The following is a 112533-nucleotide window of genomic DNA, read 5'->3' as shown; positions in this document are numbered from 1 at the left end:
TGGTCATTCCCGGTTTCGTCGCCACCGACCGCACCACCATGGAGCTTCGCCGCGCCTTCGCCGCCGCGGGCTGGCGCACGCATCCGTGGTCGCTCGGCCTCAATCGCGGGGCGCGGGCGGACACGCTCGACCGGCTCGAACGGCGGCTGCGCGAGATCGGTGACGGCGAGCCGGTGCTGGTGATCGGCTGGAGCCTCGGCGGCCTGTTCGCGCGCGAGCTTGCCCGCCACCGCCCCGACCTCGTCTCCGCTGTGGTCACCCTCGGCTCGCCCTTTTCTGGCGACGTGCGCGGCAACAATGTCTGGCGCTTCTACGAGATGGTCGCGGGCCACCCCGTCGACAATCCGCCGATCCCGCGCATTTGCGACAAGCCGCCGGTGCCGACCCTCGCCTTCTGGTCGCGCCGCGACGGCATCGTCGCCCCCGCCTGCGCCCGCGGCGAACCGCACGAAAGCGACGAGCGCGTCGAACTGATCTGCAATCACATGGCTTTCGGCGTCTCCCGCCCGGTCACGCGCGACGTGACCCGGCGAACACTCGGCTTCCTCGAAACGCGCGGGCTGCCGACGCCCTAGGCCTGCTGCACCGCGATCACCGCCAGCGTGATCCGCGACAGGCAGACCAGTTTGCCGCCTTCTTCCTCGACCCGGATCGTCCACACCTGCGTCGTCCGCCCAAGCGCCTCGGCCTTGGCGGTGGCGACCACCCAGCCCTCGCGCGCGGCGCGAATGTGATTGGCGTTGATCTCCAGCCCGACCACGCCCTTCTGCGTGGGATCGACGGTCATCATGCCCGCATAGGAGGCGACCGTCTCGGCCAGCGCGACCGACGCACCGCCGTGCAGCCGTCCGTACGGCTGGGTCGTGCGGCGATCGACCGGCATTCGCGCCTTCAGCCAACCCTCCCCGCGCTCGAGAAATTCGATCCCGAGATGGCCGATCATGCAGGCGTCGCCGATATCGGTCGCGGCTTGCGGGTCGAAGGTCGGGACATGCCAGATGCTCATGGGAGCGACGATAAGCAGAACCGCCGCCCCCGCGCCAGCCTCACGGCAGCGGCCCGGCCAGCGCCGCCACCACCGCGTCCATCCCGTCGGCGACGAGATACAGCGGCTGCATCGCATCGTGGCGATACGGCGTCGCCACCGCCCCTTCCGGGGTGAACCGCCGCCGCTCGATCGCCGGGTCGTCGAGACTTTTCAGCGCTTCGCCAAAGCTCGACGCCAGCCCTGCGCCGAGGATGCAGACTTCGCCCTCCTCGCGCACCAGTCCGAATTCGATCGTGTGCCAGTAAAGCCGTGCCACCTTGTCGCCATGGCCCGCCGCGATCGCTTCGACACCCGTCTCGCCGAACCGCTGCATCGCGTCGGCCACCGCGCGGTCGGCCAGCATCGGCACATGCCCGAACAGATCGTGAAAACAGTCCGGCTCCTCCAGATAATCGAGCTCGGCGCGCGTGCGGATGAAATTGCCGATCGGAAACACCCGCGCCGCCAGCATCGCGAAGAACGCCTCGTCGGGGACCAGTCCCGCCACCGCGACGCAGCGCCAGCCGGTCAGGGGCGCTAGCCGCGCGTTCAGCCGCCCGAGCTCCGGGATACCGCCGACATCCAGCCCGACCTTGCCCAGCCCGTCCATGAACCGGCGCACGATCCGCCCCTTCAACAACGCCGCCTGCCGGGCGTAAAGAATATCCCACGTCTCGTGCTCCTCGGCGCTGAAACGGTCCCAGCCCTGGTCCACCACATAGGCCTGCCAGCCCGGCAGCTGCGGGTCGGCTTCGGCACGGTGAAGAGTCTTCAGCATCGGTACGGTCCCTTGAAAAACGGAGGCGTGAAACGAACACAAAAAAACCCGCCGGGCGGTGGCCTGGCGGGGTGGCGGAAACTTGGGTCTTCAATAGACGCGCGTTAGCCGATCCCCACCTCGTGGCGATAATAGTAGCTGGCGATAGCGACGTGCGCGGTCATGAAGCCTGCCTATCCGCAATCCCACCTGAATGAAAGCTGGCTCTTCCGCTCGGGCACCAGCCTACCCATCTTCGCCCCATGAGCGGGCCGAGCGACTTTCACGTGCATCTTTATTTCGACGCTGCGGAGATCGACCTCGCCCGCACCGTGGCGGCCGAAGTGGCCGAGCGATTCGGCGCGGCGGTGGGCCATTTCCACACCCGCCCGGTCGGCCCGCATCCGCGCGGCTCGGTCCAGCTGACGGTTGCCCCCGACCGCTTCGGCGAAGTCGCCTGCTGGCTTCCGCTGCATCGCCGGGGGCTCACCGTCTTCGCGCATCCATCGACTGGGGACGATCGTTCGGACCATACCGATCATGTGATCTGGTTCGGGGCCAGCGAGCCGCTCGCCACCGCCATGTTCGACTAAAGGAGAAACGAATGACCGACGAAGGCAAGCGCATGGCCAAATATGCCGCGGTAGGCGCAGTGGTCGGAATTCCCGCGCCGATCATCGGCCCGATCATCGGCGGCGCGATCGGCGCCTTTCTCGCGCATCGCAAGAACCAGCGGCTGACCGGCCGCAGCTACTGACCGGCTAGGCGATCGATCACGTCCGCCAGCGCGCGGTCGCGATCGGTCACCCCGCCCGCGTCATGGCTGGTCAGGCGAAAATCGACCCGGTTCCAGACGCTGGTGAATTCGGGATGGTGATCCACCGTCTCGGCGTGCAGCGCCACGCGCGTCAGGAAGCCCCACGCTTCGCTGAAATCCTTGAAGACGAAGCTTCGCCACAGCGCACCATCCCGTTCTTCCCACGCCATGCCCGGCCTCCTGCTTGAAAAGCGACCATGCCCGGCGCAAGGGACCGCTGACAAGGAGACTTTCCCATGGCCACCGCCACGCTCGAGAAAGGCCCGCTCGGCCTTGAGAACCCGATGGGTACCGACGGCTTCGAGTTCGTCGAATATGCCGCCCCCGAACCCCAGCTTCTGCGCGACCTGTTCGCGAAGCTCGGTTTTCCGGCAGTGGCGAAGCATCGCACCCAGGATATCACCCTCCACCGCCAGGGCGACATCAACTTCCTGATCAACGCCCATGACGAAAGTCATGCGGCCGACTTCTCCAAGGAACATGGGCCGAGCGCGGTCGCCATGGCCTTCCGGGTCAAGGACGCCGCCGCCGCCCACGCCCGCGCGCTCGACCTCGGCGCCACCGACGTCACCGCCAAAGGCCTCGGCTGGCCCGCCATCGAAGGCATCGGCGGCTCGTTGCTGTATCTCGTCGACCAATATGGCGATCACGGCGACGCCTATGCCGACAGCTTCGACTATCTGCCGGGCTACGAAGAAGCGATGCAGGCCTCGGCCAGCTGCCTCACCTATCTCGACCACCTCACCCACAACGTCCGGCGCGGGCGGATGGTGGTGTGGGCCGACTTCTACGAGAAGCTCTTCAACTTCCGCGAAATCCGTTACTTCGACATCGAGGGCAAGGTCACCGGCCTGTTCTCCAAGGCGATGACCAGCCCCTGCGGCAAGATCCGCATTCCGCTCAACGAAAGCCAGGACGACAAGAGTCAGATCGAGGAATTCCTCCGCGAATACAAAGGCGAAGGCATCCAGCACATCGCGCTCGGCACCACCGACATCTACAAGAGCGTCGATATCCTGTCGGCGCGCGGCATCCCCTTCCAGGACACCATCGACACCTATTACGACCTGCTCGACGAGCGGGTGAAGGGTCACGGCGAGCCGCTGGACGAGTTGAAGAAGCGCAAGATTCTGGTCGACGGCGCCCCGACCGAAGGTCAGGGCCTGCTGCTTCAGATCTTCACCCAGAACGTGATCGGCCCGATCTTCTACGAGCTCATCCAGCGTAAGGGGAATGAGGGCTTCGGCGAAGGCAATTTCAAGGCGCTGTTCGAGAGCATCGAGCTCGACCAGATCCGCCGCGGGGTGATCTCGGCCGACTAAAAACCCATCGTTAGTCCTGAGCGAAGTCGAAGGACGGATGCGAAGCGTGCTTCGACTTCGCTCAGCACGAACGAGAATTTGAGAATATGACCGACGCGTTCATCTGCGATTACGTCCGCACCCCGATCGGCCGCTACGGCGGTGCGCTGTCCTCGGTCCGCGCCGACGATCTAGCCGCCATCCCTGTCCGCGCGCTCAAGGATCGCAACCCGGACGTCGACTGGACCGCGCTCGACGACATCATTCTCGGCTGCGCCAACCAGGCGGGCGAGGACAATCGCAACCTCGCGCGGATGGCGGGTTTGCTCGCCGGCCTGCCTCAGGACAGCGGCGGGGTGACCCTCAACCGCCTGTGCGGCTCGGGCCTCGACGCGGTGGCCATGGCCGCCCGCACCATTCGCTCGGGCGAAGGCGATCTGCTCATCGCGGGTGGCAGCGAAAGCATGAGCCGCGCGCCCTTCGTCATGGCCAAGGCGACCAGCGCGTTCGATCGCAACGCCGAAATCTACGACACCACCATCGGCTGGCGCTTCGTCAATCCCAAGCTGCGTGACGCCTATGGCGACGACACCATGCCCTCGACCGCCGAAAACGTCGCGGACGAGTTCAACGTCGCCAGAGAAGACCAGGACCTGTTCGCGCTGCGCAGCCAGGAAAAGGCCGCCGCCGCGCAGGCCAATGGCCGCCTCGCCGCCGAGATCGTCGGCGTCGACATCCCCGGCCGCAAGGGCGAAGTGACCACCGTCGACAGGGACGAGCACCCCCGCCTCAGCCCGCTCGACAAGCTTGCTGCGCTGAAGCCCATCGTCCGCCGAGACGGCACCGTGACGGCGGGCAATGCCTCGGGCGTCAACGACGGTGCCGCTGCGCTGCTGATCGCGTCCGGAGATACCGCCAAGCGCTTCGGCCTGACCCCCAAGGCCCGCATCCTCGGCTGCGCGGTGGCTGGCGTGCCGCCCCGCATCATGGGCATCGGCCCCGCCCCGGCGACGACCAAGCTGCTCAAGCGCCTCGGCCTCACCCTCGACCAGATCGACGTCATCGAACTCAACGAAGCTTTTGCCGCGCAAGGCCTCGCCGTTCTCCGCCAGCTCGGCCTTCCCGACGACGACCCCCGCGTTAATCCCAACGGCGGCGCGATCGCGCTCGGCCACCCGCTGGGCATGAGCGGCGCCCGCCTCGCCGGCACCGCCGCCGTGCAGCTCGCCCAGACCGGCGGCCGCTACGCCCTCGCCACCATGTGCATCGGCGTCGGCCAAGGCATCGCCATGGTGATTGAGCGGGTCTGATGCCCCCGCGTCATTGCGAGCGGGGCGAAGCAATCCATATCGGATCGCAATGACCGAAACGCAGGCCCTCTGGGACGTCCTTGCGGAAGTCCCCGATCCCGAAATTCCGGCCGTCTCGGTGGTCGAGCTCGGCATCGTCCGCGACGTCTCGGTCGAGCGCGTCGTGATCACCCCGACCTACTCCGGCTGCCCCGCGACCCTTTTCATCGAACAATCGATCCGCGCCGCCCTCGACGCCGCCGGCTATCGCGGCACCGCTATCGAGACCGTCATCAGCCCGCCCTGGACCACCGACTGGATCACCCCTGAAGGCGGTGAAAAGCTCCGCCGCTACGGCATTGCCCCGCCCTTGCCCTCAGGCGAAGTCCATTGCCCGCAATGCGGCTCGTCAGAGGTCGAAGAAGTCAGCCGCTTCGGCTCGACCCCGTGCAAAAGCCAGTGGCGCTGCCGAGACTGCCTGGAGCCGTTCGACCGCTTCAAATGTCATTGAGCGGCGGCGCAGAGCTTGCCGCTTTCCTTGCAATAGGCCGCAGCCACGTCCTTCTTGAAATCCATCCCCTGCATGACGCCCATCGACGCGCCGATCACCGCGCGCAGCGCGGCCTGCACCCGCTTGGCCGCCGGTGAGCGCGCATAGGCCGCCGCGGCCTTGAGGTCGTCGAGACTGAGCTTCTCGGCATAAGCCCGCGCGGTCGCCGCAAACAATTTGTCGGCACCCGCCGCGAAAACCCGGTCGGCCGTCCGGCGCAAGGCGGCCTGCTCGGAGGCGCGAAGGCTCGGATTGTCCTTCACCATCTTGCCGATCTCATCGTCGCGCATCATCGGCAGCAAGGTCGCCAGCGTTCCGCTTTCCGCAATCTCGCGCCCGAGCTTCAGTGCCTCCGCGCTCGGCTCCGCCGCCATCATCGTCAGTGCCAGCAGGATCATCGCGACTCGCCTCCAGTTTGCCCCCGGTGCAGCAGCTTATGGTCGGCCAGCACCAGTGCCACCATGGCTTCCACCACCGGCGCGCCGCGGATGCCGACGCAGGGATCGTGCCGCCCGCCGATGCCGATGCTGCTGGTCGGCTTGAAGGCGGCGCGCAAGCGGATCGGATGGCCGGTCGCGATGCCCCCGTCGATGCCGCTCGCCTGCATCAGCGGCAGGCTCGCCCGCCCGCTCGCCCGGCCCGCCGCAAAGCCTTCGCCGATCTCGACGCCCTTGACCGCATTGATGCCCATCACCGCCGCGGCGAGATCGGCGTCGAGCTTGGCATAGACCGGCGCGCCCCACCCCGCCGCCGCGCCCTCGGCGACGCATTCGATGATCGCGCCCAGGCTGTCCTGATGGCCTCGCGCTTCGTCGAGTAAGCTCTCCCACCGCTCCGGATCCGCCTCGCCGCCGATCTCGGCCACGCGGGCGGTCACCGTCACCTCGGGGATCACCAGTCGCGCCACCGCGCCCGCCGCGACCCGCATCGCGGTCTCCCGCGCGCTCGCCCGGCCGCCGCCGCGCGGATCGCGGAAGCCGTATTTGGCATCATAGGCCGCGTCGGCGTGACCGGGACGCGGCGGCAGGCCGGCATAATCCTTGGATCGCTGATCGACATTCTCGATCATCATCGCGATCGGCGTGCCCGTCGTCCGCCCCTCGTACAGCCCCGACAGGATCCGCACCCGGTCCGGCTCCTGCCGCGGCGAGACGTTCTTGCCCGTCCCCGGCCGCCGCTGGTCGAGAAAGCGCTGGACATGCGCCTCGTCGAGCGCGAGGCCCGGCGGGCAGCCGTCCACGACCACCCCGATCGCCGGCCCGTGACTCTCGCCCCAGGTGGTGAAGCGGAACAGGCGCCCGAAGCTGTTCCAGCTCATGCCACTTCCTCGATTTTCGCGCCGATCCCCCGCATCGCCTCGCGGAAGGTGGGAAAGCTGGTGGCGATCATCTCTGCCTCGTCGATTACCACCGGCTGCTCGGCGGCAAGGCCCAGCACCAGATGGCTCATCGCGATCCGGTGATCGCCCTCGGTCCGCACCTGACCGCCGCCGCGGATCGGCCCGCCCCGCACCACCAGCGCATCGCCGTCCGCCCGCGCCTCGATCCCGCAAGCGGTCAGTCCCTCGGCCATCAGCGCCAGCCGGTCGCTCTCCTTGTGGCGAAGCTCGTCCAGCCCCTCTATCCGGGTTTCCCCCCGCGCGCCGGCGGCGACCACGGCGAGAATGGGAATCTCGTCCACCATCGAAGGAATTTCCTCGGCCGTGAACTCGGCCCCGAACAGCGGCCCGAATCGCACCCGCACGTCGCCGATCGTCTCCCCGCCGCGCCCGCGGATATTGTCCATCGCCAAATCCGCGCCCATCCGCTGCAGCGCCATGACGAAGCCCGAACGATGCGGATTGAGCAGCACGTTCTTCACCGTCACCTCCGACCCCGGCACGATCGCCGCCGCGCCGAGCGCAAAGGCTGCCGACGAAGGATCGCCGCTGACCTCGACCAGCCGCGCGTCGAGCGTCCGCTTCGCGCCCAGCCGGCAGATATGCCCCTCGCGCTCCACGTCGACCCCGAATTCGGCCAGCATGGTCTCTGTATGATCGCGGCTCGGCACCGGTTCGGCGACCTCGACGGCCAGGTGGGTGCCCAGCCCCGCCAGCAGCACCGCCGATTTGACCTGCGCGCTGGCCGGCACATTCAGATGCGCAATGCCCCGCGTCACCGGTCCCTCGACCGTCAGTGGCAATCGCTCTCCGCCTTCGACCCGCACACCCATGGCCTCCAATGGCCCGGTCACCCGCCGCATCGGCCGCTTCGACAGGCTCGCATCGCCGGTGAAGGTCGCGCGCACGCCCTGCCCCGCCGCCGCGCCCATCAGCAGCCGCACCGCCGTGCCGCTGTTGCCGCAATCGATCGGGGCATCGGGCGAGCGCCACGCGCCCCCGATCACCCGCCAGCGCCCCGGTCCGAACTGCTCGACCCGCACCCCGAACGCCCGAAGCGCCGTGGCCGTCGCCAGCACATCCTCGCTCTCCAGCAGCCCGGCGATCACCGTCTCGCCCGCCGCCAGCGCGCCGAAGATCAGCGCCCGGTGCGACAGCGACTTGTCGCCCGGTACCCCGAAGGTCCCGATAAGCGGCCCGGTCGCGGTGGCGCGCAGCTTCATGCCGCGTGGCGCCGGCCGAGCGCGGCGACAAAGGCGGCCACCACCGCCTGCGCCTGGCGCGGATTGAGCCGGGGATCGCAGGCGCTGGTCCAGCCTTCGCCTTCCAGGCCGCCGGTCACTTCGGCCACGTCTTCGGGGGTCATTTCGAGGTGAAGCCCACCGGGATGCACGCCTTCGCTCCGCGCGATCGGGGTGAACGCCTCGACCTCACGCACGGCCTCGCCCAGCAAGCGCACCTTGTGCGGCCCGCCCCGGCCAGTGTTGCCGTGCAGCGGATCGCTGACCCACAGGGGCTGGCGCCCCTCCTGCCGAAGCGCCCGCATCAGCGACGGAAGCGCGGCGTCGATGGCGGCACCCATGCGGACGATCAACGTCAGCCGCCCGGGCTCTCGCGCCGGGTCGAGGCGATCGACCAGCCGCCGCAACTCGTCGGCATTGATCTCGCCCAGTTTCACGCCCAGCGGATTGACGATGCCAGCGGCGAACGCGACATGCGCTCCGTCCAGTTGCCGCGTCCGTTCACCGAGCCACAGCATATGCCCCGACCCGCTCCACCAGCGGCTATCGTCGGCGCGGCGGACCAGCGCCTGCTCGTACGGGAGAAGCAGCGCTTCGTGGCTGGCGAAGAGCCCGGCCGGCAACCGCCGCGCCGTCGCTGCCGCATGATCGAACGCCCGCCCCATCCGCGCCGGATCGGGCTCCAACGCGTCGCGGCCGTTGACGCTCTCGCCGCGCCAGACCCGGCCCTCGACCGTTCGCGGCTTGGCATATTGGCCGGCGATCCGGGCGACCTGCACCGCCGGCAACGGAAGCGTGGCGGCCAGACCGTCGAACAAGGCCACCAGCCCCGCCACATCGGCGTCGGCAAAGGTCTCCGCGCAATCGCCGCCCTGCAGCAGCAAAGCGCGTCCCGCCGCCGCCTCGGCCAATCGCGCACGCAGGGCGTCTACCGCTTCGAGCGTCACCAGCGGCGGCGAAACCGCCAGGTTCTGCTCGACCGCGGCCAGCGCCTTGACATCGGCATAGACCGGCTGCTGCGCCGCAGGCCGCTCACGCCAGAGCGCCGGATGCCAGCCGCCGCCGCTCATCTCAGCCGCCGAGCGCCTTGCCGAGTTCGACCTGTCCCTGCTCCAGTCCGCTTGCCGGAACTGTCGCGGTCTTGAGATCGCCGATCTCGCCCAGTTTCTCGAGGATCACCGATCCGGCCTCGAGATCGTCGAGGCCCTTGATCGAAATGCCGCGGGTCAGCGTGACCTGCGCCGCCTCGACCCCCTGCGCGCCGGCGGCGAGGATGGTGCGGTTCGGCGCATCTTCGGCGACCAACGCGAGCAGCGCCGGGCTGACATATTCGGGGCCGAGCAGTTCGAGCGCCTGAGGCGGAAGCAAATTCTCGGTCATCGCCGTGCGCGCAGTCGGGGCGAGGCAATTCACCCGGATATTGTTCTTCGCGCCCTCGATGCTGAGCGTCTGCATGAAACCAACCAGCGCCATCTTCGCCGCGCCATAGTTCGACTGCCCGAAATTCCCGTACAGGCCCGAGCTCGACGTGGTCATGACGATCCGCCCGTAATTGCGCTCGCGCATCCCGTCCCACACCGCCTTGGTGCAGATGACGCTGCCCATCAGATGGACGTCCATCACCAGCCGGAACTCATCCAGGCTCATCTTGGCGAAGCTCTTGTCACGCAGGATGCCGGCGTTGTTGACGAGGATGTCGACCGCGCCCGCCTCCGCGACCATGTCGGCGACGGCTTCCTCGTCGGTCACGCTGGCGCCGAACGCCGTGGCCTGCCCGCCGGCGGCCTTGATCTCCTCCATCACGCTTTGCGCATTGGCGATATTCTGCGGAATGTCGTTGACCACGACCGTCGCCCCGGCCCGCGCCAGCAGCAGGGCGTGGGTCCGGCCGAGCCCTCCCCCGGCCCCGGTGACGATGGCGGTGCGACCTGCAAGCGAAATGGCCATGAGCGATCCCTCTTAAATGTTGGGGAGGGCAGTAGCGCGCTTAAGGGCGCTGACAAGTTCGCCGAGCGCCGCCACATCCGCACCGCATTTCACCAGCGCCGACCCGGCGATCACCCCGGCCGCCCCGCTCGCCAGCGCATCGCGGACCTGATCGGGGGTGGAGATGCCGAAGCCGAGCACCGGCGGCGGTGCGCCAGCGTCGGCAAGACCCACGAACAGCGCGTCGTGATCGAGCGCAAGGGTGGTACTGGTCCCGGTCACCCCGGCCCGCGCCACGCAATAGGTGTAGCCGCCCGACAGCGCGGCGATCCGCTCCAGCACGGGTGGCGGCGTATTGGGCGCGGCGATCATCACCAGTTCGAGCCCCGCCGCCTTGGCGGCTTCGCTGTACGGCACGGCTTCGAGGCTCGGCACATCGGCGACCAACACCGAATCCGCGCCGGCCGCCGCCGCGTCGGCCATGAATTGCTCCCGGCCTCGAGCGTGGAGAATGTTGGCGTAAGTGAGGATACCGATCGGCACCGCGGGATGCTTGTCGCGAAGGCCGCGGATCAGGTCGAAGCTGTCGTCGACCCGGGCTCCCGACGCCAGCGCCCGCTCGGCGGCGGCCTGGATCACCGGACCGTCGGCAACCGGATCGCTGAACGGAATCCCGACCTCGACCATGTCGGCGCCCGCCTCGACCACCGCGTCGAGCAGCGCGGCGCTGGTCGCCTTGTCGGGATCGCCGAGCATCAGGAAGGCGCCGAACGCGCCCTCGTTCCGCTGCTTCAGCCGCTCGAACATCTGGGCGTAGCGGCTCACAGCATCGCCTCCGGCTTCAGCAGCTTGACCGCGCTCGCCATATCCTTGTCCCCGCGCCCCGACAGATTGACCACGATAACCGTGTCCTTCGTCGCCCGCTCGGCCTCCGCCATCGCGAAAGCGATCGCATGGGCGCTTTCGAACGCGGGGATGATCCCCTCCGACTTGGCCAGCGCCTGGAACGCGGCCAGCGCTTCGGCGTCGGTCACGCCGACATATTCGGCCCGTTCGCTTTCCTTGAGAAACGCATGTTCCGGCCCGACGCCGGGATAGTCGAGCCCCGCCGACACCGACCAGGTATCCGCCACCTGCCCGTCGCGATCCTGCAGCAGCAGAGTCTCGGTCCCGTGAAGGATGCCCGGCGTGCCCTTGAGGATGGTCGCGCCATGCTCGTGGCCCGACAGGCCTTTACCCGCCGCCTCGCAACCGACCAGCCGCACGTCCTCATCGCCGACGAAGTCCGCGAACATGCCGATGGCGTTGGACCCGCCACCGACACAGGCGGTAACGATGTCGGGCAGGCGGCCTTCGATCTCCAGCACCTGAGCGCGGGCCTCCTTGCCGATCACCCGCTGGAACTGGCGCACCATGGTTGGGAATGGGTGCGGCCCGGCGGCGGTACCGAGGAGGTAATGGGTGTTGGCAAAGCTCGCGGTCCAGTCGCGCAGCGCTTCGTTGACCGCATCCTTGAGCGTCCTGCCCCCGCCGGTGACCGGCACCACCTTGGCCCCCATCAGCTCCATCCGGAACACGTTCAATTGCTGCCGGGCGACATCGTCGGCGCCCATGTAGATTTCGGTTTCGAGCCCGAAGAGGGCACCGGCGAGTGCGGTCGCGACGCCATGCTGGCCGGCGCCCGTTTCGGCGATCAAACGGGTCTTGCCCATGCGCTTGGCGAGGAGCGCCTGACCCAGCACCTGATTGGTCTTGTGCGCCCCGCCGTGCAGCAGATCCTCGCGCTTCAGATAGATGCGCGCGCTGGTTCCCGCGCCAAGGTTACGGCAGCGGGTCAGCGGGGTTGGCCGCCCGGCGTAAGTGGTCAGCAGTTCCTCGAGCTCGGCCTTGAAGCCTGCATCTTCTTCCGCTTCGAGAAACGCCGCTTCCAGCTGCTCCAGCGCAGGGACCAGGATTTCGGGCACGAAGCAGCCCCCGAACCGGCCGAAACGTCCGTCATGCTTCATCAGAAATTCTCCGGTCGGGAAGTCGCAGCGCGTCGAACAGCGCCTGAAGTGTTGCGTGATCCTTGATGCCCGGGGCGCTCTCCAGCCGCGAGCTGGCATCGAGCCCGTACACCCCGGTCGCCTGCGCGGCGCGGGCATTGTCGGGACCGATCCCTCCGGCAAGGAAAGCGCTGGCCTTGGCCGGATGCGCTGCGACCGCGACCCAGTCGCAGGTCGTGCCCGTCCCGCCGCCCGGCGAATCGAAGATTAGCCGGTCGCCTCCCCGCTCCTCGAAGCCCGCAGTCCAGATCTCACCGCCGAAACCTGCGCGGATCGCGTCAATGACCACGCGGCTTTCTTTGCCATGCAATTGTACCGCATCGAGGCTCGCGGCGTCGGCGACGCGAATCACCTCGTCAGTCTCTTGGTCACGAAACACGCCGACCGGTTTGAGGCCCGCGTCACGCGTTGCCTCGGCCAGCACCCGTGCCTGTTCGGCAGAGACCGCGCGGGGGGTGCCCGGCACCAGAATGATCCCGGCATGGGTCGCGCCCGCGGCAGCCACCGCCCCCACATCCTCCTCGCGCGTCAGGCCGCACACCTTGACCCGCCCGAACACCAGCGCCCGCGCTGCCTCGCCGACATCGTCCGCCGCCATCAATGATGAGCCGACTAGGAACGCATCGGCATGCCGCCCCAGCCGCTCGACATCGGCCCGCGTCGCCAACCCCGATTCGCTGACCAATGTCACATGATCGGGCACCCGGGCAGCCAGCCGCTCGGTCACCGCCAGATCGGTCGTCAGCGTCTTCAGATCGCGATTATTGATGCCGACCAGCGTCGCGCCCAGCGCCAGTGCGCGGACCAGTTCTGCCTCGTCATGCACTTCGACCAGCACGTCCATGCCGAGCCGCTCGGCCTCGGCCATCACGCCGCGCGCCTCGTCGTCGCCCAGCACCGACAGCATGCACAGCACCGCGTCCGCCCCATGCCGCCGCGCTTCGGCGACTTGGCGCGGATCGACCACGAAATCCTTGGCCAGCACCGGCCCGTCGAACCGAGCGCGCACCGTCTCCAGCGCGGCGAACGAACCGCCGAAAAAGCGCTCGTCGGTGAGGCAGCTGACCCCGTCCGCGACCCCGGCATAAGCGCCGATCGCGGTCTCGACCGAATGCGGCGAGCGGTGGCCCGACGGCGACGCGCGCTTGACCTCCATCAGGAACCGCGCCCCCGGCCGGCTCAGCGCCGCACGCAAGCTGCGCGTCGTCGGCGCGATCCCACTGGCGTCGAATCCGCGCAATCGCTCGGCCACTTCCTGCCGCTTGTGCGCGACGATCTCGCCCAGCACATCAGTCATTGGTCGCCTCCACGAACGCATCGAGCGTCCGCCCCGCCGCGCCCGAGCGCAGCAGATCCATCGCCTGGCCCACGCCCTCGGCAAAGCCTGGCGCCAGTCCCGCAGTCCACAGCAGTGCGCCCGCGTTCAGCGCGACAGCCTGATTCTCCGCCTGCGCGCCGCGCCCATCCAGCAGCGCCCGCAGCCGCTCGGCATTGTCGCCGGGATCGCCGCCCTCCAGCGCGTTGAGCGGCATCCGCTCGAAACCCGCCTCCTCCGGGGTCAGCACGATTTCGTCGAGCTCGCCCCCGGCCAGCCGGATCGCCCGCGTCTCCGCGTGCAAGGCGACTTCGTCCAGCCCCGCGCCATGCACTACCAAAGCTTTCTCTACGCCCAGCGCCTGCAACACCTGCGCGATCCGGCGCAGCATCTTCGCATCCGCCACGCCCAACAGCTGCACCGGCGGCCGCGCCGGGTTCACGCAGGGGCCGAGCAGGTTCATCACCGTGCGTACGCTCAGTTGCCGGCGGACCACCGCGGCATGCTTCATTCCCGAATGGTAAGCGGGAGCGAACAGAAAGGTGAAGCCGGTCTCGTCCAGTACTTGCCGCGCCCGTGCCGGGTCGAGTTCGATCCTGGCACCCAGCGCTTCCAGCACATCGGCCGACCCGCATTTGCTCGATACCGAGCGGTTACCGTGCTTGGCGACCTTGAGTCCCGCGGCCGCCGCGACGAAGCCGGCGGCGGTCGAGACGTTGATCGTCCCGGCCCCGTCGCCCCCCGTCCCGCAGCAATCGGCGAACAACCCGTCCGGCCGCTCGAACGGCGTTGCGGCTGCCAGCAGGGCCTGCGCCGCGCCGATCATCTCTTCGGGCGTTTCGCCCTTCATCCGCAGCGCGATCAGCATGCCGCCGATTTCGCCCGGCTCGAGCCTCCCCAGCACCAGCCGCTCGAACAGATGCTGGCTGTCGTCGGCGCTCAGATCCTCGCCCGCCAGCAGGCGCGGCAGCGGATTGGGCACCGGACCCGCATCGACCGGCGGGGTCGAGGGGATGACGGCGGTGTAATGGGCGGTAGCAGTCATGAAAGCGGCCTCATCGGAACAACAAAAAACCCGCCGGTAAAGGCGGGTCGCATCTGGTTGGGTTTATGCTGGTGGAAGGTGCAGGGGACCTACCGCCAGCGCCATCGCGCCGCCGTCTCAATGTTCCGCCAGTGATGCCAGTTCCGGATCATGCGGCCGTCTTTCCGGCCAAGCGCCCGCCTTGTCAACCGCCCGGACCTGGCGCACCACAAAGGACGTGAGCGGCAGGATCGTCATTGCGGGCGCGGGAAGCATCGGCTGCTTCGTCGGGGGGCTGCTCGCGCTCGGCGGGGAAGAGGTGGTGCTGCTCGCCCGACCCCGGATGGCCGGGGAAATCGCGGCGCACGGCCTCACCCTCACCAGCTTCGAAGGGTGGAGCGAAACGCTCGGGGCCAGCCGGCTGCACGTCGAGACCGACCCAGCCGCCGCGCTTGCCCATGCCGCCCTCGTCCTCGTCACGGTGAAAAGCGGCGCGACGGAGGAGATGGCGGCCCTGATCGCCGCGCATGCCCCCGCGGGCGCGGCGGTGATCAGCCTCCAGAACGGCCTCAACAATGCCGCCCTTCTCCGCACCGCCCTGCCCGGCCGCCCGGTGTTCGCCGGCATGGTCAGCTTCAACGTGCTGCATGAGGGCCAGGGCCGCTTTCACCGCGGCACCTCGGGACCCTTGGTGATCGAAGCCGGCGCCCCGCCGCTGGTCGCCCCGCACCTCGACATCCTCGCCCATCCCGACATGGCGGCGGTGCTGGCGGGCAAGCTCGTCTATAATCTCAACAACGGCCTGAACGCTTTGTCCGGCCTGACCCTGCGCCAGCAGCTTGCCGACCGCCGCTGGCGCCTGCTCCTCGCCGCCGCGCAGGACGAAGCGCTGGCGGTGCTGCGCGCCGAAGGCATCCAGCCGTGGAGCCTCGGCAAGGTGCCCGTCACCCGCTTCCCACGAATCCTTCGCCTGCCAAATTTCCTGTTCCGGCTCCTCAGCCGCCGCGGGGTGCGAATCGATGCCTCGGCGCGTTCGTCGATGTGGGAAGACCTCGAACGCCGCCGCCCGACCGAGATCGATGAGCTGCAGGGCGCGGTGATCGCCAGGGCCGCCGCGCTCGGCCTGCCGGCCCCCGTAAACCGCCGGATTGCCGACGCCATCCGCGCCGCCGAAGCCGCCGCCGCCGGCAGCCCGCGGCTCGATCCCGACGCGCTTCGACGCCCGCGTTCTTAACTCCGTCTCAACCCAGTCGCTCTACCTCCGGTTTGTTCAGGAGTGTGATTGAGCGATGTACGAAGCCCCAGACCGCTACAAGCGCATGATTGCTGCGCGGCTGCCCGACGGTGAGTCAGCCGGAATTTCGCGTGACAGCGGTTCCGCCGCTTCGCCGCTCAAGGATGTCCAATTGATCGCCCGCGGCGAGCTGGCACCCTTTTTCGCGCTGACCAACATCGCCGCCGCCGTGCTGTTCACCGCCGCCCTGTGGGGATCGGTCGGGGCCAGCCTGCTGCTCGGCTGGACGGGAATCGTCGGCCTGGTGAACTTCTTCGCCATGCGCTGGAGCCAGAGCCAGGCGGTGACCTGCGTCGGTCGCGCCGGTCAGTCGGTACCCTTGTGGATGATGATCGGCGACGTCGTCGCCCGCGCGCTCATCTGGCTCAGCCTGCCGATCTATCTGTTCCCGACCCTGTCGACTGCCGGCCAGGTGATCGCCGGCACCCTGATCGCCGGCGTCGGCATCGCCGGCCTCGGCCTCGTCGTGGTGTTCGCCTGCGCGGTCGCCTGGATGAGCGCCTTCACCCTCGGCATGGGCGTGCCGCTGCTCTTCATGAAATCCACCGTCGGGTTCCAGCAGCTGCTCGCCATGCTGTTCGTGATGGGGGTGTCGATCACCGGCATCCTAATCGTCGCGCGCTGGGCCGCGGGCCAGCTCAAGACCAATGCCGACATGGGCTCGCAATCCGAAAGCGCTTCGCTGCTGCTTCAGGAATATGAACAGCGCGGCGTGGGCTGGCTGTGGCAGGTCGATTCGGAAAACCGCGTCGGCTACATCTCCAGCCGTATGGGCGCCCTCATCGGCAAGCCCTCGACACAGATCCTCGGCCATTCGCTGCCCAGCCTGCTCGGCGCCCACACCGATCTTGGCCGCGTGCTGCTCGACAAACAGCCCTTCACCAACCTCGAAATGGAACTGCGCACCGCGCGCGGCAATCGCTGGATCTCGCTGTCGGGCGATCCGATCATCGATACCGCCGGCCGATTCGAAGGGTTTCGCGGCGTCGGCCTCGACATCACCGACGTCCGCCACACGCAGGAGCGGCTGACCCACCTCGCCAACGTCGACGTGCTGTCGGGTCTGCCCAATCGCGGCCGGGTCCGTCAGCTCTTGGGCGAAGCCCTGCGCGGCGCGACCGCCGGCAATGTCCCCTGCGCGATCATGTTTCTCGATCTCGACGGGTTCAAGCCGGTCAACGACACCTTCGGCCACCCCAAGGGCGACGCCGTCCTCCAGGCGGTCGCCAAGCGTCTGTGCGACGAAGTCTCCAGCGACGGCCATGTCGGGCGCCTCGGCGGCGATGAATTCGCCATCGTCGTCCCCGACGCGCAAAGCCGCCGCAAGGTCGAGCAACTCGCCGACCGGATCATCATGGCGATCGCCGAGCCTTATTCGATCGACGGCACCGAAATCCGCATCGGCGTCTCGGTCGGCTGCGCCTTCGGCCCGATCGACGGCGCCACGGTGGACGACCTCATCCTCAAGGCCGACCTCGCGCTCTACCAAGCCAAGGACGCCGGCCGCGGGGTGGTGCGCTATTTCAGCTCCGAACTGCAAAGCGAGCAGGAAGACCGCGTCCGCCTCGAAGCCGACATGCGCGCGGCGCTCGAAAGCCGCCAATTCTACTTGAACTTCCAGCCCCTGGTCAGCGCCAAGAACCAGAAGCTGGTCGGGTTCGAGGCCCTGGTCCGCTGGAACCACCCGCGCCGCGGCTTCGTGCCCCCCAACGTCTTCATCCCGGTGGCCGAGGAATGCGGCCTGATGGGCCCCTTGGGCGAACTGATCATCGAGGAAGCCTGCCGCGCCGCCGCCAGCTGGCCAGAGCCGATCACCGTCGCCTTGAACGTCAGCCCCAAGCAGATCATCCTGCCCAACCTGCCCAACGTCGTCAGCCAGGCGCTCGCTCGCCACAAGTTGCCGGGCAACCGGATCGAGCTCGAAGTCACCGAAGGCGTGTTCCTCGACAGCTCGAGCCGCAGCCTCGACATCCTCGGCCGCCTGCGTTCGCTCGGCGTAGGCATCGCGCTCGACGACTTCGGCACCGGCTATTCGTCGATTGGCTATCTGAACAAAGCCGTTTTCCACAAGCTCAAGATCGACGGCAGCTTCGTGCGCGATGCCGGCACCCGCCCGGGCAACGTCGCGATCATCAAGTCGATCGTCCAGCTCGCCAAGGATTTCCGTATGTCTGTCACCGCCGAAGGCGTCGAAACCGCCGAAGATTTCGAACGGATGCGCCAGCTCGGCTGCGATACCATCCAGGGTTATCTATTCGGCAAGCCCTTGTCCTACGAACGCGCCAACCAGCTCGTCCTCGGCCTCGACGCCCGCAAGCTCGCGAGCTGACGGCCAGAGTCACACACCCGTCACGGCTCCGACACCGAACCGTTCACGAGCCGAAATCATCCTGTCTCCCTTGACCCCTAGGGCCCCGCTCAGAGCCGGCGCGGCCCGCCGGGGGAACAGGGATAACCATGACCAACACGCATTCGACCGGCCTTCGGGCCGCTGCCTTTCTGCTCATGACCGGCGCGTCGCTGCCGGCGCTCGCCCAGGCCGGCCCGGCTCAGCCGCCGCAGGAAGCCACCACCGCCGGCACCCCCGCTGCTGACGAGGAAATCGCCAGCGACCAGGCGCCGCGCACCAATGCCGACGGCCTCGAGGAAATCGTCGTCACCGCGACCAAGCAGGTCACCAACCTTCAGCGCACGCCGATCGCCATTTCGGTCGCCAGCGCGCAGGCGCTGGAAGATCGCTCGGTCCAGAGCCTGCTCGACCTCGGCGACGGCTCGATCCCCGGCCTCCGGGTCGCGACCTTCGAAGCGCGGCAGTCGGCGGTCACCATCGGCATTCGCGGCATCGTGCCGCTCGACGCCAACCAGCCCGCGCGCGAACAGGGCGTCGGCGTCTATCTCGACGGCGTCTACCTCGGCCGTCAGCAGGGCCTCGGCGCCGCTTTGCTCGATATCGAGCGGATCGAAGTGCTGAAGGGTCCGCAGGGCACGCTGTTCGGCCGCAACACCTCGGGCGGCGCGGTCAGCATGATCACCAAGGCCCCGACCGGCCGCTTCGGCCTGCGCGCCAGCATCGGCGCCGGCAACTACAGCGCGGTCAATGGCAACATCCACCTCGACCTGCCGGCGATCGGCCCCTTCTCGTTCAAGCTCGACGCCGCCGCCGACTATCGCGATGGCATCACCGAAAACCCGCTGCCGGGTCAGAAGGACTTCGGCTATTACGATCGCAAGGGCTTCCAAGCGAAGATGCGCTTCAAGCCGAGCGCGGACTTCGTCGCCGACTTCGCCTTCGATGCGGGCAAGGACAAGAACACGCCCTTCTACAGCCAGCTGATCAACTTCAATCCGAACGGCTATCCGGTCGGCACCCTAACTGGCTCGCTCCCGTCGAGCCAGGTCCGCCCGCTTCCCCCGCTGGTCCAGATCGTCCCCGACCGCGTGCAAAAGGTCGCCGACATCGGCGTTCCGCAGCGCCCGTCGGTCGACAAGACCCGCGGCGTGTCGGCCAACCTGCGCTGGAACGTCGCCGACTGGCTCGAACTGCGCTCGATCTCGGCCTATCGCGACGTCAGCGTCGATCAGTGGGACAATGTCGGCGGTGCCCACCGCCCGCCGGTTTTCTCGCCCAATGGCCTGTTCTCGCGCTACTCGCTCTCCTACCTCGAACAGAATCAGTACAGCCAGGAATTCCAGGCCGTCGGCCGCCTCGCCGATCAGCTCGACTATGTGTTCGGCGTCTACTGGTTCCGTGAAAAGGCGTTCGAAGAAGCCGCGACTCCCAGCTCGCTGCGCTGGAACGCCGATGGCACCGCCTATACCGTGGTCGACCCCTGCACCGGCTCGGGCGGCTTCGGCTCGCTTCCGGGCTGCCGCTCGATCGATCGCGGCAGCCGCGTGACCTCCAGCAGCCGGGCCGTTTTCGGCCAGGCGACCTGGACCCCGCCGGGAATGGAGAAACTCCATCTCACCGTCGGCGGCCGCTACACCAACGACAAGAAGGACGGCGTCCTTTACCTCTTCAACAACCAGCCTTCGCGCTGCCCGCCGACCCTGACCACGGCGCCGCTTTGCACGCTCGACCTCGACACCAACCGGTTCAATCCACTGGTGACGGTGGCCTATGAGCCGACCCGCTCGATCAACCTTTATGCCAAATATGCGACCGGCTATCGCTCGGGCGGCGCGTCGTCGCGCTCGGTGACATATCGCGAATTCGGCCCCGAAGACGTCAAGAGCTACGAGATCGGCGCCAAGACCGAGTGGTTCGACCGTCGCCTGCGCGTCAACGCCGCCGCCTACATCATGGATCGCACCGGCAGCCAGGTCGACTTCTCCACCGTGGTCTCGACCGGCGGCACCTCGACCCGCAACACGCTGGACACGATCAATGCCCCCGGCACGACCAAGATCCGTGGGCTGGAAGTCGACTTCATCGCCCGCGTGACCGACAACCTCCAGCTGTCGGGCGCTTACGCCTACACCTACACCAAGGTTCCCGACACCGCCGACCCACAGCGTCCGGGCAGCCCGCTGGTCCCGGTGTTCATCGTCTTCACCCCGCGCAACGTCGCCAACGGCGCGATCGACTATGAACTGCCGCTCGCCTGGAACAACGCCAAGCTGCGCTTCCACATGGACGGCAATTACAACCAGGGCACGCAAAGCTTCGCCGAATATGCGACCAAGAACGACAGCAGCTTCGTCGTCAACGCGCGGCTGGCGCTGGCCGACATCGCGTTCGGCAACAACCTGTTCACGCTGGCGGCCTGGTCGCGCAACCTCTTCAACGAACAATATATCTACCGCCGCGATCCGTCGACCAGCCTGCCCAACCCGACCACCGGCGCGGTCAACGGCGTGACCGGGGAATATGCCAATTTCGGCACCCCGCGGACCTACGGCCTCGAACTGAGCGTGAAGCTGTAAGGACGGAAAAGAGCGGGGCTCAGGCCCCGCTCAACACCTTGCGGACGGCGGCGGCGAGGGCTTCGGAGCGGAACGGCTTCGACAACAGCGCCGCCCCCGGCGCCGCGGCGCGGATCGCATCGGTCTCGCTGTAACCCGACACGAACAGAATCGGCTGCTCGGGCCGGAGGCCACGCATCTCGCGCGCAACCTGTGCGCCCGACATGCCGGGCATCAGATAATCGAGCACCACCAGATCGGGCGTCTGCCGCCGGAACTCGGCCAGCGCCGCTTCGCCATCGGCGGCTTCGGCGACCTGATAGCCATGCTCTTCGAGGCTGGAGACGACAAAGCCCCGGACATCGGGATCGTCATCGACGACCAGCACCGTCGCGGCCTGTCCGACCGAAACGCTGCTCTCGTCCGCCGCGTCGCTTTCCGCGTTCTCCGGCCCGACGGCGGCCTGCGCCCGCGGAAAATACAAGCGAACGGTCGTGCCCTCACCGGGGCGGCTTTCGATCCGCGCCGTGCCGCCCGACTGGCGCGCCACGCCATAAACCATCGACAGGCCGAGCCCCGTGCCCTTGCCCACCTCCTTGGTCGTGAAAAACGGATCGAACGCTCGCGCGACCACCTCCGCCGGCATCCCGGTCCCGGTGTCGCCGATACTGAGCTCGAGATAATCGCCCGGGTCGAGTTCGGCGTCGTTGCCGACGCTGACCGGGCGGGTGGTGATCGACAGCAGTCCGCCGCCCGGCATGGCATCGCGCGCGTTGATGGCGAGGTTGAGCACCGCCAGCTCCAGCTGGGTCGGGTCCGCCAGCACCGGAATCGCGGTCTCGTCGAGCTCGATTCGTTTTTCGATCCCCGGTCCCAGCACGTTGCGAAGCAGGGGCCGCATGTTCGCAATCAGCGGCTCCACCAGCGTCGGGCGCACTTCGAGCCGCTGGACCCGGCTGAATGCAAGCAGTTGCGCGGTCAGCCGCGCACCCCGCTCCGCCGCTTCCAGCGCGTTGCGGGCATAGCGCCCCAGCTTCGGATCCTCGGCCCGGCGGACGATCAGGTCGAGGCCGCCGACCACCACTGTCAGCAGGTTATTGAAATCGTGCGCGATGCCGCCGGTCAGCTGGCCGAGCGCTTCCATCTTCTGGCTCTGGCGAAGCTGCTCCTGCGCGGCCTTGAGCTCGGTGACGTCGCGCGCTTCGAACAGGATATACTTGACCGACCCGTCACGGCCGGCGACCGGGCCGAAGGAGACGTCGAGGTAAGCCGTCTGCGCGCCTGCCTTTTCGAGAATGATTTCGCGGGTGACGGGCACACCGGTCGCCGCGACCTCGACAGCGCCGCGCACCGATTCGGTATGTTCGGGATAGGCCGCGAGCGTGGGTGCCTCCCACAGCTTCTTGCCGATCGCATCGTCCGCCCGCTTGTGCCGCCAGCTCGCCTGCGTTCGGTTGAGCTGCAACACGGTGCCGTCGGTGTCGAGCAGCACGACCACTTCGCGCACGCTGTCGAAAATGGCCCGCAGCCGCGCCTCGCTGTCGCGGACCTCGGCGGTGCGCTCATCCACCTGCCGCCGCAGTTCCAGCTCGGCTTCCTTGGCGAGCGTGATGTCGAACGCCGCCCCGATGAAGCCGATCAGTTCGCCGTCCGGACCGAACCGCGGGCTCGAGACCGAACGCAGCCAGCGATAGATCCCGTCCGCCCTCTTGTAGCGCGCTTCGAGAGTGAACGGCCGGCGCGAAGCTTCGCCCGCCATGCTGTCCACCACCACCTGTTCGAAATCGTCGGGATGGATGAAATCGCGCCATTCGTGCGCATTGACCTGATCGCGAGCCACGCCGGTGAAGCTCAGATACTCGTCATTGACGAACTCGCGGTGCCGGTCGAGCCGGGTCACCCACATGATCACCGGCGCATTGTTGGCGATCCGCCGGAAGCGCGCTTCCGATTCGCGGATCGCGCGCTCCGCCACTCGCTGTTCGGTGACGTCGGTAACGAGGATCACAATCCCCGAAATGGTCCCGTCCGGGTCGACCTGCGGCAGATACTGGGTCTGGATCGCCACCGTGCCGCGGCTCGGATGCGCATATTCGGCGGCGAACCATTGCCGCTCGCCGGCCAGCGCAGCGGCGATCAGCGGCTTGCGGATCTCATATGCGACCTTGCCGATCACCTCGCCGATCGGCTGACCAAGGATTGCGCTGCGTGGCCGTTCGAGGAATTCGGCCAGCGCCTGGTTACAGAACTGGTAGCGCTCGTCGCGGCCGATCAGCGCAAGCGGCATCGGCAGCGCGTCGGCGATGCCGAGGATGCGCTTGAAATCGAACCCGGAGAGTGCGTCCGCGCCCCTGCCCGTCATCGGCTCAGTCTAGCGCACAGGGGGGCGGCGGCAACGCCCCTCGTGTCGCCTTAATGAACGAAACGGGCAACCACGTCGCGATAGCTCCGGCTGACCTTCACCTGCGCACCCGAATTGAGCACTAGGAAGCATTCGCCGTTGGTGTGCGGCTTCACCTGCCGGACGAGGTCGAGATTGACGATCGTCGAGCGGTGCACCCGCTGGAAGCGCCGCGGATCGAGGCGCTTCTCGAGGTCCTTCATGGTTTCGCGCAGGATCAGCGTGTTGTCGCCGGTCTGAATGCACATGTAGTCGCCCGCCGCATCGATCCGCTCGATGGTGTCGACGTCGACCCGGAAGATTTGCCCCTGATCCTTGATGTTGATCATCTTCTCGAACCGTCCGGATTCGGGCGCCGCGGCAGGAGCGCTCTCGCCAATCTCCTCGGCGGCTTCCGGTGCATGCTCGGCAAGCGCTTCGGCCAACCGCTCGGCATGCTGCTGCGCGCCCTTTTCGGCAAGGCGCTGGCGGACCCGCTCCATGGTCGTCGCCAACCGGTCCTCAAGCACCGGCTTTTCGAGATAATCCACTGCCTGCACCTCGAACGCGCGCAGCGCATGCTCGGAATAAGCCGTGACGAACACGAACAAGGGCGGATCGACGTCCATCAGCCCTTGGATCACCGAAAAGCCGTCGAACCCCGGCATCTGGATGTCGAGGAAAACGAGGTCGGGCTTGTGGGTCTTGATCGCCCGGATCGCTTCGCGGCCGTTGCTGGCGGTGGCGATCACCTCGACATCGTCATGCGCCTGGAGCCGGAGCATCAGCCCCTGGGTGGCCAGCGGCTCGTCGTCGACGAGGATGGTGCGAATGGTCATGGAGGTCCTTCTTGGTTCTGATCCGTGTCTTCGCGTCAGCCAAGCGGCCGCGCGTCGAGCGGAATTTCTACGATAACGCTAAAGCCCCCTTGTTCGTTCTTGCGTGTCGCGAAACGATGCCGCTCGCCATAGGCTTGCGCCAGACGGTCGCGGGTATTCGCCAGACCGACGCCGGTCGACTGCGTGGCGACCAATGCATCCTGCCCGCCCGCCCCGTTGTCGGCGACCTCGATCCGCACGTTATCGCCTTCGGGAATGGCGGTGACCCAAATGTCGGCCCCCGTTTCGCTCGGCGTCACCGCATATTTGATCGCATTCTCGACCAAGGGCTGAAGCAGGAGGCTGGGAAGCCGCACCCCGATGGTCTGCGCCTCGATCCGGAAGTGCGGCCGAAGCCGGTCCTCGAAGCGCATTTTCTCGATCTCGAGGTACAGCTTCAGCGTTTCCACTTCCTGCGCCAGCGTGACCTGCGCGGTGGGCTCGTTGGCCAGCGTGTAGCGGAGGAAACTCGACAATCGCGCCAGCATCGCATTGGCCCGCTCGGTCTGTTTCAGCAGCACCAGCGTCGAGATCGAGTTCAGCGTATTGAACAGGAAATGCGGGTTGAGCTGATAGCGCAGCATCGCCAGCTGCGCGCTCGACGCCTGGCTTTCCAGCCGGGTGCGCTGGTCGATCTCCTCTTCCAGCAGCAGATAGTAGTTGATCCCGTAGTAAAGCGCCGACCACGCCGCGAGCAGGGCGAAGTTAAGCAGGATCGCGCCGAACAGCTGCACCCCGACCGGATTGGCCCCCGGCCGCACGAAGGTCGCGTGGCTCCAGGTCTCGATGATCGAAAAGGCGCCCGAGGCAAGGCCAACGGCGGCGAGGCTCAGGATCACCGTATAGATCGCGCGCATGGTGATCAGGCGGCGATAAAGGCTGGCGAGCAGCAGGGTCAGCGAATAGCCGGTCGCGGTCAGCAGCAGCGTGTGCACCACGAACATCGCCGGCACTTCGTTGGCGATGCCGCCCAGCGTGCGCAGCATGAAATAGCCGATCCAGCCGGCCGATTGCAGCACCCAGAAAGCGCGATTCTTGTCGGCGAAGAAGGGTGCGTCGAGCCCGACGGTGCGCGCGATCGGCCCCTTGCGCGGCGCCAGCGCCCGCGCGCGCCGGCGGGCCGGCGGCTGGTCGGACAGAAGGGCGCTGTCGGTGGCCATCTGCCCGCATATAGCGGGCCGCCCCGTTTATTGCGAGCGGGGCACGGCGGGGAGGGCGCTCATCGCCCCGCTCCCCGCCGTGCTTAGGGTCAGAACTGGATACCCGCGCCGCCGCTGGCGCCGACCCGGCTGCTGCTGTCGTAGGTGACCCCGATCCGGAACACGGCCCTGCCGTCTTCGGTGCGGTGCGATCCACCGATGGCAATCGCAGTCCGCCCGCCATAAGTGCCGACCCCGGCCGCAATCATGTTGGCGCCGGCGTCCATCGCCTGGGGCATGCCCGCCGCGGCCAGCGCCGCCGCCGACCCCGCCCGGGCTTCCTTGCGCGCTTCGCCGAGATTGAAGTTCAAGGCGGACAGGCGCTGGTCGGTATAGGCATTGGCCGACCGCAGCGCATTGTCGGCAAGGTCGCGGACCTGATTGAGATTGACCGCGTCGGTACCGAGTGTTCCCGCGGCGACATTGCGCAGCTGCACCGCCTGCGCGGCTCCGGTCCCGCCCAGCGTCACGCTGGTCCGCGCCGTGCTGTCGTAAGCGACCGCATTCTGGCCCAGCGCCAGCGCCTGGTTGGCGGTCACCTGCACCGTCGCCACCGTGGCGTTGGTCGCCGCCAGCTGGCCGCCGTTCACCGCGTCGGTCGAGCCTGCCGCGACCACGCCGGCCGCGACATTATGGACTCGCACCGCCCCGGCGCTCGCCCCGACCAGGGTCACGTCATTCGTCGCCGTGCCGCCATTCTCGACCGTCGGGGTCGCCGCATTGCTGTAGCGAACGGGTCCCGCATTGCCGATGGTGAGGTTGGTGACCGTCTGCGACAAGGCATCGAGATCGGGGCGGATATCCACGACGTCGGTCTGGAGCTGGGTGATGCTGGTCACATTGCCCGCCACCCCGGCCGACAAATTGGCAATCGCCGTCGTGTTGTTCGCCACATCGGTCTGCAACTGCGTCACATCGCCCTGAAGCGTGGTGATAGTGCTGGTGTTGGCGGCGACCTGCTGATTGGTGGCGAACAATTGCGAGCCGTTCACCGCCTCGCTCGACGAGGCCGACAGGGCGCCGGCCGCGACATTGCTGACCACGGTCCCGCCCGCCCCCGCAAGCACGACACTGGTGCTGCTGCTGTTGCTGTACTGGACCGAATTGCTGGTCAGCTGGGTGGCGACCGACTGAAGCTGGCCGACCGTTGCGGCATCGCTGACGGCGGTGCCGTCGGCGACATTGGTAATCTGGCGAAGCGCCCCCGGAGCACCGACCGACACTTCGCCGACCGACCCAGGCTGGGGCCCACGCGAAGCAACCGATCCGGCGCCCAGCGCGACGCTGTTCGCCACGGTGACGTTGCTGCCCTCGCCAAGCGCGACGGAACCGGTTCCGCCCGCGCCGATGGTAGCATCGGTGCCGATCGCGATCGATCCCAGCGCCAGCGGATCGGTCTGGGCGCGATTGCCGATGGCGATCGAGTTGATCTCGCCGGCCACCGCTTCCTGCCCCGATGCGCCAAGGCCGGTGATGGCGTTGCCGCCGATCGACACACCCTTGGGGTTCGACAGGATGAAACTGTCCGCCTGCGCATTGCAGGGGTCCCCCGGCCCGACCAGGGTGCCGTCATTCGCGATGACTTCCAGCGTGATGTTCGATCCACTCGCGGCCGAGGTCAGCAGGCCATTCACATTGACGCTGAGCGAATATCTGAATTTTTGATTGCAGGGAGCGCTTGCCGGCACGGCAAAAGCGTTGCGCGGCGCCTTGTCCTGAAAACTTGCCTTGAAAGACTGGCTAAGCCAACGCGCAGGCGACAGATTTACTCATAGGTCGGCCGCGTCGACGGCGTGCGCGGTTCGTCAAATTTGGCATTTCAAGCGTTCGGCTCCCGGAAGGAAAACATGACCCGCCTCGCTCTCCTGCTCGCTTCCGCCCTTGCTCTTTCGGCCTGTCAGACGATGGTCCCCGGCACCGCCTCCACGCCTTCGATCGCGCCGGTGCTCGCCACCGCCGATGCGGCCGACCCCCACAGCTATGCGCGGCCGCTCGAAGCGCGGGTCACCCATGTCGACCTCGATCTGCGCTTCGACTTCGCCGCCAGGGCGGTTAGCGGCACCGCGACGTTGGACATCGATCGCCAGCCGACTGCACGCGCCATCGTGCTCGACAGCGACGGCTATCAGGTGAGCGCGGTGATCGACGCCGCGACCGGTGCGCCGCTAGCGTTCGCTTATGGCGCGAAGGACGCCGCGCTTGGCCGCCCGCTGACCGTCCAGCTCGGCAACGCGACGCGCAAGATCCGCGTCGCCTATACCGCCCGCGACGCGGCGGCGCTGCAATGGCTCACCCCCGAGCAGACCGCCGGCAAGCGCCAGCCCTTCCTGTTCAGCCAAGGCCAGGCCATCCTCAATCGGACCTGGATCCCGACCCAGGACAGCCCCGGCATCCGCCAGACCTGGGCGGCGCGGATCACGGTCCCGATGGGCCTCACCGCGGTGATGAGCGGGCTGAAATCGGACGAGATCATCGCCAGCACCGGCGGCACACAGACTTTCCGCTTCCACATGGACAAACCGGTCGCGCCCTATCTCATCGCCATCGCGATCGGTGACCTCAAGTTCCAGCCGCTCGGTGCCCGCACCGGCGTCTGGGCCGAGCCCGCGACCCTGCCCGCCGCCACGCGCGAACTCGAAGACACCGAAAAGATGGTCGAAGCCGCGGAGCGCCTGTTCGGCCCCTATCGCTGGGGCCGCTACGACATGATCGTGCTGCCGCCCTCCTTCCCCTTCGGCGGGATGGAGAACCCGACGCTCACCTTCCTTACCCCGACCTTCATCGCCGGGGACAAGAGCCTGGTCAGCCTGATCGCCCACGAACTGGCGCACAGCTGGTCGGGCAACCTTGCCACCAACGCGACCTGGGCCGACTTCTGGCTCAACGAAGGCACCACCACCTACGCCACCAGCCGCATCGTCGAAGCGATCTACGGCAAGCGCGTCGCCGACCAGCAAATCGCGCTCGGCATCGACAGCCTTAACGGCGAGCTCAAGAATTTGCCGAGCGGCGATACGCGCCTCGCGATCGACCTGCGGGGCCGCAGTCCCGACGACGGCATGACCGACATCGCTTATGAGAAAGGCGCCGCTTTCCTGCGCATGATCGAAAGCAACGTCGGCCGCGCGCGCTTCGACCCGTTCCTGCGCAAATGGTTCGACGAACACGCTTTCCAGCCGGTCACCAGCGCGCAATTCCTGGCGGCCGTCCGCGGCGACCTGGTGCGCGGCGATGCGGCGCTGGAGCAACGAATGAAGCTTGACCGCTGGGTGTATGAGCCGGGCCTGCCGAGCAACGCCGTGCCCGCCGACCGCCAGGCCTTTGCCGAGGTCGATGCGGCGGTTGCCGCCCACGCCGCCGGCACCCTGCCCACCGCCGCCTGGGCGCGCTGGACCACAGACGAGCGCCTCCGCTTCCTCAATCGCCTGCCGCGCCAGCAGAGCCGCGCCAGCCTCGACGCGCTGGAGCGCGCGTTCGGCCTCAACGCCATCGGCAACAACGAGCTGAAATTCGCCTGGGCGAGCCTCGCGGTCGCCAACCGCCACGATCCCGCCGTCCCGGCAATCGAGGCGTTCCTGCAGGCCAATGGCCGCCGCAAGTTCGTGCGCCCGCTGTTCCTTGCTCTGGACAAGGACCAGAGCTGGGGCCGGCCGATCGCGCGGCGGGTCTATCCGCTGGCCCGCCCGATCTACCATCCGCTGGTGACGGGCGATCTAGACAAGGTCTTTGCGCGCTAGAAGGTCCCCTTCACGCTGAGCGAGAAGATCGGGCCGATCAGGCGATCGCGCTTTTCGACGAAATCGATCGGGGCGCTGTTGCGGCGGCCGGCGTAGACCGTTCGGTCCCACCGGCTGCGGGCATTGAGGAGATTACCGGCCGACGCCCGGACGGTCAGTCCGAACACGTCCTTGTTCTCGACGAACGCGCCGAGCCACACCGGGCCCTCCCACTGCCGCCCGACCTCGTTCAGGCGGAAGGCGCGGGTGACATGGCTGTAATTGCCGTTCACGCCATAGGCCCAGTCGCTGCCCGGAATGTCGTGGCGGAAATCGGCCTCGATCAGCCGGTCGGTAAAGCTCGACAGCGGGCGTTTGTCGCCGGTCAGCGGATCGCGGATGCTGCTGAACTGCGCCAGCGCGCGAAGGTTGATCCGCGCGCCCTTCACCCCCAGCGGATCGAGCTGGAAGGTGCTGTTCCAGTCGATCGCATAGGCCCGCGCCTTGTCGATGTTGCCCGGCGATTCCCCAGTCAGGCCGATCGGGATAATGTCGACGAAATCCTCGAACAGCGCGGCGACGAGGTTGACCCGGGTCTTGCCGTAGCGGCCGAGATCCTTCGCCAGTTCAAGCTCGTAGCGCCACTGCTGGGTCGGAACGAGGTCGGGATTGCCCGCATTCTGGTTGTCGTTGTCGAGGAACACGCGGGCAAGGAACTGGCCGAAGTCGAGCTGCCCGACCCGGCGGATGATCTTGAAATTGGCGTTGAAGGTCGGCGTCACCTGCGCCGCGAAATTGAGCGAACCCTTGGGCCGGAAGAAGCTACGCTCCTTGCCGCCCGGGCCTTCCTGCACGATGGTCGACCATTCGCCGCCTGCTACCAGCTGCACCGACAACTTGCTCGACAGCGGCCGGCCCATCGTCGCCAGCGCTTCGTAGCGATCCTCGCTGACCTTGCCGGTGCCCGACGGGAAGAATTCCTCGGCATAGCTGCCGTCGGCCTTCAGCGAGTAAAGGCGCGAGACGAGGTCGAGGCTGTTGAACGCCGCCTCGCCCGACAGCTGGACGTCGGTCTTGCCCCATTTCCAGCGAAATTCGCTGCGGCCGATCAGCTCTTTCGACTTGCCGTCCTGGACGTAGCGGCTGCCGATCTGCGGGCTGGCGTCGTTGAACGTCAGCAGCGCGGACTGGAAGAACGGCTCGTCGGACGAACGGGTCAGGCCGATGAATTTCAGCCGTCCGCCGCCAAGCGCGAATTCGTAATCCGCGCCGGCTTCGTAATTATAGCCCTTCTCGCGCTGGCTCAGTTCGCGCTCGAGGTCGGGCCCGCTGGCCCGGTCGCGGCGGCTGATCTCGTCGAAGCGATAGTTGAAGCGGCGGGCGAGGAGATTGAGGTTGCCGAGCGACGAGCCGGGGCCGTCGAGCTTGAACTGGCCGCTGATCTGCGGCTGGTCGAAATTGCCGGTCCACCTGTCGTCGCGGGTCTCGAACAGGCTGCCGTCGCCGCGCGTGATGACCGTCGGCCCGCCCGCCGAACTGCGGCTGGCGTCGTTCTTGAGGCTGACGGTATATTCTACCGGTCCGGTCGTACCGCTGACCGACACGTCGCCGCGGGTGTAGAGCGGGTCGGCATAATGGGCGCGGAACTCGGGCCGGTAGGTGAACTGCCCGCTGATCTTTTTCTTGGCTTCGTAGACGACGTTGGCGACCTGCCCGGTCAGGCCCGGCACGTCGACCTCGGCGGCATCGACGATCTCGATGCGGGTGACGTTGCCTGCAGGAATCGCTTGCAGCGCCGTTACCGGATCGGTCGACTTGCCGCTGACACGCTTGCCGTTCAGCAGCACGTTGCCCGACGCCTGGCCGAGCCCGCGCGAACTGGTGTCCTCGCCGCGGATGGAAAAGCCCGGGACCTGGTTCAGCATGTCGAGCGCGGTGCGCGGGGCGAAGCGGGTGAAGTCGGCCGGCGTGAACACCCGCTTGGTCCCGGCCGGTGCCGATACCGGCGGCGGCGCGTCCCCGGTGGCGGGCGCGGCGTCCTGGGCCAGGGCCGGAGCGCTCAGCGCCACCATCGACGCGAACCCTAGCAACCTTGTCCGACTGGTTCGGCTACGCATTATCATTCCCCTGTTTGATCTAAGTTGGCCGCAGTCCGGCCTCCGCCAAAAGGCGGTTGTCATCAGCGACACTGCTGTTTCGATGGGTGGACGAGCGGCGGTCCGCTCAGGGCAGAAGCGCGCTCATGATCGCCGGCGCGCCTTCGCTGGTCATCGCGACCGGTCGGCGCGATCCGCTGCGTCCGATCTCCTCGGGCAGGATGCCAAGCGCCTTCAGCTGCACCAGCCGCGACACCGACAGGTTGCGATAGCCCCGGCGCTGGTAGCTGGCGATGAACTCGGCGGTGACGCCCAGCGCCTTCAGCTGAATCAGTTCCTCGACCGGCACCCGGTCGTAGCCCACGCGCTTCAGCGAGGCGATATAGGCGGGCGAGACGTCGAGCGCCTTCAGCGTGATGAAGTCTTCAGTCCGGCGCGGGCGATAGCCCGAGGCGGCCATGGTGCGGATGTAGTCGGGCGTGACATTGAGCGCGGTCAGGCCGGCCAGTCCGCGTGGGGACGGCATGGCGTAGCGGCCTTGACGCAGCGCTTCGACCAGCGAACGCTTGGCGCCGACCATGGTCAGGTCGATCCACTCGCCCTCGGTCGGGCGGCGCATGCCTGCGGCGACCAGGAAGGAGGCAAAGGCCGGATCGCCGGTGAAGCGGCAATTGCCCCGCGCCCGGCGGCCTTCACTGCGGCCCGAGCAATCGAGCCGGCCGGGCTCGCGGACCAGGGCGAAGCGGACCGGAACGCCGTCCCTCGTCAGCGCGGCGCGGTCGAAACCGGCCAGTCCGCGGACCTCGAAGGTGGATCCCGACGTGCGCCCCGGCGCCTGGTTACGGCGCAGCGCGAGCTGGAGACGGTCCTTGCCCGAGTTGGACACCTCGAAGCGAAGGATGTCGGCATCGGCGGCAAGGCCGGTGGTGGCGATGCTCACGGTGGCGAGGATCAGCGCGAAGAAGAAGGCGAGCGAGCGGTGCATGAGGATGCTCCTTTCAGCGTCAAGTCTGGTGGCAAGCCGGTCCCGTTCGCCCCGGGCGGGGCGCTTGTTCGGTCTCGGCAATCGGTCGGATCAGGTGAGGGCGTTATTCGCCGTCGTCGGGCTCGGGCGGCTCGGGTGTCTGCGGCGGCTCGGGCGAGGCGGCGCTTCGGTTCCGTCGCGGCAAGTTGGGCGGCCAGTTGTGCGGCGGCAGGCTGGCACCGGTCGCGAACTCCTTGATACGCACGGCGCGAAGCTCGATGATCCGGCTCGGCGTCAGGCCGGTATAGCCCGCCTCGCGCAGCTTCCGGATCGACTGGCCGGTGATACCGAGCGCGCGCACCGCGGTCAGGTCACTGAGCGAGATGTTGCGCAGGCCCGCCCCTTGCAGCTCGGCGACATAGGACGGGCTGACGCCGACGGCGCGGGCGCCGGTGAGATCGCCGATGTCGCCCGTGCGATAGCCGGCCTCGGCCATCGCCCGCACCCAGTCGGGGGTCGCCCCGACCGCGCGAAGCCCCATGAGGTCGCCCTCGTCGAGCTGCATGCCGCGCAGCGCCGAGCGGATCGAGGCCGCCCATTCAGGCGTGATGCCAAGCGCCTTGGTCGCGATTGCGCGGTCGATCTGCTCGTCAACGTTGCGGACACGCGCCGGCGGAACGGGCGCGGCAGGCGGAAGCGGTGCGGGATGCGGATGGACCATTGCCAGGCGAGTCGCTTCGCGCGCTTCGGCGGCAGCGGCCTGCGCCTCGGCACGGGCGGCGTCGGCGTCGCGGGCGGCGGCCGCGCTGGCGACCTGCTTGCCCGAGACGGCAATGCTGACCGCCTCGGTGGTCACGGCCGTCGCTTCGGCCATCGACTGCGCAACCAGCGAGGGCAGCGAGTCGGCGGGGCTGGCAGCGGCTACCGACAGGCCCGACGCGGCAGAATCGTCGGCGGCACGCGGGCTGAAGCTGATCGCGGCAAGCGGCGTCGCGGCTCCGACCACGCCCAGGAACAGCCCGGCGGCAAAGCCCTTGCCCATCGGAGTGCGCGGCAGCGTGTTGTCGAGCACGCGCTGGACGCGGCGGGTCAGGCTGCCCTTGCCCGGCGCAACGCCGTGGCTGGCGAGCAGCAGGCCCTTGCAGTCGTGGCGGGCGACCCCGACCAATAGCTGGGCATAATCGACACCTTCGACATTGGCGGCGAGCACCGCATCGTCGGCCGTCTCTTCGCGCAGCTGGTGCGCTTCGCGGGTCAGGATCCAGACCAAAGGATTGAACCAGAACAATGCGGTCGCGATCCGGCCGAGCAGCAGCTTGGCCCAGTCGAGCCCGCGGACATGGGCCAGTTCATGGGCGATGATCGCCTCGGCCTCGGCGCGAGCTTCAAGCGCTTCCTCGTTGAGGAGGATGACCGGACGGAACAGACCCCAGCTGATCGGCGACTTGAGCTCGCTGCTGGTAAGCAGTGCAGTGCCGTTCTTGAAGTCCATCCGCCGCTGGGCATGGGCCAGCGCGGAAAGCCACGACGGCTCGACCAACACCGACGCCTTGGCCCGCAGCGTGACCAGCCGCAGCACCGCCAGCAGGGTCACCGCCAACAGCAGCGCCACCGGAATGCCGTACAGCAGCGGCCACCATGGGTCGGGCGTTGCCGCGACCTGGAATGCCTCGGCGGACGGAAGCGGCGGCGTGTCGGTGATCGGCCCGCCGGCGATCTGCGCCGGCTGGGTCGGGATCGGCTCGAGGATCGGCGCGGTCACCACCAGCTGGGGCAGGAACATCGATCCCAGCGGGAACAGGACCAGCGCCAGCAGGCCGAGGTGCGCGACCATGCCGCGCTCGGCGGCCGACCGGCCGCGCAGCATCCGCAGCAGGAGAAGAGTGACGCCGGCGATCAGCACCGACTTGCACGCAAAGGTGATCAACAGTTCCATCGTCTCAGCTCCCCTTGGCCTTGCGCGCCTCGGCGATCATCTTCTCCAGCGCGTCGAGTTCGCTGGTCTCGATCTTGTCCGACATGCCGAGCAGCGCACTGGCGGCGCTGGTGGCGGAGCCGTTGAAGAAGACCCGGACCACGTCGGACAGCGCCGACTTTCGCGCGGTCTGGTCCGACACTGCCGGACTGTAGAGATAACCGCGCTCATGATCCTCGCGGCGGACGAACCCCTTGTCCTCCAGCCGCTTCAGCATCGTCCGCACCGCCGAGCCGCTCGGGCTTCCGGGCAGGCGGTCGGTCACTTCCGACGCGGTCAGTGCGCCCTGCTGATAGAGCAGGTCGACGATCTGGCGTTCCTTGGGTGGCAGGCGATTGAGCACAGCGAGACTCCGAAGCTACATTTGTAGCATGTGCTACATTTGTAGCGACGGTGCAAGGCCGTGATCCGCCGTTCGTCGAAAGGTGGCCGTCGACGAATGGCTGGCGGGGGCGAGGGAAAGATTAGTTGCTGATTTGCTGAGGTGGCGGAGCGGGAGGGATTCGAACCCTCGATACGGTTTTGCCGTATACTCACTTTCCAGGCGAGCGCCTTCGACCACTCGGCCACCGCTCCGCACTTCATGTTGTGCCTGGACTGCGCGGGCTCTTAGGGGTTTGGAGCCGCAGGAACAACCCGCTTGGCAGCCGAGCCCCACGCGCTACACCGCTTGCATCATGCGCGCCTTCGGTCCCCCGCCCAGCCTTGCCGAGATCGAAGCCCTCGCTCGCGCGGCGCTCGATCGTCTGCCCGAGCCCTTCGCCGCCACCGCGCATGACGTCGTGCTGCAGGTCGAAGAATTCGCCGGGGACGACGTGCTCGCCGACATGGGCATCGAAGACCCCTACGAACTGACCGGCCTCTACGTCGGCCGCCCGCTGACCGAGCGCAGCGTCGACGAAAGCGGTCGCTTCCCCGATCAGGTGTTCCTCTACCGCGCGCCAATCCTGCTCGAATGGAGCGAGAGCGAGGAAACGCTCGAGCATCTCGTCGCGCACGTCCTGATCCACGAAATCGGCCACCATTTCGGCCTCAGCGACGACGACATGCACGCGCTCGAGGACGCCGCGGGTTGAGCCTGCTCGCGCTGCGCGACGTGGCCTGCTGGCGCGGCGGGCGGCTGTTGTTCGAAAGTCTCAATCTCACGCTCGCCGCCGGGGAAGCGATGCTGGTCACCGGCCCCAACGGCACCGGCAAGTCGAGCCTGCTGCGGGTTGCGGCGGGGCTGCTCCGCCCGCTCGCCGGAACGGTCGAAGCGGCGCCCTGCGCGCTCGCCGACGAACGCCCGGCGCTGGACCCCGAGCTTGGCCTCGCCAAGGCGCTCGCCTTCTGGGCACCGCGCAGTGGGGACGTGCCGGCGGCGCTGGAAGCCACCGGCCTCGCCGCCCTCGCCGACGTCCCGGTCCGCCTGTTCTCAACCGGCCAGCTGCGCCGCGCCAGCCTCGCCCGCGTGGCGCTCAGCGGGGCTCCCCTATGGCTGCTCGACGAGCCGGCCAACGGCCTCGACACCGGCTCGCTCGACCTTCTCGCAGAACTGATCGTCCGCCACCTCGACAACGGCGGCGCGCTGCTGGCCGCCTCGCACCAGCCGCTGAGCGGCGCCGCGTGGCGCACGCTGGAGCTGGCGCAATGATCGGCCGCCTCCTCCGCCGCGACCTCCGCCGCACCTTTTCCGGCAATGCGCTGCTGCCGGTGATCTTTTTCCTGCTGGTCGCAGCGCTGATGCCCTTCGCGGTCGGGCCGGACGGCAAGCTCCTCGCCCGGGTCGGTCCCGGCCTCTTGTGGGTCGCGGCGCTCACTGCCGCCCTCCTCCCGATCGAGCGGCTGATCGAGCCCGATCGCGCCTCGGGTTACCTCGACCAACTCGCGCTGTCGGGACTTCGGATGGAGGAAGTCGCCGCCGTACGCACGCTGGCCCACTGGCTCGGCTTCGGCCCGCCGCTGATGATCGCCGCGGTCCCCGCCTCGGCGCTTCTCGGCATGTCAGGCGAAGCGTTGGCCCGCACGCTTCTGACGCTGGCGATCGGCACTCCCGGCCTCTCCGCGCTGGCCGTTGCCACCGCCAGCCTCACCGCCGGCCTCCGCCAGGCCTCGGCGCTCGGCGCCCTCCTGCTGCTACCGCTCGCGATTCCCCTGCTGATCTTCGCCGCCTCGGCCGCGGGCGATCCGCGCGCGGGTGCGCTTCAGCTCGAAGCGGCGGTGAGCCTGTTCCTGGTCGCCGGCGCGCCGTTCGTTGCCGGCGCTGCCTTGCGCGCCGCGCGGACCTAGTCGCGCACCCAGCGCGCGAACAAGGCCGTCGGCAGCAGCAGCCCGCGCGCTTCCTCGCGCACCGCCATTTCGCCGATCTCGACCCGCCCACCGAGATGCTCTAGCTTCTGGCGAAGCAGCACGCCCAGACTGATCGCGCTCATCCGCACCGCATAGACCGTCAGGACCAGGAACCGGCTGTTTGCATCGAGCAGCCGTCCGCAATCCTCGATCAGTCCGGGCAGATGCTCCTCCAGCCGCCACACTTCGCCCGTCGGCCCGCGCCCGAACTTGGGCGGATCGAGCAGGATCCCGTCATAGCGCCGCCCCCGCCGCACCTCGCGCGCGGTGAACTTGGCGGCGTCGTCGATCATCCAGCGGATCGGCCGCTCCTCCAGCTCGGACAGATGCGCATTGTTCTTGCCCTGCTCGACGCTCTTCTTGGACGCGTCGACGTGGGTCAGCCGCGCGCCCGCTTCGCTCAGCAGCAACGTGCCGACCCCGGTATAGCCGAAGAGGTTCATCACCTCGGCGCCGTCGGCCCGCCCGCGCATCCAATCCCATTGCGGGGCCATGTCGGGGAAGAAGGCGAGATGGCGGAAGGGGGTCAGCGCCGCTTCGAACCGCACCCCGTCGCGGCGGAGCGGCCAGCTGCGCGGCACGGGGCGGTGCTGGACCCAGCGCCCGCCGCCCTCCTCGTCGCTGCCGGGCATGAACGTCGCGTCCGGATCCCAGTCGTCGCTGACCGGCGCCCACATCGCCTGCGGCTCGGGCCGCACCACCGTGATATGGCCGTAGCGCTCATATTTGAGGCCGCTGCCGCTGTCGATCAGGCCCCAATCGGCCCACGGCTCGGCGACGATGGTCTGAAGCTTGCTCATGCCGCCACTCCGAACGTCGCCCGCGCCGGCGCGCCGCTGAGCATCCGCGCACCCGCCGCGCGCACGTCGTCGACGGTGAGCGCGGCAAGCTTGGCGGCAAGCTCTTCGCGCCCGATCAGCCGGTCGTGCACCAGCCATTGCCGCGCCGCTTGCGCGGCCTGCCCCCACGGCGTTTCCAGCGCCATCGCCTGCCCCGCCCGGATCTGGATCCGCGCCCGGTCGAGCTCGCGTTGCTCCAGACCCGCAGCGGTATCGTGCAGCACCTCGTCGATCAGCGCCTGCGCCGCCTTGCCTTCCTTGCGGGCGGTAGCGGCGTGAACGTGTAGCAGCCCCAGTTCGTCATGCCCATGCAGTCCGGCGCTCACCGTATAGGCCAGCCCGCGCTCCTCGCGCACCGCCTGGAACAAGCGCGACGATGCCCCGCCCCCCGCAATATCGGCGAACAATCGCGCCGCGAGATAATCGTCGGCTTTCTGTCCCGGCGCCGCATGCGCCAACGTAATCTGCGCTTGATCGGCCTTAGCCCGCTCGTGCCGCGCCTCCGCCGTGAAATGCGCCGATGCGGCTTCGGGTGCTTTGCCGCCGCCAAGCGCACCCAAATGCCGCTCGGCCAGCGCTACCACCGCGTCATGCTCCACCGCGCCCGCCGCGCTCAGCACCATCGAACCGCCGCGATAATGGCGATTGCGCCAGGCGAAGAGATCGTCCTGGCCGATCCCCCGCACGCTTTCCTCGCTGCCCAGGATCGAGCGGCCGAGTGCCTGCCCCGCGAAGGCCTGACTCCACAGATGATCGAAGATGATGTCCGACGGCGTATCCTCCGCCTCGGCCAGCTCTTGCAGCACCACCTCGGCCTCACGCTCCAGCTCGGCCGGATCGAAGGCGGGCCGCGCAATGAGATCGCCGAGCAGCTCCACCGCCAGATCGACATGATCGTTCAACACCGCCGCGGTGAAGCTGGTCTGGTCGCGTTCGGTGCAGGCGTTGAGTTCGCCGCCGACATCCTCGATCGCTTCGCTGATCTGACGCGCTGACCGCCCGGCCGCGCCCTTGAACACCATATGCTCGAACAGGTGGGCAAGACCGTTGACCCGTTCCTCTTCATGCCGCGAGCCGACATCGGCGAACAGCGCGATGCTGGCGGTCTCCAACCCCGGCATCGGCCGGGTGATGACCGTCAGGCCATTGGCAAGCGTGCTGATGCTCGTCACGGCCGCGCCTTGCCCCGGCCCTTCAGCGCCAGCGCGTAGATCACCAGCGCCGACAGCGCGAAGGCGAACCATTGGAAGGCATAGCTGCGGTGATTGTTGGGAATGTCGGCGACATTGGGCGGCGCGCTCGGCTCGAGCCCGGACAGGCCCTCGGCCGAAATCAGCCGCATGCCCCGCTCGGTATCGGGCGCGATAACCCCGCGCACCGTGCCGCCGCGCCAGTCGATCTGCTGCGGCCGGTCGGACCAGCCGATATCGATCCGGAGCCCCGGCCCCTCGGCGCCGGTGGTCCGGCAATCGACCCAATGCACGTAGCCCGAGCGGCCCTCGCGGTTGCGGCCCGCCACCGTTTTCACGTCGACCGGCTCGAGGCAGGTCGCCCGGCTCTGCCGGAACAGCGGCATGTTGTCCCGGGCCATGGCCCGCACGGGAAAGTCGATCGCCGGTAGTCCGGTTGCCGCCTGATAGCGGGCGAGCAGCACTTCCTTCTCGCGCGCGCGGCCAATCTGCCAGATGCCGAGGCCGACCATCGTCGCCACCGCCGCCAGCACTACGATCGTCGCGATGATCGGCACCCGCTTCACTTGACCAGCCGCCCTTCGTGCGCGGCGTTGCGATATTCGGCGCCGAGCAGCCACGCCTTGGCCAGCCTGAGGCCGCCCAGCGTCAGCGCCGCCCCGATCGGCAGCCAGACGAGATGCACCCACCACGCCGGCTCATAGGCCGCGTCCACCACCAGCGCGCCGATCACCAGGATCGCGCCGACAATCAGGATCAGAAACGCCGCCGGCCCGTCGCCGACATTGAACTGCTGGAAATCGAGCCCGCATTCTTCGCAACGGTCGCGCAAACGAACAGGGCCGGCAAACAGCCGGCCCTTCTCGCATCTTGGGCAGAGGCCGGCGAGCCACTGGCCCGCCGGTCCGCTTGGGCTCATCAGCCGTGCCACTCGGCGCCCCAGCCGCCCCACAGATAGATGGACACGAACAGGAACAGCCACACCACGTCGACGAAGTGCCAGTACCAGGCCGCCGCTTCGAACCCGAAATGCTTCTGCGGTGTGAAGTCGCCCTTCACCGCGCGGAAATAGCAGACGATCAGGAAGATGGTCCCGATCAGCACGTGCGCGCCGTGGAAACCGGTCGCCATCATGAAGGTCGAGCCATAGACGTTGCCGCCGCTGGCGCTGACGAAGCCGAACGGCGCGTGGGCATACTCATACGCCTGGATGGCGCTGAAGATCACGCCGAGCGCGATGGTCGCCAGCAGGCCGGTCTTCAGCCCCTCGCGGTCGCCGTTGATCAGGCTGTGGTGCGCCCAGGTCACCGTGGTGCCCGAGCAGAGCAGGATCAGGGTGTTGAGAAGCGGGAAGCCGAGCGGGTTGATGACCGGCATGTCCTTGGGCGGCCACACACCACCGACGCTTTCCACCGCGCTCGGGAACAGCGCATTGTCGAAGAACGCCCAGAACCAGGCGAGGAAGAACATCACTTCCGACGCGATGAACAGAATCATCCCGTAGCGCAGGTGAAGCTGCACGATCGGCGTGTGATCGCCGGCGCGGCTTTCATGCACCACGTCGCGCCACCAGCTGAACATCGTCAGCAGCACGCCCATCAGGCCCGCCAGAAGGACGAACTTGCCGTACGGATTGTCGTGCATCCACAGCACGCCGCCGGCGGTCAGCGCGAGGCCGGAAAAGCTTCCGATCAACGGCCACAGGCTCGGCGGAAGGATGTGATACGGATGGTTGCGAGTGGCGGCCATGGGTCCTCGAAAGCTCAAGCTAAACTGATGCTGAACCGCGCTCTAGCGAGCCTCGGCGCTCTTTTCCACTGGGTAAAAGGTGTAGGAGAGCGTGATCTCCTCGATGTGGCTCGTCGCGGGATCGGTGCGGATCTTGGGATCGACGAAAAACACCACCGGCATCTCGACCTTCTGGCCGGGGGTCAGAGTCTGCTCGGTGAAGCAGAAGCATTCGAGCTTGCTGAAATATTGCCCGGCAATGGCGGGCGTGACGTTGAAGCTGGCGGTGCCGGTGGTCGATCGCGCGGTCAGGTTCTTGGCGGTGAAATAGGTCACGATCCGCTCGCCCGGTGCGACCCGCGTCTTGTTGGTCTCGGGTTTGAATTCCCACGGCAAAGCGGCGTTCACATTGGCATCGAAGCGCACGCCCACCGGGGCCAGCGCGGCCTGCGCGCCGGGCGCCGCATCGGCGCGCATCGGGGTCCCGCCAAAGCCCGTCACCTGGCAGAAGATGCGGTAAAGCGGCACCGAGGCGTAAGCGAGGCCGATCATGAACAGCACGAACAGCACCGCCCGGCCCGCGACCTTGCGGTTCCTGGCGGCAAGCTCGGTGTGGTCGATCGACGTCGCGGTCACCGGTTCACCGTCAGCTTGGCGATGGTCACCGCAAAGGTCAGCGCGATAAACGCGAACAGCAGCATGGCCGTCACTCGCGCCGCCTTGCGCTGCCGCGCGCGCACCACTTCTTCCTCGGGCAGGCTCATGCGAATCGATCCACGACCAAGGCTCCGAACAGGGCGAACAGATATAGGATGGAGAATTTGAACAGCGCCTTTTCCGGCCCCATCGCCGCCGGATCAGTCGCCTTGTTCGCCAGCACCCGAAGGCTCAGCGCCATGAAAACCGCGCTCAGCACGCTTGCCACCACGCCGTAGATGGCACCGGTCAGCCCGAGCGGCCACGGCGCCACCGCCACCGCCACCATCGGCACGGTGTAAAGCGCAATCTGTCGCCGGGTGTTCACCACCCCGTGCGTCACCGGCAGCATCGGCACCCCGGCATTGGCATAGTCGCTCTTCACGAACAGGCTGAGCGCCCAGAAATGCGGCGGGGTCCACAGAAAGATCAGGCTGAACAGCAGCACCGGCAACAGTTCGATCCGGCCCGTCACCGCGACCCAGCCGATCAGCGGCGGAAACGCGCCCGCAGCACCGCCGATGACGATGTTTTGCGGGGTCCGCCGCTTCAGCCACGCGGTATAGATCACCACGTAGAAGAAGATGCTGAAGGCGAGGATCGCGGCCGCCAGGTGATTGGTCGCCAGGTCCATCAGCACCACGCTGCCAAGGCACAGGCCAACCGCGAACTGGAACGCCGTCTCGGGCTTCAGCCGTCCGCCCGGAAGCGGCCGTTTGGCGGTGCGCTTCATCTTGGCGTCGAGATCGGCCTCGTACCACATGTTGAGCGCGCCGGCCCCGCCCGCGCCCACCGCGATGCACAGCACGGCGGTGAAGGCCAGCACCGGGTGCATGGTCCCGGGCGCTGCAAGCAGGCCGCACAAGCCGGTGAACACCACCAAGGTCATGACACGCGGCTTGGTGAGCGCGAACAGGTCGCGCCAGTCGGCCGGCAGGTCATGGGTGTGGACAACGGTGCTCATGATCAAGCCGGCCCTATAGGCGCGATTGGGCGGGACAGGAAGCCGGACCGCAGTCCCGTACGGCAAGCCACTGGACCCACGCGATGCCGCGCTTACATTCACGCCATGCAGAACCGAATCGCCCTTGCTTTCAGCGCCTTGGCCCTGGTCGCCCTGCCCCTCCCGGCACTCGCCGCACAGCCCGTCGCGGCGGCCCCGACGGCGCCCGCCGCGGCCGACCTCGTCCAGGTCCGGCTTGAGACCGAAAAGGGGCCGATCGTCCTCGAACTCGATCGCGGCCGCGCGCCGGTGACGGTGGCCAACTTCCTTCGCTACGTCGCGGCCAAGCGGTACGACGGCGTCGGCTTCTACCGCGCCATGCCCTACGGCGAGGGCAATGGCCTCATCCAGGCCGGCATCACCAAGGACGCCCGGCTGCTCTACCCGCCGATTGCGCATGAACCGGCAAGCAAGACGGGTATCAAGCACGAAGCCGGCACCATCCTTCTCGCCAACAACGGTCCCGGCACCGGGCGCAGCGACTTCTTCATCACGCTGGGCCCGATCCCCTTCGGCGACGATTTCGCGCCGTTCGGGCGGGTGGTCGAGGGGATGGATGTTGTGAAAGCGATCTTCGCCTCTCCGGTCGATCCCGACAAAGGCGCCGGGCCGATGAAGGGGCAGATGCTCTCGCCCACGATTCTGATCCGCACCGCGCGTGAGGTATCGCCCTAACGCGCTTCGCCCGCAGGCACTGCATCGTCATCGTCCGCCGCATAATCGAGCAGGTCCCCCGGCCGGCAACCGAGCGCATGGCACATGGCGGCGAGGGTCGAGAAGCGCACACCCTTCACTTTCCCCGAACGGAACAGCGATAGCTGGGTTTCGCTGATCCCGATGCGCTCCGCCAGCTCCTTACCCGTGAGACCGGTGCCGGTGAGTTGACGGTCGAGAGTGATCACCACCGGCATCAGACGAATTGGCCCAGCTCGTCCTGCGCAGTGGAAGCCTTGCCAAGCAATTGGCCGACCACCAGCAACAGCGCGCCGACGATCCCCAAGGTGACGGCCGACGGCTCAAAGGGCCGGATATAAGGGGCTCCTGACACGATCCACGTCAGCAAGGGCACGCCGAATTCCTTGAACAAGGACCCGAACAACAGCGCACCTCCGGCGCGAGAGAATAGCGACGGCAGGACGGCTGCGAACAGGTCGCCCGACGCAATTCGGGCCAGGGCGGAGCGGACCATCAGAATGGCGGCGATATAAAAGGCCATGGGCGTGTAATAGATCAGCATGAAGGGGACCCAATGGCCGCCGCCCTGCTTGACGACATTGCCTGCCAATACGATCGTAAGCAGCAGCAGAAGGCACAGTGGTACGGTTACCAGCCACATCAGGATGCGGGCATTCCGACGAATTTCCTGTTCAGTCACGTCACTTCCCCCTCACGAATCGGTTTAAGTCTAACTTAAATTACCTTGGTGGGGAAGGAGGTTTCGGATGATCAGTTGGCGGCTTCTGGGGGTGCGCTGGAAACCGTCACAACCGGCGGTGCGACCGGCTGGACAGGCGGGATCGCCGAGGTCGCGGCGAAGATGACGAAGGTGACGATCAGCGCCAGAAGCAGGATGCTCGCGCGGATCTTGTGCGGCGGGGGCTCGACCTCGATGACCGTGGCGGTGGGCCGCGGCGGTTGCCACCCGGGTCCGCGCGGCGGCGACCATTGCCCGGCGGTGAAATTGGGCTTGGCCCGCGTGCGCGGCGCTTCGCGCTGCCGGTCATAAGCCGCGCGCTCCTCGGGATCTTTCAGGCAGGCATAAGCCTCGTTGATCGACTGCGCCTGCTCGGCCGCTTCGGCGGCGCGGTTCACGTCCGGATGATAAACCCGCATCAGCTTGCGATAGGCAAGCCGGATCGCGGCGTCGTCGGCGCTGCTGTCGACCCCCAGGATCGCATAATAATCGGCACAACTTGCCATTGTTTGAAACAGATAGCGCCAGCGGTGACGCCCTCCAATACCCTTTGGGAGCGGGGGTCAGAGCCTGATCGTGGGACCGATCGCCCCGGTAACCGTTGAGCCTTGCAAACTCTATCAGGAGACGGTTTGTGCTATCATCCATTCTCATCGGCGCCCTTTCGGGGCAGCGAGCCCTCAGCCCCATCGCGGCCGTAGCGATCACCGCCGCCCAAGATCGCCTGCCCGAAGGCAGTGAACCGGTGCCGCTGCTGGACAACAAATTGGTCGCGGGCGGCCTGCTTGCTGTGGCGGTGGCGGAGATGGTCGGCGACAAATGGCCCAAGGCGCCCAACCGCACCGTCCTGTCAGGCAGCACCGCGCGCTTCCTCACGGCGGCGGCGGCGGGTGCTTCGCTCGCCCCGCGCGAGCACCGGGTGGCGGGCGGCCTCCTCGCGGCGCTGACCGCCGTCACCACCGCCCACCTCGGCCTCGCGGCGCGGCTGAAGGCGATGAAACGCTGGGGCCAGGCCCGCACCGGCTTTGTCGAAGACGCGCTGCTGCTCGTCGGAACCGCGCTCGTCCTCCACAGCGTCGCCAAGCCCGCCCGCACCTAACCCTCAACGCGAAAAGGCCCGCCCTGCCGAAGCAGGACGGGCCTTTTCTCGCGACCTGTCGCCGAGGATCAGTCGATCTTCGGCAGCACGTCGAACTGGTGATACGGCGGCGGGCTGGACAGCGTCCATTCCAGCGTCGTCGCGCCTTCGCCCCACGGATTGTCGCCTGCGGCCTTGCCGGCCATCAGCGACCAGACGGTGTTGAGCAGCCAGACGCCGATCGACACCACCGTGATCATGTAACCAACGGTCGAGACGTAGTTCCAGTAGGCAAACGCGTCCGGATAATCCGGGTAGCGCCGCGGCATGCCGTCGAGACCGAGGAAGTGCTGCGGGAAGAAGATCAGGTTCACGCCGACGAACATGATGAAGAAGTGCAGCTTGCCGAGAAGCTCGTTGTACATCTTCCCGCTCATCTTCGGGAACCAGTAGTAGAAGCCCGCGAACAGGCCGAACACGGCGCCCAGCGACAGCACGTAGTGGAAGTGCGCCACCACGTAATAGGTGTCGTGCATGTAGGTGTCGACGCCGCCATTGGCGAGCACGACGCCGGTCACGCCGCCGACGGTGAATAGGAAGATGAACCCGATCGCGAACAGCATCGGGGTCGGGAAGGTGATCGACCCGCCCCACATGGTCGCGATCCAGCTGAAGATCTTCACCCCGGTCGGGACCGCGATGATCATGGTCGCGGCGGTGAAGTACATCTTCACATTCACGTCGAGACCGACGGTGAACATGTGGTGCGCCCACACGACGAACCCGACCACGCCGATCGCGACCATGGCGTAGGCCATGCCGAGATAACCGAACACCGGCTTGCGGCTGAAGGTGGCGATGATCTGGCTGACGATGCCGAACGCCGGCAGGATCATGATGTAGACTTCGGGGTGACCGAAGAACCAGAACAGATGCTGGTACAGCAGCGGATCGCCGCCGCCCGACGCGTCGAAGAAGGCCGTGCCGAAGTTACGGTCGGTCAGCAGCATGGTGATCGCCCCCGCCAGCACCGGCAGTGCCAGCAGCAGCAGGAAAGCGGTGACCAGGATCGACCACACGAACAGCGGCATCTTGTGCAGGGTCATGCCCGGCGCACGCATGTTGAAGATGGTCGTGATGAAGTTGATCGCGCCGAGGATCGAGCCCGCACCCGCAAGGTGAAGCGCGAAAATGGCGAAATCGACCGCCGGGCCGGCCGACCCGCTGGTCGACAGTGGCGCATAGACGGTCCAGCCGGTACCCGCACCGATGCCGGTGCCGCCGCTGGTGAAGGTCGACAGCAGCAGCGAACAGAAGCCCGCAACGGTCAGCCAGAAGCTGATGTTGTTCATCCGCGGGAAGGCCATGTCCGGCGCCCCGATCATGATCGGCACGAACCAGTTGGCGAAACCGCCGATCAGCGCGGGCATGACCATGAAGAAGACCATGATCAGGCCGTGGCTGGTGATCAGCACGTTCCAGTGGTGATAGGCTTCGTCGATATTGGCGCTGCCCGACCCGATCGGCCAGGCGCCGGTCAGATACTGGATGCCCGGCTCCATCAGCTCGGCCCGCATGATGCCCGAGATGCCGCCACCGATGATTCCCGCCATGATCGCGAAGATCAGGTACAGGGTGCCGATGTCCTTGTGATTGGTCGACATGAACCAGCGGGCGAAAAAGCCCGGCTTGTGATCATGATCGTCATGCGCGTGATCGTGGCCGCCGGCGTGGGCGGGCTCGAACTTCAGCGTGTCTGCAGTGGTGGCCATGAATCGGTCCGTTCAGAACTTAGAGCTTGGTGGGGCTGTCGGGCGCGCGGTTGGCGACCCCGGGAGTGGTGTTGCCGGGCGCAGCCGGCGTGGCAGCGGTCGGCGGCGCAACCGGAGCGGCGCCAGCAGCCGGAGCCGGGGCGCTGACCGCAGCCGGGCTAACCTGCGTCGCCGCGGTGCTGTCGGCCGGAGCGACCGCCGGGGTAGCGCCCGGCATCGTACCGCCCTTGGTTGCGACCCATTGCGCGAACCGCTCGGGCGTCACCACCTCGATCGCGATCGGCATGAAGGCGTGGCGCGCGCCGCACAGTTCGGAGCACTGACCGAAATAAACGCCCGGCTTGTCGACCTTGACCCAGGTCTCATTCAAGATGCCCGGGTTGGCGTCGGTCTTGGTCCAGAAGGCCGGCATGGCGAAGCTGTGGATCACGTCGTTCGAAGTGACGATAAACTTCACCACCGCGCCCGCCGGGATCACCAGCCGCTCGTCCACCGCCAGCAGGCGCGGACCATCGGCATCGGTGCGGAACCGGGTTCCCGCCGCGGCGTCGGCCTTTTCCTTGAGCATGTTCGAGACGATCTCGAACCCGCCGTTATCCGGATACTGATAGCTCCAGTACCATTGGTTGCCGATCACCTTGACCGTCAGGTCGGCGGGCGGCGGGCTGTACTGATGGCGGATCAGGCGGATCGACGGCACCGCGATGGCGACCAGCACCAGCACCGGAACCAGCGTCCAGATCACTTCCACCACCGTGTTGTGGCTGGTCCGCGACGGCGTCGGATGCGCGCTGCGGCGATACTTGATCATGGTCCACAGCAGCAGCGCCAGCACCAGCAGGCTCATCGCCGCGCACAGTGCCAGCAGCCAGTTGTTGTGGAAGGCCGAGGCTTCGCGGCCGACCGGAGTGAACTGTTCCTGCAGGCCCATGCGGCCATCGGGCATGCCGATGCCGGGGGTCGGCGCGGCGTGATCGAACGCCGGGGCGGCCGGCGCAGCGCCCGGAGCAACCGCGCTGACGCCCGTCGCATCGGTGCCCGCAGCCGGAGTCGCGCTGGGATTGGCGGCAGCGGCATTGGGACCGGCCGGCGCAGCCGTGGTCGCGGCAGGTGCCGCGGCCTGTTCCTGCGGAGCCGGATTCGCCGGGGTTTGTCCTTGCGCCGCCAAGGGGGTCATCCCCACGGCAGCCAGCGCGATCAGCCCAAATTTCAACGTCATCATGACCCCGGTCACAGGTTTTCAAGCCACAGGAACGCCCGGCCGGGCCGCCTGAAAGTGGCGGCCTTATAGGCAGGGGTTCCCACCTTCTCAAGCGCTTGTCTCTGCCGTTCTTAGCGGCCAAGAAAAAGCCCGTCCAAAGACGGTGCAGGAAAGGGGCCAGGATCATGACCGAACAGGAGATACTGGCCGAATTTCGCGCCGCCGAAGCCTTGCTCGAAGGCCATTTCATCCTCTCCTCGGGCCTGCGCAGCCCGCGCTACCTCCAATGCGCCCGCGTGCTGATGGACCCGGCCCGCGCCGAACGCCTCGCCCGCGCGCTGGCCGAGCGGATCGACCCGGCGCTACGCTCGCAGTTGCAGGCCGTGGTCTCACCGGCGATGGGCGGGGTCATCATCGGCCACGAAATGGGCCGCGCACTCGGCCTTCCCGCGATGTTCGTCGAGCGCCCCACCGGCATCTTCGAGCTTCGCCGCGGTTTTCGCCTCGATCCCGGCACCCGCGTGCTGATGGTCGAGGACGTGGTCACCACCGGCCTTTCCAGCCGCGAAGCGATCCGCGCCATCGCCGAGGCCGGGGGCGAAGTCATCGCTGCCGCCGCGCTGATCGACCGCTCGAACGGCACCGCCGATCTCGGCGTCCCCTTCACCCCGCTGATCCGCCTCGACGTCCCGACCTACGAAGCCGACGCGCTTCCGCCCGAACTCGCCGCCATTCCCGCGATCAAGCCGGGCAGCCGCGCGGCATGATCGTCACCGCCCTTTCGCTTCTCGCCGCTGCGCCTTTGTCGCAGGCGGACACAAGCGCTTCAACGATTCCATCGCCGCGGTGGGGCAGCGTTATGGCCTGCATGGCGAGATCGCGGTCTCCCGCGGAAACGACACGTGGGTCATCGATACGATCCCACGGTCCGACAATCGCGAGGACCTCGCGCGCGGCGGCCTGACCGGTCCAGCCGGCGACCGCGTCTGGCGCTGGGCGTCGGTAACCAAGCAGGTCGTGGCGACCATGGTGATGCAGGAAGCGGCGGCAGGCCGCATCGACCTCGATCGGCCCGTGTCGCGCTACTTGCCGGGCTTCAAGAGTCCGAACGCCCCACTCATCAGCGTTCGCCAATTGCTTCGGCACCAGTCTGGTCTGCCGAACCCCGACGATACTCCGAAAGATGCTGCGGGCATCCCCGGCTATTACACGAAGCAATTCTCGGGCAGCCGCGATCCCCTCACCGGCTATTGTGCTGGCGCTGTCAACGGTGCGCCCGGCGGCCGCTGGAGCTACAATAATTGCGACTATATCGTAGCCGGCGCGCTGCTCGAGCGGGTTACCGGCAAGCCGTGGACGACCCTGGTTCGGGAACGCATCGCCGCACCGCTCAAGCTAGCCTCGCTTGGCGCGTTCCCGACCACTCGGCCAACCGTCTCCGGCACGGTCGGCAACAAACCCGAACCCGCCATCGATCTGACCGTCTACCGGGCGTCGGCCGGGCTCTTCGGGACGGCGGCGGATCTTCTCGTTTTCGACCGGGCGCTGATGACCGGCAAGCTGCTACCTGCCAAGCAGCTGGCGGAGATGTGGGACGGGCAGCCGCAACTGGGATCGATCGCCCTCGGGCAATGGTCCTTCAAGGCGCCGCTGAAGGGCTGCGCCGCGCCGGTCAGGATCATCGAGCGGCGCGGTGAGATCGGCGGCGTGCAGGTTCGCAACTTCATTCTCCCCGAGCAGGACACCGCTGTCGCCGTCTTCACCGATCGCGGCAGCGACGATTTCGATTTCGGCGAGGTGTGGCAGGGCAAGGGTCTCTCTCACGATCTCCTCGCCGCCGCCGCCTGCCCGGCCGCCTGATCGGAAAAAACCGCCTGATTGAACTATAGGATTGGCGCTGCCATCTCTCGGCGATGACGCCGCGCCTTCCCCTCGCCCCGCCGCCTGGCTGTAGGTCACACCGTGTGACCTTCGGAAACGCGCCGCTACGGAGGGAAAAGTCACGCCGCGCCGATGAGGCCGCACCGGTGACCTTGGTGACCCTTACGGCATGAGCATTCCGCTGCGCCTCGGCGTCAACATCGATCACGTCGCGACTATCCGCAACGCGCGCGGTGGCGACTTTCCCGATCCCGTCCGCGCCGCGCACATGGCCGAAGCGGCCGGCGCGCAAGGCATCACCGCGCACCTGCGCGAAGATCGCCGCCACATCCGCGACGACGACCTCGTCCGGTTGAAGAACGAAATCGCGCTTCCGCTCAATCTCGAAATGGCCGCGACCGAAGAGATGCTGCGCATCGCGCTCGCCACCCGCCCCCATGCCGCCTGCATCGTCCCCGAGAAGCGCGAGGAGCGCACCACCGAAGGCGGGCTCGACGCCGCCGGCCAGTTCGAGCATCTCCGCCGCTTCGCCGACGAGCTCGGCGCCGCCGGCATCCGCGTGTCGCTGTTCATCGAGCCCGACGCCGCCCAGATCGACGCCGCCCTGCGCTTGGCCGCCCCGGTGGTCGAGCTTCACACCGGCCGCTACGCCCACCTGCCCGAAGACGGCCGCGAAGCCGAGCTGAAACGCCTTGCCGACGCCGCCGCGCTCGCCGCCAAGAACGGGATCGAGCCCCACGCCGGCCACGGCCTCACCTTCGCCAACGTCGTGCCGATCGCCGCCGTGCCGCAATTCGCCGAACTCAACATCGGCCATTTCCTCGTCGGCGAAGCGATCTTCGTCGGCCTCGACGCCAGCATCCGCCGGATGCGCGACCTGATGGATAGTGCCCGATGACGCCTCCCTCCCGCTCCCGGGAGGGAGAGAGAACGTGATCGTCGGCCTCGGCTCCGACCTCTGCAACATCGAGCGGATCCAGAATTCGCTCGACCGCTTCGGCGACCGCTTCCTCCACCGCGTCTTTACCGAGCGGGAGCGCGCCAAGGCCGCCCGCCGCCCGTTCACTGCCGCCGGCACATTGGCCAAGCGCTTCGCCGCCAAGGAAGCCTTCTCCAAAGCCGTAGGGACCGGCTTCAAGCGCGGCGTGTTCATGAAGGACATCGGCGTCGTCAATCTGCCAAGCGGCGCACCCACTCTGCAACTGACGGGCGGCGCGGCGGAGCGGCTTGACGCGCTCACCCCTGCGGGCCACGCCATGCGGGTACATCTGACGATGACCGACGACCATCCGTGGGCGCAGGCATTCGTCATTCTGGAAGCCGTGCCGAATGCGGAGAATTAAGTGAGCCAAACCGTCCTCAATCAGGCCGAGGGTCCCAATGCGCCCGCCGTGCCGCCTGCCGAGGGCAAGAAGGACAACGCCCTGTGGCGTGAGATCAAGGGCATCTTCTGGGTGCTGGTCGCGGTGCTGCTATTCCACAGTTTCGTCGCCAAGCCCTTCTACATCCCGTCGGAATCAATGATGCCCGCGCTCTTGAAGGGCGACCGGCTGGTAGTCAGCAAATATGCCTATGGCTATTCCTGGGTCTCGCCCAGCTTTCATGTCTGGCCCGAGCAAAAAGGCCGCTTGTTCGGCAAGCTGCCCAAGGCCGGCGATGTCGTCATCGTCACTCCGCCGGGCCTTCGCGAGGACTATATCAAGCGCGTCATCGGCCTCCCCGGCGACACGGTCGAGGTCCGTGGCGGCCGCCTGATCCTGAACGGCATTCCGGTCCGCCAGCAGAAAATGCCTGATCGCCTGATCCCGACCGATGCCAACGCGCCCTGCGGGGTCGAGCAGTTCGCCGGCCGCCTGGTCCAGACCCCGAATGGCGGTTTCGCTTGTTCGCTGCCGATCGTCCGCGAAACCCTGCCCAACGGCGCGACTTACGACACGGTCGACCTGGGGCCGAGTGTCGGCGACGATTACGGCCCGGTGCAGGTGCCGGCAGAGCATGTTTTCGTGATGGGCGACAACCGCGACCGCAGCGCCGACAGCCGCTTTGCGCTGGGACCGGTCGAGAACGGTCTCGGCGGCCCGGTGCCCTGGGAGAATATCGGCGGCCGCGCCGAGTTCATCACCTTCAGCCTGGACGGCAACGCCACCTGGTGGAACCCGATCAGCTGGCTGACCTCCCTCCGCGGTGGCCGCGCCGGCACGAGCCTCAGGACCGGGGTCTAGGATCATGGCGGGGCGCAGCGGCAGCGAGACCCACGTCGAGCAGCCCGGCCCCGCCGAAATCCACGATCCCCTGATCCGCCGCGAATTCCAGCGCGCGTGGGTGTGGATCGGCTCGGCCCTCCTCGTCGCGGCGGTGATCCTGCTTTCGCAGCCGCTGCTGCTGATCGTCGGCGGGCTGGTCTTCGCGGTCCTGCTCGACGGCGGCACCCGCCTGCTCGGCCGCTTTCTGCCCCTGCCCCGCGGGGTCCGGCTGGCCATCGTCGCCTTGCTCGGTTTCGGGTTCCTCGGCTGGGTGCTCTACTACGCCGGCACCACTTTCGCCGCCCAGTTCGAAGCGCTGCGCCTGACAGTCGAAGCGCAGGTCATGCGCCTCTACGCCTGGGCCGCCGACCACGGCCTCGTCGCCGACGGCAGCCCGGACACGGTCGTGCAGCAGGTGATCGGCTCTTTGGGCCGGGTCACCAGCGTGGTCGGTTCGGCCATCGGCGCCTTTACCAGCGCCTTTCTGATCCTGATCATCGGCATCTTCTTTGCCAGCGAACCCAAGGTCTACGACCGGGGCGTTGCCTGGATGCTGCCGATGCGACACCGCGGCGATTATTACGCCATTCTCTCCGCGGTCGGCTTCACGCTGCGCCGGCTCCTGTTCGGGCGGATCGTCGGGATGGTGGTCGAAGGGACCTTCACCTTCGTCATGCTGTGGGCGGGCGGGGTGCCGATGGCGGCGCTGCTCGGCCTGCTGACCGGGGTGCTTGCCTTTATCCCCAACATCGGCGCCATCGTCTCCGGCATCCTGATGGTCGCGGTGGGCTTTTCGGCCGGGACCGATCAGGGCCTGTGGGCGATCTTCACCTATTTCGCGGTGCAGAACATCGATGGCTACCTGATCCTGCCCTACATCGCGCGCAAGACGGTGGATCTCGCGCCCGCCGTGGTGCTGGCGGCGCAGCTCGTCTTCGGCGCGTTGTTCGGCTTTCTCGGCCTGCTGCTCGCCGACACCATCATGGCGGCGCTGAAGGTGACGCTCGAACAGCTTGCCGAGCGTCGCTCTTCAGGCGGTCTTACTGACCCCGCTCGGGCGACGGACCCGGCGGCGGCGGAGCGGGCACTTCGGCCCCCGGCGGAAGCTGGCCCGCGCCCTGCGCCTGCAACTGCGCCGCCGCATTCTGGACCACCCGCTTCACGGTGATCTCGAAATCGAGCGGGCTGTTGGGCGGAATCGGCGAGCCCGGCGGCGGGGTCGCGCCATAAGCGAGCTCACCCGGGATGCGGACCTTGTAACGGCCGTTCGGCTGCATATTCTGAAGCGCTTCGGCAAAGCCCGGCACGACCTGTTGCACCAGCAGCGGCGCATCCTGCGCTTCGTCGAACTTGGTCCCGTCGGGCAGCGTGCCCACGTAATCGATGATCACCCCGTCCTGCGGCCCGATGATCGCGCCTTCCCCGGCCTTGATCGTGCGGATCTCGACCCCGGTCGGGGTGACCTTCGGACCCATCTGACCGGCACCGGCAAATGCCAGGGCGGCGCCGGCGATCACCAGCAGGATGAGTCCTAGGGCAAGCCGCAGCCGGGTGGCGCTGGAAACGGGGCGAATTGGAACCTGGGTGGCGCTCATCGGTGGATCATCCTGCTGCGTGCGGCACAAAAGCAAAGGCCGCCCGGTAAGGGGCGGCCTCCTTGATGGTCAAGTGAAAGCGTCGAAAACGCCTTACCGGGCCCCTTCACGCTCGACGCGCTTGCGCTCGAGCTTGCGGGCGCGACGGATGGCGGCGGCGCGCTCACGCGCACGCTTTTCCGACGGCTTCTCGTAGTGACGGCGAAGCTTCATCTCGCGATAAACGCCCTCACGCTGCAGCTTCTTCTTGAGCGCGCGCAGCGCCTGGTCGACGTTATTGTCGCGAACGATGATTTGCATAAAAGTCCGTCACTCCATGATCTCAAAGGTTGCGCCCACGCCGCCGTTACCGGGCGGCTAGGCATCGCACTGCGTCATCCGAGGATGCTTCAAAGCAGGCGACCAAAGCGGCTGTCCGGGCGGCCAAGGGTCGTCCGGCGAGGAGCGGCCTCTACCAGCGGTTCCCCGATTCCACAACCCGCAGATGCCTGCTGCGGTGGAACGAGGGTATGGCAAGATCGGATTGGAACTTGGTTATCGCTCGTTAACCTATTGTCGTGTATAGACATTTCTTGTTCCCAACCACGACAGGAGGGATGTGGGTGACCTTGAATCGCCGCGATATGCTTCGCCATGTAGGATTAGGTGGTGGCGCCGCCCTGCTCTCCGGAGCCGCGCTGGCAGCCGATCTGCCGGGCCTGCTTGGCGGTTCAAAGCCGTTCACGAGTGAGCCGTTGGTCCGCGTGGCCCCCGCCCCCATCGCGCCGGCGACCCCGGTCGCGACACCGCTCGCTCCCATTGGCGTCGACCCGCAGCTGTTCGCGCGGGCCAAGGCGGCGCTTGAGCGGCACCGGCCGTCGCTGCGCCATACCGATCGCATCGGGATTGCCGATTTCTCGGCCGCGAGCCGCGATCCGCGCTTTCATGTGGTCGATGTCGCGACCGGCCAGGTGACCAGCCACCGCGTTGCGCACGGCCGTGGTTCGGACCGCGGGCACACCGGCTTCCTCGAAAGCTTCTCCAACGACTTCGGCAGCAACGCGACATCGAGCGGGGCTTATTCGACCGCCGATTTCTATCACGGCAAATATGGCCTCTCGATGCGCCTCAATGGCCTCGACTGGACCAACAACAATGCGCTGGGCCGCGCGATCGTCGCGCACCAGGCGTGGTATGCCGAGCCCGAGATGATCGGCATCCATGGCAAGCTCGGCCGCTCCGAAGGCTGCTTCGCCTTCGGCCGCGACAGCCATTTCGAAGTGATGCGGATGCTTGGCGAAGGCCGGATGATCTACGCCGACAAGCTCGCCTGAACGGCTATCACCGACAGTAGAAAGGAGCCCGGGCCGACCAGTCCGGGCTCCTTTTTTTAGCGAGCCGCCGACCGGACGGCCGGCTTGGCCCCGCCGTCGCGATCGTTCAGCGCGGTCAACACCGGCGCATCGCGCTTGTAGAGATCGGTATATTTGACGATCGACCCGTCGGTCAGCGCCGCCGCCGAGAAATAGACGATGTAGACCGGCAGCGGCTTCACGAAGGTGGCCGAAGTAGTCTTCTTCGATTCGAGCACCGCGTCGATCTTCTCCTTCGACCAGTCGCCGCCATCGTCGCTCAACAGCTCGGCGGCGAGATCGAGGATATGCTCGGTGCGAATGCAGCCGTGGCTGAGGAAGCGCGAGCGCGCATCGAACAGGCCGCGATTGTTGGTGTCGTGCAGATAGATGTTCTGCGGATTGTACATCACGAACTTGATCTTGCCGAGCGCGTTGGACGGCCCCGGCGGCTGGCGCCAGCGCTGGACCTTTCCGTCCTTGCCCTTGACCGCGACATAGCCCGGCTTGCGCGACACTTCGGCCGACAGGCTCGGCGGGACTTCCCACCACGGGTTGAGGATCACCCCGGTCGCCTGCACCGCAAGCTGCGGAGTCGGCGTCTTGGTCGCGCCGGCGATGGCACGGCGCTTCCAGCGGGTGACGCTGTTCTCGACCAGGGTCGCATGTTCGCCCGGCACGTTGACGATGATGTAGCGATTGCCAAGATCGCGCGGCAGCCACCGCCAGCGATCCATGTTGAGCCGGATGGTGCCGGTCGCCGCGGCATCCTTGGCGAGGCTCAGCGCATTCTTGAGCGACCCATATTGCGGGTGGGTCGGAAGCAGGTTGTCGAGCGTCGAGGCAACGCCCTGCCCCGCCAGCGCCGCGTCGAGCAATTCGCGCGTGCGGCCTTCGGGCAGGTCGGGATCCTTGACGAACCACTGCACCCGCGCAGCGCCGCGGACGTGGCCGAGCGCGAGATCGCGGACGATCAACGGCCAGACGGTATTCGCGGCGGCCGAAACCGAGGCGGGATCGCCCGACTTCAGCGCATTTTCCAGCAGCGCCGGATTATAGTCGCGCGGATCGAGACCCTCCTTGGCGACCGCCTTGACGTAGCTGAGCAGCTCGGTCGCCGCGGCGACCGGCCAGACGGCCGGCGGCGCTTCGACGACCGGTGCGGGCGCCAGCGACTCGGTGGTCGCGGGCGGGGTCGCCGTGGCCTGGGCCGGCGCCGGGGCGGTGGTGGTCGCGGCGCGGGGCGCCAGCGGATCGAGCGCGGCGGGCTGGCCCGACGTCGAGGACGTCACCGGGCGGACGGCCGGGGCCGTTGCCGGGCGGGTCTGCGCCCAGGCCGTACCGGCACTCACCATCAGCATCACCGAAATCGCCGCTCGCCCGCGCATCGCAACCCACCCTTGTTCTTGAACTCTGAGGCGCCTTCTGCCTCGCTTCCTTGTTACCGAAGATGAACGCATTTCTCCAGTGTCTGTCGGGCAACATTTCGCGCCATCGCGAAGCGCTTTGTCCAATAACGCCCACGGCTTAGCCCGGTCTGGCGTTTCCCTTCCGGATGCGCCATAGCCCCCTGCCGTTCGGTTTGCGGAAGGCCGCCGCCCGGCCCTCAGGAGTATGACAACTTGCCCATCGATGCCCGCATCGCAAAGGACCCGGCCGGCAGCGAACGCCGCGGCCAGCCGCGCGCTGCGGTGGAGATCGAGGCGCATGTGCGCGAAATGGGAATGACCGGCACCGAAGCGCGCGTGCTCAACATCTCCAACGACGGCTTCATGGCCGAAACCAGCACCGAGCATGAGGTCGGCGCGCGGGTCTGGCTGATCCTTCCCGGTCGCGAACGGGCCAGCGCGATCGTGCGCTGGACGGCAGCGGGCAAGCTTGGCGCGCAGTTCGCCGAGCCGCTCAGCGACGAGGCGTTGGCGCAGATCGGCGGCTGACGCGGGCTTTAGGGCTTGGCCTTGGCCAGCGCCCGCTGCACTGTCGGCAGGATACCCGTCACCATCCGTTTGATGCCTTCGAAATTGGGATGCACCCCGTCGCCCAGCAGCAGGGTGCGATTGCCGACCACGCCCTGCAGAAAGAAAGGGTAGAGGTCGGCGTCATATTTGCGGGCCAGCGTCGGAAAGATCGCTTCGTAGCGGCGACGGTAATCGGGTCCCAGGTTCGGCGCCGCCAGCATGCCCGCGACCAATACCGGAATGCCCTGCTTGTTCAGCTCCGCCAGGATCGCGTCGAGATTGGCTTCGGTGACCTTGGGATCGACCCCGCGCAGCATGTCGTTCGCACCAAGCTCGACGATCGCGAGGTCGGGCTTTCCGCCCATCCGCTGCAAGGTCCAGCTCAGCCGCGCGCGGCCACCGGCCGTGGTATCGCCCGATACACCGGCATCGTGCACCCGCGCCTTGATTCCGTTGCGGCGCAGCGCATCCTGCAACTGCGGCGCGAAGCCGAGGCCCCGGCCAAGACCGTAGCCCGCGGTCAGGCTGTCCCCGAAGGCGAGGATCAGCGGGCCGTCTTTATTCGACGAAGCAACCTGTGCGCTCGCCGGAACGGCCGCAAACAGGGCGGGGAAGAGAAGCCAGCGGATCATCCTGACCATCTAGGCCATTGTCGCCCCCCTGCAAGCTTCCTAGCTGCATGGATCACATGACCCAGCCCCTGATCCAGCTCGACGACGTCCGCCTCACCCTTGGCCAGGGCGCTGCCCGCACCGAAATCCTGCGAGGCATCAGCCTTCGCATCGAGGAAGGCGAAACGGTGGCGGTGCTCGGCGCGTCGGGTTCGGGCAAGAGTTCGCTGATGAGCGTGATCGCGGGCCTCGAGCGAGCGACGTCGGGAACGGCGCGGGTGCTCGGCGAAGACATGGGGGCGCTGGGCGAAGATCAGCTGGCGCGGCTTCGCGGTCGCTCGATCGGCGTGGTGCTCCAGGCCTTTCACCTGCTGCCGACCATGACCGCGCTCCAGAACGTGATGGTGCCGATGGAGCTGTCCGGCGCCCCCGACCCGCGCGAGCGGGCCAGCGCCGAACTCGCCGCGGTTGGCCTTGCCGCGCGCGAGAACCATTATCCGACGCAGCTTTCGGGCGGCGAGCAGCAGCGTGTGGCCATCGCTCGCGCCACCGCGCCTGCGCCCGAGCTCTTGCTGGCCGACGAGCCGACCGGCAATCTCGACGCCGCGACGGGTGCGAAGATCATCGACCTGTTGTTCGACCGCGTCGCGGCGGCAGGCGCGGGCCTCCTCGTCATCACCCACGATCCCGCCGTCGCCGAGCGCGCCGGGCGCGTGCTGCGGATCGCCGACGGGCTGCTCGCCCGATGAGCGGAGGCGTGAGCGCGGGACTGAAGCTCGGGCGGCGCGATCTGGCGCAAGGGATCGGCGGCCTCTGGCTGCTGCTCGCCTGCCTCACCATCGCGGTCGCCGGCCTCGCCGCGGTCACCAGCCTGTCGAGCGCGATTTCCTCCACTATCGAAAGCCAGGCCCGCGAACTGCTCGGCGGCGACCTCTCGCTCAGCGTCGCCCAGCGCAGCGCGACGGCGGAAGAACGCGCCGCCATCGCCCGTCTCGGCACCGTGCGCGAAAGCGTGACCTTGCGCAGCACCGCGCAGATCGGCGGCCAGACCGCACTGGTCGATCTGTCGGGCGTGGACGAACGTTGGCCCGCCGCTGGCCGGGTCACCCTGACCACCGGCCGCATGCCGGCAACCGCCGGCGAAGCCGCGATCGGGCGCGAATTGGCCGAGCGCTATTCGCTGCGTGTCGGCAGTTCGCTTCGCCTCGGCTTTGCCGATTTCCGGGTAACTGGGATCATCGACACGCTTCCCGCCCCGTCGGGGTTCGCGCTCGCCCCGCCTGTACTGGTCAGCCGCCCCGGGCTCGACGCCACGCGGCTGGTCCAGCCGGGCAGCCTCTACACCAGCGCGTATCGCATCGCGCTTCCGCCCGGCGCCGCGTTCGAAGGGCTCGGCGAAGCCTTCCAGAAGCGTTTTCCCGAAGGCGGCTGGCGGGTCACCGACAAGAGCGAAGCTGCCGGCGGCACCCGCCGCTTCACCGAGCGGACCGGGCAGATGCTGCTACTGATCGCGCTGGGCGCGCTTGGCATCGGCAGCATCGGAATCGCGTCCGCCGCCAGCGCCTTTGCCGCCTCGCGGCGCTCGACCATCGCGATCCTTAAGGTCCACGGCGCCCGCACCCGCGATCTCGCCGTCATGCTGGGCACCAGCGTGGCCCTGCTGGCGCTCGCCGCGATCGTGCTTGGTCTGGCGGTGGGTGCCACGGTTCCGGCCATCGTCGGCCGCGCCGCCGCCGACCTCCTTCCCGTGGCGCCCGATCCGAGCCCGCAATGGGGCGCGCTCCTTCAGTCGGCAATCTTCGGGTTGTTGGTCACCCTGGCCGCGGCCTGGGTGCCGCTTGCCCGCGCCGCCCGCGCCCGCCCCGCCGCCGTCCTGCGGGGCGACGTGGACGAAGGCGGCAGCGACCGCCGCGACCTCCTCGTGCCGTTGCTGGCCGGCGCAGGCGTGGCGGCGCTCGCCATCCTGACGTCGGGCAACGCGCTGGTCACCGCCACGACCCTGGCCGGCGGCCTCGCGCTGGCGTTCGTCTTTGCCGGCGCGGGCAAGCTGCTCGCCCTTGCCGCCCGCCGCTTCGGGGCGCGGGGCGGCCCGATCACCCGCCTCGGTCTTGCCGCGCTCCACCGCCCGGGAGCCGCCACCGTCCGCCTCAGCGTCGCGCTCGGCCTCGGCCTTGCTCTTCTGGTCGCGCTGGCCGGCATCGGCGGGAGCGTTCGAGCGGAACTCGGCGGCTCGATCCCCGCCAAGGCGCCGGCCCTGTTCATGCTCGACATTCCGGCAGCCGACGAGACGCTCTTCCGGGCCCTCGCCGCGCGCGATCTGCCCGGCGCCGATCTCCGCCTCGTTCCCTCGCTGCGTGGCCCGGTGACCGCGTTGAACGGCAAGTCCGTGTCCGAGCTCGAATCGATTCCCGAAGGCGCCTGGATCCTCCGCGGCGACCGCGGCCTGACTTTCGCGCGCGACCTTCCCGAAGGCAACGAGGTCGTCGCGGGGCAATGGTGGCCCGCCGATTACGCCGGCCCGCCTCTGGTCAGCCTCGATATCGAAGCGGCGCGCGCCCTCAATCTCAAGATCGGCGACACCATCACCATCGCGGTGCTCGGCTCACCGATCGAAGCGCGGATCGCGAGCTTCCGCACCATCGACTGGCGCAGCCTCGGCTTCAACTTCGCCATCATCTTCGCCCCCGGCACGCTCGAACAGGCGCCCTACACGCTGATGGCGACCGCCTCGCCCGATCGCGGCGCGTCGACCCTGGCCTTCGAGCGCGCGCTCGCCGCCGACCTGCCGATGGTCAGCACTATTCGGGTCAGCGACGTGGTGGCGCAGGTCACTACGATCCTCGAAGGCCTCGACAATGCGATCCGCCTGGCGACTCTGGTGGCCATCCTGATCGGGGTAACCGTCCTTGCGGGCGCGGTGGCCGCGACGCGGCGGACCCGGATGCGCGAAAGCGTGCTGCTTAAGCTGGTTGGCGCCACTCGCGGACAGGTGCTGGCAGCGCAAGCGATCGAATTCGCGGCCATGGCCGGGGGCATCGTCACGCTTGCGTTCGTGACCGGGACGGCCGCCGCTTACGGCGTCGTCACCTGGCTGTTCGAACTACCCTTCAAGCCCGATTGGCCCTCTTTGCTGGCGCTTCCGCTGGCTGGGATGCTGGTCGCCATTTTCACTGCAATGGCAGCAGCTTGGCCCGCCTTGGCGGCCCGTCCCGCAACGGCACTGAGGAGCGCCTGACCAACCTATGTGAGCATGGTTGTAACGGAACCGCACTCTTCCTTCCCCGTTATATCGGGCTGAAAGGATTGCCCGATCATGACCAATTTCCCGACGCTGGGCGAGCTGGGCCTGAAGCACGATCCGAAAGGGCGTGGCTATCACGCCGTGTACCGCGAACATGAAGTCAATCACTGCCCCGGCTGCGGCCGGACCCACTGGCTGATCGGCCGGATGAGCGCGGAATGTGCGTTCTGCGCCACTGCGCTGCCGCTCGCCGAAGCCAGCACCCGGCATCACCACGGGCCCGCGGTCATTCAGCACCGAAATCGCAATCAAGGAAACGCCTGGGCGGCGTAACGAGACGTCCCCTCGGCGTCACGAAGGGCAGCGGTAGTAATCGCTCGCCTGTCGAAAGGGGACGACTAACGCGAGGAAGAGGGCGCCGGTGTCCGTCTGACGGGCACCGGCGCATTGCAGAGATCGACCCCGCCCGAAGGGATGTTGAAGAAAGCGTCCTTGCGATTGGCCCGCGCCCGGACGTAGCTCGAAAAGGTCGCGCTAGCGGTATTCATCGCCTGGAAGCGCGGCCGCTCCGCCTCCGGCATCGCTGAAGCCAGCCGCACCGCCGCGATCATCCGCGCCACCGTTCCCGCTTTGTAGATTCCCAGCGCTTCGGTCCCGCGCGGTAGCGCCGACATGTTCTCGATGCCTTCCACTAGGCGGCCGACCAGCGCGATGTTGCGGTCGAGGTGCCGCGGCGCATGACCGATCACGGCATAGAGTTCGCCGCCCATGCCCGTATCGGGCGCCATGTCGCGGCCGACGCCGACCATGCCGTAGCAATGCGTAAGATTGGCGCGCCCCGTTGCCGGGTTCCACGCCACCGGCCAGCCGAGCGCGTGGCCGACCCGCGGGGCATAGGCGTCCGAATAGCCGAGCGGACGGGGGGTGAGGCCCCGCAGCGGCCGGTCATATTCGGCGGGCGGCTTCTTCACCACGCTCGCCGGCACCGCAGGGCCACCTTCATTGACGCCCCACTGCGTCACGTAATTGTCCTGCACCCGGTAGATGCTCGCCCCGTTCCAATATCCCGCACCGGCCAGCGCGCGGATGTTGGCGACGTGCACGGGCGCGAACGCGGGCGCGAGCTCGATGATCGTCCGCCCGCCGCCCTGATAATCGATCACCATCAGATCCTCGGGCCGAATCTCGCGCCACGCCGTGGCGGGCGACTGGGCGACGATTTCCGAGGGGGTCAGCGGTTTGGGCGCGGCGGGGGCGGCCTGGGCGGCGGCGAGGGCGAGGAGGAGCGTCATGACCGCAGCCTATCGCGGTCCGCGCGCTTGCGGTAGGCGTTTGTCCCATGTTCCTTGCCAAGCTCATGCTGCTGGGGTCGGGCGAACTCGGCCGCGAAGTGGCGATCGCCGCCAAGCGCCTCGGCTGCGACGTCGTCGCCTGCGACCGCTACCCCAATGCTCCCGCGATGCAGGTCGCCGACACGGCCGAAGTCTTCTCCATGCTGGACGGCGCCGCCCTGCGCGCGGCGGTCGAGAAGCACCGGCCGGACTTTATCGTCCCCGAAATCGAGGCGATCGATACCGCGACACTGGCCGCGCTCGAAAGCGGAGGCTGGCACGTCGTGCCGACCGCCCGCGCCGCCCAGCTCACCATGAACCGCGACGGCATCCGCCGCTTCGCCGCCGAAGAGCTCGGCCTCACCACCAGCCGCTACCGCTTCGCCGAAACCGAAGACGAAGCGCTCGCCGCCGCCGCCCATGTCGGCCTCCCCTGCGTGATCAAGCCGGTGATGTCCTCGTCAGGCAAGGGCCAGAGCACAGCCACCACCCCGAACGAGGTCCGCACCGCCTTCGCCTACGCCATCGAAAAGATGCGCGGCGACCGGCCGATGGCGATCGTTGAGGAGTTCATTGGCTTCGACAGCGAGATCACCCTGCTGACCGTGGCGGCGGCGGACGGCATCCTTTTCTGCGCACCCATCGGGCACCGCCAGGAAGGAGGCGATTATCGTGAAAGCTGGCAGCCGGCGGCGCTCGCCCCGCAAGTGCTGGAAGACGCGCAGGAGCAGGCCGCGACCATCGTCCGCGCGCTGGGCGGACGCGGGCTGTTCGGCGTCGAATTCTTCATCGCCGGTGGCCGCGCGATCTTTTCGGAGCTCAGCCCGCGTCCGCACGATACCGGCATGGTCACCCTGATCGGTCAGGAGCCCAACGAATTCGAGCTGCACCTGCGCGCAATCCTCGGCCTCCCGCTCGGACCCATCGTCCAGCGCGGCCCGAGCGCATCGGCGGTGATCCTCGCCGACCGCGCCTCCGGCAATTTTCGCTTCGAAGGGGTCGGCGACGCGCTGGCCCAAGGCACAGTGGAAACCCCGATCGACCTTCGACTGTTCGGCAAACCGGAGACCCTGGTCGGTCGGCGCATGGGCGTCGCGCTGGCCCGGGCGACGAGCATCGATGCGGCGGTGGACGCAGCCAAGGCTGCCGCCGCCGCGGTGAGGATCGTCACGGTGGAGGAGAAATGAGAATGCGTGTTGCGCTTGTGTCCCTGTCGGCGCTCGGTCTTGCGGCCTGCGGAAGCGGCGACAATCAACCGGCGGCCAAGCAGGCGGAAATCACCGTCCGCAGCGAAGAACAGAATGCGCTTCACCAGCTTGACGACATGAACCGCGACATCGCCTTGAAACGCGCGATCCTCGCCAGCGGCCTGCGCTGCAAACGGGTGGTCCGCTCGGGCTACGTCACCGAATATAACAAGCTGTCGATGTGGCAGGCGGACTGCGACGACAAGCGCAGCTGGGGCATCTTCGTCGGGCCCGACGGCAGCGCGCAGGTCCGGCCGTGCACCGACAATGCGCGGTTCAAGCTGCCGGAATGCAAGATAGCGGCCGACCCCAGCGGGCGGACCGAGCGCGGGATCGCCAAGGCCAGCTGATCACCGGCCCCGGTCCGATCAATCGCAGCGGCGGCTTTCCTTGAATTCGCCCGTCGCGGTCTTTTCGCGAACGACGATGCAATTGCCCTGCTTCGATTCCTCGCGCCAGCCGCCATTGGACGTCGCGACGCGGTTGCCGGGCTTGGGCACCCGCTGGCCGTTGCAGATCTGATAATTCATGCCCGGCGGCGACACGCAGCCCTGGCCGGCCGACTGCGCCGAGGCCGAAGCAGGCAGCGCAGCAAAACCGAGCCCGGCCGCAACAAGCGCGGTGGCAAAGGTGGTGCGGGCGAACATACTCATCGAATCGGCTTCCTCTTAGTGGAAGCAGATATAGGTGGCGACATATGAACCGCCACTGACGACGGACCGCATTTTTTCAGGGATGAAGCGAGCCGGCCTGTTTCAGACCGGTTCAGCTTAGCCCTGACGCGCCTTGAAGCGGCGGTTCGTCTTGTTGATGACGTAGGTCCGGCCACGGCGACGGATCACGCGGTTGTCCCGGTGGCGATCCTTGAGGCTCTTGAGCGAATTGCGAATCTTCATGGCGGGTGGACCCGTCTCTCTAATATCTGGTTGTCAGCTGACGCCCGTCGGGCTTCGGCCAGCGCCCCTATGGGAGGGGCGGCTCTGAGTCAAGTTTGCTCCGCCGCTTCACCGGCTTGAATCCGAGCGCGGAGGCTATGCGGATTCCAAGCGACGACCCGCACAGCGCCGCGATCAACGTCGCGATATCCGCCCGCCGGCCGCGCTCGTGGAGCCAATCGAGCGACCATCGCCGCGCCGCCCATTCGAGCGCCAGCCAGAAGATCGAGAACAGGATGAAGCACAAGAGGACGATGAGCAGCAAGTCCTTCCAGTCGATGACGGTCGGCTTCTGCTCCATCGCCGCCCTCAGCGCGCCAGCTTGGGCTGCCCGGCGCCGAAGGCCCGGCCGAAATAGCTGTCGGCATACCAGCGCGGGCGTTCGGGGGCGTCGGCGAGCTGCCGCGCGATGCGATAATTGAGTTCCCCGAACCGCGCCGCCGCGTCCCAGTCGATCCCCTGCCCGACTTCGTCGCACGGGCTGTGGTAGCAACCGCTGAGGAATTTCTTCCACTGCGCTTCGCCGCCATTGGCATAGCCGGTCATCAGAAACACGCTCGGCACCCCGCGGGTCACGAAGCGATAATGGTCCGAGCGGGTGAACAGCCCTTGCTCGGGCATGGGATCGGGCGTGGCGGTGACCTGCATCGCCGCGCCGGCCGCGTCGACCGCCTTGACGATATTGCTATGCTCGGCCCCGAACGCGATCACGTCGCGGAACGGATACAGCAGCAACGGCATGTCGAGGTTCACCAGCGCGGCGACCTCGTTCAGGCGCACGGTCGGGTTGGTCGCGAAATAATCGGCGCCGGTCAGCCCCAGCTCCTCGCCGGTGACCGCCAGGAACAGCAGGCTGCGCTTCGGCGCCTGGCCCGACGCCACGAACGCGCGCGCAGTCTCGAGCATGGTCGACACGCCGCTCGCGTTGTCGAGCGCGCCATTGTTGATCGCATCCTCGCCCGGCTTGGCATTCCGGCGCACGCCGATGTGGTCGAGGTGGCCCATCAGGGCGACATATTCCTGCCGAAGCTTGGGATCGCTGCCGGGCAGCACCGCGACGACGTTCGGACTGGTGAAGTCCTCCCACTTGCTGGTGGCTTCGACGCGCAACGTGCCGGTCAGCGGAAAGCCCTTGGGTTGGCGGCCGGCGGCGGCCTCGGCCTGCACCGCCGCAAGGGTTTGGCGGGCACCGGCGAACAGGCGCTCGGCGGTCGCCTTGCTAAAGCTGATCCGCAGCAGCGGCGCGGCGCGGCCCTGGCCCGACCCACCCTTGCCGTCGGCCCAGTTGGTCACCGGGCGCGTGCCGGCCATCGCCAGCGAACCCCAATTGCCGGCCGGATTGGCGGTGATCTCGACATAGCCGACCGCGCCGCGCGCCGCCGCATTCTGCGCCTTCACCTGATTGAGGTGCGCGGCGATGTCGCTGGGCACGCCCTTGGGGGTGCCGCTGAAGGCGACCACGATCTTGCCGCGGGCATCGACGCCCCGATAATGGTCGATGCCGAGCACCGGGTCAGCTATGCCGTAGCCGACGAACACCAGCCCGGCGTTCACCTTCATGTCCTTGGTAACGAGGTTCGGGCGGACCGACAGGTCGGTGCCCTGGACCAACGGGGTGGCGGCACCGCGCGTCGTCAGGCTGGCGGTCGGCGTGCCGTCCAGCGTCGCACGGCGATAGGGCACTTGCTGATACCAGTTACCTTTGTCGCCGCCCGGCTTCAGCCCCAGCGCCTGCAACTGGCTGACGACATAGCCCGCGGCGATCTCATGCCCGCGGCTGCCCGTGTCGCGGCCTTCGAGAAGGTCGCTGGAAAGAAAGGTCATGTGCGCCTTGACCCGCTCGGCGGCGCTGGTCTGCGGCAGCGTGGTGGCGGCGGGCTGGGCTGCGCCGATCAGCGCAAAGGCAAGCGGCAGGGCGGCAAGGGTGATGAAACGCAACGACGAAATCCTCAGCTGGGAAGGCGGCGCTCCCATTCGAGCGCGCTCCGGATGATCGTCGCGGTATCGGCGTATCGCGGCGTCCAGCCGAGGCGTTCGACCAACCGGCGGTTGGAAGCGACCAGTTGCGGCGGGTCGCCGGCGCGGCGTTCGCCCATCACCCGCTTGATCGGGGTGCCGTTCACCTCGTCCAGCACATCGAGCATTTCCAGCACCGACGTGCCGCGCCCGTAGCCGATGTTGAGGGTGAAGCTTTCGGCCGGGTCGGCCATCAACGCTTCCAGCGCCAGGACGTGGGCGCTCGCAAGGTCGGAGACGTGGATATAGTCGCGGACGCAGGTGCCGTCGGGCGTCGGGTAATCGGTCCCGAACACATCGACATGGGTGCGCTTGCCGACCGCGGTTTCGCAGGCGACCTTGAGCAGGTGGGTCGCGCCCTTGCTGGCTTGGCCCGAGCGGCCCTGGGGGTCGGCGCCGGCGACGTTGAAATAGCGCAGCGCCCCATAGTTGAAGGCGCCGGTGGCGGCGATGTCGCGCAGCATCTGCTCGCTCATCAGCTTGGACCAGCCATAGGGATTGATCGGTCGGGTCGGGGTGTCCTCGTCCACCGGCGAGGTGTCGGGCGCGCCATAGGTGGCGGCGGTCGAGGAGAAGAGGATGTGCTTGATCCCCGCCTTCATCGCCGAACCGATCAGGCTGTGCGTCGCGACGGTGTTGTTGCCGTAGTAATAATGCGGGTCGCTGACGCTGTCGGGAACCACGATCGACCCGGCGAAATGCATGATCGCGGTGATCGGATGCGCTGCGAACAGATCCGCCATTGCGGCCGAATCGCCGACATTCACCTCGACCAGTGGCACGCCCTCGGGGATCGCCTCGCGGCGGCCGTTGGAGAGGTTGTCGGCGACCACCACCGGCCAGCCGGCGTCGTGAAGGGCGAGAACGGCGTGGCTGCCGATATAACCGGCGCCGCCGGTGACGAGGATGGTGGGCTTGGTCATGGCCGCAGCGCTAGCGGCGCGTCACGCCCGTGAAAAGCCTAGCTCAGCTGACGCGGGTCCAGATCTGGGTCTTGCAGACAACGCCCATGAAGCAGCCCGACACCTTCATCTGGGTGCGCGAGGTCATGGTCACGGTGCTGCCGACCTTGCGGCCGAGCTTGGGCACGAACACCTGCCCCTTCCAGCGGTTGGCGCCGGCGGGACGCAGGCTGCTCAACATCTGCTCGCCCTCGAGTTCGTCGACACCGTAGCGGGCCGCCTTGGCTTCCTCGCGGGCGGTGGCGCTGACCACCTTGCCGCACCACGCATTGCCGCATGGCGCGACGCGCACCACCACCGACCTTTTGGGATTGGTCCACAGGCCTTCGAGTGGGCTCGCCGAAGCGGCGGCCGGAAGAGCCAGCATCAGGCTTGCGAAAAGCGAGAGAATCAGTGCGCGCATAAGCACTTACTTACCCCATCATGCCTTGCCACAAGCTTGCTCAACAGTGGCATCATTATGGCATGAAATGAGGCCGGGGTGCCTTGCCATGTAGGAATTACTCGAGCATGATGAACCTATATGGTTCTATATTGCTACCTGTTTTTGATGCTGTCGGAGTATTGGCAGCGGTGCTCTGGCCCTTTGGAATGACTGTGACCTTGTTCAGCTTCTTTGCCGGCGATGACCCCCGTCACCGGTGACCTTTGTGACCTTGTTCAGCTTTCTCAATAGGTGGGGCAGTTGATGACCCGCGCCTTAGGAATGACTTCGGCATTGCGCGGGTGGCGGGCCATGGGCGGGCGGCTTGGCCCTGCGCCGTCGCCGCGGCCGACCCGGGGATCGAGCGCTTCGCCGTCGTTCAGGTCGCGCAGGCGCAGGCTGTCGTCCTCCAGCCGGCTGGCGATCAGGTGGCACACCGCCTCGTCATGCTGGACGAGGCCATGGACGACCATCAGCCGCGCCCCCATCACGATCCGGCGCTGGGCGGCAAAGGCATCGGGCCAGACCACGAGGTTGGCGGTCCCGGTTTCGTCCTCCAGCGTGATGAAGCACACCCCTTTGGCGCTGCCCGGCCGCTGGCGGATCAGCACCAGGCCCGCGAGGCTGACCCGCTTGCCATAGCGTTGCTCGCGCAGGTCGCAGGCGCGGACGAAGCCGCGCTGCGCATAATGATCGCGCAAGAATTGCATCGGATGCGCCTTCAGGCTGAGACGGGTGGTCTGGTAGTCGCTGACCACATGCTCGGCGAGCGGCATGGCGGGGAGTGTCGCCTGCTCACGCTCGTCACCTTCCTCGCGGGTGCGGGCGGCGGCGAACAGGGGTAGCTCGGGCACGGCCCGAAGCGCGCGGGCGTCCCACAGCGCCTGCCGGCGGTCGAGGCCCATCGAGCGGAAGCAGTCGGCCTCGGCGAGCTTGACGATGGCATGGGGCGGGACCCCGCCGCGGCGGTGCAGCTCCTCGACGGTCTTGTAGGGCGCGCCCGCGACCACGCGGGCGGCGTCCATCGCGCGCAGGCCCTCGACCTGGCGCAGCCCGAGGCGGAGCGCGGTGTCTCCTCCCCGCCCCCGCGCGCCCGGCGGCGCTTCCAGCGAGCAGTCCCACCCGCTGTCGTTGACGTCGATCGCCAGCACCGGAACGCCGTGCGCCTGTGCGTCCTTCACGATCTGCGCCGGGGCGTAGAAGCCCATCGGCTGGCTGTTGAGCAAGGCGCAGGCGAAGGCGGCGGGGTAGCGCCAGCGCAGCCAGCTCGACACATAGACGAGGTGGGCGAAGCTCGCCGCGTGGCTTTCGGGAAAGCCATATTCGCCAAAGCCGCGGATCTGGTGGAAGCAGCGTTCGGCGAATTCGCGCTCATAGCCGCGGCCGACCATCCGCTCGACCATCTTGTCCTGCAGGAGGTCGATGGTGCCGCGGCTGCGGAAGGTCGCCATCGCCTTCCTGAGCTGATTGGCTTCAGCCGGGGTGAACTTCGCCGCGTCGAGCGCGATCTTCATCGCCTGTTCCTGGAACACCGGCACGCCGAGCGTGCGCTTCAGGATGCGTTCGAGCTCGTCCGGGTCGCCATGTTCGGGCGAGGGGCGCGGATAGTCGACAGGCTCCTTGCCTTGCCGGCGCTTGAGGAAGGGGTGGACCATATCGCCCTGGATCGGCCCGGGGCGAACGATCGCGACTTCGATCACCAGATCGTAGAAGCAGCGGGGCTTGAGGCGCGGGAGCATGTTCATCTGCGCCCGGCTTTCGATCTGGAACACGCCGAGCGAATCGCCGGTGCACAGCATGTCGTAAACCCGTGGCTCCTCGCGCGGGACGGTGGCGAGGTCGAGGGGCCGCCCATGCACCGTATCGATCAGGCCGAAGCATTTGCGGATGCAGGTCAGCATGCCGAGCGCGAGCACGTCGATCTTGAGGATGCCGAGTTCCTCGATGTCGTCCTTGTCCCATTCGATAAAGGTGCGGTCGGGCATGGCGCCGTTGCCGACCGGCACGGTCTCGATCAGCGGCCGCTCGGTCAGGATGAAGCCGCCGACATGCTGCGACAGGTGGCGGGGCATGCCGATCAGTTGCTCGGCCAAGCGGATGGTGCGGGCGAGGTGCGGGTCGGAAAGGTCGAGCCCCGCTTCCTTGACGTGCGTTTCGGTGACGTCCTCGCCCCAGCCCCAGATGGTCCCGGCGATGGAGGCGCAAATATCCTCGCTGAGGCCCATCACCTTGCCCACCTCGCGGATCGCGGAGCGGGGGCGATAGTGGATCACGGTGGCGCACAGCCCGGCGCGGTCGCGGCCGTATTTTTCGTAGATGTGCTGGATCACCTCTTCGCGCCGCTCATGCTCGAAATCGACGTCGATGTCGGGCGGCTCCTTGCGCTCTTCGGAGATGAAACGTTCGAACAGGAGGTCGGTGTCGGCGGGATCGACCGCGGTGATCTGCAGGCAATAGCAGACCGCGCTGTTGGCGGCCGAGCCGCGGCCCTGGCACAGGATCGGCGGCTCGCACGACCGGGCGAACGCGACGATCGAATGGACCGTCAGGAAATAGCGGGCGAAGTTGAGCTTCTCGATGAGCTGGAGTTCGTGGCGGAGCTGGGCCGCGACCTTGTCGGGAACGCCGTGGGGATAGCGTTCGTCAGCGCCGTTCCAGGTCAGCACTTCAAGGTGGGCCTGGGGGCTCAAATTATCGGGGACGCTTTCGCGCGGATATTCGTATTTGAGCTCGTCGAGGCTGAAATGGAGCGCGTCGGCGAAGTCGCGGGTGGCGCGGAGCGCGTGGGGCCAGCGTTCGAACAGGCGGGCCATTTCCTCCGGGCCCTTGAGGTGGCGTTCGGCATTGGCGTGGAGGCGGAAGCCGGCTTCCTTGAGCGTGGTCTTTTCGCGGATGCAGGTCAGCACGTCCTGCAGCGGGCGCTTGGCCGGCGTGTGATAGTGGACGTCGTTGGACGCGAGGATGGTGCCGCCGACGCTCTTGGCGAGGCGGTCGAGCCGCTCGATCCGGGCGAGGTCGTCGCCGCGGTAGAGGTGGGTGGTGGCGATGTGGCGAAGCGCTGGGACAGCGGCGCGGACAAGCGGCAGCTGCGCCTCAAAGCGGTCGAGATCCTCGCCGGGCCAGGCGATGAAGGCGATCCCCTCGGCATGGGCGGCGACGTCGGCGAGGGTGAGGTCGCATTCGCCCTTGATCGCGCGGCCCTGCCCGAGGCTGAGCAGGCGCGAGAGACGGGCATAGCCTTCGCGGTCGATGGGGTAGGCGAGGAGTTCGATCTCGGCCGAGGGCGGGGCGTCGGCCGGCGTTTCGGCGCGGAGCGGAACCACGGTTGCGGTTGCGGCAAGCGGCGCGGCGACCACCAGCCGGCAGCCGATCAGCGGTGTCAGGCCCGCGGTCTTGGCATTGCTGTGGATCCGCACCACGCCCGCCAGCGTGTTGCGGTCGGCGACCCCGATCGCGTCCATGCCGAGGTTCATCGCCTGCGGGATCAGCTCCAGCGCGTCGGACGCACCGCGCAGGAACGAGAAGGGCGTGGTGACGCCGAGCTCGACGAACACGGCCTTCGGGATCGGCGGGAGCGGGCCTTCGCGCCATTCGAGACGGCGGCGGGCATAGCCTTCCTGTTCAGGCATGGCGGCGGCTCCGCATCATGCGAACAGGCCGTGGACGAACCAGGCGGGCGCGCCGCCGCGGCCGTCGCCGACCACCCCTTCGCGGAAGATCCAGAAGCGCTGTCCGCCCACGTCCTCGACCTTGTAATAATCGCGTAGCCGCGCGGTGGAGCGTTCGCGCCACCATTCGGGCGAGACGCGGCGCGGGCCAGCAGCGCGGGCGATGTCGTGGACCTTGCGGCGCCACATGAAGCGGCGCGGGAGGCCTTCGGGGGTCGCGTAGACGACGGTGATCAGCTCGGGCGTGTCGAGCAGGCGGGTGGGGTCGTCGGCCTGCGTGGCGGCGGGGTCGGCGGGCGCGGGCGCCGCGGCGATCCCTTCGGCCCAGCCGGCGGCGCGCTCGGGGAGATGGCTCTCGCACGGAGCCGGGCGGCGGACCTTGGCGGGGCCGAGGCGGACGCTCAGCCGGTCGATCAGCGCCGCGACCGCCAGTTCGCCCGACGCGTCGCCGAGCAGCGCATCCTGCGCGGAGTGGAGCCGCTCCCACCAGCGCACTTCGAGCGCAAAGGCGTCGATCCCGAAGCCGGGGTCGATCCCCTGCCGTTCGAGGATGCCCGACAGCAGGCGGTGGAGGTGGGCGGGCTCGCGGGAGGGAATCGAGGTCGCGACCTCGACCTCGCCCACGCTGCCGTCGACCCGAAAGGCGGTGAGCGCGAGGTGGCGGGCGCCGAGCTGGCGATGCTCGAGCTCGGCGGCGAGGCGGGGGACGAGCTCGGCCAGCGCTTCGGCGGAGGCTTGTTCGTGGACCACCGGTTCTTTCAGCGGGAGCAGGGCGCGTGGGGGCGGGTCGTCGGGCAGCGGCGTCAGCGGCTCAGGCTTGCGGCCGAGCGCGCGGTCTAGGGCGTCCAGCGGATGCTCGTCCTTGGGAAAACGGCGGGCAAGCGCTTTGCGCGGCACGCCGGCAAGATCGCCGATTTGCTTGAGGCCCAGACGCACCAGCATGTGGGTGGCTTGCGGCGACAGGCGCAGCGCCGCGACCGGCAGGGGCGCGAGGATGCGGGGCAGCACGTCGGGCTCGGTGAGACGAGCGGCGCGGCCGTAGCGGGCGAGCGCCCAAGCGGCCCCGGCGGTGGGGGCGATGGCGGTCGCCGCGCTCACCCCCATGGCGGCGAAGCGCGCGGCCATGTCGGCGCGCAAGGCTTCCTCGCCGCCGAACAGGTGGGCGACGCCGGTGACGTCGAGGCGCAGGGCGTCGGGGCCGTCGACCTCGACCAGCGGCGACCAGCGGCTGGCCCAGCGGGCGGCGGCGCGGAGCCAGGCGGCTTCGCCGGCAAGGTCGGCGGGTTCGGCTTCCAGCGCGGGGTCGAGCGCGCGGGCGTCGGCGAGGCGGGCGCCGGGCCACGCCCCGCGTTCGGCGGCGGCGGGGGTGACGGCGTGGATCAGTTGGCCGTGGCGGCCCTCGACGGTGAGGACGAGGGGGCGAGCGAGTTCGGCCTCAGGCGCGGCGCTGCCAGCCGCCCAGCGCTCGATCGGAAGGTTCGGCAGCCACAGGGAGCAGATCCGCCGGCTCATCGCCGACTACCCAGCTGGCGGGCGCGCGATGGCGCGAGCGGAACAGTTCGGCGGTCCAGCGCGGGCTGCCCGGCGCCTTGTGGTCGAAGGGATGGGCGGCGCTCGGGCCGCTCGCCAGCCGCCAGCGTTCGCGCGCACCCGACAGGTTGGCCGCGCCCTGTAGCCGGACCAGCCAGCAGGCGACCCCGAAGCGCTCCGCCGCGACTGCCAGCCGCCGCGTCGCGGTGAAGTCGAGCGCCTGCGGGTCGCCCCACAATTCCCCGATCACCCCGCCTAGCCCAGCGCATCGCAGCCCCTCCTCCATCGCCCACAAGGCGGTCTTGGCGTCGCGCGCCTCGACATGGATGAGGTTGGACCCGAGGCCCCCGAGCCCTGCGGCATGGACTCGCCCGCCTTCGAGGATCGCCATCCGTTCCTGCACCCACAGCACGGGCTTTGGCGCGGCGAGGTGGCGGAGGACAAAGCCGGTCCAGCCGGCATCGCGGGGCGAGGCGGGAAACAGTTCGGACAGGATCGCGCCCGCCGGCTGCAGCATGGCCACGGCCGGAAGGCGCGCTTCCGCACGCCCTTCGCTAGCCGCGCGGGAACCCCCGCCGGCGACGAGATGAAGACCTCGTTCCACACGACTCGCAACGCTCATGTTCTACTTTTGTTCTTATTCGCGCGAGTCCGCGAATAGAGTCAATCGGGCGACTCGACGAGCCGTCCTGAGCGTTGCGAGCGGGAAGGCCTAGCGCCCGATCATCGCTTCCGGCTGGACCACGCGGTCGAAGGTCTCGGCGTCGACCAGGCCGAGTTCGAGACCGGCTTCCTTCAGCGTCTGGCGGTTCTTGTGGGCGTGCTTGGCAATGGTCGCGGCATTGTCGTAGCCGATCTCGGGCGCCAGCGCGGTGACCAGCATCAGGCTGCGGCCAACCAGCTCGGCGATATGGTCCTCGTTCGCGGTCATGCCCTCGACGCAGCGTTCGGCGAAGCTGACCATTGCGATCGACAGCAGTTCGACCGAGCGCAGCACGTTGGAGCCGATCAGCGGCATGAACACGTTCAGCTCGAAATGCCCCTGCATGCCGCCGACGGTCACTGCCTGGCCGTTGCCGATCACCTGCGCGCAGACCATCGTCAGGCTTTCGACCTGCGTCGGATTGACCTTGCCCGGCATGATTGAGCTGCCCGGCTCGTTCTCGGGAAGGCTGAGTTCGCCAAGGCCCGAGCGCGGGCCGGAGCCGAGGAAGCGGATGTCGTTGCCGATCTTGGTCAGCGCCACCGCCAGCGTGGCGAGCGCGCCGTGGAAGAAGACCAGCCCGTCGCGGGCGGCCATTTCGGCGAACTTGTTGGGGGCAGGCTCGAACCGGCTGCCGGCGATGTCGGAGATGGCGGCGCACATGTCGTCGGACCAACCGGCGGGCGCATTGAGTCCGGTGCCGACCGCGGTGCCGCCGATGGCGAGCTTGCGAAGGTTGCCTTCGAGCGCGCCTTCGATCCGGGCGCGGCAGCTCTTGAGCTGCGCGGCGTACCCTGAAAATTCCTGGCCCAGCGTCAGCGGGGTCGCATCCTGCGTATGGGTGCGGCCGATCTTGACGATGCGGTCCCACTCCGTCGCCTTGGCGTCGAGCGCCGCGGTGAGGCGCTCGAGCGCGGGATAGAGCTGCTGTTCGGCGCTGAGCACCACCGCGACGTGCAGCGCGGTCGGGAAGCTGTCGTTGCTGCTCTGCGATTTGTTGACGTGATCGTTGGGGTGCACCGGGCTCTTGCCGCCCTTGCCGGACCCGAGCGCCTCGTTGGCAATGCCCGCGATCACCTCGTTGACGTTCATGTTGGTCTGGGTGCCGCTGCCGGTCTGCCAGATGGTCAGCGGGAACTGGTCGTCGTGGCTGCCCGCGATGATTGCCGAGGCCGCGCTTTCCATCGCGTCGGCGAGCTTGCCGTCGAGGCCGTGCTTGCGGTTCACCCGCGCCGCCGCCTGCTTGACGATCGCCTGGGCATGGACCAGCCGGATCGGCATCTGCTCGCGCTCGCCGAACGGGAAATTGCCGAGGCTGCGCTGCGTCTGCGCGCCCCAATAGCAATCGGCGGGAACCTCGATCGGGCCGAAGCTGTCGGTTTCGGTGCGGGTGTTGGTCATGGGTTTCCTCGTCTTGAGCTGCCTCGTCCTTGCGAGGAGCGGAGCGACGAAGCAATCCACTCGGGCGACCGCGAAGCTGGATTGCTTCGCTGCGCTCGCAATGACGACGGCTGGGTTATTTCTTGCGGGTGAAGTCGACCGAGACGACGTTCGAGCCGTCTTCCACCGGAACGGCGGTGGGCGCGTCGTTCTCGGGTTCGTCATGCTCTTCGTGGCCGTCGTTCTCGGCGCCATTGGCCTGAAACTTGAGGCTGAAGTCGACCGCCGGATCGACGAAATCGGTCACCGCCGCGAACGGCACGCGGAGCATCGCCGGAACGCCGCCGAAGCTCAGCCCGACGGTGAAGAAGTCGGGCGCGACATGAAGATCCCAGTAGCGATGCTGGATGACAATGGTCATCTCGTCCGGGAAACGCTGGGCGAGATGCTTGGGAATCTCGACCCCCGGCATGCGCGTGCGGAAGGTGATGTAGAAATGGTGGCCGCCGGGCAGCGAGCCGCCCTTTTCGACCGAGGACAGCACTCTCCCGACCACATCGCGCAGCGCTTCCTGCACGATCTCGTCATAGGGAATCAGGCTTTCTGGACTCTCGTCGGCCATGGCCCGAACTGGTAGCGAGGTGCCCATCAGGGTCAACCGGGAAACGCGTTCATGCCAATTGATCACAAGCAGCCGTACGACGAGAGCAACATCTTTGCCCGCATCCTGCGCGGCGAATTGCCGGCCAAGACGGTGTTCGAATCCGAGCATGCGCTGGCGTTTCACGACATCAGCCCGGCCGCCGCGGTGCACGTGCTGGTGATCCCCAAGGGCGCTTATGTCAGCTGGGACGATTTTTCGGCCAATGCCTCGGACGCCGAGATCGCCGGCTTCGTCCGGGCGGTGGGCGAAACGGCGCGGATCGTCGGGGCGGAGCCGGGGGGTTATCGGCTGCTCGCCAACACCGGAAAGCGGGCGGGGCAGGAAGTGCCGCACCTCCATGTCCACCTGTTCGGCGGCCAGCCGCTGGGGCCGATGCTGGCGCGCTGAATCGCCCCCCTGTGGCGGGCATGTGACAGAGGGATTGCACGGGCGGAACTTGCCGCTAGGCTCCGCGCCGATTTCCATTTTCAGTTCTCGGGGGAGCCTTGATGGCTAGTGCCGCGCCAAACAAGACAGTGATCGGGCGAATGTTCGCCCGCAAATCGATTGCTCAAGTCCAGCAGGAGTCCGCGTCGAGCGAGCTCAAGCGGACGCTGGGCAAGTGGAACCTGCTGCTGCTGGGCGTGGGCTGCATCATCGGCGCGGGCATCTTCGTCCGCACCGGCAGCGCCGCCGCGCTGCACGCCGGTCCGGCGGTGCTGCTGAGCTTCGTGGTCGCGGGCATCGTCTGCGCCTTTGCGGGCCTGTGCTACGCCGAACTTTCCTCGACCCTGCCGGTGTCGGGCTCCGCCTACACTTATGGCTACACCACGCTGGGCGAATTTGTCGCCTGGATCATGGGCGCGCTGCTGCTGCTCGAATACGGGCTTGCGGCATCGGTCGTGGCGGTCGGCTGGGGCGGCTACGTCGTCAGCCTGCTGGCCGACTTCGGGCTTGTCATTCCGCCGCAATTCACCGGGCCTGCCGGCTACACGCTGATGCGTGACGGCGCGCCGGTGCTGATCAACGGCGCGGAAGTCGTCACCCTGTTCAACCTTCCCGCCTTCCTGATCTGCCTTGCGCTGTCGATCCTGCTGGTGGTCGGCGTGTCGGAATCGGCCAAGGTCAACAACGCCATCGTCGCCATTAAGGTCAGCGTTCTGGTCGCCTTTATCGTGGTCGGCGGCCTGATCGTGCTGTCCAACCTCGGTGAATTGGTGACCCGCAACTGGACCCCGTTCATTCCCGAAAACACCGGGCCGGGCGAATTCGGCGTCGACGGCATCATGCGTGCCGCTTCCATCGTGTTCTTCGCCTATATCGGGTTCGAAGCCGTCTCGACCGCGGGCCAGGAAGCCAAGGATCCCAAGCGCGATATGCCGTTCGGGATCATCGGCAGCCTCATCGTCTGCACCGTCATCTACATGCTGGTGGCGGCGATCATGACCCTCTTGGTGCCCTACAACACGCTGAACGTGCCCGATCCGGTCGCGGTTGTCGTCGATGCCTTCGGTCCGCAGTGGAGCTGGCTGGCCAAGATCATCAAGATCGGCGCAATCATCGGCCTGACCTCGGTGGTGCTGGTGCTGATGTATGCGCAGACCCGCATCTTCTACACCATGGCCCGGGACGGCCTGTTGCCCAAGGTGTTCGCGCGGGTGCATCCCCGCTTCCAGACGCCGCACATCAACACCATCCTGGTCGGCATCATCACCGCCATCGCGGCCGGCTTCTTCGACATCAACGTGCTGGGCGACGCGACGTCGGTCGGCACGCTGGCGGCCTTCGCGATCGTCTGCCTGTCGGTGATCTACCTCCGCCGTTCGGCGCCCGATCTGCCGCGCGGGTTCACGGTGCCGTTCTACCCGGTGCTGCCGATCCTTGGCATTCTGTCGTGCATCTACCTGATCACCACCGTGCCGCCGCACATCCTGATGTATTTCGGGATCTACATGGGGATCATGACCCTGCTCTATTTCGCCTATGGCATGCGTCATTCGGAGCTGGGCAAGGGTCACACGGTCACCGCCGATGGCGAGATGCCGTACTTCCCGGAGGATAACCCCGACGGCGGTACGGTCACCCCCGACTGATCCTCGCGAGGCTGACGCTAAAACAAAAGGGGCCGGTGCAGCGATGCACCGGCCCTTTTTCGTTTGCGGCTTTAGCGGCGGCTCAGAGGATGTCGCCCGCCAGCGCCTTCAGGTCGGCTTCGGGCCTCGCCCCGTAATGCTGGATCACTTCGGCCGCGGCGATGGCGCCGAGGCGGAGCGAGGCTTCGAGGCCGAGGCCGAGGGCCTGACCGGCGAGGAAGCCGGCGGCGAAGAGGTCGCCGGCGCCGGTGGTATCGACCAGCTTTTCGATCGGCTCGGCCGGGACCGAGGCGCGTTCCGAACCGGCGACCGCGACCGCGCCCTGTTCGCTGCGAGTGACGGCGAGGACCGGCACCTTCTTCGACAGCGCGGCGAGGGCCGCTTCGAAGTCGCTCTCACCGGTCATCGCCAGCAATTCGGCCTCGTTGGCAAACAGGATGTCGACCTTCTTCTCGTCAAGCAGGCGGTGGAAGCCGTCGCGGTGGCGCTCCACGCAGAAGGTGTCGCTCAGCGTGAAGGCGACCTTGCGGCCCGCTTCGCGCGCGGCGGCGATCGCGGCTTCCATCGCGGCGCGCGGTACCTCGGGATCCCACAAATAGCCTTCGAGATAAAGGATGCCCGCGTCGCGCACGGCATCCAAGTCGATGGCGTCGGGCGAGAGCTGCTGCGCCGCGCCAAGGAAGGTGTTCATGGTCCGTTGCGCGTCGGCGGTGACGAGGATCAGGCAACGGGCGGTAGCACCGACGTCACCGCGCGCGGGCGTGTCGAAGGTGACGCCAAGGCTGCGGATGTCGTGGGCGAAGATCCCGCCCAGCTGGTCTTCAGCGACCTGGCCGATGAAGGCGGTCTTGATGCCGAGCGCAGCAAGGCCCGCGGCGGTGTTGCCCGCCGACCCGCCGCTCGCTTCGCGGCCCGGGCCCATCAGATTATAGAGGCGCTCTGCTTCCGCCTCGTCGATCAGCCGCATCGAGGCCTTGTCGAGGCCTTGGGCGGCGAGAAAGGCGTCGTCGGCATCGGCGATCACGTCGACGATGGCATTGCCGATCGCGAGCACGTCATAGCGGGGAGCGGTCATGGGGTGTCCTGGATTGCGGGAAAGTGGCGCGCGCCCTACCCGCATCCGGCCGTTCAGGAAAGGTCAGGGCGACCGCGCCCACGGTTGCCACCCCTGCCCGAGGATGACATTGCCTTGCCCATGCGCCGCCTGTTTCCGCTTGCCGCCCTGTTCGTGGCCGCCTGTTCGACCGCTCCCAAGCCCACCCCCGGTCCGACGCCCGGCGTCCCGGCGCCGTCGGTGACCCGGACCAATCTCAGCGGGCTGAGCGAGGCGGAGCTGCTGGCCCGCTTCGGCCCGGCGCCGTTCCGGGTGCGCGAGGGGAGCGGGCTGAAGCTGCAATGGCAGAATGCGACCTGCGTACTCGACACCTATCTTTATCCGCCGGTGAACGGCTCGGGCGCGGCGACCGTGCTGCACGCCGATGCGCGGCGGCCGGGCACGGGGGAAACGGTGGCGGTCGAAGGCTGCCTCGCGAGCCTTACACGGCGCTGAGCCGCGCCGCCGCCCACTCCGCCGCTTCCGCTACCACCGGATCCTCGTCGCCGCGCAACGCCTCGACCCGGCCGCGCAGCGCCGGATCGCCGCTGTTGCCCGCAGCGATCAGGCAGTTTCTGAGAAAACGCTTCACCCCGATCCGCTTGATCGGACTTCCCGAAAACATCTCGCGAAAGCTCGGGTCGTCGAGCGTCAGCAGGTCGGCCAGCGCGGGCGCGGCGAGTTCGGCGCGCGGCAAAAAGGCACGATTGGCCTGCGCTTGCGCGGCGAAGCGGTTCCACGGGCAGGCGGCGAGGCAATCGTCGCAGCCATAGATGCGGTTGCCCATGCCCTCGCGAAATTCGAGCGGGATCGGGCCCGAATGCTCAATGGTCAGATAGGAAATGCACCGCCGCGCATCCAATCGCCGCGGCGCGTCGATCGCCCCGGTCGGGCACGCGACCATGCAGGTGCTGCAACTGCCGCAATGATCGCGGCCCGGCGGATCGGGCTCGAGCTCGAGCTCGGTGAAGATGACGCCGAGAAACAGCCAATTGCCGTGGGTGCGCGACAGGAGGTTGGTGTGCTTGCCCTGCCAGCCGATCCCGGCCGCCGCCGACAGCGGCTTTTCCATCACCGGGGCGGTGTCGACGAACACCTTGAGCTCGCTCGGCGCCGCGTCGACGATGAAGCGGGCGAGCGCCTTCAGCGCCTTTTTCACTGTCTTGTGATAGTCCGCGCCCTGCGCATAAACGCTGATCCGGCCGCGATCGGGCGCGCCTTCCAGCGCCCGGGGGTCGCTCCCCGGGGCATAACTCATCGCCAGCGCGATCACGCTTTTGGCTTCGGGCCACAGGCCCTGCGGATGCGCGCGTTGGCCGGCGCGTTCTTCCATCCAGCCCATCGCCCCGTGCCGCCCCTCGGCCAGCCACTCGCGCAGGCGCTCGCCGGCTTCCGGCGCCGCGTCGGCGCGCGCGAAGCCGCAGGCGACGAAGCCCAGCCGCTCCGCCTCGGCTCGTATCTGTTCCTTAAGGCTTGCCGCGCCAAGCACTTGGACCCACTACAGGCGCCAAGCCGCGGAGACCAGACGAGTGCTGCAAGAGAAGATCGGCGGCGAGGCAGCGGTGGACGCGCGCGCGCTGGTGAAGACGTTCGGGGACAAGCGCGCGGTCGACGGGGTCAGCCTAACCGTGCCGGCGGGCAGCATCTTCGGCCTGCTCGGCCCCAACGGCGCGGGCAAGACCACGACCTTGCGCATGCTGCTCGGGATCATCGACCCTGATAGCGGCACGCGCTCTCTGCTCGGTCACACGCAGCCGCTCGATGCGTCGAGCGAAGTCGGCTATCTGCCCGAGGAACGCGGGCTGTATCCCGCGATGAACCCGCGCGAAGCGATCGCTTTCATGGGCGCGCTGCGCGGCTTGCCGCTGGCCGAAGGGCGTCGCCGCGCGTCGGTGCTGCTGGCCGAGCGCGGGCTGGCGGACTGGGAAAAGAAGCCGATCCGCTCGCTCTCCAAGGGCATGGCGCAGACGGTGCAATTGCTCGGCACGCTGGTTCACAAGCCGCGTCTGATCGTGCTCGACGAGCCTTTTTCCGGGCTGGACGCGATCAACCAGGAGAAATTGGAAGCCTTGATCCGGGCCGAGGCAGCGGACGGGGCCACGGTGATCTTCTCGACCCATGTCATCGCCCATGCCGAGCGGCTGTGCGAGCGGATCGCGATCATCGCCGGCGGGAAGGTCGCTTTTGCCGGCGCGGTGGATGACGCGCGCGACCGGCTGCGCCCAGTAGTGCGGCTGCAGACCCGGGCCGAGGACGGCGCGTGGCGCGCGGCCCTGCCGCCGGGGGCCAGGCAGGTCGGGCGCGAATGGCGTTTCGAGCTTCCCGAGGGCGGCCCCGAGCCGTTGCTGCGCGCGCTGATCGACGGCGGCGCGGGGATCGACACGCTGTCGATCGAGCGCCCCGGCCTTCACGATGCGTTCGTGGCCATCGCCGGCGCCTCGGCCGCCGCCGCCATGGGAGAGGGAGCGCCGGAATGAACCGCCGTCTCAACAAGCTGCAGTCCGCCTTCGTGATCGCTAGGCGCGATTACACCGCGACCGTGCTCAGTCGCTCTTTCCTATTCTTCCTGCTTGGACCGCTTTTCCCGATCCTCTTGGGTGCGCTGTTCGGCGGGATCGGCGCCAAGGTGGCGAGCGATGCCGAACGAACGCAAGTCGCGGTAATTGCCGCGCCAGCGGAGGTCGCGCGCCTCCAGCGGGCACGGACAGAACTCGCGGCCGTCCCCGGCACCGGCCAACTCCCCCTGCTCAAGGCGGCGCCGCTTGGCACCGACTACAGGACATTGCTCAACAAGGCCGACGGGTCGGTGATCGCGGTGCTCGAATATCCATTCAATGCGCCGTCGCTGATCGGCAAGGTCGGCGGCAGCGATCCCCTGGTCGGCCAGGTCCGCCTGATCCTCGACCGCGCCGCTAACGGACCGACCCCGATCCCCGAAATCGGGGTGATCCCCCTGCGGCAGACCGCCGGAGCGACGCGCAACGCCCGCGAAGTCACCGCACGCGCGGGACAGGCGCTGCTGTTCCTGCTCACCCTGCTGCTTTCCGGCATGCTGCTGAGCCAGCTGATCGAGGAAAAGTCGAACAAGGTGATCGAAGTGCTGGCGGCCGCCGTGCCGGTGGAATCGATTTTCATCGGCAAATTGTTCGCCATGCTGGCGATGAGCCTGACCGGGATCGCGGTGTGGATGAGCGTCGCGATCAGCTTTCTGCTGCTGTTCGCGCCGGGCATCTTTGCGGTGTTGCCGCCCCCGGCGGTCGGCTGGCCCGTGTTCCTCGCTCTTGGCGCGCTTTATTACGCGATGAGCTACCTGCTGATCGGCGCCGCCTTTCTCGGCATCGGTGCGCAGGCCAGCACCGCACGCGAGGTGCAGATCCTGTCCATGCCGATCACCATGGGGCAGGTCGGGCTGCTGTTCCTCGCCAACTTCGCGATCAGCGCGCCGCATGGTTCGCTGGGCATCCTGGCGGCGGCCTTTCCGCTGTCCTCGCCCTTTGCGATGATCTCCCGCGCCGCGCTGGACGAAGCGGTGCTGCCGCATCTCGCGGCGCTGGCCTGGCAAGGGCTGTGGGTAGCGCTGATTCTGAAGCTGGCGGCGGCGTGGTTCCGCCGCTCGGTGCTCAACAGCGGCGGTCCCAAGGGCCGCTGGTGGAAGCGGAAGGCGGCGGCGGCCTAAGCGGCGGCCTTTTGCTCGTACATTGCGCGGTCGGCACGGGCGAGCACGGCCTCGGGCGTGTCGCCGACCCGGATCTCGGCAATGCCGATCGCCGCCGACAAGGGGATGGCGAGCCCGTCGTGTGTGAAACTGGTGCCCGCGATCCGGTCGGTCAGCCGCGCCGCCGTTTCGTTCGCCTGCTCGAAGTCGACTCGCTCCAGCAACACCGCGAATTCGTCGCCGCCGAAGCGCGCCACCGTGTCGCTTTGCCGGACTCCGCCGATCAGCAATTCGGCGACATGGATCAGCACCGCGTCGCCCGCGTCGTGGCCGAAGCTGTCGTTGACCATCTTCAGCCCGTCGACGTCGATAAACAGCAAAGCGCTCGAATCGCCATAGCGTTCGAGCCGGTCGATCAGTCCGGCGAGCTGTTTCTCGAATCCGCGCCGGTTGGGCAGCGGCACGAGCGCATCGTGGTGAGCAAGCCGGTCGAGTTCTCCGACCTGCCGTTCAAGCCGTGCGACCGTGGCGCGCAGACGCGCGATTTCGGCCCACAGCGCGGTGGGATCCTGCTTCAGGATTTCGTCGTCGTCAGTCATGCGAAAACACCATCCCGCCGGTGGCGAAGCAAATCATAACGCAGATCAAGCCTTTTGGGGAGCGGGTGACACAAGGGGCGACGGCTTCTAGATACGAGCCTCGTCGCGGTTTGGATGAGGGGCAGATGGACGTCGGGATCATCATGGGCAGCCAGTCCGATTGGGAAACGATGCAGCACGCATCGTCCATCCTCGAGGAACTTGGGGTTGCTCATGAGGCAAAAGTCGTCTCGGCGCATCGCACTCCCCAGCGACTGTACGATTATGCAACAAGCGCGAAAGCGCGGGGGCTGAAGCTGATTATCGCCGGGGCGGGCGGCGCGGCGCACCTGCCGGGCATGGCCGCGTCGATGACCCCGCTTCCGGTGCTGGGCGTGCCGGTCGAGAGCAAGGCATTGTCGGGGCTCGATAGCCTGCTGTCGATCGCGCAGATGCCGGGCGGGGTGCCGGTGGGAACCCTGGCGATCGGCAAGGCCGGGGCAATCAATGCCGGGCTGCTGGCGGCCTCGATCCTTGCCCTCTCGGACGAGGCGCTGGCCGGGCGGCTTGATGCGTGGCGGGCCGCGCAAACCGAATCGGTCGCCGAGACGCCTCGGTGATCGCGCCCGGCGGCACGATCGGGATCATCGGCGGCGGTCAGCTCGGCCGGATGCTGGCGCTGGCGGCGGCGCCGCTCGGTTATAGAGTGCATGTGTTCGATCCCCACGAACGGCCGTGCGCGGCGGATGTGGCGGCGGATTTCACAAGCGCCGCGTTCGACGACGTGGCGGCGCTGGAGCGATTTGCGGCGTCCTGCGATGTCGTCACGTATGAGTTCGAGAATCTGCCGGTCGGCCCGCTGGCGACCATCGCCGACAAGCTGCGACCCGGTACCGCCAGCCTCGCCATCGCGCAGGACCGATGCGCCGAAAAAGCGTTCGTCGAGGAAGCCGGCGGCCGTCCGGCCAAGTGGCGTGCGATCGACGGGCCGGAGGATATCGCCGCGGCGGTCGAGGCGCTCGGCCTGCCGCTGGTGCTTAAGACCCGGCGCGACGGTTATGACGGCAAGGGCCAGGCTTGGCTGCGCACCGAGGCCGACATCGCGGGCGCGTGGGACACGCTCGGGCAACGGCCGCTGGTGGCTGAGCAGGCGATCCGCTTCGACGCCGAATTTTCGGTAGTGGTCGCCCGCGGCGCCGACGGAGCGCTCGCCTTTTTCGATTCGACCCGCAACGTCCACGTGGACGGCATCCTCCACCGCTGCGAGCTTCCGGCCGGCGACCTGATCGAGAAGCAGGTCGGCGAAGCGCGGCGGCAGGCCGGCGCGATCGCCGAGCGGCTCGGCCATGTCGGGGTGCTGACGGTGGAGTTCTTCGCCTGCGCTGATGGCCCGCTGGTCAACGAGATCGCGCCGCGGGTCCATAACAGCGGCCACTGGACCATCGAAGGCGCCGCCACCTCGCAATTCGCGCAGCATATCCGCGCCATCACGGGCCTGCCGCTCGGCAGCACGGCGCTGCGCAGCCAAGAAGTCACGATGGACAATCTGATCGGCGACGAGATCCACCGCTGGCCCGAGCTCGCCGCCGACCGACAAGCCGCGCTGCATCTTTACGGCAAGGGCGCCGCGCGGCGCGGGCGCAAGATGGGTCACGTCACCCGCCTTGGCTGAGGCCCCAACGAAAAGGCCCGGAGCATCGCTGCCCCGGGCCTTCCCGCGTATCGAGGTAAGGCGAACTTACTTCGCTTCGATTACCTGCACCGGGTAGCCGAGCTTGTCGAGCTGCGGCTTGACCTTTGCGGCATCGCCGACGACCAGCCAGGTGAAGCCCTTGGGATCGATCGCCCCGCGCAGCGCGGTGTCGATCCCGCCCTGGTTGAGCGCGCGATACCGGGCCGCGAGCTGCTCCTGATAAGTGTCCGGACGGCCAAGCAGACTGTTCGACATCATCGCCGCGAGCACCGCCTGCGAAGTTTCGAACCGGCCCGGCAGCGTGTTGACGTTGTTGCTGACGAGACGGCCGAGTTCGTCGGTGGTGACGCCCTTGCCGCCGAGGAGGTCAGTGACCTGGCTGTTCAGCGCGGCAATCGATTCGCCGGTGCGGTCGGCCTGGACCGGGGCGGTGATCGCGTAGCTGACGCCGCCCGGGGCGACGTCGAAGCTGCTGCGAACGCCATAGCTCCAACCCTTGGTTTCGCGCAGGTCCATGTTGATTCGCGACAGGAAGTTGCCGCCCAGCACTTCGTTGCCGGCCTGCGTGGCGATGATGTCGCCGCGCGGATCGACGGCCGTGCTCTGCGCAGCGACGATCACCGACTGCGGTGCGCTCGGTACGTTGACAAGATACACGGTCGGGCTGGTCGGACGCGCCGGGGCAGCGGTGAACTGCTTGGTGCCCTTGGCGACGCCGGCCGGCGCGGCCCAGGTGCCGAAACGGCGCTCGAGCTGCGGGGTCAGCTGCGACAGCGGCAGGTTGGAGACCACGAAGATCTCTGCATTGTCGGGGCGCAGCCACTTCTGCTGGAAGCCGACCACGTCGTTGCGAGTGAACGCCTTCACCGCCTCGGGCGATCCGTTGCCGAGGACGGCATACGGGTGGTTGGCGCCCCAGACGAGGCCGGGGACCAGGCGGCCGGCGATGCCGTTCGGGTCACGCTGCTGCGCGGCGATGCTGGTCAGCACCTGGGTCCGCACCCGCTCCAGCTCCGCCGGGGCAAAGGTCGGCTGCTCGACAACCGTTTCGAGAAGGTCGAGGCTGGGGGCGAGGTTGGCCGACAGCGCCGACAGGGTCACGGTGCTGCGGTCGAGCGACGCATTGGTGCTGATGCTGGCGCCCAGTTCTTCCTGACGCTCGGCGATCTGCTGGCCGGTGAGGTTGCCCGCGCCTTCGTCCATCAGCCCGATGGTCAGGCCCTGAAGGCCACGCCCATTGGGTGCGTCGGCGGCGAGGCCGGCGTCGAAGGTCATCGCCATGGTGGTCACCGGCACCGCGGTGCGCTGCGCATAGGTGACCTTCATGCCGTTCGACAGCGTCGCGCGCTGGACCGTCGGGAAATCGAGCTCGGCGAAGGTGCCGACCGGCGGCACGTCGCGCTTGGTCGGCGGCGGCGGGGTGCCAACGCCCTTCTGCGCGGTCGGACCCTTGGGCTCGACGGGCGCCGGGCGCTCGCCCGGCTCGAGCCGGATGGTGAGCGGCGGACGGGTCAGATACTGGCGGAACGCGGCCTGCACCTGCGCCGGGGTGACGCGGGCATATTCGTCGAGCTGCTTGCGGAACCAGTTGGGGTCGTTCGCATAGAGCTGACCCTGCGCCAGCGCGACGGCCTTGCCGCCGAACCCGCCGACCTGTTCCAGGCCCTTGATGGTGCCGGCGACTTCGCTGGTCGCGGCGCGGCTCAGTTCCTCGCGGGTCGGACCCTTGGCGATGAAGTCGGCCATGATCTCGTCGAGGCGCTTCTCGACCTGCGCCGGATCGACACCCGGGCGAACGGTCGCCTGGACCTGGAACAGGCCGACGCGATGCTGCGGATTGGCGCCGGCCGAAACCGACACCGCCAGCTTCTCGTTGCGGACCAGGGCGTTGTCGAGGCGCGAACTGGCGAGGCCGCCGAGCACCGAGCCACCGAGTTCGAGCGCCGCGGTCTGCTTGTCGAGCATGCCTGGGATCGCCCATGAACGGCTGATGGTCGTGGCGGGGACGCGATCCTTCATGACGATCGTCTTGCCCACGGCATTAGGCACCGAAGCCATCGCCGGTACGTTCACGGGGCCGCGCTTGATCGCACCGAAATACTTCTGAACCAGCGGACGGGCTTCGGCGGCGTTGATGTCGCCTGCCAGCACCAGCACCGCATTGTTCGGGCCGTAATTGTCGATGAACCACTTCTGGACGTCGGCAAGGCTGGCCGCGTCGAGATCGGCCATCGAGCCGATCGGGGTGTGGTGATACGGGTGGCCGGCCGGGAACAGGTTGCCGAACAGCTCATACTGGACGAGGCCGCCCGGACGATTGTCGCCCTGGCGCTTTTCGTTCTGGACGACGCCGCGCTGGTTATCCAGCTTCTCCTGCGTCACCGCACCGAGCAGATAGCCCATGCGGTCCGATTCCATGAACAGCGCCTTTTCGAGCGCAGCCTTGGGCACGGTCTGGAAATAGTTGGTGCGATCGAAGTTGGTGGTTCCGTTCAGGTCGGTCGCGCCGATCTGCGTGGTGTAGGTGAAATAGTCGTCCGGAAGATTTTCGGACCCGTTGAACATCAGATGCTCGAACAGGTGGGCGAAACCGGTCTTGCCCTGCGGTTCGTCCTTAGAGCCGACATTGTACCACACGCTGACCGCGACGACCGGCGCCTTGCGGTCTTCGTGGACAACGACGGTGAGGCCGTTCTGGAGCTTGAACACCTGATTGGGGATCTTCACGTCCTTGACCAGCGCGGGCAGCGGGGCCGCGCCTTGCGCCGACGCCAGCGCCGGAACGGCCAGCGTTCCGAGCGAGGCCCCGGCAAGCAACAACGAAAGTCGAACGGAATGACACATGAGTTTGAAGCTCCAAGAGAATCTTGAACCGGCACGGTGGGGAAGTTTGCAGCGTCTGAACGCCCGTTCATCGACGAACGGCGGGTAAGTTTCGATATACGGCGTGCGCGTCGCCGGAACCTGAAGCTCGGCAAGCGATGCCGCTGGTCAGATGACAGGAGCTCCCGCCCCTGCTAGCGGCTCCGCCGACATGACAGACCGTAGCCTGATCCGCAATTTCAGCATCATTGCCCACATCGACCATGGCAAGTCGACCCTCGCAGACCGGCTGATCCTCCGTACCGGGGGACTGACCGAGCGGGAGATGACCCATGGCCAAGTCCTTGATAACATGGAGATCGAGCAAGAGCGCGGGATCACCATCAAGGCCCAGACCGTGCGCCTCACCTACCCGGCCAAGGACGGCAAGACCTACACCCTCAACCTGATGGACACGCCGGGCCACGTCGATTTCGCCTACGAAGTCAGCCGCAGCCTCGCCGCCTGCGAAGGCGCCCTCCTCGTCGTCGACGCGGCGCAAGGCGTCGAAGCGCAGACGCTGGCCAACGTCTATCAGTCGATCGAACACGACCACGAAATCGTGCCCGTCATCAACAAGATCGACCTCCCCGCCGCCGAGCCCGACAAGGTCAAGGCTGAGATCGAGGAGGTGATCGGCCTCGATGCCAGCGACGCCGTCCTGACCAGCGCCAAAAGCGGGATCGGGATCGAGGAAGTGCTGGAAGCGATCGTCGCCCGCATCCCGCCGCCGGGAGGCGATCCCGACGCGCCCCTGAAAGCGATGCTGGTCGACAGCTGGTACGACCCCTATCTCGGCGTCGTCATCCTGATCCGCGTGATCGACGGCTTCATCCGCAAGGGCCAGGAAATCGTCTTCATGGCGGCCGGCACCAAGCATCTGGTCGACCGGGTCGGCGCGATGAACCCCAAGCTGCAGATGCTGCCCGAACTCGGCCCCGGCGAAATCGGAATCATCACCGCGCAGATCAAGGAAGTCGCGCAGACCCGCGTCGGCGACACCATCACCGACGCCAAGAAGCGCACCGCCGAGCCGCTGCCGGGCTTCAAGGAAGTCCAGCCGGTGGTGTTCTGCGGCCTGTTCCCGGTCGACGCCGCCGACTTCGAGAAACTGCGCGAAAGCATCAGCAAGCTGCGCCTCAACGACGCCAGCTTCTCCTTCGAGACCGAAAGCAGCGCGGCGCTGGGCTTCGGCTTCCGCTGCGGCTTCCTCGGCCTCCTCCACCTCGAGATCATCCAGGAGCGGTTGACCCGCGAATATGACCTCGACCTCATCACCACCGCGCCGAGCGTCGTCTACACGCTGCACCTGTCGAAATCGAAGACCGAGGACGCGCAGACGATCGAGCTGCACAATCCGGCCGACATGCCCGACATCAACCGGATCGCGAGCATCGAGGAGCCGTGGATCGAAGCGACCATCTATGTCCCCGACGAATATCTCGGGCCCATCCTCAAGCTCTGCCAGGACCGCCGCGGCATCCAGAAGAACCTGACCTACGTCGGCGGCCGCGCGCAGCTGACCTACGAATTGCCGCTGAACGAAGTGGTGTTCGATTTCTACGACCGGTTGAAGAGCATGTCGAAAGGCTATGCGAGCTTCGACTATCACCAGATCGGGACGCGCGAGGGCGACCTCGTCAAGATGAACATCCTGGTCAACGAGGAGCCGGTCGACGCGCTGAGCATGATCGTTCACCGCGGCACCGCCGAACAGCGCGGCCGCGGGATGGTCGAGCGGCTGAAGGAACTGATCCCGCGCCACATGTTCAAGATTCCGATCCAGGCCGCGATCGGCGGCAAGGTCATCGCCCGCGAGACCATCGGCGCGCTGCGCAAGGACGTGACCGCCAAATGCTACGGCGGCGACGCGACGCGCAAGCGCAAGCTCCTAGAGAAGCAGAAAAAGGGCAAGGCGCGGATGCGGGAGTATGGCAACGTGAGCATCCCGCAAGAAGCGTTTATCGCGGCGCTCCGGATGGGGGATGAGGGCTAGGCACCGAGCGCAAGGGAGCGGTTGCGCCAGCAACCGGGAGCTTGCGCGTAGAGATGCCGTGCCCCGGCCCGGCGTGCGGGCAAGCCGCCTAAGCGGCGCTGCCCGACACGACCGACGTCACGGATTTACTCCGTGACGGCCTTTGCCTTCTTGCCCTTCGGCGCCTTGGCTTCTTCTGCCGCCCGCTCCTGATTGAGGCGGAACAGCCGGGCGAGGATTTCATCCTCGGTGAGGAGCCCGGCTCGCCAGTCGTCGCCCCAGCCGTAAGCGTCGGCCACGGCTTCATCGAGCGCGGCTTGGGCGTTGGCAAGCCATTGCGGGCGCGCGTTGTAGAGGTTGGTGAGGGTGCGCTTCTTCAGTTCCTTCGCCGCTTCCTCGCTGACCGGTAGGATTCGGTCGGGATAGCCGGGAACGACTTCGGGCTCGCGTCGGACGAGATTGGCGGGGTTGAGCCAGTTCTCGCGAAGCTCGTTGAGACGGGCGGCGGCGGCGGCGATGGACTGCGCGCGAGGGTCGGCGGCGTAGTCGGCGGCGGGAATGTCGGGGGTTAGGCCTTCGGGGAAGGGGAAGGTCTCGAAGGTGGTAGAGGGTGTGTAGCGGGGGCGGTCCTCCAGCGAGGTGCCCATGCGCAGCGACCAGAGTTCGTGAAAGCGCGAATGGAGGATGCCGAAGGTTGTGTCGTCGTCGCGGGCGATAGCATCGAGCAAATTGGATGGACGCGTCGAGACAGGCAGCCAAACAAAGATGCGGTGCTTCGCAACTATCGGCGTGGCAATGAAGCGATTGATCGATTCTAGCCGTTCACGCAGTTCTGGTCGCGATCGCTCGTAAATCCACCAATGCAGACGCGTTCGCTCATTACGATCTTGCGCACGGGCGAGCTTAACCGTTTTCTGAGCATGTGCGAACGGTGCTTCGTAGAACGCGGCACTTGAATCGCTCATTGACGCAAAATCGATGGCCCAGCGGTCTAGTGGACGGCGCACAACATCAAGCGCCACGATCCAAGGATAGATTACATCGGAGTTTGGGCGGCCATTCGCATTCAATGGTGCTCGGAGCCATTTACGCGCTTGCTGGCTCTCGACCTCAAAGGGACCATACTTTTTCATGCCTTCGAAGCATGTTCGAAGGTTTTCATTGAGTCGGACCGCTTTCGTCAGGTCTGTTCCTAATCCGCCTCCGGTCAGGTCGGCATGGATGCAGTCGACTACCCGCCCATTGAGCCTTGGGGTTCGTGCACATGCAGCCTCGAAGCATATCATCGAAACCCGAACCGCAGCGCCCTCAACGGTCCACTCTTCATCGCTCCAAGCGTTGAAGATGCGGCCGTGCTTTACGATCGGCTTCAGCACCGCCCGATTGGCTCCCCCTCGAACGCTATTTGTGGCAACCAGCCCTGCCCGCTCCAGCTTGCCAGTGACCATCATCGCCCATGCGTTGGCAAACCAGTAACAGACCAGATCGACGCCGCCGGGCACCTCCTTCCACGCCTTACGGAGGACGCGGGTGTAGTTCTCGCCGAGCTCTCCAATCATCTTCGTGTTGCCAAGGAACGGCGGGTTGCCGATCGCGACGTTAGCTTTCGGCCATTCTGCCTTTGTACCGTCCTCGCCTAACACCCCATCCCGGCATTCTATCGTTTCCAGCGGCCGCAAGATCGGGTTTCGAGCCGCATCGAAGCCATTCCGCCGCATCCACTGGATCTCACCGATCCACACCGACACCCGCGCCAGTTCGGCGGCATAGGGATTAAGCTCGATCCCGAGCATGTTCTCCGGCCCGGTGCGGGGAAAGCCGCGGGGGAGGCCGAGGGCTTCGGCGTCGAGATTGGCGCGGTGTTCGATGTCCTTCAACGCGCGCAGGGCGACGTAGAGGAAATTGCCCGACCCGCAGGCGGGGTCGAGCACACGGAAGTTGGCGAGCCGTTCGATAAAGGCGGAATGGATGGCCGAGGCTTCCGCCTGCAGCGTCTCCGCCTTGCGCTTTTCCGCCGGGGTGAGGAGGCGCTCTGCGGTGCGCTTTGGGGCGCTTTCGACCAGCGCCGTCATCTGCGCCAGCGCCTCGGCCCATTCCGCTTCCAGCGGATCGATGATGACCGGCTGGACGATCATCATGATCTTGGCACGGTCGGTGTAGTGGGCGCCAAGCTGGCTGCGCTTGGCCGGATCGAGGCCGCGTTCGAACAGGGTGCCGAGGATCGAGGGGTCGATCTGCGACCAGTCACGACGGGCGGCGGCGAGCAGGTCGTCGATATCCTGCGCCGCCAGAGGAAGCGCGTAATCGTCGCTGAACAGGCCGCCGTTGAACCAGTCGATCTTCTTGAAGTCGAGCTTGCCGCCGGTCGCCATCGCCCCGAACAGGCGGCTGGCGTTGTCGGCGAATTCGGCCGGCGTGTCGCGGCTCGCTTCGAGCATCTGGGTGAACAGGTTGTCGCGCAGCAGGCCGACATCTTCGGCGAACATGCAGAAGACGAGCTGGTTGACGAAGTGAGCGACCCGATGCGGTTCGTGGCCGCGGTCGCGCAGCCGTTGGGCGATGGCGGCGAACTCCCGCGCGGTTTCCTCGGTCAGCGCCTGGCGGGTCTTGACGGGTTTGAAGGCGTCGGGATCGGTAAAGGCTTGCCGGAGGCGGTCGCGCTTTGCTCCGTCGAGCAGGTCGTCGAGGGTCAGCTCGTGCACCTCTTGGACCGTGTTGGTCCAGTTGGTGTGGATGCGGATGCGGTCCATGTCGGACACGATCAGAAGCGGGGGGTTTTCCAGCGCAACACTGTATTGGAGGAGCTGCGAAAAGGCTTTGTCGAGGTCCTTGCGCGGACCTTTATATTCCCACGCGAAGCAGCCGCGTTTCCACACGTCAGCCCAGCCTTCGCCGCCACTGGTCTTGGTCGCCCCCTTTTCGAATGCGTAGGTTTCGCCGGTGCGGTCGGCGGTGATTGGGTCCAGGACGCCGAGTAGCGCGCAAAGGTCGTTGAAGTGGCTTTGGGAAGCAGAGCGTTCCTTGAGTTCTACGCCGCGCCATTTGAAAACGAAATCGTGAGGGTTCATGCCTGCGGTTGTAGGGTGCGGGGTAAGGTCGGCAATCCCCCGTGCAGGTTGATCGCCTCAAGGAAGAAGAAGCGGGACCCCGGATCAAGTCCGGGGTGACGAAGGGGTCAGATTCTCCGGCGGGGCCGGCGGGGCTCGCCATGCCCCGAGACTGAACCATTCACTCCCTCCACCCCCGGCGGCATTCGCGCCACGCGGCCGTTGAGGCACTCCGGCCGCGCCACTCTCGGCAGCATGCTTTCTTCCTGCTCCTCCCGCGTCAGCCAGTGGGCGTAGTCGCTGTTGAGGGTGAAGGTGCGCAAGGTCGGGGCGGTTTGCTGGAAGTCCTTGGGTTCGCGCATGGCTAGCGGGCCTTTCGTTGGCGGGTGGGGTTGCGGGGCTTGGGTTTCGGCTCCTCACCGGGGCCGTCATGGGAATGAATCCCATGACGTCGAAGCTGTCGGCTGGCGCCGCAGCCCGGCCGGCCTTCCGCAACTCTCGGCCTAGCCGAAGCGTCGGCTTCGCCTCCGTTCGACTTGCCCTCGGTGCTCTGGCGCATGGCGGCGATGACCGCGTCGACCTCGGCCTGGTGGGCGAGGCCTGCCTCGTCGAGGTTGCGCCAGTCGATCTCGGTCTCGCCGCCGCGGTGGTAGGTGCCGGTTGGGTCTTCCGCGCCGCCGAGTTCGAGCGCGTGGTGGACTTGGCCCTCCGGCACATAGGGAATGGCGGGGTCGAATTCGGGGTGCTGATCGAGCGCGCGGCGGGTGGCGGCGGCGTCGCTGAGGAGCTGTTGCAGGGCTTCGATCTGCTCGAGGCTGAGGTGGACGGGGTCGAACTGGCGGATCAGCGCGGCCTGGTCGTCGGACGTTTGGGTGGCTTGTCCATCCAAACCAACCGGGACAAGCTCGGCTTCGGTCGGGGCGAGGGGCTCGGAGACTTGCGGGAGCGCTTGCGGCGCGGTGCCGGTGAGGCGCGGGGCGGCGGGGTCGAAATAGGTTTGGGCATAGCGGCGGCCGTCGGGGGCCTTGGCGTTCATGCGTAGGCAGAACATCAGCAGGCGGTCGTTGGTCTTGCGTCTGTAGCCGACGAGCTTGCCGAAGCTCATGACCGGAACGAGCTCGCCTTCGATCGCGCGTTCGAAGGCGAGGTCTTTCAGGCGCTGGACGCCGAAGTCGAGCGCAGCTTCCCAGGCCCGGCGGAAGCTTTCGGCGCCGGCCTGGCGGCGGAGGTAATAAGCGCCTTCGGGGCTCATGTTGACCATTGCCGCGGCGCGGGAGACGCTTCCGGTGTCGGCGAGCGCGGCGATGAAGGCGCGCTGGCGCTCCGGGGTCCAGCCGTCGTGGCGATATTGGCGGGCGACCGGCTGGAAGTCGGGGAGCGGCTCGGTGCGGGCGGCTGGCGTGCGGTTTTGCATGGCCGGATTGAACCATATCGGTTTGTTGTAGGACAGCCTGAAAATAGGGTGGCTTTGCATCCGCGATTTGCCGTGGCAGACCTGTGCCCGTGAGCCCCGGACCCCAACCGCAGCCCCGTGTCGTCCATGCCGACTTGATCGCCGCGCTCGGCGAGGTCGGCGGGGGCAGCCGTGCGGCGCTGAATCTGCTGTATGAGCGCACCTCGGCGAAGCTGATGGGCATCTGCCTTCGTATCTTGCACGACAGGCACGAGGCGGAAGAAGTGTTGCAGGAAGTTTTCATCAGCATCTGGAACCGGGCGGGGACCTTCGATCCCGGTCGGTCGAGCCCGCTGACCTGGCTGTCGACCATCGCCCGCAACAAGGCGATCGACCGGCTGCGCTCGCGCCGCGCGCATGGGGCCGACGCGCCTTATGGCGAGGCGCTCGAGATTGCCGACGACGCCCCCGACGCGTTCGCCGCCGCGTCCGACCGGGAAGATGGCGAACGCATCCTGTTTTGCCTGTCGACGCTGGAGCGCCGGACGCAGGACATGATCCGTTCGGCCTTCTTCGACGGGCTGACCTATTCGGAACTGGCGGCCCGCGCCGCGGTCCCGCTGGGTACGCTGAAAAGCTGGATCCGCCGGGGTCTCCAGCGTCTCAAAGTGTGTCTTGAAGGATGAGCGAGGAGATCCCCCTCGCCGCCGAATATGTGCTTCGCCTGCTGGAAGGCGAGGAGCTGATGGACGCGCGCCGCCGCGCCGCCGAGGATCCCGCTTTTGCGTCCGAGGTGGCCTGGTGGGAGGAGCGGCTGGCGCCCTTGTTCGAGGAATTTGCCGAGGAAGCGCCGTCGCCCGACTTGTGGCCGCGCATTCTTCGCCGGCTAGACGAGCCCGGTGCTGCGGTCGTGGTCCTGAAGAAGCAGATCGCCCGCTGGCGGGCCGCGACGGCCGTCGCGGCGGTGGCTGCCGCCGTGCTGCTCGGCCTGCAACTTCGTCCCGACGCGCCCGTGCCCGCGCCGCTGCCGCAGGCCACCAGCCCTGCGCCGCTGCTGGTCGCTTCGCTGGTCGGCGAGGACGCGCCCGAAGCCTTGACCGTCGCGTTCCGCGCCGAGGGACGCGAGCTCGTGATCACCCCTGCCCGGGTCGAGGCACCCTCCGGCCGTGCCCGGCAATTGTGGCTGATCCCCGAGGGCGGCCAGCCCATCTCGCTCGGTCTCGTGGCCAGCGAAGGCGTCCAGCGCCGGGTTCTTCCCGCCGCGGTCGCCAGCCGCTTCGCGAACGGCGGCGTCGTTGCCGTGTCCGACGAGCCGACCGGCGGATCGCCGACCGGTCAGCCGACCGGGGCGGTGCTTGCAGCGGGTGGCCTCAACACCGTTTGAGGCGGTGCTTTCGCTTTGAGTCACGTTCCCGGGACCGGTCCGTAGTGGACCGATCACCTCGCCTCAGCGCTCGCTGAGGTAATAGCGGTCCTGCCGCTGGAGCTGGTCGTCCAGTTCGTAGACGATCGGCTGGCCGGTCGGGATCTCGAGCCCGGTGATGTCCGCGTCCGAGATGCCCGACAGATGCTTTTCCAGCGCGCGCAGGCTGTTGCCGTGCGCCGCGATCAGCACCCGCTCGCCGCGCTTCAGGCAGGGCGCGATCTCGGCTTCCCAATAAGGCAGCACGCGGGCGATGGTGTCCTTGAGGCTTTCGGTCGCCGGCACGTCGATCCCGGCATAGCGGCGATCCTGCTGAAGCGACGCGTACGGGCTGTCGGCCTCCAGCGGCGGCGGCGGGACGTCGAAGCTGCGGCGCCAGATCTTGACCTGCTCCTCGCCGACCTTGGCGATCGTCTCGGCCTTGTTGAGGCCGGTCAGCCCGCCATAATGCCGCTCGTTCAGCCGCCAGTCCTTGGTCATCGGCAGCCAGATGCGGTCCATCGCGTCGAGCGCCAGATTGGCGGTGCGGATGGCGCGCTTCTGGACGCTGGTGAACACCCGGTCGAGATCGACGCTCTTGTCGCGCATCAGCGCGCCCGCGGCGCGGGCTTCGGCCTCGCCCTGCTCGGTCACGTCGACGTCCCACCAGCCGGTGAAACGGTTTTCGAGGTTCCACTGGCTCTGGCCATGGCGAAGAAGGACGAGGGTCGGCATGGCTTACTTCGTCTCCAGCTCGGGCAGGATCTGGTGCAGCGCGTCGAGGCAGCTATGCGCCAGCTTCTTGGACCGCTCGGGGCTCCAGCCGTGCAGCGGATCGGCCAGCGGCTCGTGATCCTTGAACGGCATTTCGAGCGTCATCGACACGCAGCCATAGCGTTCGGCAAGCTGGGTGGTGCTCATCGACAGATTGGCCTCGCCCGGCCGCGACAGCTCATAGCCCTGCTGGGTCTGGAAGTCGGGGCAGATTCGCTCCAGCGTGTTGGCGAACAGATTGTAGAGTTCGCTCTGCCGCTCGGTCAGGCTGGGAATGCCCTCGAAGCCCGCGAGGAAGTTGGCGGCGATCGCTTCGTCGCCGTGAATGTCCATCGCGAACACCGGCTTGTCCTGGTCCATCGCGTTGCGGACGCAGAGGACTTCGGGGCTGCGCTCGGCCGACGGGGCGTGCCATTCGCGGTTGAGGTTCACGCCCGCCGCATTGGTGCGCAGGTGGCCGCGCGCCGATCCGTCGGGGTTCATGTTGGGGACGCAGTGGAAGGTGCAGCGCTTCAATAGAGCGCGGCCGACCGGATCGTCATAATCGACCAGCTTTTCGAGCGCGCCTTCCATCCACCATTCGGCCATGCTCTCGCCCGGATGCTGGCGGGCGTAGAGCCAGACGGTGAGCGGCCCTTCGCCGATGGTCAGGCAGTCGATCGGCTGCCCGTCGAGGCTGACACCCAGGGTGCGGTGCTTGACCCCGTCGAGTTCGGCGATGGCGGCGACGAGATCGTGGTGCCGCTCCATCGAATAAGGCGCGAAATAAGCGACCCACAGAATGTCGCTGTCGACCTCGACATCGACCGTCAGCACGCCATCGGCATAGCTGGTTTCGGCCTGCACCCAGGTTTCGCGATCGGTCGACACGCGCGCCTGGTAACCGGGCCAGCCCATCGGATAGGCCGAGCTGCCGCAATTGGTGATCCGCAGGCTCAGCGCCTGGTCGCGCACGCCCGACAGGCGGAAGTGAAACCACTGGTAGAAATCGGAATGGGCGTCCTGCTTGATCTCGAGATCGAGGACGTTTCCTTCTGCCTTGACCAGGCTGATGTTGCCGCTGTCGAAGGCGCTGCTGACGGTGATGGACATAGGCGCGGGCCTTAGTGGCTCATTGGCCAAGAAGAAAGCCGCCGCTCATCTCGCCCGCCAGCACCGCCGCCTGCAGCGCCGCCATTTCGTCCGCCCAATAACGGTCGGCCTCCAGCCGCGGGCTGATCGCGCGGACCTTGCCGTGAAGATCGCCGAGCGCGGCCGAGGTGGCGAGCGGGGCGTGATAGTCGACGCCCTGGCTCGCGGTGATCAATTCCACCGCGATCACCCCTGCGGCATTGCGCGCCACTGTCGTGGCCTTGCGCCCGGCGATCGGGGCCATCGAGACATGATCCTCCTGCCCGGCCGAGGTCGGGATGGAATCGACCGAGGCGGGGAAAGCGAGGCTGCGGTTCTCGGCGACCAACGCGGCGGCAGTGACCTGCGGGATCATCAGTCCGCTGTTGACCCCGCCGTCGTCGGTCAGGAACGCCGGCAGCCCGCTCATCTTTGGATCGACCAGCACCGAGATACGGCGTTCCGACAGGCTGGCGACCTCGCACAGCGCCATAGTGATGATGTCGGCGGCGAAGGCCACCGGCTGAGCATGGAAATTGCCGCCCGAGATGGCTTCGTCGCCCTCGTCTCCAGCAAACAGGATCGGATTGTCGGTGACCGCCGCGGCCTCGATGACGAGCGTCCGCGCGGCATTTTCGAGGAGGTCCAGCGCGGCGCCCATCACCTGCGGTTGGCAGCGGAAGCTGTAGGGGTCCTGCACCCGGCCGCAGCGATGGTGCGAGGAGACGATCGCCGACCCGTCGAGCAGGCGGCTGAGCTCGCCCGCCACTCGGATCTGCCCCGGCTGTCCGCGCATCGCCGAGATGCGCGGGTCGAACGGCTTGACGCTACCCTTCAGCGCATCGACCGCCAGCGCGCCGGCGTGGAGGGCAGCGCCGAATACCCGCTCGGCCGCGAACAGGGCATCGAGCGCCACCGCGGTGCTGAACTGCGTCCCATTGATCAGCGCGAGGCCTTCCTTGGGGCCAAGCTCCAGCGGCGCGCGCCCCATCCGCTCCAGCGCTTCGGACGCCGGCAGTCGCTCACCGGCCAGGTCGATCCACCCCTGCCCCATCAGCGCCGCCGTCATGTGCGCCAGCGGAGCGAGATCGCCCGATGCGCCGACGCTGCCTTGCGAGGGGATGACCGGCATCGCGTCGGCGTCGAGCAGCGCCTGCAGCGCCTCGACCACCACCCGCCGCACTCCCGAATGCCCACGCCCGAGGCCGAGCAGCTTCAAGACAATCATCAGCCGCGTGACGTGCCGCGGGGTTGCCTCGCCTAGCCCGCAGCTATGCGAGAGAATGAGGTTGCGCTGCAGCTCGGCTAGCCGCTCCTGCGGAATCCGCTCCTGCGCGAGCAGGCCGAAGCCGGTATTGATGCCGTAGACGGTTTCGCCCCCCGCCACGATCCGCGCCACGGCAGCAGCGGAGGCGTCGATGGCGGCAAGGGCATCGTCCGACAGATGCGCCGGCGCCCCGCGCCAGAGTGTGCGGAGGGTCGAACAATCGATGGCGATGGGATCGAGCGTGAGCATGACGGGCGCTTAGAACGGATGCACGGCGAACGGGAGAGGCGATGTCGAACAGGTGCGATTGATCGCGCAACGATAACCTTGCACTTAGGCTGATCGAGTAGCGCTTCGTAGGTCGTCGGGCCGCCAAAGGCGTGCTGCTTTGCAAGTTGAGTGAGCGATGATCAGAACGGACTTCAAAAAAGATGCGAAAATGCGGGCGGCGACGCTGGCTCTTATCGCGATCGTATCAGTCCTACTCTGGCAGACCAGGATCGGATCTTTCCTACTCTACCCCTTCACGATCCTAGCCACCTGGTTCCATGAGTTTGGGCACGGCGTAGCGGCGCTGCTCACGGGCAACTCGTTCAACAAACTGCTCATCTTTCCTGACGGTTCGGGACTGGCCTACACATCTCGGTCTGCGGACGCTTTCAGGCTGACGGATGCGTTCGTTCCTGCGGGCGGGCTATTCGGTCCTCCCGTCGCCGGGGCTCTTCTCATCATTTGCTCGAAAAGCCGTGAAGCAACGCAGGGCGCGCTCAGCTTGCTGGGCATCCTGCTTTTGGCATCGACCGCAATCTGGGTGCGCACCTTGGTCGGCTGGCTCGTCCTGCCGGCAATCGGGTTGCTTATCCTCTGGATTGCCTACCGAGGCTCGCCTCCGCTGCAGCGCTTCGTCATCCAGCTTCTTGGCGTGCAGGCGATCATCAGCACTTGGCAGCAGCTCGATTATCTCTTCACGTCCCAAGCGGATGTGGGGGGAGAAAGCGGTCTGTCGGACACCGGAGCGATCGAAGCGGCCCTGTTCGCCCCATACTGGTTCTGGGGCGCCCTCATCAGCGTGATGAGCGCGGTCCTGTTGCTCTGGAGCCTGAAAGTCGCCTTTCGACGCTGACCGGTCACGCCAGCGTCACGGCGGTACTGAGCCAGCCCGGCACCGCCGACGTCCACAGCAATCCCATCAGCAGATCGAGGCGGGGCGGCTCGACGCGTTCGAGGCCGCTGCCCGGATAGAAAGTCAGTTCGCCGAAGCGGGGGCGGCCGCCTACCTCATAGAAGTCCGCGCGCACGAAGCAAAAGCCTGCCGCCAGCGCCTCGGCCGCGCGCAGCATCTCCGTCAGCGACCCCGGCCGCTCGGGGTCGGCATCGTCGGTCGCTGGCGAGACGCGCCGCCAGTCGCGGTCGAAGACGATCCAGCGATGTTGCTCTCCCCGCCCCAGATGCACCTGGATGAAGCGTGCCTCGCCGCCGAATACGAACAGCTTGTAATCGATCGGCAGGGTCTCGCCATCGCCGACGAAGGGCTCGACCAGCAGCCCGCGTTCGATCTGGCCGTAGAGCCATTCGTCGAGCCACGCGCCATAGCTTTGCCGCATCCATTGCCGCGACTGGCGGATCGCCTCGTCATGGTCCTCGGCCGAGCGAACGATGCAGACGTGCCCGCAGCCGTGGCGCGATTTCACGACGTACGGGAAGGGCCAGGCGGGCGCCGCCGGCAGTTCGCGGCCGCTCCACAGGGTCGGGGTGACCCACTCCTCGCCGAGCCGTTCGGTAACGAAGTCCTTGGCTCGCACCTTGTCAGCCAGCAGCGGCAGTCGCGGATCGCGGTCGTGGAGCTTGCGGTGCTGCACCCATTCGGTGAACAGCATGGGTTGTCGCAATTGCGCCAGGCGGCGGTGGCGCCACCAGTAGGTGAGTTGCACCCGAAGGCTGCTGCTTCCCACGGCGGTTGGAGGATTGGGAAACGCAAACATCGCCGGATAAGCGAGAGGGTGCGGCATTCGTTCCGAAGCCGTGATGACGATCGTCGCGGCGGTCGCTCAGCCGAGGCTCGGCAGGTCGAGCCCCTGTTCGCGCGCGCAAGCGACCGCTTCCTGATAGCCCGCGTCGGCGTGGCGCATGACGCCGGTGGCGGGGTCGTTCCACAACACGCGCTCGAGCCGTCGGGCGGCTTCGTCGGTGCCGTCGGCGACGATCACCATGCCGGCATGCTGGCTGTAGCCCATGCCGACCCCGCCGCCGTGGTGCAGCGAGACCCAGGTCGCGCCGCTGGCGGTGTTGAGGAGGGCGTTAAGCAAGGGCCAGTCGCTGACCGCGTCCGAGCCGTCCTTCATTACTTCTGTTTCTCGGTTGGGGCTGGCGACCGAGCCGCTGTCGAGATGGTCGCGGCCGATGACGATCGGGGCTTTCAGTTCGCCGCTGCGCACCATTTCGTTGAATGCCAGGCCGAGGCGGTGGCGCTGGCCGAGGCCGACCCAGCAGATGCGTGCGGGCAGCCCCTGAAAGGCGATCCTCTCTCGCGCCATGTCGAGCCAGCGGTGGAGGTGCGGATCGTCGAGGATCATCTCCTTCACCTTGGCGTCGGTCTTGTAGATATCCTCGGGATCGCCGCTCAGCGCGACCCAGCGGAACGGCCCTATCCCGCGGCAGAACAGCGGGCGGATGTAGGCGGGGACGAAGCCGGGGAAGTCGAACGCATGCTCGACCCCGGTGTCGAGCGCTTCCTGGCGGATGTTGTTGCCATAGTCGAAGACCGGGATGCCCTCGGCCTTGAAGCTGAGCAGCGCTTCGACGTGGCGGGCCATCGAGATGCGCGCGGCGGCGGCAGTGCCTTCGGGGTCACGCTCGCGGCGCTCGATCCACTCGGCGACGGTCCAGCCCATCGGCAGGTAGCCGTTGACCGGATCGTGCGCGCTGGTCTGGTCGGTGATGGCGTCGGGGCGGATGCCGCGGGCGAGCATTTCGGGAACGATCTCGGCCGCATTGCCGAGCAGGCCGACGCTGGTCGGCTCGGTCGCCTTAGCGATGATCTCCAGCGCCTCGTCGATGGTCGCGGCGCGGCGGTCGAGGTAGCGAGTTTCGAGGCGTTTCTCGATCCGGCTTTCCTGGCATTCGATCGCGATGCAATGCGCGCCGGCCATCACCGCCGCCAGCGGCTGTGCCCCGCCCATGCCGCCGAGGCCAGCGGTGAGGATCCACTTGCCTGAGAGATCGCCGCCGAAATGCTGGCGGCCCATTTCGGCAAAGGTCTCGTAGGTGCCCTGAACGATGCCCTGCGTGCCGATGTAGATCCAGCTGCCGGCGGTCATCTGGCCGTACATCATGAGGCCGGCGCGATCGAGCTTGTGAAAATGCTCCCAGGTCGCCCATTTGGGCACGAGGTTGCTGTTCGCCAGCAGCACGCGCGGGGCGTCGGCGTGGGTGCGGAAGACGCCGACCGGCTTGCCCGACTGGACCAGCAGGGTCTCGTCGCCTTCGAGCCTTTCCAGCGTCTCGACGATGCGGTCGAAACTCGACCAGTCGCGCGCGGCGCGGCCGATCCCGCCGTAGACGACCAGGCTCTGCGGGTCCTCGGCAACCTCGGCGTCGAGATTGTTCTGCAGCATGCGCACCGCCGCTTCGGTCTGCCAGCTTTTGGCGATCAGCTCGGGGCCGCGGCGGGCCCGGATGATGCGCTGATTGTCGCGGCGGTCATTCACTGGTCCTGTCCCTTGTAGATGCGTCGTTCCGGCATGAGGCCGAGCCAATAGCCAAGCTCGGCCGGGTCGGCGATCCGCCACACGGCAAGGTCGGCCGCCTTGCCCGGTTCGAGTGAGCCGATCTCTCCCTGGAGCCCCAGCGCGCGGGCGGCGTGAATGGTCATGCCGGCGATGGCTTCTTCCGGGGTCAGGCCGAACAGGTTGCAGGCCATGTTCATGGCGAGCTGCGGCACCAGGTTGGGCGAGGTACCGGGATTGCAGTCGGACGCGACGGCCATTGCCACCCCGTGCTTGCGCAAAAGGTCGATCGGCGGCTTTTCCGTTTCGCGCAGCGTGTAGAAGGCACCGGGTAGCAGCACCGCAACCGTCCCGGCCGCCGCCATCGCCGCCGCGCCCGTTTCGTCGAGATGCTCGAGATGATCGGCCGACAGCGCATGATAGCGGGCGGCCAGCGCGGCGCCGTTCTGATTGGACAATTGCTCGGCATGAAGCCGGACCGGAAGACCGTGGGCCGCGGCGGCTTCGAACAGGCGCTCGGTCTCTTGCGACGTGAAGGCGATGCCTTCGCAGAACGCATCGACCGATGTCGCCAGCCCGAGCCGTGCGACGGTCGGGACCAGCTCGGTGATCATCCGCTCGACGAAAAGCTCACGGTCGGCGCCCGCCGGCAAGGCGTGAAGCGCGAGCAGGGTCGGGACGATCCGCACCGCTTCCGAGCGGCCAAGCGTGCGAATGACGTTGAGCAGCCGCAGTTCGGACGCGGGGTCGAGCCCGTAGCCCGATTTGATCTCCACCGTGGTCACCCCGCCGCGCATCAGCGCGTGCAGGCGCGTACGGCTCTGGTCGAGCAGTTCGGTGACGCTGGCGGCGGCGGTGGCGCGGACGGTTGAAGCGATCCCGCCCCCGGCCCGCGCAATCTCTTCATAGCTGGCCCCGGCGCGGCGCTGCGCATGTTCGGCCGCGCGGGTGCCGCCGAACACCAGATGCGTGTGGCAGTCGACCAGCCCCGGCGTGACGAACGCTCCGCCCAAGGGCACCACTTCGGCTGCGCGGGTCCCGGCCAGCTCGGTGCGGCGGCCGACGCGCACGATCCGGCCGCCGTGAAGGCCGATCGCCGCATTGGTGATGAGGCCGAGCGGATTGCCCGGCGCGGGGACCATCGTCAGGACATGGCAGTCGGTCAGCAGGCGGTCCCACATGGGACAAGGCCTTAGGCTGCTGCTAGAGCACAAGGCAATGACCAGCGCCTGGCCCAACCTCGCCGATCTCCTTCGCCCCGCCGAGGCCGACGCGCCGGTCGGACTGGTCGGCGCGCCGCTCGGCACGGGATCGGTGACGCCCGGCCGCTGCGATCTCGCGCCGGCAGCGCTGCGGAAGGTTTTGCGGCGGATCGGGTTGTATGATCTCGATCGCCGGAGCGAGCTTTCGTCGGCTATCGCCGATCATGGCGACGTCGCGCTGGACGGGCTCGACATCGAAGGCGCGACCGGGCCCCTTCGCGAGGCAGTGCGGGCGTCGGTCGAGCGGCATGCGCTGACTTTGCTGATCGGTGGTAACAATGCGGTGACGCGGCCGGGGGTGCTCGGCATGGCCGAGGGGCTGGGACTTGGGCTGAGCGAGGTTGGCCTGATTACCCTCGACGCGCATTTCGACATGCGCGGGCTCGAGGATGGGCTCAGTAACGGCAACCCCGTCCGTGCGCTGCGCCGCGACGGGCTGCCGGGCGCGAATATCGTGCAGATCGGTTTGGCGCCCTTCGCCAATTCGCGTGCGATGCACGAGGACGCGCTGGATGGCGGCCATCTGATCGTGACGTTGCAGGACACACTGATCGACGGCAGCGACGAGACGGTCGCGGCCGCGCTGGCCCATCTGGCGGGATGCGAGGCGATCTTCCTCGATTGCGATATCGACGTCATCGACCGCAGCCAGTTTCCAGGCGCCCCGGGCGGGCGTCCGGGCGGTATGATCGACGGCGAATTCTTCGAGTTCGTCCGCCGGTTCGCCGCCGAGCCCAGGGTGCGCGCGATCGATCTTACCGAATGGGACCCGCCGCTCGACCCGACCGACCTTAGCGCGCTGGTCGCCGGTCGCTGGCTGGCCGAAGTGCTGGCCGGTTTCGAGACGCGGCCCTAGCCGCCCAGCAGCTCGGCGAGTTCGACCGGGGTCAAGGGGTGACGAAGCTGTTCGCAGCGGCATTGGTCGGGATGCTTGTCGGGACGCCTTCGAAGCAGCCTGGTGCCGTGCCGAAAGCGGCCCGACGTGACCTGATCGTAGAGTACCTCCACGACAAGCTTCGGTTTAAGCGGCACCCATTGCACCGTTCGCTCGCTCGACCAGCGGCTGGCCTTGTCGGGTCGGTTGCCGGTGAAGCCTTCGCCGCCGGTCAGCGGCTCCAGTTCCTCGGCCCAGCTCCGGCGTTCGGCGGCCTTGAAGCTGGAGCAAAAGCCGACATGGTGGAGCAGCCCGTCCTTGTCGTAGAGGCCAAGCAGGAGCGAGGCGACGCCCGCGCCCCCCTTTTCGGTGCGATAGCCCCCGACCACGCAATCGGCGCTGCGGTGGCGCTTGATCTTGAGCATCGCCCGCTCGCCAGCGCGATAGGGCTCGTCCGCGCGCTTGGCGATCACGCCGTCGAGCGCGCCGCCGCTGCGTTCGAGCCAATCGCGCGCCTTGGCCATGTCGGCGGTCTGCGGCGATAGAAGCAGCGCGTCGGTCTTGGCCTTGCCGACGAGCTTTTCCAGCCGGGCGCGCCGCTTCGCCAGCGGCAGGACGGACAGATCGTCCTTGCCCTCGCGCAGCAGGTCGAACGCCATGAACATCGCGGGCGTCTCGGCTGCCAGCTTGCGGATCCGGCTTTCCGCCGGGTGAAGCCGCTGCGACAGCGCATCGAAGCTGAGCCCGGCGGGCGTTTCGATGACCAGTTCGCCGTCCAGCGCCAGGTCGCCGCCCGGCAGGCCGGCGATCAGCGCCTCGATCTCCGGGAAATAGCGCCCGAGCGGCTTGCCCGACCGCGACCACAAGGCGACCGCGCCGCCCGACCGGACTGCAAGACAGCGAAAGCCGTCCCATTTGGGTTCGAACCGCCAATCCTCGCCGACCGGCAGTTCCTCGACCAGCAGCGCTTCCATGGTCGTCGGCGCGGTCATTGGAGCTCGATCCAGACCGGCGCATGATCGGACGTCTTGGGCAGCGCCCGGGCCGAGCGATCGACGCCTGCCGCCTTGAGGCGCTTGGCCGCGGCGGCGTTGAGCAGGTGATGATCGATCCGCAGGCCCGCATCGCGGGCGAAGGCGTGGCGGAAATAATCCCAAAAGGTGTAGATCGTCTCGTCAGGGTGCAACGCGCGCAGCGCATCGGTCCAGCCCGCGTCGGTCAGTCGGGCGAAAGCCTCGCGCACGTCAGTGACGAACAACGCGTCCTCGGTCCAGCGCTCGGGCTTGTAGACGTCTCGTTCGGTTGGGATGATGTTGTAGTCCCCGGCCAGCACTACCGGCTGATCGAGCGCCAACAGCTCCGCCGCGAGCGCCTCGAATGCCGCGATCCACTTTAGCTTGTAATCGAATTTCGGTCCGGGTCGGGGGTTGCCGTTCGGGAGGTAGAGGCAGCCGACCAGCACCCCGTTCACCGCCGCTTCGATGTAGCGACTTTGCGTAGGGTCGGGATCGTCCGGCAGGCCGCGGCGGGTTTCGACCGGGGCGCAGCCGCGCGCGAGGATCGCGACGCCGTTCCAGCTCTTTTGGCCGTGCCAGATCGCGCCGTAGCCTGCCCCCTCGATTGCCTCGCGAGGAAACTTCTCGTTCGGGGCCTTCAGCTCCTGCAGGCACACCACGTCGGGGCTCGTCCCCGCGAGCCATTCCAGCAGCACCGGCAGCCGGCCGTTGACGCCATTCACATTGTAGGACGCGATGCGCACAGGCGTGTGAACATCTCGCATGGCGCGAAGCTCCCGTGCCGCCCTAGCCTCGCCGCTTAAACTTCGGGAGCCGGGGCGGATGCGGGTCGATAGCGGGGACGTGGCGTGGGTCCTGATCGCCACGGCGCTGGTCTGGATGATGCTGATGCCCGGCCTCGCGCTCTTCTATGGCGGGCTAGTGCGCGCCAAGAATTTGCTCAGCGTCCTTGCGCAGGTGCTGGGCATCGCCGCGGTGACGGTGCTGGTGTGGGTGGGCTGGGGCTATAGCCTCGCCTTTGCCGAGGGATCGGCGGTGATCGGGGGCTTGGGCAAGGTCGGCATGGCGGGGATCGGTCCGGCGACGACCTGGCCGCTGGCGATGGAAGGCAAGGCGCTTCCCGAACTGCTGTTCGCCTGCTTCCAGATGACCTTCGCCGCGGTCGCCACCGCCCTTGTCATCGGCGCGCTGGTCGAGCGGGTGCGGTTCAGCGCCATTCTCGCCTTTTCGGTGCTGTTCCTGACCTTCGACTATGCGCCCTTGGCGCATATGGTGTGGTCGCCGGACGGCGTGCTGTTCGCGCTCGGCGCGATCGATTTCGCCGGTGGGACGGTGGTGCATATCAATGCAGGCATCGCCGGGCTGGTCGGCATGGCCATGGCCGGCCCGCGGATCGGCCACCTCAAGGAAGCCATGCCGCCGCACAGCCTCGCGCTGGTGATGATTGGCGCGGGCCTGCTGTGGGTCGGCTGGATCGGCTTCAACGCGGGGTCGGCGCTCGAAGCGAACGGGGTCGCCGCGCTGGCCCTGTTTAATACCCTGGTCGCTCCGGCCGCCGGCGTGCTGGCCTGGATGGGGGCGGAGCGCTGGCGGTCGGGCAAGCCGTCGATGCTCGGCGGCGCGTCGGGTGCGGTCGCGGGGCTGGTCGCCGTCACCCCGGCTGCGGGGGTGTCGGGCCCACTCGGCGCGATTCTGCTTGGCGGCGCGTCGGCGCTGGTTTGCTATGGCTTCGTTGCGCGGGTCAAAAACCGTCTGCGCTGGGACGACAGCCTCGACGTGTTCGGAATCCACGGCCTCGGCGGGATCGTCGGCTCGCTCGGCACCGCGCTTGCCGCGCTTCCGGCGCTGGGCGGATTCGGGCCCGACGGCATGGCCTTCTGGCCGCAACTCGGCCGGCAGGGCGCCGCGGTGCTGGTCGCGGTGATCTGGTCGGGCGCGGGCTCGGCGCTGGCGTTCTCCATCGTCAAACGCCTGATCCCGCTCCGCCATCCCGAAGACGCGGAACGTGAAGGCCTCGACCTCAGCGATCACGGTGAGCGCGCATACGGCTGATTTCGCCGGCAGGCTTCCGGATGTCGATCCGCCGGAAGCCTCCCTTTTACGAAATTAAGCATCGTCGTTCGAAGCTTGGTTACCACTGCTGTTTAACTGCCGATGCCGAAAGGCAGCCGGTGGAGCGCGACATGACGATGACGATCGCCACCATTGGGCTGATGGGTTAGACCGTTGTTCGGGAACCGCGCCAGACAAAGCCGTGCAGCGACCAATTCGACGACCGAGGCGCTGCACCTGTTGCGGGTCTTTGAAGAGTCGAGCCAGGGCTGGTTCTGGTCGGTCGATGCCGACGGGCGGATCGTTTATCTCAGCGAAGACGTCGCGCGCTTGATTGGCTCAACCGTCGCCGATCTCGCGGGCCAGCGTCTTTCCGATCTGTTCGTCGCCGCCGACGAGGACAAAAGCGGCCGCCGCAACCTGCCGTTCGTGCTGACCAAGCGCTCGCCGTTCAACGGAATGACGCTGCGCTCCGCTAGGGAGGACGTCGATCGCCAATGGGTCGTGTCGGGCGCTCCGGTGACCGGTCGCTCGGGCGAATATCTGGGTTTCCGGGGCAGCGCGATCGATATCACCGATCAGCGCCGCTCGTCGCAGCAAGCCTCGCGCATGGCGGAATATGATGCGCTGACCGGCCTGCCCAATCGCCGCCGCATGGAAGACTGCCTCGACCGGCTGCTCGACGGGGTGGAGCATCATCGGCGGCCCTGCACCATCATGCTGATCGACCTCGATCGCTTCAAGCAGGTCAACGATACGCTGGGGCATCCGGCCGGCGACGCGCTGCTTCGCCAGGTCGCCGATCGCCTGGTGCGTATCGTCGGGGACCGCGAACGGATCTTCCGCTTGGGCGGCGACGAGTTCCAGGTCGCGCTTCCCGAATGCAGCGACAAGGAAAAGGTCGAAACCCTCGCGGCCGACATCATCCACGCGCTGTCACAGCCTTATTCGATCGACGGAAGCCGCTGCATCATCGGGGCCTCGATCGGGATTGCCGCTTCGCCCGACGACGGCACCTCGCGGGTCGGGCTGATCCGGAATGCCGATCTGGCGCTCTACGGAGCGAAGACCGACGGTCGTGGGCGATACCGATTCTTTTCCACCGAATTGCTTGCCTCGGCCGAAGAGAAAAGAGCGCTCGAAGAGGATCTTCGCGACGCCCTGATCCGCGACCAGATGCGGCTGGTCTATCAGCCCATCGTGCAATGTCATTCGGGCCGTATCACCGGGGTCGAAGCGCTGATGCGATGGGATCATCCCGACAAGGGCTCGATCTCGCCGGCCGTCTTCATCCCGATCGCGGAAGAAGCCGGATTGGTGGGACGGCTCGGCGACTGGGCCTTGCGGCAGGCGTGCGAAGATGCCGCCAAATGGCCGGAGCATGTCCGCGTGGCGGTCAATGTGTCGCCGACCCAATTCGGCGACGGCACCCTCCCCACGACCATCGTCTCGGCGCTTGCGACCAGCGGGCTTCCCGCCGATCGTCTCGAGCTCGAGATCACCGAAGGCGTGTTCCTCGGCGATACCGCCGCGTCCGAGCATATGTTCGCGACCTTGAAAAAGATCGGCGTTCGGCTCGCCCTCGACGATTTCGGAACGGGCTATTCGTCGCTCGGCTATCTGCGCAGCGCGCCGTTCGACAAGATCAAGATCGATCAAACCTTTGTGCGCGAGGCGACGCTTCCGGGATCGCGCAACAGCGCGATTATCGCGGCCATCGTCGCGCTGGCCGAAGCGCTCGGCATGGACACCACCGCCGAGGGAATCGAATATCTCGACCAGCTCGCGCTGATTCGCCGCCTGGGCGTCAGTCACGTTCAGGGCTGGGTCTACAGCAAGGCGCTCACCAGTGACGAGTTGCGCGCGCGACTCGACGACGGGCGCTGGGCGATCGAGCCGAGCGGCCCCTCGATGCAACGCAGCGCGCGCCAATCGGTCTATCGCAAGGCCGGCGTCCTGCACGGCAATGCCTACCGGTCGGGCATCATCCGCAATCTGTCTGAAAGCGGCGCGCTGATCGACGGGATCGGGGGCATTCCCGAAAAGTCCCTTGTCATCGTCGACCTCGGCGACGGGCAATTGACCTACGCCAGGGTGGCCCGCTCCCGATCGAACCAGTTGGGCGTTCATTTCGATACGCCGCTGGTCGACGATGGGGCCGGCACGCTGTGCACGCGCCGGCGCATCTCCGCTTATGCGATCGCCTCGCTCGGACTGCCCAAACCAGGGGAGGCCGACCGCGTCATCGGCGGCGGCGAACAGGGCGATGCGCTGAAGGAGGTCGCCCGGCGCCTGGGCCTGACCCCGGCGCTGACCATTGCGCGGCAGACCGCCGAGGAATTCTCGGATCTGCCTGCGACCTTTCGCGAACTGTCGGGGAAATATCTTGAAAGCATCGCCGGTGACGAACATGCCTGCGAAGCGGCGCAGACCGTCCTCACCCAACATTTTCTGCCGCGCTTCGGACAGCGCTCGGCGGAGGGGCCGAACTGGAACGATGTCGGCGCCTTCGTCGCCGCGCTCGATCCCGTCAATTCGCCTGGTCTGACCGATGAGGACGTCGGCCAGTTGCGCAAACTGACGGCGCGCATGTGGTCGCTTGCCGTGGATATGAAACTGGTCGATCCCGGCGCTGTGCCGGTCGGTGGCGAACAAATCTTTGGGCGCCGATCGCAAGGTTATGCCTTGATCAGCTGTGCCGACGGCCGCGAATTGCTGAATGCGGCACGGACCAGCCCGAATCGGCAGTTGAAGTACATCATGGCGCTGTTGATGCTCACCGGTGCGCGCACGGGCGAAATCCTGACCATGCGGTGGGACGATCTGGCGCTGGACGAGGCCTCCTGGCGGGTACCGCTCCCCAACGGGTCCGGCACTCGCGACATCAAGCTGCCCGCGGCCGCGATCGCGCTCCTCAGCGCGCTGCCACGGTTGGGGGACTGTCCGTTCGTCCTCCCCAATCTGTCGACGCGCAAGCCCTATCGCACCCTGACCCAAAGCTGGGAGGTGGTGAAAACCAGGGCCAAGCTGACGGCGCTCGACCTCGACGACCTTCGCGATTGCAACTTCGGCGAGCGCGAATGGCACGAACAACTGTCGCCCATGATCGAGAACTGATGCGCGTCTAGGTCAGAACCACGTCCGGATACCCGTCAGGACGCTCCAGCTGCCGGTGTCCTCGCCGTCGGCCCGAAGAAGACGACGGGTGTCCCCGAAGGCGCGGCGATATTGCACGCCGACATAGGGCGCGAGCTCGCGGCGGATGTCGTAGCGAAGACGCAGCCCCACCTCGGCATCGGTCAGGCCCGCGCCGGTGTGAAGCTCGGGCGTGTCCTGCGCGGCGAAGTTGAGCTCCGCCCGCGGCTGCAGGATCAGGCGCTGGGTGATACGCTGGTCGTAATAGCCTTCAAGCTTGGCCAGCAGCTCGCCCTTGTTGGACAAGAACAAGGCCGCCTCGACGTCGAAAAAGCTCGGGGCGAGACCCTCGACGCCGACCGTCGCATAAGCCCGCGACGGGTTCGGCCGGATGTCGTAGCGAATGCCGCCTTGCAGGTTCCAGTAAGGACCGATGGCATGGCTGTAGAGCGCCTGGGTCTCGACCTTTTCGAGCGAGCCGCCGAACTCGCCTTCGCCCTCGCTCTTCACCACGAACCGTCCGATGTCGCCGCCGTACCAGGCCTCGCCATCCCATTCGTAGGCCTGACGCCCCTTGCGCCATTGCACCTCGGCGATGTTGAGCATCACCTGCGAGAATTTCTGACCGCCGTGATAGTCGACGAGGTGGTGCCGCCCCATCGCCATCGCTTCGACGCCGTAGATGGCGTCGGCCGCGTGATCGGTGGGGACCGGCGGCGGGGGCGAGTCCGTTGCCGGCAGATCCGTGCCTGCGCGGCCTTGCGCGACGGGCTGCGAGGCAGCCGGCGTGCAATGCCCCATGGCCGCATGGTCCGGGGGGCAGGCGGGTTGAGCCGGCTGCGGCTGAACCGGCGCCGCCGGCAGCGTGCAGTGGCCCATTGCGGCATGCTCGGGCGGACAGGTGGCCTGCGCCGGTGCGGAGGAAGTCGCCGCCGGCTTTTGCGGCGCCGGTGTCGGCTGCGAAGCGGCGGGCGTACAATGGCCCATCGCAGCATGATCCGGCGGGCACACGGCGGCCTTGGATTGCAGCGCAGGCCGCTGTGCAGCCGGCTTCTTCGCCGACACGGATTTCCGCGGAGCCGGCTTCTTCGCGATCGGCTTCTTCGCGATCGGCTTCTTCGCGGTCGGCTTCTTCGCGGTCGGCTTTTTGGCCGGCATCGGCATGGTCATGCCGGGCATATGCATCCTGCTATGGTCCATCTGGGCCGCTGCAGGCGTAGCGAAGCCAATCGATGCTGCCGAACCCAGCAGGGCGAGGGTGGAAAAGCGCGTCATCATCATGCTCCTTCCGCCTTACGAACGGTGACGACGCGCATCATCCCGGCGGTCATGTGATAAAGATTGTGGCAGTGGAACGCCCAGTCGCCGAGCGCGTCGGCGGTGACGTCGAAGGTCATCTTGCCGCCCGGCGGGACATTCACCGTATGCTTGCGCGGTGAGTGCGCGCCATGTCCCGTCACCAGCTCGAAGAAATGCCCGTGCAGGTGGATCGGGTGCGGCATCATGGTGTCGTTGATGAGCGTCACCCGCACCCGCTCCATATGGCGGAACGGGATGGGCTCGGCCGGTTCGCTCAGCTTTACGCCGTCGAACGACCACATGTAGCGTTCCATGTTGCCGGTCAGATGGATGTCGAGCTTGCGCGTCGGCGCGCGGACGTCCGGATTCGGCGCCAGCGCGACCAGATCGCGATAGGTCAGCACCCGGTGGTCCATGCCTTCGAGGCCCTGGGGCGGTTCGCCGGTGCGATCCGTCGGCATCGGGGAAATCGACTGCACACCCGGATTCTTGTCGACCTGCGGCGCATAGCTGAAATCGCGCATGCTGTGGTCCATGCCGTGCGCGGCACCGCCAGGCGCGGACGCGGGCGCACCATGTCCCATGGCGGCATGATCCATCCCCGCCATCGATCCTGCCGCAGCCGGGCCGGTCGCCGAATGACCCATGGCGGCATGATCCATGCCGGCCATGGCAGCCCCGGCGGCCGCCTTGATCGTTCCGTGGTCGGTCGGCTCCTTCCACCCGGTCAATTTCCACAGGTTGCGGGAGGCATTCTGCTCCGCCGACGGGTCCACGCCCCGGCGCACGGCAACATTCGGAATGTTGGGACCGTCGGCGGCCATGCCACCATGATCCATGCCGGCGTGCTCCATTCCCGACATCCCGCTCATGTCCATGCCCATGTCCTTCATGGTGAGGAGCGGGCGGGAGCGCAGCGGCGGCACGGGCGCAACCATGCCTTCGCGCGGTGCCAAGGTAGCGCGGCCGAGGCCCGATCGATCGATCGCTTCGCTGACAAAGGAATAGGCACGGTCGGCCGGGGTCACGACGACGTCGAAGGTTTCGGCGACCCCGATCTGGAATTCGTCAACGGTGACCGGCCTGACGTTCTGGCCATCCGCCTGGACCACGGTCATCGGCAGATCGGGGATGCGCACATTGAAGTTCGTCTGGGCTGACGCGTTGATGATCCGCAGCCGCACCCGCTCTCCTGCACGGAAC

At 67.3% G+C, this 112533-nt stretch carries 107 protein-coding genes, 1 tRNA gene and 1 pseudogene (2 of these 109 cut by a window edge); 42 read left to right on the top strand and 67 right to left on the bottom strand.

From position 1 onward, the window contains the following. Nucleotides 1–575, top strand: the 3' portion of a protein-coding gene (locus V6R86_RS04630) for an alpha/beta hydrolase family protein (RefSeq protein ID WP_338502539.1). Its footprint begins 142 nt before the window's first position; 575 of the gene's 717 nt are visible here — the last part of the coding sequence; the start codon falls outside the window, past its left edge; its stop codon occupies nucleotides 573–575. Here the strand turns inward: V6R86_RS04630 and V6R86_RS04625 are convergent. After that, nucleotides 572–1006 carry a hotdog fold thioesterase gene (locus V6R86_RS04625; protein ID WP_338502537.1) on the bottom strand — a complete coding sequence of 145 codons (435 nt, stop codon included), beginning with the start codon at nucleotides 1004–1006 and terminating at the stop codon, nucleotides 572–574. The genes V6R86_RS04630 and V6R86_RS04625 overlap by 4 nt on opposite strands. A 40-nt stretch (nucleotides 1007–1046) precedes the next feature. Further along, nucleotides 1047–1805 (bottom strand): phenylalanine 4-monooxygenase, encoded by a 759-nt coding sequence (locus V6R86_RS04620; RefSeq protein ID WP_338502535.1) that lies wholly within the window; start codon nucleotides 1803–1805, stop codon nucleotides 1047–1049. 242 nt (nucleotides 1806–2047) lie between these two features. Here V6R86_RS04620 and V6R86_RS04615 point away from each other — a divergent pair, with 242 nt between their 5' ends. Both V6R86_RS04615 and V6R86_RS04610 read left to right on the top strand, forming a co-directional pair. Beyond that, nucleotides 2048–2377: a DOPA 4,5-dioxygenase family protein gene (locus tag V6R86_RS04615; RefSeq protein ID WP_338502534.1), complete on the top strand. Its 330-nt coding sequence runs from the start codon at nucleotides 2048–2050 to the stop codon at nucleotides 2375–2377. Nucleotides 2378–2388: 11 nt separating this feature from the next. Beyond that, nucleotides 2389–2541, top strand: coding sequence for a hypothetical protein (locus tag V6R86_RS04610; protein ID WP_338502532.1), 153 nt, complete (start codon nucleotides 2389–2391; stop codon nucleotides 2539–2541). On the opposite strand, the gene V6R86_RS04605 is transcribed toward V6R86_RS04610, so the two are convergent. After that, a complete protein-coding gene (locus tag V6R86_RS04605) occupies nucleotides 2535–2771 on the bottom strand; it encodes a 4a-hydroxytetrahydrobiopterin dehydratase (RefSeq protein ID WP_338502530.1) in 237 nt (78 codons plus the stop codon). The genes V6R86_RS04610 and V6R86_RS04605 overlap by 7 nt on opposite strands. A 66-nt stretch (nucleotides 2772–2837) precedes the next feature. Between V6R86_RS04605 and hppD the strand changes: the two genes are divergently transcribed. The 3 genes from hppD (at nucleotide 2838) to paaD (ending at nucleotide 5702) form a co-directional block, all read left to right on the top strand. Continuing rightward, the gene (gene hppD, locus V6R86_RS04600) at nucleotides 2838–3923 is read left to right on the top strand and encodes a 4-hydroxyphenylpyruvate dioxygenase (protein WP_338502528.1); all 1086 of its coding nucleotides are present in this window, start codon (nucleotides 2838–2840) and stop codon (nucleotides 3921–3923) included. Between the two features lie 86 nt (nucleotides 3924–4009). Then, on the top strand, nucleotides 4010–5212 hold the full coding sequence (gene pcaF / locus V6R86_RS04595; protein ID WP_338502526.1) for a 3-oxoadipyl-CoA thiolase: 1203 nt from the start codon (nucleotides 4010–4012) through the stop codon (nucleotides 5210–5212). 49 nt (nucleotides 5213–5261) lie between these two features. Continuing rightward, nucleotides 5262–5702 (top strand): 1,2-phenylacetyl-CoA epoxidase subunit PaaD, encoded by a 441-nt coding sequence (paaD, locus tag V6R86_RS04590; protein ID WP_338502524.1) that lies wholly within the window; start codon nucleotides 5262–5264, stop codon nucleotides 5700–5702. Here the strand turns inward: paaD and V6R86_RS04585 are convergent. From V6R86_RS04585 to trpD, 9 genes are read right to left on the bottom strand one after another with little or no spacing between them, the layout of a single operon-like run. Then, nucleotides 5696–6139 carry a DUF2059 domain-containing protein gene (locus tag V6R86_RS04585; RefSeq protein WP_338502523.1) on the bottom strand — a complete coding sequence of 148 codons (444 nt, stop codon included), beginning with the start codon at nucleotides 6137–6139 and terminating at the stop codon, nucleotides 5696–5698. The two genes, paaD and V6R86_RS04585, sit on opposite strands and share 7 nt — an antisense overlap. Then, a complete protein-coding gene (locus V6R86_RS04580) occupies nucleotides 6136–7059 on the bottom strand; it encodes a chorismate synthase (RefSeq protein ID WP_338502522.1) in 924 nt (307 codons plus the stop codon). The genes V6R86_RS04585 and V6R86_RS04580 overlap by 4 nt, the downstream gene beginning before the upstream one ends. Then, on the bottom strand, nucleotides 7056–8342 hold the full coding sequence (gene aroA, locus V6R86_RS04575; RefSeq protein WP_338502520.1) for a 3-phosphoshikimate 1-carboxyvinyltransferase: 1287 nt from the start codon (nucleotides 8340–8342) through the stop codon (nucleotides 7056–7058). Before aroA ends, V6R86_RS04580 begins: the two co-directional genes overlap by 4 nt. After that, nucleotides 8339–9430, bottom strand: a complete 1092-nt coding sequence (locus tag V6R86_RS04570; protein WP_338502518.1) for a 3-deoxy-7-phosphoheptulonate synthase — start codon at nucleotides 9428–9430, stop codon at nucleotides 8339–8341. Before V6R86_RS04570 ends, aroA begins: the two co-directional genes overlap by 4 nt. A gap of 1 nt (nucleotide 9431) precedes the next feature. Then, entirely contained in the window at nucleotides 9432–10307 is an 876-nt protein-coding gene (locus V6R86_RS04565; protein WP_338502516.1) for an SDR family NAD(P)-dependent oxidoreductase, read from the bottom strand. Nucleotides 10308–10319: 12 nt separating this feature from the next. Further along, the gene (trpA, locus tag V6R86_RS04560; RefSeq protein WP_338502514.1) at nucleotides 10320–11111 is read right to left on the bottom strand and encodes a tryptophan synthase subunit alpha; all 792 of its coding nucleotides are present in this window, start codon (nucleotides 11109–11111) and stop codon (nucleotides 10320–10322) included. Continuing rightward, on the bottom strand, nucleotides 11108–12292 hold the full coding sequence (gene trpB / locus V6R86_RS04555; protein WP_338502512.1) for a tryptophan synthase subunit beta: 1185 nt from the start codon (nucleotides 12290–12292) through the stop codon (nucleotides 11108–11110). The genes trpA and trpB overlap by 4 nt, the downstream gene beginning before the upstream one ends. Then, on the bottom strand, nucleotides 12282–13628 hold the full coding sequence (gene trpCF, locus V6R86_RS04550) for a bifunctional indole-3-glycerol-phosphate synthase TrpC/phosphoribosylanthranilate isomerase TrpF (protein ID WP_338502510.1): 1347 nt from the start codon (nucleotides 13626–13628) through the stop codon (nucleotides 12282–12284). The genes trpB and trpCF overlap by 11 nt, the downstream gene beginning before the upstream one ends. Then, nucleotides 13621–14691 (bottom strand): anthranilate phosphoribosyltransferase, encoded by a 1071-nt coding sequence (gene trpD, locus V6R86_RS04545; RefSeq protein WP_338502508.1) that lies wholly within the window; start codon nucleotides 14689–14691, stop codon nucleotides 13621–13623. The genes trpCF and trpD overlap by 8 nt, the downstream gene beginning before the upstream one ends. Nucleotides 14692–14908: 217 nt before the next feature. On the opposite strand from trpD, the gene V6R86_RS04540 reads away from it, so the two are divergent. The 3 genes from V6R86_RS04540 (at nucleotide 14909) to V6R86_RS04530 (ending at nucleotide 20890) form a co-directional block, all read left to right on the top strand. Then, on the top strand, nucleotides 14909–15904 hold the full coding sequence (locus tag V6R86_RS04540) for a 2-dehydropantoate 2-reductase (protein ID WP_338502506.1): 996 nt from the start codon (nucleotides 14909–14911) through the stop codon (nucleotides 15902–15904). Nucleotides 15905–15959: 55 nt separating this feature from the next. Further along, nucleotides 15960–18293 (top strand): putative bifunctional diguanylate cyclase/phosphodiesterase, encoded by a 2334-nt coding sequence (locus tag V6R86_RS04535; RefSeq protein WP_338502504.1) that lies wholly within the window; start codon nucleotides 15960–15962, stop codon nucleotides 18291–18293. Between the two features lie 128 nt (nucleotides 18294–18421). Further along, nucleotides 18422–20890, top strand: a complete 2469-nt coding sequence (locus V6R86_RS04530) for a TonB-dependent receptor (protein WP_338502503.1) — start codon at nucleotides 18422–18424, stop codon at nucleotides 20888–20890. Between the two features lie 19 nt (nucleotides 20891–20909). Here V6R86_RS04530 and V6R86_RS04525 read toward each other — a convergent pair whose 3' ends face one another. From V6R86_RS04525 to V6R86_RS04510, 4 genes are all read right to left on the bottom strand, one after another. Beyond that, nucleotides 20910–23231 (bottom strand): PAS domain-containing protein, encoded by a 2322-nt coding sequence (locus tag V6R86_RS04525; RefSeq protein ID WP_338502501.1) that lies wholly within the window; start codon nucleotides 23229–23231, stop codon nucleotides 20910–20912. Between the two features lie 50 nt (nucleotides 23232–23281). After that, the gene (locus V6R86_RS04520; RefSeq protein ID WP_338502499.1) at nucleotides 23282–24088 is read right to left on the bottom strand and encodes a LytTR family DNA-binding domain-containing protein; all 807 of its coding nucleotides are present in this window, start codon (nucleotides 24086–24088) and stop codon (nucleotides 23282–23284) included. Between the two features lie 35 nt (nucleotides 24089–24123). Next, nucleotides 24124–25287 (bottom strand): sensor histidine kinase, encoded by a 1164-nt coding sequence (locus V6R86_RS04515; protein WP_338502497.1) that lies wholly within the window; start codon nucleotides 25285–25287, stop codon nucleotides 24124–24126. Nucleotides 25288–25376: 89 nt separating this feature from the next. Further along, nucleotides 25377–26960, bottom strand: a complete 1584-nt coding sequence (locus V6R86_RS04510; RefSeq protein ID WP_338502496.1) for a YadA family autotransporter adhesin — start codon at nucleotides 26958–26960, stop codon at nucleotides 25377–25379. Nucleotides 26961–27173: 213 nt separating this feature from the next. Between V6R86_RS04510 and V6R86_RS04505 the strand changes: the two genes are divergently transcribed. After that, nucleotides 27174–29063: a M1 family metallopeptidase gene (locus V6R86_RS04505; RefSeq protein WP_338502493.1), complete on the top strand. Its 1890-nt coding sequence runs from the start codon at nucleotides 27174–27176 to the stop codon at nucleotides 29061–29063. Here the strand turns inward: V6R86_RS04505 and V6R86_RS04500 are convergent. The 5 genes from V6R86_RS04500 to V6R86_RS04480 form a co-directional block, all read right to left on the bottom strand. Then, nucleotides 29060–31114, bottom strand: coding sequence for a TonB-dependent receptor plug domain-containing protein (locus V6R86_RS04500; RefSeq protein WP_338502490.1), 2055 nt, complete (start codon nucleotides 31112–31114; stop codon nucleotides 29060–29062). The two genes, V6R86_RS04505 and V6R86_RS04500, sit on opposite strands and share 4 nt — an antisense overlap. Before the next feature lie 151 nt (nucleotides 31115–31265). After that, nucleotides 31266–32123 carry a hypothetical protein gene (locus V6R86_RS04495; protein ID WP_338502488.1) on the bottom strand — a complete coding sequence of 286 codons (858 nt, stop codon included), beginning with the start codon at nucleotides 32121–32123 and terminating at the stop codon, nucleotides 31266–31268. A gap of 103 nt (nucleotides 32124–32226) precedes the next feature. Beyond that, nucleotides 32227–34038, bottom strand: a complete 1812-nt coding sequence (locus tag V6R86_RS04490) for a M56 family metallopeptidase (protein WP_338502486.1) — start codon at nucleotides 34036–34038, stop codon at nucleotides 32227–32229. Between the two features lie 4 nt (nucleotides 34039–34042). Next, nucleotides 34043–34420 carry a BlaI/MecI/CopY family transcriptional regulator gene (locus tag V6R86_RS04485; protein WP_338502485.1) on the bottom strand — a complete coding sequence of 126 codons (378 nt, stop codon included), beginning with the start codon at nucleotides 34418–34420 and terminating at the stop codon, nucleotides 34043–34045. Nucleotides 34421–34562: 142 nt separating this feature from the next. Beyond that, nucleotides 34563–34653, bottom strand: a tRNA-Ser gene (locus V6R86_RS04480). A 101-nt stretch (nucleotides 34654–34754) separates the two neighbouring features. Between V6R86_RS04480 and V6R86_RS04475 the strand changes: the two genes are divergently transcribed. Genes V6R86_RS04475 through V6R86_RS04465 form a run of 3 tightly spaced genes read left to right on the top strand, consistent with a single transcriptional unit; the run spans nucleotide 34755 to nucleotide 36345 of the window. Next, nucleotides 34755–35153 (top strand): metallopeptidase family protein, encoded by a 399-nt coding sequence (locus tag V6R86_RS04475; protein WP_338502484.1) that lies wholly within the window; start codon nucleotides 34755–34757, stop codon nucleotides 35151–35153. Next, nucleotides 35150–35710 carry a heme ABC exporter ATP-binding protein CcmA gene (ccmA, locus tag V6R86_RS04470; protein ID WP_338502482.1) on the top strand — a complete coding sequence of 187 codons (561 nt, stop codon included), beginning with the start codon at nucleotides 35150–35152 and terminating at the stop codon, nucleotides 35708–35710. Before V6R86_RS04475 ends, ccmA begins: the two co-directional genes overlap by 4 nt. Beyond that, on the top strand, nucleotides 35707–36345 hold the full coding sequence (locus tag V6R86_RS04465) for a heme exporter protein CcmB (protein WP_338502480.1): 639 nt from the start codon (nucleotides 35707–35709) through the stop codon (nucleotides 36343–36345). The genes ccmA and V6R86_RS04465 overlap by 4 nt, the downstream gene beginning before the upstream one ends. Here the strand turns inward: V6R86_RS04465 and V6R86_RS04460 are convergent. Genes V6R86_RS04460 through V6R86_RS04425 form a run of 8 tightly spaced genes read right to left on the bottom strand, consistent with a single transcriptional unit; the run spans nucleotide 36342 to nucleotide 41822 of the window. Next, nucleotides 36342–37205 carry a class I SAM-dependent methyltransferase gene (locus V6R86_RS04460; protein ID WP_338502478.1) on the bottom strand — a complete coding sequence of 288 codons (864 nt, stop codon included), beginning with the start codon at nucleotides 37203–37205 and terminating at the stop codon, nucleotides 36342–36344. The two genes, V6R86_RS04465 and V6R86_RS04460, sit on opposite strands and share 4 nt — an antisense overlap. Then, entirely contained in the window at nucleotides 37202–38416 is a 1215-nt protein-coding gene (locus V6R86_RS04455) for a pitrilysin family protein (protein WP_338502477.1), read from the bottom strand. The genes V6R86_RS04460 and V6R86_RS04455 overlap by 4 nt, the downstream gene beginning before the upstream one ends. Beyond that, nucleotides 38413–39000, bottom strand: coding sequence for an SURF1 family protein (locus V6R86_RS04450; protein ID WP_338502475.1), 588 nt, complete (start codon nucleotides 38998–39000; stop codon nucleotides 38413–38415). Before V6R86_RS04450 ends, V6R86_RS04455 begins: the two co-directional genes overlap by 4 nt. Beyond that, nucleotides 38997–39353, bottom strand: coding sequence for a DUF983 domain-containing protein (locus V6R86_RS04445; RefSeq protein ID WP_338502473.1), 357 nt, complete (start codon nucleotides 39351–39353; stop codon nucleotides 38997–38999). Before V6R86_RS04445 ends, V6R86_RS04450 begins: the two co-directional genes overlap by 4 nt. Then, nucleotides 39353–40183, bottom strand: coding sequence for a cytochrome c oxidase subunit 3 (locus V6R86_RS04440; protein ID WP_338502471.1), 831 nt, complete (start codon nucleotides 40181–40183; stop codon nucleotides 39353–39355). The genes V6R86_RS04445 and V6R86_RS04440 overlap by 1 nt, the downstream gene beginning before the upstream one ends. A gap of 42 nt (nucleotides 40184–40225) precedes the next feature. Then, complete coding sequence (locus V6R86_RS04435) at nucleotides 40226–40798, bottom strand: cytochrome c oxidase assembly protein (protein ID WP_338502469.1); 573 nt, start codon at nucleotides 40796–40798, stop codon at nucleotides 40226–40228. After that, nucleotides 40795–40926 (bottom strand): hypothetical protein, encoded by a 132-nt coding sequence (locus V6R86_RS04430; RefSeq protein ID WP_338502467.1) that lies wholly within the window; start codon nucleotides 40924–40926, stop codon nucleotides 40795–40797. The genes V6R86_RS04435 and V6R86_RS04430 overlap by 4 nt, the downstream gene beginning before the upstream one ends. Beyond that, on the bottom strand, nucleotides 40923–41822 hold the full coding sequence (locus tag V6R86_RS04425; protein ID WP_338502465.1) for a heme o synthase: 900 nt from the start codon (nucleotides 41820–41822) through the stop codon (nucleotides 40923–40925). Before V6R86_RS04425 ends, V6R86_RS04430 begins: the two co-directional genes overlap by 4 nt. A 105-nt stretch (nucleotides 41823–41927) precedes the next feature. On the opposite strand from V6R86_RS04425, the gene V6R86_RS04420 reads away from it, so the two are divergent. After that, nucleotides 41928–42536, top strand: a complete 609-nt coding sequence (locus V6R86_RS04420) for a peptidylprolyl isomerase (protein WP_338502463.1) — start codon at nucleotides 41928–41930, stop codon at nucleotides 42534–42536. Here the strand turns inward: V6R86_RS04420 and V6R86_RS04415 are convergent. The 3 genes from V6R86_RS04415 to V6R86_RS04405 form a co-directional block, all read right to left on the bottom strand. Beyond that, the gene (locus V6R86_RS04415) at nucleotides 42533–42823 is read right to left on the bottom strand and encodes a helix-turn-helix transcriptional regulator (protein WP_338505403.1); all 291 of its coding nucleotides are present in this window, start codon (nucleotides 42821–42823) and stop codon (nucleotides 42533–42535) included. The two genes, V6R86_RS04420 and V6R86_RS04415, sit on opposite strands and share 4 nt — an antisense overlap. Then, the gene (locus V6R86_RS04410) at nucleotides 42772–43236 is read right to left on the bottom strand and encodes a hypothetical protein (RefSeq protein WP_338502461.1); all 465 of its coding nucleotides are present in this window, start codon (nucleotides 43234–43236) and stop codon (nucleotides 42772–42774) included. The genes V6R86_RS04415 and V6R86_RS04410 overlap by 52 nt, the downstream gene beginning before the upstream one ends. 71 nt (nucleotides 43237–43307) lie before the next feature. Then, entirely contained in the window at nucleotides 43308–43781 is a 474-nt protein-coding gene (locus V6R86_RS04405) for a J domain-containing protein (protein WP_338502459.1), read from the bottom strand. 128 nt (nucleotides 43782–43909) lie between these two features. Between V6R86_RS04405 and V6R86_RS04400 the strand changes: the two genes are divergently transcribed. Next, nucleotides 43910–44374, top strand: a complete 465-nt coding sequence (locus tag V6R86_RS04400; protein ID WP_338502457.1) for a DUF4126 domain-containing protein — start codon at nucleotides 43910–43912, stop codon at nucleotides 44372–44374. Between the two features lie 68 nt (nucleotides 44375–44442). On the opposite strand, the gene ctaD is transcribed toward V6R86_RS04400, so the two are convergent. Together ctaD and coxB are read right to left on the bottom strand one after the other, a co-directional pair. After that, nucleotides 44443–46125 (bottom strand): cytochrome c oxidase subunit I, encoded by a 1683-nt coding sequence (gene ctaD, locus V6R86_RS04395; protein WP_338502455.1) that lies wholly within the window; start codon nucleotides 46123–46125, stop codon nucleotides 44443–44445. A 19-nt stretch (nucleotides 46126–46144) separates the two neighbouring features. Beyond that, the gene (gene coxB, locus V6R86_RS04390) at nucleotides 46145–47347 is read right to left on the bottom strand and encodes a cytochrome c oxidase subunit II (protein ID WP_425335940.1); all 1203 of its coding nucleotides are present in this window, start codon (nucleotides 47345–47347) and stop codon (nucleotides 46145–46147) included. 164 nt (nucleotides 47348–47511) lie between these two features. Here coxB and pyrE point away from each other — a divergent pair, with 164 nt between their 5' ends. From pyrE to V6R86_RS04360, 6 genes are all read left to right on the top strand, one after another. Then, entirely contained in the window at nucleotides 47512–48093 is a 582-nt protein-coding gene (pyrE, locus tag V6R86_RS04385) for an orotate phosphoribosyltransferase (protein WP_338502452.1), read from the top strand. Nucleotides 48094–48172: 79 nt separating this feature from the next. Then, nucleotides 48173–49186 (top strand): serine hydrolase domain-containing protein, encoded by a 1014-nt coding sequence (locus V6R86_RS04380; protein WP_338502450.1) that lies wholly within the window; start codon nucleotides 48173–48175, stop codon nucleotides 49184–49186. Between the two features lie 190 nt (nucleotides 49187–49376). After that, nucleotides 49377–50105, top strand: a complete 729-nt coding sequence (locus V6R86_RS04375) for a pyridoxine 5'-phosphate synthase (protein WP_338502448.1) — start codon at nucleotides 49377–49379, stop codon at nucleotides 50103–50105. A 34-nt stretch (nucleotides 50106–50139) separates the two neighbouring features. Next, nucleotides 50140–50550, top strand: a complete 411-nt coding sequence (acpS, locus tag V6R86_RS04370; RefSeq protein WP_338502446.1) for a holo-ACP synthase — start codon at nucleotides 50140–50142, stop codon at nucleotides 50548–50550. Then, nucleotides 50551–51429 carry a signal peptidase I gene (gene lepB, locus V6R86_RS04365; protein WP_425335939.1) on the top strand — a complete coding sequence of 293 codons (879 nt, stop codon included), beginning with the start codon at nucleotides 50551–50553 and terminating at the stop codon, nucleotides 51427–51429. 4 nt (nucleotides 51430–51433) lie between these two features. Next, complete coding sequence (locus V6R86_RS04360) at nucleotides 51434–52618, top strand: AI-2E family transporter (RefSeq protein ID WP_338502444.1); 1185 nt, start codon at nucleotides 51434–51436, stop codon at nucleotides 52616–52618. A 52-nt stretch (nucleotides 52619–52670) separates the two neighbouring features. Here V6R86_RS04360 and V6R86_RS04355 read toward each other — a convergent pair. Continuing rightward, nucleotides 52671–52925: pseudogene (locus V6R86_RS04355) on the bottom strand (FKBP-type peptidyl-prolyl cis-trans isomerase); the annotation flags it as partial. Nucleotides 52926–53138: 213 nt separating this feature from the next. After that, entirely contained in the window at nucleotides 53139–53345 is a 207-nt protein-coding gene (gene rpsU / locus V6R86_RS04350) for a 30S ribosomal protein S21 (protein ID WP_294007032.1), read from the bottom strand. A 302-nt stretch (nucleotides 53346–53647) separates the two neighbouring features. Here rpsU and V6R86_RS04345 point away from each other — a divergent pair, with 302 nt between their 5' ends. After that, nucleotides 53648–54358 carry a murein L,D-transpeptidase catalytic domain family protein gene (locus V6R86_RS04345; RefSeq protein WP_338502441.1) on the top strand — a complete coding sequence of 237 codons (711 nt, stop codon included), beginning with the start codon at nucleotides 53648–53650 and terminating at the stop codon, nucleotides 54356–54358. 56 nt (nucleotides 54359–54414) lie between these two features. On the opposite strand, the gene V6R86_RS04340 is transcribed toward V6R86_RS04345, so the two are convergent. Next, a complete protein-coding gene (locus V6R86_RS04340; RefSeq protein WP_338502438.1) occupies nucleotides 54415–55764 on the bottom strand; it encodes a L,D-transpeptidase family protein in 1350 nt (449 codons plus the stop codon). Nucleotides 55765–55998: 234 nt separating this feature from the next. On the opposite strand from V6R86_RS04340, the gene V6R86_RS04335 reads away from it, so the two are divergent. Beyond that, nucleotides 55999–56313: a PilZ domain-containing protein gene (locus tag V6R86_RS04335; protein WP_338502435.1), complete on the top strand. Its 315-nt coding sequence runs from the start codon at nucleotides 55999–56001 to the stop codon at nucleotides 56311–56313. A gap of 8 nt (nucleotides 56314–56321) precedes the next feature. Here V6R86_RS04335 and V6R86_RS04330 read toward each other — a convergent pair whose 3' ends face one another. Next, complete coding sequence (locus V6R86_RS04330; RefSeq protein ID WP_338502433.1) at nucleotides 56322–56966, bottom strand: arylesterase; 645 nt, start codon at nucleotides 56964–56966, stop codon at nucleotides 56322–56324. A gap of 56 nt (nucleotides 56967–57022) precedes the next feature. Here V6R86_RS04330 and V6R86_RS04325 point away from each other — a divergent pair, with 56 nt between their 5' ends. The 3 genes from V6R86_RS04325 to V6R86_RS04315 all read left to right on the top strand — a co-directional run bounded on the left by V6R86_RS04325 (nucleotide 57023) and on the right by V6R86_RS04315 (nucleotide 60519). Beyond that, complete coding sequence (locus V6R86_RS04325) at nucleotides 57023–57694, top strand: ABC transporter ATP-binding protein (RefSeq protein WP_338502431.1); 672 nt, start codon at nucleotides 57023–57025, stop codon at nucleotides 57692–57694. 8 nt (nucleotides 57695–57702) lie between these two features. Beyond that, nucleotides 57703–60180: an ABC transporter permease gene (locus tag V6R86_RS04320; protein ID WP_338502429.1), complete on the top strand. Its 2478-nt coding sequence runs from the start codon at nucleotides 57703–57705 to the stop codon at nucleotides 60178–60180. Between the two features lie 78 nt (nucleotides 60181–60258). After that, nucleotides 60259–60519, top strand: coding sequence for a hypothetical protein (locus tag V6R86_RS04315; protein WP_338502427.1), 261 nt, complete (start codon nucleotides 60259–60261; stop codon nucleotides 60517–60519). Nucleotides 60520–60584: 65 nt separating this feature from the next. On the opposite strand, the gene V6R86_RS04310 is transcribed toward V6R86_RS04315, so the two are convergent. Next, nucleotides 60585–61478 carry a peptidylprolyl isomerase gene (locus V6R86_RS04310; protein ID WP_338502426.1) on the bottom strand — a complete coding sequence of 298 codons (894 nt, stop codon included), beginning with the start codon at nucleotides 61476–61478 and terminating at the stop codon, nucleotides 60585–60587. Between the two features lie 47 nt (nucleotides 61479–61525). On the opposite strand from V6R86_RS04310, the gene purT reads away from it, so the two are divergent. Together purT and V6R86_RS04300 are read left to right on the top strand one after the other, a co-directional pair. Continuing rightward, nucleotides 61526–62704, top strand: coding sequence for a formate-dependent phosphoribosylglycinamide formyltransferase (gene purT / locus V6R86_RS04305; protein ID WP_338502424.1), 1179 nt, complete (start codon nucleotides 61526–61528; stop codon nucleotides 62702–62704). Nucleotides 62705–62706: 2 nt separating this feature from the next. Continuing rightward, nucleotides 62707–63114: a hypothetical protein gene (locus V6R86_RS04300; protein ID WP_338502422.1), complete on the top strand. Its 408-nt coding sequence runs from the start codon at nucleotides 62707–62709 to the stop codon at nucleotides 63112–63114. A gap of 18 nt (nucleotides 63115–63132) precedes the next feature. Here V6R86_RS04300 and V6R86_RS04295 read toward each other — a convergent pair whose 3' ends face one another. From V6R86_RS04295 to V6R86_RS04245, 11 genes are all read right to left on the bottom strand, one after another. Then, entirely contained in the window at nucleotides 63133–63417 is a 285-nt protein-coding gene (locus V6R86_RS04295) for a hypothetical protein (RefSeq protein WP_338502420.1), read from the bottom strand. A 117-nt stretch (nucleotides 63418–63534) separates the two neighbouring features. Further along, the gene (gene ykgO / locus V6R86_RS04290) at nucleotides 63535–63660 is read right to left on the bottom strand and encodes a type B 50S ribosomal protein L36 (protein WP_003046794.1); all 126 of its coding nucleotides are present in this window, start codon (nucleotides 63658–63660) and stop codon (nucleotides 63535–63537) included. 67 nt (nucleotides 63661–63727) lie between these two features. After that, entirely contained in the window at nucleotides 63728–64000 is a 273-nt protein-coding gene (locus V6R86_RS04285) for a hypothetical protein (RefSeq protein WP_338502417.1), read from the bottom strand. Nucleotides 64001–64008: 8 nt separating this feature from the next. After that, nucleotides 64009–65637, bottom strand: coding sequence for a M28 family peptidase (locus tag V6R86_RS04280; RefSeq protein ID WP_338502416.1), 1629 nt, complete (start codon nucleotides 65635–65637; stop codon nucleotides 64009–64011). An 11-nt stretch (nucleotides 65638–65648) separates the two neighbouring features. After that, nucleotides 65649–66638: a UDP-glucose 4-epimerase GalE gene (gene galE / locus V6R86_RS04275; RefSeq protein ID WP_338502414.1), complete on the bottom strand. Its 990-nt coding sequence runs from the start codon at nucleotides 66636–66638 to the stop codon at nucleotides 65649–65651. A gap of 43 nt (nucleotides 66639–66681) precedes the next feature. Continuing rightward, nucleotides 66682–67080: a DUF2147 domain-containing protein gene (locus V6R86_RS04270; RefSeq protein ID WP_338502412.1), complete on the bottom strand. Its 399-nt coding sequence runs from the start codon at nucleotides 67078–67080 to the stop codon at nucleotides 66682–66684. A gap of 266 nt (nucleotides 67081–67346) precedes the next feature. Next, the gene (locus tag V6R86_RS04265; protein ID WP_338502411.1) at nucleotides 67347–70730 is read right to left on the bottom strand and encodes an error-prone DNA polymerase; all 3384 of its coding nucleotides are present in this window, start codon (nucleotides 70728–70730) and stop codon (nucleotides 67347–67349) included. Nucleotides 70731–70745: 15 nt separating this feature from the next. Further along, nucleotides 70746–72281 (bottom strand): DNA polymerase Y family protein, encoded by a 1536-nt coding sequence (locus tag V6R86_RS04260; protein WP_338502408.1) that lies wholly within the window; start codon nucleotides 72279–72281, stop codon nucleotides 70746–70748. Then, nucleotides 72205–72822 (bottom strand): ImuA family protein, encoded by a 618-nt coding sequence (locus V6R86_RS04255; RefSeq protein WP_425335938.1) that lies wholly within the window; start codon nucleotides 72820–72822, stop codon nucleotides 72205–72207. The genes V6R86_RS04260 and V6R86_RS04255 overlap by 77 nt, the downstream gene beginning before the upstream one ends. A gap of 189 nt (nucleotides 72823–73011) precedes the next feature. Next, nucleotides 73012–74403, bottom strand: a complete 1392-nt coding sequence (fumC, locus tag V6R86_RS04250) for a class II fumarate hydratase (protein WP_338502406.1) — start codon at nucleotides 74401–74403, stop codon at nucleotides 73012–73014. Nucleotides 74404–74518: 115 nt separating this feature from the next. Then, entirely contained in the window at nucleotides 74519–75004 is a 486-nt protein-coding gene (locus V6R86_RS04245) for an SspB family protein (protein WP_338502404.1), read from the bottom strand. Between the two features lie 51 nt (nucleotides 75005–75055). On the opposite strand from V6R86_RS04245, the gene V6R86_RS04240 reads away from it, so the two are divergent. Beyond that, entirely contained in the window at nucleotides 75056–75433 is a 378-nt protein-coding gene (locus tag V6R86_RS04240; protein ID WP_338502401.1) for an HIT domain-containing protein, read from the top strand. Nucleotides 75434–75534: 101 nt separating this feature from the next. Next, nucleotides 75535–77118 (top strand): amino acid permease, encoded by a 1584-nt coding sequence (locus V6R86_RS04235; protein WP_338502398.1) that lies wholly within the window; start codon nucleotides 75535–75537, stop codon nucleotides 77116–77118. 82 nt (nucleotides 77119–77200) lie between these two features. On the opposite strand, the gene V6R86_RS04230 is transcribed toward V6R86_RS04235, so the two are convergent. Continuing rightward, a complete protein-coding gene (locus V6R86_RS04230) occupies nucleotides 77201–78193 on the bottom strand; it encodes an adenosine kinase (RefSeq protein ID WP_338502396.1) in 993 nt (330 codons plus the stop codon). Nucleotides 78194–78313: 120 nt separating this feature from the next. On the opposite strand from V6R86_RS04230, the gene V6R86_RS04225 reads away from it, so the two are divergent. Continuing rightward, nucleotides 78314–78667 carry a hypothetical protein gene (locus V6R86_RS04225; RefSeq protein WP_338502394.1) on the top strand — a complete coding sequence of 118 codons (354 nt, stop codon included), beginning with the start codon at nucleotides 78314–78316 and terminating at the stop codon, nucleotides 78665–78667. Here V6R86_RS04225 and queG read toward each other — a convergent pair. Beyond that, nucleotides 78654–79700, bottom strand: a complete 1047-nt coding sequence (queG, locus tag V6R86_RS04220) for a tRNA epoxyqueuosine(34) reductase QueG (protein WP_338502392.1) — start codon at nucleotides 79698–79700, stop codon at nucleotides 78654–78656. The genes V6R86_RS04225 and queG overlap by 14 nt on opposite strands. Nucleotides 79701–79743: 43 nt before the next feature. On the opposite strand from queG, the gene V6R86_RS04215 reads away from it, so the two are divergent. Both V6R86_RS04215 and V6R86_RS04210 read left to right on the top strand, forming a co-directional pair. Further along, complete coding sequence (locus V6R86_RS04215) at nucleotides 79744–80688, top strand: ABC transporter ATP-binding protein (RefSeq protein WP_425335977.1); 945 nt, start codon at nucleotides 79744–79746, stop codon at nucleotides 80686–80688. Further along, nucleotides 80685–81887, top strand: coding sequence for an ABC transporter permease (locus V6R86_RS04210; protein ID WP_338502388.1), 1203 nt, complete (start codon nucleotides 80685–80687; stop codon nucleotides 81885–81887). The genes V6R86_RS04215 and V6R86_RS04210 overlap by 4 nt, the downstream gene beginning before the upstream one ends. On the opposite strand, the gene V6R86_RS04205 is transcribed toward V6R86_RS04210, so the two are convergent. Next, a complete protein-coding gene (locus tag V6R86_RS04205) occupies nucleotides 81884–82465 on the bottom strand; it encodes a GGDEF domain-containing protein (RefSeq protein ID WP_338502386.1) in 582 nt (193 codons plus the stop codon). The two genes, V6R86_RS04210 and V6R86_RS04205, sit on opposite strands and share 4 nt — an antisense overlap. 125 nt (nucleotides 82466–82590) lie before the next feature. Here V6R86_RS04205 and purE point away from each other — a divergent pair, with 125 nt between their 5' ends. Together purE and V6R86_RS04195 are read left to right on the top strand one after the other, a co-directional pair. Then, nucleotides 82591–83064 carry a 5-(carboxyamino)imidazole ribonucleotide mutase gene (gene purE, locus V6R86_RS04200; RefSeq protein WP_338502384.1) on the top strand — a complete coding sequence of 158 codons (474 nt, stop codon included), beginning with the start codon at nucleotides 82591–82593 and terminating at the stop codon, nucleotides 83062–83064. Then, nucleotides 83061–84116 carry a 5-(carboxyamino)imidazole ribonucleotide synthase gene (locus tag V6R86_RS04195; RefSeq protein WP_338502382.1) on the top strand — a complete coding sequence of 352 codons (1056 nt, stop codon included), beginning with the start codon at nucleotides 83061–83063 and terminating at the stop codon, nucleotides 84114–84116. Before purE ends, V6R86_RS04195 begins: the two co-directional genes overlap by 4 nt. A gap of 66 nt (nucleotides 84117–84182) precedes the next feature. On the opposite strand, the gene V6R86_RS04190 is transcribed toward V6R86_RS04195, so the two are convergent. Then, nucleotides 84183–86981 carry a pitrilysin family protein gene (locus V6R86_RS04190; RefSeq protein ID WP_338502381.1) on the bottom strand — a complete coding sequence of 933 codons (2799 nt, stop codon included), beginning with the start codon at nucleotides 86979–86981 and terminating at the stop codon, nucleotides 84183–84185. A gap of 190 nt (nucleotides 86982–87171) precedes the next feature. On the opposite strand from V6R86_RS04190, the gene lepA reads away from it, so the two are divergent. Continuing rightward, a complete protein-coding gene (gene lepA / locus V6R86_RS04185; RefSeq protein WP_338502378.1) occupies nucleotides 87172–88995 on the top strand; it encodes a translation elongation factor 4 in 1824 nt (607 codons plus the stop codon). 125 nt (nucleotides 88996–89120) lie between these two features. Here lepA and V6R86_RS04180 read toward each other — a convergent pair whose 3' ends face one another. The 3 genes from V6R86_RS04180 to V6R86_RS04170 form a co-directional block, all read right to left on the bottom strand. Then, complete coding sequence (locus V6R86_RS04180; protein ID WP_338502376.1) at nucleotides 89121–92042, bottom strand: class I SAM-dependent DNA methyltransferase; 2922 nt, start codon at nucleotides 92040–92042, stop codon at nucleotides 89121–89123. A gap of 107 nt (nucleotides 92043–92149) precedes the next feature. After that, nucleotides 92150–92383 carry a hypothetical protein gene (locus tag V6R86_RS04175; protein ID WP_338502375.1) on the bottom strand — a complete coding sequence of 78 codons (234 nt, stop codon included), beginning with the start codon at nucleotides 92381–92383 and terminating at the stop codon, nucleotides 92150–92152. Between the two features lie 2 nt (nucleotides 92384–92385). Then, on the bottom strand, nucleotides 92386–93435 hold the full coding sequence (locus V6R86_RS04170; protein WP_338502373.1) for a hypothetical protein: 1050 nt from the start codon (nucleotides 93433–93435) through the stop codon (nucleotides 92386–92388). Between the two features lie 89 nt (nucleotides 93436–93524). Between V6R86_RS04170 and V6R86_RS04165 the strand changes: the two genes are divergently transcribed. Both V6R86_RS04165 and V6R86_RS04160 read left to right on the top strand, forming a co-directional pair. After that, on the top strand, nucleotides 93525–94100 hold the full coding sequence (locus V6R86_RS04165) for a sigma-70 family RNA polymerase sigma factor (protein WP_338502371.1): 576 nt from the start codon (nucleotides 93525–93527) through the stop codon (nucleotides 94098–94100). After that, nucleotides 94097–94798, top strand: a complete 702-nt coding sequence (locus V6R86_RS04160) for an anti-sigma factor (protein WP_338502369.1) — start codon at nucleotides 94097–94099, stop codon at nucleotides 94796–94798. The genes V6R86_RS04165 and V6R86_RS04160 overlap by 4 nt, the downstream gene beginning before the upstream one ends. 63 nt (nucleotides 94799–94861) lie before the next feature. On the opposite strand, the gene gpmA is transcribed toward V6R86_RS04160, so the two are convergent. From gpmA to hutH, 3 genes are read right to left on the bottom strand one after another with little or no spacing between them, the layout of a single operon-like run. Further along, on the bottom strand, nucleotides 94862–95551 hold the full coding sequence (gene gpmA / locus V6R86_RS04155; RefSeq protein WP_338502367.1) for a 2,3-diphosphoglycerate-dependent phosphoglycerate mutase: 690 nt from the start codon (nucleotides 95549–95551) through the stop codon (nucleotides 94862–94864). A 3-nt stretch (nucleotides 95552–95554) separates the two neighbouring features. Further along, a complete protein-coding gene (locus V6R86_RS04150; protein WP_338502366.1) occupies nucleotides 95555–96682 on the bottom strand; it encodes a M14 family metallopeptidase in 1128 nt (375 codons plus the stop codon). Nucleotides 96683–96701: 19 nt separating this feature from the next. Beyond that, nucleotides 96702–98216 (bottom strand): histidine ammonia-lyase, encoded by a 1515-nt coding sequence (gene hutH / locus V6R86_RS04145; protein WP_338502364.1) that lies wholly within the window; start codon nucleotides 98214–98216, stop codon nucleotides 96702–96704. 157 nt (nucleotides 98217–98373) lie between these two features. Here hutH and V6R86_RS04140 point away from each other — a divergent pair, with 157 nt between their 5' ends. After that, a complete protein-coding gene (locus V6R86_RS04140) occupies nucleotides 98374–99090 on the top strand; it encodes a M50 family metallopeptidase (RefSeq protein WP_338502362.1) in 717 nt (238 codons plus the stop codon). A gap of 4 nt (nucleotides 99091–99094) precedes the next feature. Here V6R86_RS04140 and V6R86_RS04135 read toward each other — a convergent pair whose 3' ends face one another. The 3 genes from V6R86_RS04135 to hutI form a co-directional block, all read right to left on the bottom strand. After that, nucleotides 99095–99898 (bottom strand): ATP-grasp fold amidoligase family protein, encoded by an 804-nt coding sequence (locus tag V6R86_RS04135; protein WP_338502360.1) that lies wholly within the window; start codon nucleotides 99896–99898, stop codon nucleotides 99095–99097. Nucleotides 99899–100015: 117 nt separating this feature from the next. Further along, nucleotides 100016–101674: a urocanate hydratase gene (gene hutU, locus V6R86_RS04130; protein ID WP_338502359.1), complete on the bottom strand. Its 1659-nt coding sequence runs from the start codon at nucleotides 101672–101674 to the stop codon at nucleotides 100016–100018. Continuing rightward, nucleotides 101671–102873, bottom strand: a complete 1203-nt coding sequence (gene hutI / locus V6R86_RS04125; protein ID WP_338502358.1) for an imidazolonepropionase — start codon at nucleotides 102871–102873, stop codon at nucleotides 101671–101673. The genes hutU and hutI overlap by 4 nt, the downstream gene beginning before the upstream one ends. 37 nt (nucleotides 102874–102910) lie before the next feature. On the opposite strand from hutI, the gene V6R86_RS04120 reads away from it, so the two are divergent. After that, entirely contained in the window at nucleotides 102911–103810 is a 900-nt protein-coding gene (locus tag V6R86_RS04120; protein WP_338502356.1) for an arginase family protein, read from the top strand. On the opposite strand, the gene V6R86_RS04115 is transcribed toward V6R86_RS04120, so the two are convergent. Next, nucleotides 103807–104820: an ATP-dependent DNA ligase gene (locus V6R86_RS04115; protein WP_338502354.1), complete on the bottom strand. Its 1014-nt coding sequence runs from the start codon at nucleotides 104818–104820 to the stop codon at nucleotides 103807–103809. The two genes, V6R86_RS04120 and V6R86_RS04115, sit on opposite strands and share 4 nt — an antisense overlap. Further along, entirely contained in the window at nucleotides 104817–105587 is a 771-nt protein-coding gene (gene xth, locus V6R86_RS04110) for an exodeoxyribonuclease III (RefSeq protein ID WP_338505399.1), read from the bottom strand. The genes V6R86_RS04115 and xth overlap by 4 nt, the downstream gene beginning before the upstream one ends. 79 nt (nucleotides 105588–105666) lie before the next feature. On the opposite strand from xth, the gene V6R86_RS04105 reads away from it, so the two are divergent. Continuing rightward, a complete protein-coding gene (locus tag V6R86_RS04105) occupies nucleotides 105667–106896 on the top strand; it encodes an ammonium transporter (protein ID WP_338502353.1) in 1230 nt (409 codons plus the stop codon). 240 nt (nucleotides 106897–107136) lie between these two features. Then, nucleotides 107137–110013, top strand: coding sequence for an EAL domain-containing protein (locus V6R86_RS04100; RefSeq protein WP_338502351.1), 2877 nt, complete (start codon nucleotides 107137–107139; stop codon nucleotides 110011–110013). Between the two features lie 12 nt (nucleotides 110014–110025). Here the strand turns inward: V6R86_RS04100 and V6R86_RS04095 are convergent, their stop codons facing one another. Further along, complete coding sequence (locus tag V6R86_RS04095) at nucleotides 110026–111306, bottom strand: copper resistance protein B (protein ID WP_338502349.1); 1281 nt, start codon at nucleotides 111304–111306, stop codon at nucleotides 110026–110028. Between the two features lie 2 nt (nucleotides 111307–111308). Next, nucleotides 111309–112533, bottom strand: partial view of a copper resistance system multicopper oxidase gene (locus V6R86_RS04090; protein WP_338502347.1) — the 3' portion only. The gene runs 788 nt beyond the window's last position; only the last 1225 of its 2013 coding nucleotides appear in the window; its start codon lies off the right edge, out of view — the gene reads right to left on this strand; it ends in the stop codon at nucleotides 111309–111311.

It is taken from the genome of Sphingomonas kaistensis, assembly GCF_036884275.1.
Taxonomy (GTDB): domain Bacteria; phylum Pseudomonadota; class Alphaproteobacteria; order Sphingomonadales; family Sphingomonadaceae; genus Sphingomicrobium; species Sphingomicrobium kaistense_A.
This window is presented reverse-complemented; position numbering and strand designations above follow the sequence as displayed.

Bases quoted from the DNA above. Each gene is read 5' to 3' on its own strand.
- V6R86_RS04625 (WP_338502537.1), bottom strand. From the start codon at position 1,006: ATGAGCATCTGGCATGTCCCGACCTTCGACCCGCAAGCCGCGACCGAT.
- V6R86_RS04620 (WP_338502535.1), bottom strand. From the start codon at position 1,805: ATGCTGAAGACTCTTCACCGTGCCGAAGCCGACCCGCAGCTGCCGGGC.
- V6R86_RS04615 (WP_338502534.1), top strand. From the start codon at position 2,048: ATGAGCGGGCCGAGCGACTTTCACGTGCATCTTTATTTCGACGCTGCG.
- V6R86_RS04610 (WP_338502532.1), top strand. From the start codon at position 2,389: ATGACCGACGAAGGCAAGCGCATGGCCAAATATGCCGCGGTAGGCGCA.
- V6R86_RS04605 (WP_338502530.1), bottom strand. From the start codon at position 2,771: ATGGCGTGGGAAGAACGGGATGGTGCGCTGTGGCGAAGCTTCGTCTTC.
- hppD (WP_338502528.1), top strand. From the start codon at position 2,838: ATGGCCACCGCCACGCTCGAGAAAGGCCCGCTCGGCCTTGAGAACCCG.
- pcaF (WP_338502526.1), top strand. From the start codon at position 4,010: ATGACCGACGCGTTCATCTGCGATTACGTCCGCACCCCGATCGGCCGC.
- paaD (WP_338502524.1), top strand. From the start codon at position 5,262: ATGACCGAAACGCAGGCCCTCTGGGACGTCCTTGCGGAAGTCCCCGAT.
- V6R86_RS04585 (WP_338502523.1), bottom strand. From the start codon at position 6,139: ATGATCCTGCTGGCACTGACGATGATGGCGGCGGAGCCGAGCGCGGAG.
- V6R86_RS04580 (WP_338502522.1), bottom strand. From the start codon at position 7,059: ATGAGCTGGAACAGCTTCGGGCGCCTGTTCCGCTTCACCACCTGGGGC.
- aroA (WP_338502520.1), bottom strand. From the start codon at position 8,342: ATGAAGCTGCGCGCCACCGCGACCGGGCCGCTTATCGGGACCTTCGGG.
- V6R86_RS04570 (WP_338502518.1), bottom strand. From the start codon at position 9,430: ATGAGCGGCGGCGGCTGGCATCCGGCGCTCTGGCGTGAGCGGCCTGCG.
- V6R86_RS04565 (WP_338502516.1), bottom strand. From the start codon at position 10,307: ATGGCCATTTCGCTTGCAGGTCGCACCGCCATCGTCACCGGGGCCGGG.
- trpB (WP_338502512.1), bottom strand. From the start codon at position 12,292: ATGAAGCATGACGGACGTTTCGGCCGGTTCGGGGGCTGCTTCGTGCCC.
- trpCF (WP_338502510.1), bottom strand. From the start codon at position 13,628: ATGACTGATGTGCTGGGCGAGATCGTCGCGCACAAGCGGCAGGAAGTG.
- trpD (WP_338502508.1), bottom strand. From the start codon at position 14,691: ATGACTGCTACCGCCCATTACACCGCCGTCATCCCCTCGACCCCGCCG.
- V6R86_RS04535 (WP_338502504.1), top strand. From the start codon at position 15,960: ATGTACGAAGCCCCAGACCGCTACAAGCGCATGATTGCTGCGCGGCTG.
- V6R86_RS04530 (WP_338502503.1), top strand. From the start codon at position 18,422: ATGACCAACACGCATTCGACCGGCCTTCGGGCCGCTGCCTTTCTGCTC.
- V6R86_RS04525 (WP_338502501.1), bottom strand. From the start codon at position 23,231: ATGACGGGCAGGGGCGCGGACGCACTCTCCGGGTTCGATTTCAAGCGC.
- V6R86_RS04520 (WP_338502499.1), bottom strand. From the start codon at position 24,088: ATGACCATTCGCACCATCCTCGTCGACGACGAGCCGCTGGCCACCCAG.
- V6R86_RS04515 (WP_338502497.1), bottom strand. From the start codon at position 25,287: ATGGCCACCGACAGCGCCCTTCTGTCCGACCAGCCGCCGGCCCGCCGG.
- V6R86_RS04505 (WP_338502493.1), top strand. From the start codon at position 27,174: ATGACCCGCCTCGCTCTCCTGCTCGCTTCCGCCCTTGCTCTTTCGGCC.
- V6R86_RS04500 (WP_338502490.1), bottom strand. From the start codon at position 31,114: ATGGTGGCGCTGAGCGCTCCGGCCCTGGCCCAGGACGCCGCGCCCGCC.
- V6R86_RS04495 (WP_338502488.1), bottom strand. From the start codon at position 32,123: ATGCACCGCTCGCTCGCCTTCTTCTTCGCGCTGATCCTCGCCACCGTG.
- V6R86_RS04490 (WP_338502486.1), bottom strand. From the start codon at position 34,038: ATGGAACTGTTGATCACCTTTGCGTGCAAGTCGGTGCTGATCGCCGGC.
- V6R86_RS04475 (WP_338502484.1), top strand. From the start codon at position 34,755: ATGCGCGCCTTCGGTCCCCCGCCCAGCCTTGCCGAGATCGAAGCCCTC.
- V6R86_RS04465 (WP_338502480.1), top strand. From the start codon at position 35,707: ATGATCGGCCGCCTCCTCCGCCGCGACCTCCGCCGCACCTTTTCCGGC.
- V6R86_RS04460 (WP_338502478.1), bottom strand. From the start codon at position 37,205: ATGAGCAAGCTTCAGACCATCGTCGCCGAGCCGTGGGCCGATTGGGGC.
- V6R86_RS04445 (WP_338502473.1), bottom strand. From the start codon at position 39,353: ATGAGCCCAAGCGGACCGGCGGGCCAGTGGCTCGCCGGCCTCTGCCCA.
- V6R86_RS04440 (WP_338502471.1), bottom strand. From the start codon at position 40,183: ATGGCCGCCACTCGCAACCATCCGTATCACATCCTTCCGCCGAGCCTG.
- V6R86_RS04430 (WP_338502467.1), bottom strand. From the start codon at position 40,926: ATGAGCCTGCCCGAGGAAGAAGTGGTGCGCGCGCGGCAGCGCAAGGCG.
- V6R86_RS04425 (WP_338502465.1), bottom strand. From the start codon at position 41,822: ATGAGCACCGTTGTCCACACCCATGACCTGCCGGCCGACTGGCGCGAC.
- V6R86_RS04420 (WP_338502463.1), top strand. From the start codon at position 41,928: ATGCAGAACCGAATCGCCCTTGCTTTCAGCGCCTTGGCCCTGGTCGCC.
- V6R86_RS04405 (WP_338502459.1), bottom strand. From the start codon at position 43,781: ATGGCAAGTTGTGCCGATTATTATGCGATCCTGGGGGTCGACAGCAGC.
- ctaD (WP_338502455.1), bottom strand. From the start codon at position 46,125: ATGGCCACCACTGCAGACACGCTGAAGTTCGAGCCCGCCCACGCCGGC.
- coxB (WP_425335940.1), bottom strand. From the start codon at position 47,347: ATGATGACGTTGAAATTTGGGCTGATCGCGCTGGCTGCCGTGGGGATG.
- pyrE (WP_338502452.1), top strand. From the start codon at position 47,512: ATGACCGAACAGGAGATACTGGCCGAATTTCGCGCCGCCGAAGCCTTG.
- V6R86_RS04375 (WP_338502448.1), top strand. From the start codon at position 49,377: ATGAGCATTCCGCTGCGCCTCGGCGTCAACATCGATCACGTCGCGACT.
- V6R86_RS04360 (WP_338502444.1), top strand. From the start codon at position 51,434: ATGGCGGGGCGCAGCGGCAGCGAGACCCACGTCGAGCAGCCCGGCCCC.
- rpsU (WP_294007032.1), bottom strand. From the start codon at position 53,345: ATGCAAATCATCGTTCGCGACAATAACGTCGACCAGGCGCTGCGCGCG.
- V6R86_RS04340 (WP_338502438.1), bottom strand. From the start codon at position 55,764: ATGCGCGGGCGAGCGGCGATTTCGGTGATGCTGATGGTGAGTGCCGGT.
- V6R86_RS04330 (WP_338502433.1), bottom strand. From the start codon at position 56,966: ATGATCCGCTGGCTTCTCTTCCCCGCCCTGTTTGCGGCCGTTCCGGCG.
- V6R86_RS04325 (WP_338502431.1), top strand. From the start codon at position 57,023: ATGACCCAGCCCCTGATCCAGCTCGACGACGTCCGCCTCACCCTTGGC.
- V6R86_RS04315 (WP_338502427.1), top strand. From the start codon at position 60,259: ATGACCAATTTCCCGACGCTGGGCGAGCTGGGCCTGAAGCACGATCCG.
- V6R86_RS04310 (WP_338502426.1), bottom strand. From the start codon at position 61,478: ATGACGCTCCTCCTCGCCCTCGCCGCCGCCCAGGCCGCCCCCGCCGCG.
- purT (WP_338502424.1), top strand. From the start codon at position 61,526: ATGTTCCTTGCCAAGCTCATGCTGCTGGGGTCGGGCGAACTCGGCCGC.
- V6R86_RS04300 (WP_338502422.1), top strand. From the start codon at position 62,707: ATGCGTGTTGCGCTTGTGTCCCTGTCGGCGCTCGGTCTTGCGGCCTGC.
- V6R86_RS04295 (WP_338502420.1), bottom strand. From the start codon at position 63,417: ATGAGTATGTTCGCCCGCACCACCTTTGCCACCGCGCTTGTTGCGGCC.
- ykgO (WP_003046794.1), bottom strand. From the start codon at position 63,660: ATGAAGATTCGCAATTCGCTCAAGAGCCTCAAGGATCGCCACCGGGAC.
- V6R86_RS04285 (WP_338502417.1), bottom strand. From the start codon at position 64,000: ATGGAGCAGAAGCCGACCGTCATCGACTGGAAGGACTTGCTGCTCATC.
- galE (WP_338502414.1), bottom strand. From the start codon at position 66,638: ATGACCAAGCCCACCATCCTCGTCACCGGCGGCGCCGGTTATATCGGC.
- V6R86_RS04270 (WP_338502412.1), bottom strand. From the start codon at position 67,080: ATGCGCGCACTGATTCTCTCGCTTTTCGCAAGCCTGATGCTGGCTCTT.
- V6R86_RS04265 (WP_338502411.1), bottom strand. From the start codon at position 70,730: ATGCCTGAACAGGAAGGCTATGCCCGCCGCCGTCTCGAATGGCGCGAA.
- V6R86_RS04260 (WP_338502408.1), bottom strand. From the start codon at position 72,281: ATGAGCCGGCGGATCTGCTCCCTGTGGCTGCCGAACCTTCCGATCGAG.
- fumC (WP_338502406.1), bottom strand. From the start codon at position 74,403: ATGACCAACACCCGCACCGAAACCGACAGCTTCGGCCCGATCGAGGTT.
- V6R86_RS04245 (WP_338502404.1), bottom strand. From the start codon at position 75,004: ATGGCCGACGAGAGTCCAGAAAGCCTGATTCCCTATGACGAGATCGTG.
- V6R86_RS04240 (WP_338502401.1), top strand. From the start codon at position 75,056: ATGCCAATTGATCACAAGCAGCCGTACGACGAGAGCAACATCTTTGCC.
- V6R86_RS04235 (WP_338502398.1), top strand. From the start codon at position 75,535: ATGGCTAGTGCCGCGCCAAACAAGACAGTGATCGGGCGAATGTTCGCC.
- V6R86_RS04230 (WP_338502396.1), bottom strand. From the start codon at position 78,193: ATGACCGCTCCCCGCTATGACGTGCTCGCGATCGGCAATGCCATCGTC.
- V6R86_RS04225 (WP_338502394.1), top strand. From the start codon at position 78,314: ATGCGCCGCCTGTTTCCGCTTGCCGCCCTGTTCGTGGCCGCCTGTTCG.
- V6R86_RS04210 (WP_338502388.1), top strand. From the start codon at position 80,685: ATGAACCGCCGTCTCAACAAGCTGCAGTCCGCCTTCGTGATCGCTAGG.
- V6R86_RS04205 (WP_338502386.1), bottom strand. From the start codon at position 82,465: ATGACTGACGACGACGAAATCCTGAAGCAGGATCCCACCGCGCTGTGG.
- purE (WP_338502384.1), top strand. From the start codon at position 82,591: ATGGACGTCGGGATCATCATGGGCAGCCAGTCCGATTGGGAAACGATG.
- V6R86_RS04190 (WP_338502381.1), bottom strand. From the start codon at position 86,981: ATGTGTCATTCCGTTCGACTTTCGTTGTTGCTTGCCGGGGCCTCGCTC.
- lepA (WP_338502378.1), top strand. From the start codon at position 87,172: ATGACAGACCGTAGCCTGATCCGCAATTTCAGCATCATTGCCCACATC.
- V6R86_RS04180 (WP_338502376.1), bottom strand. From the start codon at position 92,042: ATGAACCCTCACGATTTCGTTTTCAAATGGCGCGGCGTAGAACTCAAG.
- V6R86_RS04175 (WP_338502375.1), bottom strand. From the start codon at position 92,383: ATGCGCGAACCCAAGGACTTCCAGCAAACCGCCCCGACCTTGCGCACC.
- V6R86_RS04170 (WP_338502373.1), bottom strand. From the start codon at position 93,435: ATGCAAAACCGCACGCCAGCCGCCCGCACCGAGCCGCTCCCCGACTTC.
- V6R86_RS04160 (WP_338502369.1), top strand. From the start codon at position 94,097: ATGAGCGAGGAGATCCCCCTCGCCGCCGAATATGTGCTTCGCCTGCTG.
- gpmA (WP_338502367.1), bottom strand. From the start codon at position 95,551: ATGCCGACCCTCGTCCTTCTTCGCCATGGCCAGAGCCAGTGGAACCTC.
- V6R86_RS04150 (WP_338502366.1), bottom strand. From the start codon at position 96,682: ATGTCCATCACCGTCAGCAGCGCCTTCGACAGCGGCAACATCAGCCTG.
- hutH (WP_338502364.1), bottom strand. From the start codon at position 98,216: ATGCTCACGCTCGATCCCATCGCCATCGATTGTTCGACCCTCCGCACA.
- V6R86_RS04140 (WP_338502362.1), top strand. From the start codon at position 98,374: ATGATCAGAACGGACTTCAAAAAAGATGCGAAAATGCGGGCGGCGACG.
- hutI (WP_338502358.1), bottom strand. From the start codon at position 102,873: ATGTGGGACCGCCTGCTGACCGACTGCCATGTCCTGACGATGGTCCCC.
- V6R86_RS04120 (WP_338502356.1), top strand. From the start codon at position 102,911: ATGACCAGCGCCTGGCCCAACCTCGCCGATCTCCTTCGCCCCGCCGAG.
- V6R86_RS04115 (WP_338502354.1), bottom strand. From the start codon at position 104,820: ATGACCGCGCCGACGACCATGGAAGCGCTGCTGGTCGAGGAACTGCCG.
- V6R86_RS04105 (WP_338502353.1), top strand. From the start codon at position 105,667: ATGCGGGTCGATAGCGGGGACGTGGCGTGGGTCCTGATCGCCACGGCG.
- V6R86_RS04095 (WP_338502349.1), bottom strand. From the start codon at position 111,306: ATGACGCGCTTTTCCACCCTCGCCCTGCTGGGTTCGGCAGCATCGATT.